Below are 115,343 nucleotides of genomic sequence, written 5' to 3'. Positions count from 1 at the left end.
CTTCCGGGGCGGCGTCGGCACCGCATTCCGTGCGCCGAGTATCAAGGAACTCTATTACGACTTCGACCATCAGGGCATGTTCTGGGTCTACGGCAACCCCGACCTGAAGGCGGAAAAAGGGCTGTACTCCTCGCTGTCGGCGGAATACACCGAAGGGCTGCTCAACGTCTCGGTATCGGCATACTACAACAACATCAACAACAAGATTACCCAGTACGACGTGATAAATGCGGCGGGCGGCAACGAGAAATACTACAAGAACGTGAGCAGCGCCACGCTCCGCGGCATCGACGTAACCTTCTCGTACCTCTTCTCCAAGCACCTTGCCGTGCGGGCCAACTACAGCTTCTGCGACGCGGTGGACAACTCCACGGGGCTCCAGCTCGAAGACAACGTGAAACACAGCGGAACCGTCTCCCTCACCTGGAACGGCCGCATCGCCCGCAGTCCCTTCTCCCTTCAGATAGCCGGCCGGATGAACTCGCCGAAACTCTACCAGCAGATAATTACGGGAAGCGACGGCAGCCAGACGGTCTCCATGGAGGAATCGGACCCGTATTCGATATGGAAAATCGTGCTGGTGAAACCCTTCCGTATCAACAAACACACCATCGAGGTGACCTTCAAGGTGGACAACCTGTTCAACTTCCGCGAGGCCTCTTTCGTGGACCCGGGCCGCCAGTTCCTCATCGGAATACGCTACGCATTCAAATAGCCAATTCAATAATCAAAAACAGCGATAGAAGATGAAAAAAGCAGTTTATTTCATGGCAGCCACAGCAGTGCTGCTCGCACTTTCGTCCTGCTCCAAAGAGCAGGGCAACGGCGGAGGTGAAGGCGGGAATGTCCTCGAAGCATCCGTTAACGCCAGCGAAAGCGGCGTATGGCAATACTTCTCGTTCGCCGAAGGCAAGGTGGTCGGTTCGGGCAAGGAGGACGAAACCGACAACGCCGCCTGGGCCGCACGTACCGACTGGGACATTGCCATCAACCGTTACAGCATCCGCACCAACAGCGGAGAGGCCTCTTCGACCGGAGCCAAAGGAGGCGTCTACACGTTCGACAGCACCGTAACCTTCGATTCCGTCGCGGAGGTACCCGCCGGAGCCACTTTCAGCACCGACAAAGCAGTCACCTCGGAGGGGATGGGAGGTACGACCACGACGGTAAAATCGGAAGCTACCGTCATCCTGTTCAAGACCGACGCCGAAGGCAACAAGGTAATGCCGCCGGTCTACCTGCAGGCCCCGGTCTATCTGTTCCGTTCGGCCGACGGCAATCACTGTTACAAGGTGCTGTTCACCCAGTATCAGGACGAAAACAAGGAATCCGGACACGTAATATTCTCTTTTGCTGAAGTTAAATAGACGACCACTTTTTTGCACGGATTGCGGTTACCGGAGGGATGCACGCTGTCAAAACGGATACAGTATGCTCCTTTCGGTAAGCGCATTGAACACGCATTGACTGTAATATGAACAGAAAGAAACTCCTGTACATCATCGGGGGTGTCGCCGCAGCGGTCGCAATCCTCGCCATGCTCTACTGCCGGTTCGCCTCCGTGACAAGGGTAGCGACACTCAACTTTCCCGATTTCACCGTCGAGAAATTCATCCGCTCGAACGACAATCCCTTTATTAAAATCAACCCCATCGGCCTCGACGAAGCCGAAAAGATAGCGAAATACGATTTCGTACTGGTACGCATTCATGGCAGCAGTCTCAACGGCACGCACCTGCAGGCCATCAAAAAGGCGATTGCCAAAGGGGTACCCGTCTATGCCACCGAGAGCGATAACCCCGAAATCAACACCCTGTCGGGCCGGGAACTCGAATACATTGACGCCCTAATGGCCAACGGTTCGATACAGAACTACCGCAGCCTCTTCAACTACGTCCGCAAACACATCGACCGCAAAGCCCTCTTCAACGAACCTTATGCGGAGCCGGTACCGATACCGGAGGATTACTACTTCCACCTGGGCGACGACCAATTCTTCGCCACCTATGAGGAGTACCAGAAATTCTACGAGGAATCAGGACGCTACAGGGAGGGAGCACCCCGTGTGGCGCTGCTTTCGGGCAACATCAACATGCAAAACTCCAACGAGGAGCACATGGCCGCCATCATCAATTCCCTCGAAGAACGCGGGCTGAACGTCTATCCCATCAACTCGTTCGGAATGAAGAAGCTCGGCATGATACGGGCGGTGGCGCCGGATGTCATCATCAACCGTCCCCACGGCCGGCTCGTCATGGGCGGCGGCGAAAGCGGTACGCGGATGCTCCGGGAACTCAACGTGCCCATCCTCGCACCGGTCACCGTCAGCGACCTGTACGAGAACTGGCTGACCGACAGGCAGGGAATGGCATCGGGCGGCATGACCTCGATGAGCATCGTGATGCCCGAACTGGACGGTGCCGTCGCACCGTACGCCGTGGCCGCACAGTTCGAGCGCAACGGCATGAAACTCTTCGACGCCATTCCCGTCCACACGGACAAATTCTGCAGTCTGGTGGAACACTATGCCCGTCTGCACGACACGCCCAACAGCGAGAAGAAGGTCGCCATCTACTACTACAAGGGAGCCGGCAAGGGTGCCGTTTCGGCGGCCGATATCGAAGGCGTGCAGTCGCTCTACAATACGCTGAAGGCGCTCCGCGATGCCGGTTACGACGTATCCGGCCTGCCCGCCGACGCTGCGGCGCTCGAACGGATGATACAGACCCAGGGCTCCGTACTCGGCCCCTATGCGCTCGGCGCATACGACGAATTCCTGAAGCACGGCAACCCCGAACTCGTCGATGTGGAGACCTTCACGGAATGGACAGAGGAAATCCTTCCCGAAAAGCTGCGCCAGGAACTGCGCGACACGTACGGCGAGGCTCCGGGCGAATACATGGGCGTCGAGAAGGAGGGCCGGAAATACATCGCGGTGGCGCGCATCGTGTTCGGCAACGTCGCCATTCTGCCGCAGCCGCTGCCGGCCGTCGGCGAGGACACGGAAAAAATCGTGCACGGCGTGGAGGGAGCTCCCGCCTATCCCTACGTAGCCTCCTATCTCTGGACGCGCAAGGGGTTCGGTGCGGACGCGCTCATCCATTTCGGGACGCACGGCAGCCTCGAATTCATTCCCGGCAAGCAGGTGGCGCTGTCGGATTACGACTGGACCGATGTACTCGTCGGCGACATGCCCCACTTCTACATCTACACCATCAATAATATCGGCGAAGGCATCATCGCCAAGCGCCGCAGCTATGCCACGCTCGTGACGCATCTTACCGCGCCGTTCATGCAGAGCGAACTGTACGACGAACTGAAAATCCTGAAAGACCGCATCCACCGCATCGAGAACATGGAGGAGAGCAGCGTCAAGCAGAACTACCGCGAGACCATCACGGAGATGGCCGCACAGCAGAACATCCTCTCCGCGCTGGACATCGACTCCACACGGACGCTGACCGATGCCGACATCGACCGCGTACACATCTACCTCGAAGAGATAGACGGCGCCAAGGTGAACGACGGCCTCTACACGCTGGGCGTTCCTTACAGCGACGAGAACCTGCGCAATACGGCCCGCCTGATGAGCATCGACCCGATACGCTACTCGCTCGCCTCGCTCGACGCGGCAAAGGGCCTCATCGACAACGACCGGCTGGACGATATTGCCTTCATCAACCACCGCTACGGAGCAGCGACCGAGAATGCTATAGCGCGTGCGCTCGCCGGGGAGAACCCCGACCGGCTGCTCCGCTCGCTGGTCGGCGCGGAGGGCATGGCCATGCTCGAAGCGGACGACGCGGCACAACGGCAGCAGCAGGAGGCGATGATGCAAATGATGCGCACGATGGCCGCCGAGCCCAAAAAGGAGCTGCCGCGCTTCCTCGACGAACAGGGGAATATCATTCCCGCCGCACCACAGGAACAGCAGGCTGCGGAACATGCGGCCCAGCCGGCAGCCTCCATGATGGAGATGATGGCGCAGGCCACTCCCGCAGGGGTCGATGCGGGTAGCGAAGAACGCCGTGAGGAACGCATCCTGTCGGCACTGAAAACCCTTCGGGAAGCGCTTCAAGGCGTGAAAGGATATTATGCGGCACTGAAGCACAGCACAGACGCGGAACCGGCCGCACTCCTCAACGCCCTGAACGGCGGTTATGTGGAACCCTGCTCGGCGGGAGACCCCATCGTGAATCCGCAGGCCGTTCCCACCGGACGCAACTTCTACTCCATCAATCCGGAGACCACCCCCTCCGCCGAAGCGTGGAAAACGGGCAAACGGCTGGCCGAAGACCTGCTCGCCGCCGAAATGACGGCCAACGGCAAATATCCCGAAAAGGTCAGCTTCACGCTGTGGTCCACCGACTTCATATCGAGCGAAGGAGCGACAATCGCACAGATACTCTACCTGCTGGGCGTGGAACCGATGCGCGACGGCTTCGGCTATATCCGCTCGCTGCGGCTCATTCCCTCCGAACAGCTCGGCCGGCCCCGCATCGACGTGGTGGTACAGACCTCCGGACAGTTGCGCGACATCGCCGCGTCGCGCCTCGAACTCATCAACGACGCCATCGCCATGGCGGCCGAAGCGCGCGACGAAGCGTACGGAAACTACGTGCGCAAAGGATTCGAGGATGCCGAACGCCTGCTGCTCGAAAAGGGATTCTCTCCGGCAGACGCACGCAAATATGCGGGCGAACGGATATTCGGCGGTCTGAACGGCAGCTATGGAACCGGCATCATGGGCCTCGTCGAAAAGGGCGACGCATGGGAGTCGGAAGAAGAGATAGCCCGACAGTACATCCACAACATGGGAGCCCTCTACTCCGCCAACGGTTCGGAGGCCTGGGGCGAAGCCCGCGAAGGGGTGTTCGAAGCGGCACTGCTCAACACCTCGGTGGTCGTACAGCCGCGTTCGAGCAACACGTGGGGGCCGCTCAGCCTCGACCACGTCTACGAATTCATGGGCGGCATGTCGGCGGCCGTCCGCCATGTCACGGGCAACGACCCGACGGGCTATTTCAACGACTTCCGCAATACGGGACGCCCGAAAGTGCAGGGGCTCAAGGAGGCCATCGGCGTGGAGACCAACTCGACGGTATTCAATCCGAAATACATCCGCGAAATGATGAAAGGCGAAGCGAGCAGCATGGAGACCTTCGCCGAGACCTTCCGCAATACCTACGGCTGGAACGCCATGAAGCCTTCGGCCATCGACCAGCACATCTGGAACAAATACTATGACGTGTACGTCGAGGACGCATACGACCTCGGACTGGAAAAGACCTTCTCCGAGAAGAATCCCTACGCCCTGCAGGAGATGACTGCGGTGATGCTCGAATCGGCCCGCAAGGGAATGTGGCAAGCCACGGACGTACAGCTACGCGAAGTGGCCGAGCTGCACACGCGCCTCGTCTCGGAACATGCGGCAGGATGCAGCGGATTCATCTGCGACAACGCCAAACTGCGCGACTTCATCGCATCCAAGGTGGACAAAGAGGCGGCCGAGAGCTACAACAAAAACATAGACGCCGCCCGGCAGGTACAGCTCGAAGAGCAGAACGAGAACAACGTCGTCCTGCAAAAGGAGGAGCAGCAGCCCGAACGCCGCAGGGAAGCGCAGAGGGAAGAGACCGCCCCGGGACGGAACGGTACGGTGTATTGGATTGCCGGCATTCTGCTGGGGCTCGTCATCGTATGGCTGATTGTACGGCGCAAACAGGACAAATAGGCGATGGAACTCTATATTCAAATCATATTCGTCCTCGCACTGGCGAAATTCTGTCTGAAAGCGGCCATGACCGGCCGCTTCTGGACGATGGCCTGTTACGCCTTTTTCGCGGCACTCGTATCGCTGGCGCTCTATCCGACGGTCATTGAACAGCCCGCCACGGTGATAACGAATCTGCTGGCCGACCGGGAACTGGTGACGGACGGGGCGGTACTGACCACGACGGAGGCCATACTCGGCATCTTCGTCTCGGTGTTTCTGCTGAGCAACTACTTCAAACCGAAAGGGCAGCGCAGAAAATCGGTCTTCGTGCTGAAAGTGGTACCCGGCATCCTGTGGATATTCGCGGTGGCCTACTTCGAACTGCTCTTCTTCAGGCAGCGGGTAGGCGCCGATTTCGGGGCCACCGCCGCCATCTATGCGGGTATCGTTTTCGCCGTCGTCCTGCTCGCGGCAGGCTTCATCCACCTCTTCGTCCGACACGAGAGCATGAAGCTCGAACTGAAAATCATGCTCAACATGGGTATCCTCCTCATCGGCCTGCTGGTCAATGCGTCGGCAGCCGACAGTACCGTCGTCTACGCCACCGTCAGCAATGTCGAATGGGGCGCGCTCGCGGCACTAACCGCCGGTACGGCCTGCTTCTTCCTGCTGGGGCTGCTCCTTTCAAAAATAAACTTCAAAAAACTCATTAATAGACATAATTGAAAATGGAATTGATTTCTAACATGTTGTTCTGGCTATCCAACGGGATGCTGATACCGGACATCATTTTTCTGCTCTTCTTCTTCATCAAGGCACTGCTGATGATTGGCGGCTTCTACGGTACATACATCGCCCGCACCAAAATCAACGTCAAGCTCAACCGCGAAATAGGAAAGACCGGGGTGGAGGAATTCCTCGACACGCTGCCTGAGGGCAACGGCAAAAGCAAACTGCTGGAGTACCTCCGCAAGATAAAAGCCGCCCCGCAGGACCGGGCGCTCCGCGAAAAGCTCCTCGGCGATTACGAAATAGCCGCGGACAAGGAACTGGGACAATCGAAACTGCTGGTCAAAATCGGCCCGATGCTCGGTCTTATGGGTACGCTCATCCCGATGGGTCCGGCGCTCGTGGGACTTGCTACGGGCGACATCGGCTCGATGGCCTACAACATGCAGGTGGCCTTCGCCACCACCGTAGTGGGTATCGTTATCGGCGCAATCGGTTTCATTACGCTCCAGGTAAAGCAGCGCTGGGTGGCGGACGACATGAACATACTGGAATACGTTGTGGAATCCCTCAATGAAAAGGAATAAGATGGCACGCAGACGAAGACTTATCAAGAACGACGAGGACCACGACCCGATGGCCGTCCTCACCAACCTCTTCGATGTGGCGATGGTATTCGCCGTGGCGCTGATGGTCGCACTCGTCACACGGTTCGACATGACCGAAATGTTCTCGCAGGAGGATTTCACGGTAGTGAAGAACCCCGGTACCGAGCAGATGGAAATCATCACCAAAAAGGGAGAGAAAATAGAAAAGTACACTCCGTCGGAAGACCAGAGCGGCAAGAACTCGCGCGGCAAACGCGTGGGCACCGCCTACCAGCTCGAAAACGGGGAAATCATCTACGTCCCCGAATAGGGAAATGTGCAATGGAGAGAGGCGGGGGCCGGGAATGTTTCCCGGCCCCTGCCTCTCTCCGCACGCCCCCCGCACATCGCCCGGCCGATGCTCCCGAAATAGGCGGGAAAATACCGCCAGGAAAACAGGAAGGTGCGTTCCGAATCCGGCGCTATCCTGCTATCTTTGCGGTCGGCAGAGCCGCCCGCCGGATTTTGCCGCCGGGGAACGGATTCCGGCAGCGAATCGGGGAAAAACAGGGCCGGACGGATAATTATTTGTAAAATTCGACGCTTGCCTGTAACGGATTTTGCAAGGAAATTGCGGGACGACCGAACGAAAGCCCAAGGCATCCGAACGGCGACACTCGCCGTTTTACCGCCGAACGCTGCACGCAATCACGAATTTTCCGTAACTTAGCGTGCTGTTGTATCACACCCGGCAGCACGGAACCGAAACGGTCATCCCGACACCCGTCGGCGGCCGGTAAAAACATACGAAAACACATGAAACGCATCGCATGCCTGATACTGTTCGTCATAGGGGCTGCAGTCTGCTACGGCCAGCATCGCGTGACGCTCGAAGAGTGCCAGCTCCTGGCACGGGACAACTATCCCGTGATAGCACAACAGGAATTGATTGACCAGCTCGAAGAGTTCAACATCTCGAATGCCCGCCGCAACTGGCTGCCCAAAATCTCGCTCTCGGCCATGGCGGCCTATCTCTCCGAAGTCCCCGAATTCCCTTCGACGCTCAACGACCTCTTCTCCCAGCTCGGAGTGAACCTCGCGGCAATGCCCAATACGCTTTACGGCACTACGGTACAGATACAGCAGGCGATATGGGACGGCGGACTGATAAAAGCGCAGACCGAGGCTGCCAAAGCCGAAAGCGAAGTCTCCCGCCGCAGCTGGGAGTCGGAAATGTACGCCCTCACCGAACGGGTCAATCAGCTCTATTTCGGTTCGCTGCTGCTTCAGGAGAATATCGCCACCGCCGACCTGATGATAGAAGACCTGCAGCGCAACTACAAGATGCTCGAATCCATGGCGGCATTCGGCACGGCCGAAAAGAACGACCTCGACATGCTGAAGGTGGAGATACTCGGCGCCCAGCAGCAGCGTGCACAGCTCGCCTCCACGCGCACGGCCTACATCGCCATGCTGAGCATCATGACGGGACTCGAACTGACTGCCGCCACAGAACTCGAAAAACCTGCGCCCGACGGCATACCGGCAGGCGACGGGAGCCGAAGGCCCGAATTCGCGCTGCTCGACGCACAGGCCGGCCTGCTCGATGCGCAGCGCAGGGCGGTACGGGCGAGCGTCATGCCGCAGATAGGCGCCTTCGTCCTCGGCGCCTACTCCAACCCCAGTCCCAACATCTTCAACAGCATGATGGGCAACGGCAAATGGTCGCCTTACCTCTTCGCCGGCATCAGCCTCAAATGGAACATCGACGGCTTCTACACCAAGAAGAACCGGATGTCCCAAATTGAACTCAACCGGAAACGACTGGAGACGCAGCGCGAAACCCTGCTCTACAACATCAGGCTGCAAAGTACCCAGGAACGGGCCGCAATCGAACAGATGGAGGAGGTAATGCGTTACGACGACGAAATCATCCGGCTGCGCAGTACGATACGCAAGCGTACCGAAGCACAGGTAACCAACGGCGAGGGGAGTGTGAACGACCTGCTGCGCGACATCAACGCCGAAGACCGGGCACGCCGGAACAGAACGGCCCACGAGGTGGAGTGGCTCAAGAACATATACGACCTTAAATACACGATAAATCAATAAACCATGAGCATAAAAACGACAAGCGCGGCCCTCTTGGCGGCCGTGACGCTCCTTGCGGCAGGCGGCTGTGCGGGCGACCGTAACCAATACGACGCCACGGGCAATTTCGAAGCGACGGAAGTCGTCGTATCGAGCGAAGTGAACGGCCGCATCCTGGAATTTCCCATCAGCGAGGGGAGCCCCGTGCACAGCGGGGAACAGGTGGGACTCATTGATTCCACCCAACTGCATCTGCAACGGCTGCAGGTCGAGAGCAACATCCTGGCGTTGGAGAGCAGTCGACCCGATATCGGGGAGCAGCTCGCCCCTCTGGAGGAACAGCTCGCCAAGCAACAGCGCGAAAGGCAGCGCGTGGAGAACCTGATGAAAGCCGACGTGACGACCGAGAAGCAGCTTGACGACATCACTTCGGCGATAACGGTGCTCGAGAAGCAGCTCGACGCACAGCGCAGCGCGCTCGGCAACTCGCTCAAAAGTATCGACGCACAGATAGCGGCCGCACGCGCGCAGGCAGAACAACTCGAAGAACAGCTCGCCAAATGCCGTATCTGCTCGCCGATAGAGGGGACCGTACTGGCCAAATACGCACAGGCGGGCGAACTTGCCGTCGCCGGGAAACCGCTGATGAAAGTAGCCGACGTGAACAACATCCACCTGAAAGCCTATCTCGTCTCCTCGCAGCTTCCGCAGGTGAAACTCGGACAGAAAGTGAAGGTTTATGCCGACTTCGGAGGAGACGAAAAGCGCGAATACGAAGGAACGGTGACGTGGATATCCGACCGGAGCGAATTCACGCCAAAGAACATCGTCACCTCGGACGACCGCGCCAACATGGTGTATGCGATAAAGATAGCCGTTCCGAACGACGGTTACCTGAAAATCGGAATGTACGGAGGAATCAAACTGTAAGACCATGACTGCGGTAAGCGTCGAAAATATCACCAAGCGGTACGGGAAGACCGTCGCCCTGGACGGGGTGAGCTTCGAGGTGGAGAAGGGAGAGCTGTTCGGTATCATCGGACCCGACGGCGCCGGGAAAACCACCCTCTTCCGCATCATCGCCACCCTGATACTGGCCGACAGCGGCACCGCATCGGTAGACGGGTTCGACGTGGTGCGGGACTACAAGGAGCTTCGTAAACGCATCGGCTATATGCCCGGACGCTTCTCGCTCTATCAGGACCTCACCGTCGAGGAGAATCTCTCGTTCTTCGCCGCGGTATTCGGGACGACCATCCGGGAGAATTACCACCTCGTGGAGGGCATCTACAAACTTCTCGAACCGTTCCGCAAGCGACGGGCGGGAAAACTCTCCGGAGGCATGAAACAGAAACTCGCGCTCTGCTGCGCCCTCATCCACAAGCCCGACATCCTCTACCTCGACGAACCGACCACGGGCGTGGACCCCGTATCGCGCAAGGAGTTCTGGGAGATGCTGGGGAAACTCCAGCAGGAGGGTATCACCATCGTGGTCTCCACCCCCTACATGGACGAGGCCAACCTGTGCGACCGCATCGCCCTCATCAAAGGGGGACGTTTCCTCCAGATAGATACGCCGCAGAACATCCGGCAGGGTTTCTCCGCTCCCCTTTGGGCGGTACGCTCGGAGAGGATGCACCGGCTGCTCGACGATGTACGGGCTTTCCCCGGAGTGGACAACTGCTATGCCTTCGGAGAGACGCACCACTTCACCGCATGCGAGGGGTTCGACGCGGACGGGCTGCGCAGCTACCTGGAGGGATTGGGACACACCGCCGTCTGCCTGCAGCCGGCCAAAGCTACCATCGAAGACTGCTACATGCTGCTCGCAAAACAATAAGAGGGATGGAAAAGGAGACGGTCATACATGCCGACGGTCTGACCAAACAGTTCGGCAGCTTCACGGCAGTGGACCACATATCATTCGATGTGGCCCGCGGGGAGGTCTTCGGATTCCTCGGTGCCAACGGCGCGGGCAAAACCACCGCAATGCGCATGCTCTGCGGCCTGAGCCGTCCCACTTCGGGAACGGGCACGGTGGCGGGATTCGACATCACGCGGCAGCACGAAAAGATAAAACGGAACATCGGCTACATGAGCCAGAAATTCTCCCTGTACGAAGACCTGAAGGTGTGGGAGAACATCCGGCTCTACGCCGGCATATACGGCATGAAGGATGCCGAAATCGCCCGCAAGACCGACGAGCTGCTCGAAAGGCTGGACTTCACGCGCGAGCGGAACACCATGGTACAGTCGCTCCCGCTGGGATGGAAACAGAAGCTCGCCTTCTCGGTCTCCATCTTCCACGACCCGGCCATCGTCTTCCTCGACGAGCCCACGGGCGGCGTGGACCCCTACACCCGGCGGCAGTTCTGGGAGATGATATACGAAGCGGCCGACCGGGGTATCACGGTCTTCGTCACCACCCACTACATGGACGAGGCAGAGTACTGCGACCGCGTATCCATCATGGTGGACGGACGCATCGACGCGCTCGATACGCCGCACAATCTCAAGGAGCGTTTCGGGGCACGCTCCATGGAGGAGGTATTTCAGGCCCTCGCACGAAAAGCCGAAAGGACGGAATAGGAGAGCGATATGAGAGAGTTCGGGGCATTCGTCAAGAAAGAGTTCTACCACATCCTGCGCGACAAGCGGACGATGCTCATCGTGCTCGTCATGCCTGTCGTACTCATCATCCTGTTCGGCTTCGCGCTCTCGACCGAGGTGCGCAACGTCAATATCGCCATCCTCTCGCCGTCGTCCGACCCGACGGTGCGGCAGATAGCCGAACGACTCGACGCCAGCGAGTATTTCACCGTAACGCAGTGGCTCGACAAGCCGGAAGAGATAGACGAGGTGATGAAATCGGGAGAGGTGCAGCTCGTGGTGGCCTTCGGGCAGAACTTTTCGGGCGGGATGCTCTCGCCGGACGGTTCCCAGATGCAACTGATAGTGGATGCCAGCGACGCCAACATGGCCCAAAGCTACACATCCTATGCGAGCGGCATCATAGCGGCCTTCGGAAACGAAATGGCCTCCGGCGGAACGGAGAGCGGCATCCTCACGCAGGTGCAGTTCCTCTACAACCCGCAGATGAAATCGGCCTACAACTTCGTGCCCGGCATCATGGGGCTCATCATGATGCTGATTTGCGCCATGATGACCTCCATCTCCATCGTCCGCGAAAAGGAAACGGGAACCATGGAGGTGCTGCTCGTATCCCCCGTGCGGCCCATCTACATCGTGGTTTCGAAGATGGTACCCTACTTCGTGCTCTCGTGCATCAACCTGGCGACCATCCTGCTGCTCTCGGTCTTCGTGCTGGGGGTACCTGTGGCGGGCAGCCTTGCGGCGCTGTGGCTCGTGTCTCTCATCTACATCATCGCCAACCTCTCGCTCGGTCTGCTCATTTCGACCATGGCCCAGCAGCAGGTCATCGCGCTGATGTTCTCCGGATTGTTGCTTATGATGCCGACCATGCTGTTGTCGGGAATGGTCTTTCCGATAGAGAGTATGCCCTGGCCGCTTCGCGGTATCTCATGCATCCTGCCGGCCCGGTGGTACATCACGGCCGTCCGCAAACTGATGATACAGGGCCTCCCCATGATTTACGCATGGAAAGAGATTGTCATCCTCGCATCCATGGCCGTCGTACTGATAGGCGCGAGCCTCAAGAAACTGAATAACCGACTCGAATAATGACACTCAAGTATCTGCTCGAAAAAGAGTTCAAACAGTTTTTCCGGCATAAGTTCATGCCGAAACTCGTCGTGTTATTCCCCCTGATGATAATGGTGCTCATGCCGTGGGCCACGACCCTCGATATCAAGGACATCAACACCATCGTGGTGGACCACGACGCCAGCACGATGTCGAGCGACCTGGTCAAGGCGGTCAATGCCTCGTCGTACTTCCGGCTGCGGGATGTCACGGAGAGCTACGAACAGGCGGTGGATGCCATGGAGTTCGGCGATGCCGACCTCATCGTGGAGATTCCGTCGGGATTCGAGGAAGACTACATCCGGGACGGTTCGGCCGACCTGCTCGTCTCCATCAATACGGTGAACACCACCAAAGGGGTATTGGGCCGCGCCTACATCCAGATGCTCACGACGGAGTTCTCGGCGGGCGAACCCTCCCCTGCACAAGCCGCTCCGGCGCTCGTTCCCCGGCTCGAAATGTTCGTCAAAAACATGTACAACCCTCTGCTGGACTACAAGCACACGATGGTTCCCGGCCTGATGGTTGTGGTCGTCATGCTTCTGTGCGGCTTCATGCCCGCAGTCAATATCGTACAGGAAAAGGAGCTCGGCACCATCGAGCAGATAAACGTAACGCCCGTATCGAAACTCTCGTTCATCCTCGCCAAACTGATACCCTTCTGGATAATCGGCATCTTCGCGCTGGTGGTCAGCATGCTGCTCGCATGGCTCATCTACGGCCTGTGGCCCGTGGGAAGCCTCTGGAACATCCTCCTCTTCACCGGGCTCTTCATCCTCACCATGACGGGCATGGGGCTCATCATCTCCAACAGCTCCTCCACCATGCAGCAGGCCACGTTCGTGATGCTCTTCTTCGTGATGATATTCGTCATGATGTGCGGGCTCCTGACACCGGTAGGGAGTATGCCCGACTGGGCGCAGGCCATCGCGGCCGTCAATCCGACGAAATACATGGTGGACGCCATGCGGGGAATCTATCTGAAGGGGAGCGACCTCTCCGACCTTTGGCGCGAGGCTACGGCTCTCGCGGCGATGGCACTGATACTGAACGTCTGGGCCATCCTGAGTTACCGCAAGAACAGTTGATGCCGGGCAGGCTCTCCCCGGAGAACCCGGACGCAAAAGATATCCCATCGCAGGTTTGACCGAACAAGGAAGAGAGACGAACGGAAAAGGTTATGCCAGTTCGACCTGCGTCACCTCGATACCGATGCGCTTGAGGAGCAGAATGCCGTCGTCGCTGTGGTAGTCGTCGCAATAGACCACCCGCTTGATACCCGCCTGGATGATGAGTTTCGCACATTCGATACAGGGTGCGGCGGTGATGTAGAGCGTGGCTCCGTCGCCGTTGTTGGCACTTTTGGCCAGTTTGGTAATGGCGTTGGCCTCGGCGTGGAGCACATAAGGTTTGGTCTTGCCCGTCACCTCGTCTTCGCAGATGTTCTCGAACCCGGAGGGGGTACCGTTGTAACCGTCGGATATTATCATCTTGTCCTTGACAATCAAGGCTCCCACCTGCCGGCGGATGCAATAGGAGTTCTCCGCCCATATCTTCGCCATGCGGATATAGCGCATGTCCAACTGCCTCTGTTTCTCCTCGTGATATCCCATTACGACAAATCTTACTTCCTCAGAATAATTTTTTCCGGCCTGCCGTCACCACGAAATCTTTCAGGTAAGCCGGTTCGAAGTAGGCGGTATCCTCCACCTGTCCCGCGTCGAGCCGTGCCTGCGCGAGCCGGCACAGCCCCCGTGCCGAGGGGCGGACATCGATGAACCGGACGCCCTCGGCCGGAAGCACCCCGACCGTCTTGGCCGCACCGCTCCCGAAAACGAAAAACTCCCCTTCGGGACGGATGAACCTGCCGAAACTCCCGGACGTCACCACCTCGGCCGCCACCTCCGAACGACTCTCCAGCGAGGTGTCGAACACCTCGGCATAGACCTCCATCCGGCGGGCGTCTATCATGGGACACAGCAGGGCGGATTCCCATTGCGCGGAGCGGAACAGTCCCGCCTCACGGTCATCGCATGCGATAACCGCCATCGCGGCGAGCGAGTCCACCGCCAGCAGGGGAACATCCAACGCATAGCAGAGCCCCTTTGCGAACGACGTACCTATCCTCAGCCCAGTGTACGACCCCGGCCCCCGGCCGACCGCCACCGCATCCAGGCCGCGGGGAGATATTCCCGCCTCCCGAAAAAGTTCGTCGGCGAACAGGGCCACCTTGCGGGCATGGTCGCGTCCCGCCTCCTCCCGAAGGGAGACGAGCCGCCCCCCGCGGGCGAGCGCGACGGAACAGACATCCGTTCCGGTTTCTATGCAGAGTATGAGGGACATTTTTTATCCGTTTAGGAAGGAAGCGAGTTCCGCACGACGGGTTGCCATCCCCCGCACACCCGGCAGGGTACGACAGAAAAGGTCATCGCTTCATGGCGCGGTCCATCTCCCGCCGGGCATCCTTCTCCTTGATGTATTCGCGTTTGTCGTAACGTTTGCGCCCGCGGGCGAGCCCTATCACCACCTTGGCGAGTCCCCGCTCGTTCAGGAAGAGCCGCAGCCCCACAACAGTCACCGACTTGTCCTGCGAGGCCCGCTCCAGCTTGTCGAGTTCGCGCCTGTTGAGCAGCAGCTTGCGGTCGCGTTTGGGCTGGTGGTTGTTGTAGGTACCCCAATGATACTCGGAGATATTCAGCCCCCGGATGTAGAGTTCGTGGCGGTCGAAATAGCAGTAGCAATCCACCATGGAGGCCTTGCCGAGCCGGAGCGACTTTATCTCGGTACCGGTCAGGACGATGCCTGCGACATACTCTTCGAGTATCTCGTAATCGAACGCGGCACGCTTGTTCTTTATGTTTATCTTCTTGTTGTAATCCGCCATAGCTTAACCCTGCAAAGGTACATATTCCGCAGCGATAAACAAAAACCGGACCCGGCACGTACCAGCGGCCGGGGAGGCCCGTCACAGTATCAGTCTCGATATTTTTTTCGCAATCCGGGTACGCACTTCGTTGAGCGCGGCGATGTTCTCCATGATGGACATCTGCTCCTCCTCGGAGAGTGCCTCGTCGGCCAGACTCTCCTTCAGTTTTCCGATAATGGCCTCGATGGTCTTCGACTTATAGAGGGTGACGACACGGGGTATAAGTTCCGAAAGGCGCTCCTCCTCACTGTCGAGAAAAATCTCGTGACGTTTCCACAGCTCGCTCATCACATAGTTGGTATCCGAGGTGAGAATATCCACCGCCGCATTGCACACCAGCGGATCGGCATGGTTCGTAAAGTAGTGCTCCGGTACCTTGACACCTTCGCCGAGTTCGGCATAGTGCTGCTCGTAGCACTCGTACAACGCCCTGTATTGGGGATTCCGGATGGAGACGTCGTCGCGCAGGTCGCTGAAAATAGTCTCCGCTACGTTGAATTTCACGAGGTTGCGCCCCTCCTTGTGTTCGAAATAGAGATGACCGTACTTCATCAGGTATCCCACTATCTCCTTCTCCAGCTCGTCCATGCTGCTGCCTGCGGTCACACCCTTGAGCGAGGCCGGCAACGCGGCGGCCTGCTCTTCGCGGCGGCGCTGAGCCTGCATGCTGCGCAGAAAATCGCCGGTCTGGCGGTCGTACTGCACCGAATGGCGTTTGCGGGCCACCTCGGCCACGAGTACCTGCTCGTCCACATCCATGCTCTTCGCACAGTCCTTGATGAAAACCGAACGGACAATCGGGTCGGGTATCTCGGAGATGGACTGCACGATATCGGTGACCAGTGCCGCCCGCTTCAGCGGGTCGTCCCCTGCGTCGGCCATCAGCAGGCGTGTCTTGAAACGAATGAAATCCTCTTCGTGCCCCTCGATGTAGGCCCTGACCTCCTCTGCCGAATGCGAACGGCCGAACGAATCGGGGTCTTCGCCGTCGGGCAGCAGCACCACCCGCACGTTCAACCCCTCGCGCAGTATCATGTCGATACCGCGGAGCGACGCCTTGATACCTGCCGAATCGCCGTCGTAAATGACGGTAATGTTCTTCGTAAAACGGCTGATGAGCTTTATCTGGTCTGCCGTCAGGGAGGTACCCGACGAAGCCACGACATTCTCGATGCCCGTCTGATGCATCCGCATCACGTCCGTATAGCCCTCCACGAGAATGCAGAAGTTTTCGCGCACGATGGCGTTCTTCGCATGGTAGATGCCGTAAAGGCTGTGGCTCTTGCTATATATGAGGCTTTCGGGAGAATTGAGGTACTTGGCCGTCCGGTCGCTCGTCTTCAGCACCCGCCCGCCGAAAGCGATGACGCGGCCGCTGATGGAGTAGACGGGAAATATCACCCGGCCCGTGAAACGGTCGTAATAACCGCCCGTCTCGCGCTTGATGGTGAGTCCCGTTTCGGTGAGGAACTGCTCCTTGTAGCCGGCACCGAGCGCCGCCATGGTCATCGCGTCGCCCTTGGCCGGACAGTACCCCAACGCGAACTTGCGCACCGTGGCATCCGTGAAACCGCGCTCACGGAAGTACCCCATTCCCACGCTCAGCCCTTCATCCGTATCGTGCAGCACATGCTGGAAATAGTCGGCGGCCCAACTGTTGACGACCATCATGCTTTCGCGGTCGTCGTTCCGCCTGGCCTCCTCCGGAGTCAGCTCCTTCTCCCGCACCTCGATGCCGTATTTCTTCGCCACATACTTGAGTGCCTCGGCATAGGTCATCTTCTCGTGCTCCATGACGAAGGTCACGGCATTCCCGCCCTTGCCGCAGCCGAAACACTTGAAGAGCCCCTTGGCCGGAGAGACGATGAAAGAAGGGGTACGTTCGCTGTGGAAAGGACAGCATGCCTGGTAGTTCGCCCCCTTCTTCTTGAGGGTGACGAAGTCGCTCACCACCTCCACGATGTCTGCGGCGGCATAGATGCGGTCCACTGTTTCCCTGTCTATCATCTCGTGCGTAAGGATTACGGATTGCAAATTTACGAATTTTCCGGGCACCGTTTGCGGACGGCAGGGGGTTTTCGCCCGCACCTTCCCGGCGACGGTTCTCCTCCGCCACTGAAGACAAAGACAGAACGGAACTCCGTGCGGCCCGGTTCCACAGACAGCCGGGAAAGCGTTCGGCTCCTCCTGCCGGCCCGCCGCGGCAGACCCGTCAGAAGGGGAAGAGCAGCGGCAGCACGAATATCATCACGACCCCCATCACGACCTGCAGCGGCAGCCCCACCCGGATATAGTCTCCGAACCTATATCCGCCGGCACTCATCACCAGCGCGTTGGGCGGTGTGGAGAAGGGCGAGGCGAAACACATGCTGGCCGAAACGGCCACGGCGAAAAGGAAAGGATAGGGACTGACGCCCATGCGCAGGGCGGCATCCATGGCGATGGGGGCGAAAAGCACCGCCGTCGCCGTATTGCTGATGAACATGGTCGTGAGCGAAGTGACGAAATAGACCATTGCAAGCAGGCCCTGCGGCCCGATATCGCCGAGACCGTGCAGCAGGAATCCGGATATGGCAGCCGTGATGCCGGTCTTGTCGAAGGCCGTGGACATGGGTATCATGGCGGCTATCAGCACTACGCTGGCCCAGTTGATACTGGTATAGGCCTCCTCCATGTTGCGCAGGCATCCGGTCAGCACCATGAATACGGCCGCCAGCAGCACGGCCGCTACGCCCGGAATGACATCGAGCACCATGAGCAGTATCATGCCCGCCATGATGAGGGCGGCCATCGGCGCCTTCCGGTCGAGTGTCACGCGGGCGGCCCGCTTCTCCGGCTGCCCCAACAGCACGAACTCATCGGTGTACTCCTCCAGAGCGGTGATATTGTCCCAGGTTCCCTGAATGAGCAGGGAGTCCCCGGCATGCATCTTCACATCGCGCATATCGCCGAGGTCATACTCCCCGTGACGCTTTATTCCAAGAACATTCACGTTGTACAGCTCCCTAAAGCGGCTGTCCGCCACCGTATGGTTTATCAAGTGCGAGTTGGGCATGATGAACGCCTCGGCATACCCGGTGTCGGCGGTCTCCCCGGACGATTTGGGACTCCACTCGGTCGCTACGAGTCCCTGCTCCGCCACGAGGCGGTCCACATGCTCCTCGCTGCCGTGCAGGTGCAGGACGTCGCCCGCCAGAATCACGCTCTCCGGCCCGGCCACCTCTTCGGTGGTTATCCTGCGGAACCGGGTCTGCGGCGCATGGATGATACGCCCCACGCTCACATCGTAAAGGGAACCGATGCGAAGCTCCTTGAGCGAACGGCCGACCATGGGCGATGCGGCGGGAACCTCCACCTGAAAACTCAGGTGCACGAGGTTATACTCCTCCACGAGTTCGGCCAGCGTCTTCGCCTTCCGTTTTTCGTTCCGCTTGCCTTCGTCCTTCCGAACGAGCAGGCGGCTCAGGAAATAGAGCACCCCAATGCCTACCGCCACGACCACTGCTCCGACCGGGGCGAACGAGAAGAAACCGAGCGGCTCCATGCCCGCATCCACCAGCGCCTCCTGTATGACGAGGTTGGGCGGGGTACTTATCAGGGTAAAGAGTCCCATGCTGCTGGCGAATGCCATGGGCATCAGGTAACGGCTCGAACTGATGCCGGACGATGCGGCCATGCTCATCACGATAGGCAGCATCACCGCCACCGTACCCGTATTGCTCACGAAGGCCCCTATCAGGGCGGTAACGAGCATCACGAGGACAAAAAGCACGTTCTCGTTCTTGCCGCCGATACGCAGGATACGACTGCTTATCATCTTGGCGAGACCGGTGCGGAAGATGCCCGCACCCACGACGAACAGCCCCACCATCATTATCACCACCGGACTCGCAAAACCCGAAAGCGCCTCGGCGGGAGTGAGTATGCCGAATATCAGCAAGGCGAGCAGGGCGCAGAGCGCGACAATATCGGACCTGACCTTACCGCTCATGAAAAAGACACATGAGACGATAAGTATAGCCAGCGTCATTACAGAGGGGGATAGTAAAGACACCATAAAATTACCGTATGCATTGATTGAATCTGCAAGATAGGGATTAACTGCGAAAAATACAATCGTCTGCATGTTTCGGAGTATGGGAGACCGGACGGGACATCCGTCTCCGGAGGGCTGCGATACCGATTGGCCTCTTTTTTGAAGTAAGGTCTTTGTAAGCCGGGCAACCGGCCAGAAACAAGACTTAAAATACACGGTCATGAAGAAAGAAGAATACAGGGAAGCACGCAGGGAGTTCGGCGAAACCGCTGCGGGGCTCGGGAAAGAGGTACGCAAAGAGGCACGCGAAGCGTACAGGAACGTCCGAGAAAGTGCGGATACACGCATGAAAGAGATAAAGGAGGAGCTCCGGGAAACGGAACGCATGGAGAAGACACTCGGCGACGGATGCTCCAGCCATAACATCCGGGAGGCTCGCGAAACCGCCCGGCGGGCGAAGGATATGGTCAATATGGAGGTCATAACGGCCCGCGCCGACTTCGACGACGACAAGGCCGATTTCCGGGAGGAGGTCGCAGAAGCCAGGCGCAGGATACGCGACGACGCCAAAGCGGGGACGGTCGCAGCCAAAACATACGACATCTCCGACCAGGCGCTGCGGGCGAAAGACGACATCGATGCAGACATGGCGGATTCGCTGGACCGCATGAGCCGGATTGGCAGGAATATCGGGAAATGATGCGGCACACGGGGAGCTCCTTTCGGAGAAAAGAATCCTCTTTTCCCGGCAGCGGAGACGAAAAAGCGCAGGCGAGCTTCCCAGCTTGCCTGCGCTACCATTCTAAAATCCTACCTAAAACTTAAACGCCCGTCCGCCTTGAACGGGCGGGTATATCTTAAAAACCACTTTCGTCATACGATGGAGAAACCTCCGTCCACGATGATATGCTGTCCGGTCACATAGCTCGAAGCCTGCGAGGAGAAATAGAGGATGGTACCGTTCAACTCCCCTTTCGCACCGGGTCTCGATGCGGGCGTCAGCGTATCGTACATCTGCATGAACGCTTCGTGCCTGAAGAGCGTATTCTCCGTCATTTCGCTCTCGAACAGTCCCGGTCCGATGGAATTCACCGTGATGTTGTCCGCTGCATAGGAGGCCGCCATCCCGACGGTCAATCCCTTCACAGCGGCCTTCGAGGCGTTGTAGGCGTGCCGCCACAACTCCGGTACCTTATCGGCCAGGGTGGCATTCACGGAGGATATATTCACTATCTTGCCGTATCTCCTTTCCCGCATATGCGGAACGACATACTTGCACATCAAGAACATCCCCCGGACGTTTATATCCATCGACCTGTCCCACTCCTCGGCGGTCAGTGTCTCCACACCGCCCGGAACAGCCACTCCCGCATCGTTGAGCAGGATGTCCACCCGTTCGAAGTAATCCATGATACGCTCCACCGCAGCCCGGACATCGTCTTCCCGCGAAACGTCGCAGGCAACCGGCAGAGCCTTCACCCCCTCTCCGCGGAGCTCCTCCGCCAAACTTTCGAGCCGCTCTTTCCTTCGTGCGACCAACGCCACGTCGGCCCCGTAAGCCGCATATGCCCGTGCGGCATCCGCACCCAATCCGCTCGAAGCACCGGTCACTACCGCTACCCGTCCTTTCAATCCGAATAAATCCATAATCTTCGCTTTTAAGAAATCCTCAATCGAACGGGGAATCCTCCCCTCCCTTCGATACAAGGACAATTTCTTTGCCAAAACGGATTTGTCCGGCCGCAGGGACGACCATGCGCCGCGGAATGCCAAACTCTCCAAAGAACCTTTCGGAACCGAAGTTCCCCGTGTTTCGTGCGGGTACGGTCTGCCGCCGCACCCGCACTATCCACTTCTAACCTAACTTACTATCCTAACTATTGCTTGCCCGGACTTCACAGTGCGGTATTGAAAACGTATCTGTTACACAAATAACTGTTATTTCGATAACACAAAAGTATAGCTTATTTTTTAATTCCAATAACGATTCATAATTTTTTTTCGAAAAAAACGGCGAAAAGATTAGGAATCCCCTTCAAACAAGTCCATAACCGCACTGCCCGGCCTCCGTTGCCATACCGTTCTCCGGTCTCGACACGCCGTACGGCATGCAAAGGCGAATGAACGGTCCGCCCCCATCGGCCGGCACTTCCTCATAAAACCTTCCCGCAGCGGATACGCTCTACGAAAGGCGAAACATCCGCCGGCTCCACTCCACGGCTGCGGCTCCTTATCCGTCGGTATTCGGACACTCCTCCGGAAAACTCTCTATTCCGCCGGCCAATTTCCGCCCCGACTCCTGTTCCTACCTGCAATTTGTCTCCGCTTCCACGCGGAACGGCACAATTCTTGAAAAAAATATACTATGCAATACATAGTATTAGGAAATAATCGTATATTTGCGATACAAAACAACATTAAACCGTATGAGCCATGAAGAAAACACTTAACGTAAACATAGGTTCCGTCGCATTCGTTATAGACGAGGATGCCTATTATATCCTGCGGAAATACCTCGACGACGTCGGAGAACGCTTCGAACCGGTAGAGGCCGCGGAGACGCTCAACGACCTGGAGATGCGCATAGCAGACATATTCAGCGAGAACCTTGCCTCACCGCGGCAGGTGGTAAACGCCGACCTCGTGCGCAAGGCGATAGCCATACTCGGGCGGGCGGACGAGTTCGGAGAACCGCGCCGCAGACCGGAGGGAAGGCAGGCTCAGGCCGACATCAAATGCCTGCGCCGTTCGCGCAGCAACCGGGTAATAGGCGGCGTATGCGGCGGACTGGCGGCCTATTTCGGCATAGACGTAGCGGTCGTACGCCTGCTGATGTTCCTGCTCATCTTCTTCGGCGGTATCAGCCTGTGGGTCTATATCATCCTGTGGATAGTGATACCTTCCGAGGCGTGAAATACGCCGTGCCGGCCGGCACGGACGCGGTCTGCAGCCGCGGCGGAAACAATGTATATAAACATAAAAGTCAAGAAAATGGAAATCATCAACGACAATAGGAAGCCCAGGAGGCTCTACCGCAGCCGCCGGCGCATCATCGGCGGCGTATGCCAGGGACTGGCCGATTATTTCAACGTGGACGTCGTACTCGTACGCATCATAGCTCTGTTCGCCCTCTTCTGCTTCTCGGCAGGGTTCTGGGTCTATCTGGTGCTGTGGATAGCCGTACCGCTCGAACCGGCTTCGGCGAACGGCGGCGATAATTACGGAAGGAGCTGAACATGGAACCCATCAATGTAGACAATGCAAAAGCGCAGATGCGCAAAGGCATTCTGGAGTACTGCATCCTGCTGATACTGTCGCGGGGCGACTCCTATGCTCCGAAAATCATTGCGGAGCTCAAAAACGCCCGGATGATAGTGGTGGAGGGTACGCTCTACCCCATCCTGACGCGTCAGAAGAACCAGGGACTCCTGTCGTACCGCTGGGAAGAGTCCCCGCAGGGCCCTCCCCGCAAATACTACTCCATCACGGACAAAGGCCGCGAGGCGCTGTCGCAGCTCGATGTCTCGTGGGATGAACTGATAGCACAGATAGCACAAATCCGCGGCCGCTAACGGCAGGCCGTCCAAATTTCCGCACAGATGAAAGAGGTTGTGAAAGTGAGCATATCGGGCATCGCGTTCTCGTTCGACGCCGAGGCCTACCAGGTGATGAAGGATTACCTCGACAAGCTCGAAACAGGGTATGCGAAGAAACCCGACGGCCGCGAAATCGTGGCCGACATCGAAGCGCGTATCGCAGAACTCATACTGAACGAACAGGAGAGCGACAACGTGGTGAGCCGCGCACTCGCGGAATCGGTGGTGGCGCAGCTCGGTTTTCCGGACGATTTGGATACGGAAGAAGAACCGCCCGTGGAGAAGATTCCGAAAAGGCTCTACCGGAATCCCGACGGGGCGGTACTCGGCGGCGTATGCTCCGGACTGGCTGCCTATTTCCGTACCGACCCCGTATGGATAAGGCTCGCATTCTTCCTGCCGATGCTGCTGGTCATCTTTCCCACGGGCGACGCTTCGGCCTTTTTCGGTTCGATGTTCGTCATGTTCGTCGTCCTGTACATCATTCTCTGGATAGCCATTCCCATGGCGCGGACACCGCGGCAGAAACTCGAAATGCAAGGAGAAAAAGTGACTGCATCCTCCATACGGCAGACCTTCGCAGGGGACGCCTCGGCCATGCCGCCCTCCCCGAAGCGCCAGCGGTCGGCATCGGTCTGGGCGGATATCGTCTATGGGCTGGGACGCATCCTGCTCTTCCTGCTCAAAGCGGTAGTATTCTTCATCGCACTGGGCGTCGGCATCGCAGCCATCGGATGTTTCATCGCCATCATAGCCGTCCTGTTCAGCGCAGAACTGGTCGGCGGACGGATGGTACTGGAAAACTTCTCCGGCCTCGAGGGCATTACGCCCGGTCTCTATGCCGGACTGACGCTGCTGGCGATACTGATACCCCTCGTCCTCCTCGGATACTTCCTGCTCAAGGTACTCTTCGGCTCGAAAACCAACCGGACATTTCTGCTCGTCACATCGGTCATCTGGATGGCACTCGTGGTTTACCTCTCGGTCGTCACCATGCACAATGCCGACAGACTGCGCGACGGCGCCCGCAGACTCGAATACGAAATAGAGGAGTACGACGACTTCTACGACTGGTACCGGCACACGCCCGCCCTGCCCGATGATTGGGACGAACAGGGCGAGTGGAAAGAAGAGGAACTCCGCAAGGACAGCAGCATCGACGACCTCTACCGCGAATACCGCGAAGAGGACTGGGAAGATGACAATGTCCATGTAGAGATAACCGAACAGGACGGCAGGGTCACCATCCGCAAGGTGGTGGTCCATCCCGACAATCCGGCCGATACGCTCAGCGACGAACGCATCGTCATAAGCCGTCCCGGCAGGTATCCGGACCGGGGAAACGATTGAAAAACTTTAAAAATTCATACACATGGAAGTAATAAACGACAGCAGGCTGCCCGAGCAGCCGCACAGGAAAGGGGAGACCAACATAGCCGGCAACATCTACCTCGGCATCATCCTCGTCGCCATCGGAGTGATATGGCTCTTCTACAACACCGGCTGGATAGGCTACGGACTGTTCAACGCCCTCTTTTCATGGCAGATGCTGCTGGTAGCCGCGGGAGGTTACCTGCTTGCGGTCCGCCGCTGGAGCGCAGGCGTGATAATCGGAGGACTCGGAATCTTCTTCGTAGTCATGGACGCACTGGACATCAGCCTATCCTTCAACAAAATCGTCCTGCCGATACTGGTCATGGCAGCAGGCATCGCGCTGATAGTATCGCGGCTGGGAAAACGGTAAGCGGCACCGGGGTTCCTGCCCGTACGGACGGGACCTCGGTACATACTGCCGCCGAACAGCGGGTGGTCTCCGCCCTACTTGGCCCCGCACTTGGCAAACCTGTCAAAATAGATGTTCTTGCCATTGACAGAGAGCGGCACGGCATAGATGATGGCACAGTCATCGAGAAAGCCCAGCTCCTTCGCGGCAACGCCCGCCGAATAGAGAATCCGGTTGTCCACCCGGCAGTCCGCCGCTATGGCAACGGCGCTCCCTACGGCAATGCCGAGGTCGGTGACGTCGAATACGCACGGAACGGCCGGCGCACTGTCGCGTTTTTCGCGGCAGGTAGGGTATCCGCACAGTCCGCAGTTCAATCCCCGCACCGCACGGCGGGTACCGATGAGGACGACGGCTTGGGAGTTCTCCACATTGTCGGCATCGCGCAGGAAGAAGGCCTTGCTGTCGCGTTCGCCTATCTCACGCATCTTGCGGGCAAGACGGGAAAGGCGCGACAGACCCAATGCGGCGATTTCGAGATTATCCACTCCACACCCCTTGGGTGCCGTCCTCGCAGCCGACATCATCGCCTTGGCCACCGACATAACGTACTCTTCCCTTGATTCGTTCTCTCTGATTATCATAACGTTTTATATTTTACACTGACCCGGCCGCCTGCGGCGGCACATGCAAAGATACCGGTAATCCGGGCGAACGAACAAACGACAGGGGATGAAAATATTTCCGGAACCGCAGAACACGAAGCGGCTGCGGAAAGTTTGGAGCGGAAATTGCGGAAATAATCAATCGGAAAACAGAAATTTGTTCAAACACCAACTCATTAAAAACATCTTATTTATGAAAAAATTAGCATTCCTGTTGGTCGGCCTGGTCGCACTCCAGGCGACGGCATTCGCAGCAGACGACAAACCCGTCAAGGTCACGGACCTGCCCCAGACGGCACAGCAATTCATCTCGGACCATTTCTCCGGCCATAAGGTGGCGATGGCGAAAATGGATTCGGAACTCTTCGAAAAGAGCTACGAAGTCATCTTCACCAACGGCGACAAGGTGGAATTCGACCGTTCCGGCGAATGGACGGAAGTACAGTACCGGGAGGGTGCGGTACCTGCCGCGATAGTCCCTGCCGCAATTACGAAATACGTCACCGAGAACTATCCGGACGCCTACATCAGGAGTATCGAACGCGACCGCCACGCCTACGAAGTCAACCTCTCGAACTGGTGGGAAATCAAGTTCGACCTCAACTTCAACGTCATCGACCTGGACAATTGACCCGACCGCGGGTTTGAAACCTGCGCACATCGTTAACCCCATACAGAAACCGTTTATACACCGTCGGTCGGCAGTAAGCTGCCGACCGACGGTGTATACGACAATACGGGAACCTCTGCCTTGCTTCCTCCCGATTCCCGCCATCACCTGATGCGGGCGTATATTTTCCATGAATACACATCAAAAAACGACGCATCGCCTTGTCTATTCTTATATTTTACCTAACTTTAGTCTAAAGAAATACCACACTTATACACAAATACTCTAAACAGCTTTTAAAATGAAAAATTTCCTATTGCCGGTATTGGCAGCGATGCTGATGATACCGACGGCCTGCAGCAAAAGCGGCCATGCTGAACCGCCGGAACCGCTTCCGCGGGGACTGAGCTACTTTTATGTACAGAACAATCTGGATATAGACCTTGAGTTTTCAGGGCCTCATTATCAAGAGCCGGGAACTAATATCGTTCTGGAAGGATATTTTAGACCGGGAACGCCTGACCTCCCGAAAAGGTTCCAAGTCAATTTATACCGTAAAATACTTTTACCTGCACATACCAAAACGCTCGTAAAAGTATTTGAAAGCCCGGACAATACCGAACCGTTCAACTGTTTCTACTACTCCGATATCATCACGTTCCATGGAATATGCCAAGTATATCCGAAAGGAGATTGGGATTGGCGTCATAAAAATATATGGTCTTACGAACATTGGTACTATACGCGTACCGGTCAATGGACGGCCGAGTACGTTATGACCGTCGACCACGATATCTGGAACGATTGGTAGCAACCGATAATGCCTAAACACATCTTTAAACCCTAAAATTATGAAACCTGTTTCCAAATCCATTGCAGCATTGCTTGCTGCATCCATTCTGTTTTCTTGTACCGCAAACGAGAAAGAACATCAGGCAACACCAACGACGATTACGAAACCATAGCCGTCCTCGGACCGAACGAAGATACTTATTTCGACACATCCATCAACGTCAAGGCCGGATACAAATACAAAGAAGTCATCGAGTTAGGGGTAGCAGCACAAATCACACTGCATTTCCCGCAAACGGACAAGTACTGCGGGGAGAGTTCCATGCTCTATTTCGAGAATCCGGAACAATGGCTGGATTTCCCGAATTACGGGGCCCGGATACTGCTCAGCGAACAACCGTAAATCCAACTCGCATCGGTACGGGATATGCAAAAGGCCGGCAGACAGCCGGTCTTTTGCATTCGGGGGCGTCGTGCGCAGCAGGAGCGGCGGACGCAAGGACGAAACAAACGGGGGAAAGCGGTATCGCTTCCCCCCGAATGACGCTGTCGGCCGTTCTGACCGGACATGACTTTATGCTGTCATTTCGCCTGTTCTTCGAAATACTTGTCCGCCACACGCGGCATCTCCTTCTGGTACTCGCCCTTGAGGAGCTTCTCGCGGCAGGCTTCGAAACAGTTGAGCGTGTACTCCACATCTTCGAGGGTATGCACCGCCGTCGGAATGATGCGCAGGATGATTTCGCCCTTGGGTATCACCGGATAGGTCACGACGGAGCAGAAGAGGTTGAACCGCTCGCGCAGGTCGTACACGAGGTTCGTGGCCTCGTTCACGCCTCCTTTCATATAGACGGGCGTCACGGGCGAGAGCGTACCGCCGATATCGAATCCCTTGTCGCGGAATCCCTGCTGCAGGGCACGGGTTATCGTCCAGAGCCGCTCGCGGTATTCGGGATGCGTTTCGATAAGCTCGAGGCGCTTGAGCGCACCGATTACCATCGGCATCGGAAGGCTTTTGGCAAACTGCTGCGAACGCATGTTGTAACGGAAGAAATCTATCAGATATTTGTCACCGCAGACGAAGGCACCGATACCGGCCATCGACTTGGCGAAAGTGTTGAAGAGGACATCCACCCCGTCCACGCAGTTGAAATGGTGGGCGGTACCGCGTCCGTCGGGGCCCATCGTCCCGAAACCGTGGGCATCGTCCACGAGGAAGGTGAAATCGAAATCCTTCTTCATCGCCACGATTTCGTCCAGCTTGCCGAGGTCGCCCTTCATGCCGAACACACCCTCCGTAATGACGAGAATGCCGCCGCCGGTCTCCTTCACCAGTTCCGACGCCCGGGCGAGCTCCACGCGGAGCCGCTCCATGTCGTTGTGCGGATAGACGAAACGTTTGCCCATGTGCATGCGCAGTCCGTCGATGATGCAGGCGTGCGCCTCGGAATCGTAAACTACGGCGTCGCGGCGCGTCAGCAGGCAGTCGATAATGGATATCATCCCCTGATAGCCGAAGTTGAGCAGGAACGCATCCTTCTTGCCCACGAATTTCGCCAGACGGCGCTCCAGTTCCTCATGGTATTTGGTCTGCCCGCTCATCATGCGTGCGCCCATGGGAGCGGCCATGCCGAACTCCACGGCGCCGATGGCGTCGGCCTTGCGTACCTCCGGATGGTTGGCCAGTCCGAGGTAGTTGTTGAGGCTCCAGTTGAGAACCTCCTTGCCGCGGAACTTCATGCGGGGCCCTATGTCGCCCTCCAGCTTGGGGAATGCGAAATAGCCGTGTGCATAATCGATATACTGCCCAATCGGGCCGCCGGAATTATTCCTGATTCTCTCTAAGATGTTCACTTGAATTATGTTTTTGAGGTTATATATCAAACCGTTCGGCGAATCGCCGAAGAGACCGGACAAATTTAGCCATTATTACCGAAAGTAAGAGAAAATGCAATAAACTTTTTTGCATCTCGTTAAAGTTACGTAACTTTGTGCGCATTTGTACCGTGCGCGCCTGCAAACCATCACAGCCATGACAAAACCGGTCCTGAAAATAACGGTCTGTTCCGCAGTCCTGCTTTTGGCAGCAGGCTGCAGCGGTTATAACAAACTGCTGAAAAGCAACGACAGGGAGCAGATGTACAAGGCAGCGCTCGACTACTTCGAGAAGGGGAAATTCGACAAAACGCTGCAGCTCTTCGAGGAGATAGCGCCCTACTATCAGGGTACCGTCCGCGAAGACACCATCCTGTTCTACACGGCCGACGCACACTTCCGGTCGCGTGATTACCAGCTCAGCTCCATGGAGTTCGACGACTTCAGGCGCCGCTTCGGACGGAGTCCTTTCGTGGAGGAGGCGGAATACAAATACGCCATGGGTTTCTATTACATGTCGCCGCCGGCCAACCGCGACCAGACATCGACCTACATGGCGATAACCAGCATCAACGAATACCTGCAACGCTATCCCAACTCGCTGAAGAAGCAACTGTGCCTCATACGTCTCGACGAACTGCAGCAGACGCTGTACGACAAATCGTTCATCAACGCACGGACGTATTACAAGATAGGCCGTTACAAATCGGCGGTCGTCGCCCTGCGGAATGCGCTCAGGGAGTACCCCGAAACACCGCACCGGGAGGAGATACTCTACCTCACCGTGAAATCGTGCTACGAACTGGCGGCCAACTCGGTCCATGCGCTGCAAACGGACCGTTACCTCGATATGCTGGACGCATATTACACGTTCATTTCCGAATTTCCGGAGAGCGGATACCGCCGCGAACTCGACCGGTTGCAGAAAACCGCGAGGGAATACCTCGACAAACACCAGAGCGAAGCAACAGAATAAGAACAAGTATACCATGGACATCAAGAAAAATAACGTGCCCAACAACACGGTGACGCGAAAACTCACCGACATCGACGCACAGACAGGCAACATATACGAATCCGTCGTGGTCATATCGCGCCGCGCCAACCAGATAGCCACGCAGCTCAAACAGGAACTCAACCGGAAGCTCGCCGATTTTTCAAGCACCACCGACACGCTGGAGGAGACTTTCGAGAACAGGGAACAGATAGAGATATCCCGCTACTACGAAAGGCTTCCGAAGCCTACCCTCATCGCAACGGAGGAGTTCCTCGAAGGAGAAGTCTATTTCCGCAACGCGACGCCCGAGACAGAGCAGCAGTAACCGCCGGCTTCGGGAGCCTGCGGAAGAACGGACCCTCTGCCGTCGTGCGGCAGAAAGCACGGAATGTACACTCCGCCGTCCGTTCGGCACAGTCCCATGAACCCATGTTTTCAGGAAAACACATACTGTTGGGCGTAACGGGCAGCATCGCAGCCTACAAGGCCGCCGTGCTCACGCGCAGCCTCGTCAAAGAGGGAGCCGAAGTCAAGGTTGTCATGACGCCGCTGGCCAAACAGTTCATCACCCCCCTCACGATGGCCACGCTCTCCCGCCACCCCATCCTCGTGGATTTCTTCAATCCGGAGAACGGGGAGTGGAACAGTCATGTGAGCCTGGGAACGTGGGCCGACCTCTACCTAATCGCGCCCGCCACGGCCAACACCATCGGGAAAATGGCCCACGGAATCGCCGACAACCTGCTGTTGACATGCTATCTGTCGGCACGCTGCCCTGTCGCTCTCGCTCCGGCCATGGACCTCGACATGTACGCCCACCCCACAACGCAGGAGAACATCGAAAAACTGCGGAACCTCGGCGTACGCATCATCGAACCGGGCTCCGGAGAGCTGGCGAGCGGCCTGACGGGAAAGGGCCGCATGGCCGAACCGGAAGAAATCATCGAACAGGTGCGCGGGCTCCTTCCCTGACCATGTCGCTCCAAGGCAGATACCTCATCGTTACGGCAGGCCCGACCATCGAGCCGCTGGACCCCGTACGCTTTCTCTCCAACCACTCCTCCGGGAAGATGGGCTATGCGATAGCCGGCGCACTCGCCGCCCGCGGGGCGCATGTCGCACTCGTGAGCGGCCGTACCTGCCTTCCGACTCCGGCCGGCACCGAACGCATCGACGTACTCTCCGCCGAAGAGATGTACCGTGCAGTGATGGAACGTTTCCCGCAGGCGGACGGCGCCGTGATGTGCGCAGCAGTGGCCGACTATACTCCTGCGGAGGTCAGTCCGACAAAAATCAAGAAAGGGGACGGCGAAATGGTCGTCCGCCTGAAACGCACGAAGGATATCGCAGCGGAAGCAGGCCGGATGAAGGGGCATCGGCTGCTGGTCGGTTTCGCACTCGAAACGGACAACGAGCGGAACAACGCCCTCGACAAGATGCGCCGCAAGAACTTCGACTTCATCGTGCTCAACTCCCTACGCGACAAGGGAGCCGGATTCTCCGGCGACACGAACAAAATCACCGTCATAGACAGGCAGGGACACACCGACGAATACCCGCTGGAGGCAAAAACCGCCGCCGCGGCACGCATCGCCGACCGCATCGAAGCGTGGTTCGCCGCCGTACCGGAAAAACGGTAATCCCGACGAGCGGGGAAGGCCTCCCCTGTCCCGCATTTCCGTATCCGCCGCCGAACGCCGGCCTTTTCGTGCCGTTCAAAAAACAAGATTGCGCCCGAACGGAAATCGGTTTGCCATTATCCGGTTTTTATCACTATTTTTACGGGGTAAATTTCCAAGGCAGAGTCATGAGAAAAGGATTAACCGTTTTAGCTATGGCAATCGTTTCATTAGGGGCACCCTCCTGCATCGAACTGAAACAACCTCAGGAGCAGGTACAGACGGAGGAGTTCAAATGGGTAGTGGATACGTTCGACGACATCAAAGTATTGCAGTACAAAGTACCCGGCTTCGAGAACCTCTCCCTTGACCAGAAGAAACTCATCTACTACCTCAACCAGGCCGCCCTGAGCGGACGGGATATCATCTTCGACCAGAATTTCAAATACAATCTTCCCATACGCCGGACACTGGAGGCGATTTACACGAACTACCGCGGCGACCGCACTACAGCCGAATGGAAGGCCTTCGAGAAGTATCTCAAGAAGGTGTGGTTCGCCAACGGCATCCATCACCACTATTCGAGCGACAAGTTCACTCCGGAATTCAGCGAAGCCTATTTCGATACGCTCGTGGCATCGGTTCCGGCAGAGAAGCTGCCGCACGACTTCGGTTCCGCGGAACAGCTGACGGCAATCATCAAGCCGGTCATCTTCGACCCCGCTCTCTATCCGGTACGGGTGAATCAAGCAGCCGGAGCCGACCTGCTGAAGAGTTCGGCGATGAATTACTACGACGGGGTATCGCAACGCGAGGCGGAGGCATTCTACGCACGCATGGCCAAACCGGGCGACCCGCAGCCGATTTCTTACGGTCTCAACTCACAGCTCGTCAAGCAGAACGGAAAACTTACGGAACGTGTCTGGAAGACAGACGGCATGTATGCGCCCGCCCTCGAGAAGATAGTCTATTGGCTCGAAAAGGCCGCCGAAGTGGCCTCCCCCGTCCAAAAGGAAACGATAGAGGCGCTCATCTCGTTCTATAATACCGGCGACCTGAAAGAGTACGACCGGTTCAACATCCTCTGGGTGCAGGATACGGCCAGCATGGTGGATTTCGTGAACGGCTTTACGGAAGTGTATGGCGACCCCCTGGGGTACAAGGCATCGTGGGAAGCCATGGTGAACTTCAAAGATATGGATGCCACCCGTCGCACAGAAATCATCAGCGCCAATGCACAGTGGTTTGAAGACCACTCGCCCATACAGGAGAAATACAGGAAAAAGGAGGTGAAAGGGGTATCGGCGAAAGTCATCAATGCCGCGATACTCGGCGGCGACTGCTATCCTGCCACGCCGATAGGCATCAACCTCCCCAACGCCGACTGGATAAGGAAGGACTACGGTTCCAAATCCGTCACGATACAAAACATCACGCAGGCATACGCCGAGAGCAGCAAGGGCAACGGGTTCATCGAGGAGTTCATCTTCCGGCCCGAAGACCGCGAACGCATCACATTGTACGGAACCATCGGCGACAACATGCACACCGACCTGCACGAATGCCTCGGCCACGGTTCGGGGCAGCTCGCACCGGGCGTGAAAGGCGACGAGCTGAAACAGTACGGCTCGGTGCTGGAGGAGGCGCGTGCCGACCTCTTCAGCCTCTACTACATGGCCGACCCGAAGATGGAGGAGCTGGGGCTGCTGCCGGACGCGGAGGTGGCTAAGGCACAGTACGCCTCCTACATCTCGAACGGCATGATGACGCAGCTCGCACGCGTGGAACTGGGCAAAGACATCGAACAGACGCACATGCGCAACCGCAAAATGATAAGCGAATGGGCTTACGAACTGGGGCGCAGGGAGAATGTCATCGAGAAGGTAGTCAGCGACGGGAAGACCTATATCGTCGTCAACGACTTCGACAAGCTGCGTACCCTCTTCGGAAAGATGCTCCGCGAAGTGCAGCGCATCAAGTCGGAGGGCGATTTCGTGGCGGGACGCGACCTGGTGGAACGGTACGGCGTCAAGGTGGACCGCAAACTGCACGAAGAGGTGCTCGAACGCTACGGCAAACTCGGTATCCAGCCTTACAGCGGCTTCGTGAACCCGATATACACTCCTGTCATGGAGGGCGGCGAAATCGTGGACATCATCTACGAGTACCCGAAAAGTTACACGGAACAGATGCTGGACTACTCGTCAAGGTACTCTTTCCTCCCTTCGGTGAACTGACGCGGGGTACGTTTTTTCGAATGCCGGCATACCCCGGAAGGTATTCCCGCGTTCTTACGGAGACAACCCTTGTCGCCTCAGCGGGCGATTGAGTATACGGACCTTATGAAAAAGATGAAGATAAAAAAAGAAACACTGAAGCGGGCGGGCATCATCGCCGGCGGGGCTGCCGTTGCCGCGGCCATCGTCCTGCTCCTCCTCTTCGGGACGAAACGGTGCTCACACCCGACGGAGAGAGGCCTCCTCTCCGAAGAGGAAGAGATGTCGGCCCCCAATCTCATGTACGGCATCGAATATGAAAACTACGACGTCATCACGGAGAAGGTCGGCAGCGGACAAACCCTGTCGCACATCCTCGACGGCCTCGGCGTAGGCCCGGCCACGGTGGACCGCATCGACCGCGAAAGCAGGTCGGTATTCGACATGCGCGGCATGCGGGCGGGACAGCCCTACACGGCCTTCATGGAACACGATTCGCTCGGACGGAGGCTGCGCCACTTCGTTTACGAGAAAAATCCCACGGATTACATCGTGGTATCGCTCGCAGGCGACTCCGTAACGGTCAGGCAGGAGAGCAAGGAGGTGAAACTGGTACGCCGCAAGGAGACGGCGAAGATAGACAAGACGAACAATTCGCTGTGGAACGCTACGATTGCTGCCGGCATGCCGGCAAGCATTCCATGCGAAATGGAGGACATATTCGGCTGGAGCGTGGATTTCTTCGGGCTTCAGGAGGGCGACGAATTCACGGTCATCTTCGACGAGCGGTGGATTGACACCGTTCGGGTAGGTACCGGCATGGTGTGGGGAGCAGAGTTCCGGCACAACGGCAAACTTTACCGTGCCATCCCCTTCCGGCAGGACGGACGGGTGGCTTATTGGGACGAGAACGGCAACAGCCTGCGCCGACAGTTCCTGAAGGCCCCGCTGAAATACACGCGCATCAGTTCGCGTTTCTCCCCCTCGCGCCTGCACCCGATATACAAAGTGCGCCGACCGCACCTCGGCGTCGACTACGCCGCTCCTGCGGGGACGGAAGTGGTAGCCATCGCCGACGGCGTGGTAACCGAAAAACGGTGGGACAGCAAGGGCGGCGGCAATATCCTCAAGATAAAACACGCCAACAACTACATTTCAGGCTACCTGCACCTGAAGGGATACGCCAGAGGAATAACCGTTGGCAAACGGGTATCGCAAGGCGAACCGATAGCTTACGTCGGAAGTACCGGAGCATCGACCGGCCCGCACCTCGATTTCCGCATCTGGAAGAACGGGACGGCCATCGACCCGCTCAAAATTCCCTCCGACCCGGTGGAACCGATAAGCCCGGCGAATCGGGAAGCCTTCGAATATTTCAAAACCAACATAATCGCCGAACTGGAGGGAGAGGTTCCCGACGATGAAAAAATCGTCAGCCTCGACTATACGCCCGTGCAGCAGCACCGGATAGAAGACCTCGCCGGCAGCGACGAATAGCCCCACCGGGGGCCGGTACCTCCTTTCCCGAGGAGAGCCCGCGGGATGAGCGCTCCGCAGCACTGGAAGCCAGAGGCCGATTACGTCAGCGCCCCCTGCACAAAACCGCAACTGCTGCACCGGGCGGCAGATAAAAAGCAGGAGGCAACAACGAACCGGCAAGAAGCCGAAAACTGCCGGCAAACGACCGAAAACAGCGGGAAGAAAATCCCGGCCTGAACCGATTCGCTCCGGGTCTTCGGTCAGAATATCCGGCAGGAAAGAGCACGATTACGTACATGGCAAACGGGAAACATACGGACAACGGGGTAGACCAACGCATCGTCAAGTTCATCGGCCGCCACCACGTCATGACAATCGCGTCGGCGGCAACCGAATGCGGGCCCTACTGCGCCAACCTCTTCTATGCCTACATTCCGGAACGCAACCTTTTCGTATTCACCTCCGACGACCGCACGAGGCACTACCGCGAAATGTACCTGAACGGACGCGTAGCGGCCACCATCGTCCTCGAAACGCGCACCGTCGGTCAGGTGCAGGGTCTCCAGATACTCGGCCGCGCCGCCCTCGCCGAAGGAGAAGTTGCAGGAGAGGCCCGCAGTGCCTACCTGCGGAGATTTCCTTACGCCGTCGTGGCCGACCTCACGCTGTGGACGATGCGTCCGACCTCCATGAAATTCACCGACAACCGGCTCGGTTTCGGCAAAAAACTCCTGTGGCATGAATAACGCACGGAACACCGCTCCCGACCTTGGAAAATTTCACGGCCGACGCATCGCAGTCACCGGGGCGACGGGCATGCTCGGCAGCCATCTCGTGGCAGAACTGCTCCGTGCCGGTTACACCGACATCACGCTTCCGGTACGCGATGCGGGCCGCATCGCCGTCACGGAGGCCGCCCTCCGAAGGCTCGGCGTACACGCCCCCGAAGGCGCGCTGAAAATCATCGAAACACCGCTGACCGACCCCGTCCGGCTGGACGAAAAGGTACGGGACATCGATACGGTATTCAACTGTGCGGCGCGTATCATGTCGGGCGACATGACCACGGAACAGCTCATCGCCAACAACGTGGCCATCGCCCGTTCCGTCACCGACTGGTGCCTGACCACCGGCGTACGCAAACTGATACACGTGAGTTCCATCTCCGCCCTCGGCAATCCGACGGGCCCCGTCCTCCCTGTCACGGAGGAGTGCGACCCCGAAAGCGTGACGGATTATGCGGCTTACGGACAGAGCAAATACTACTCCGAACAGGAGGTACGCCGGGGTGCGGCGGCAGGACTCCCGACCGTTATCGTTTCGCCGGGCGTCATACTCGGCGAGGGCGATACAACAGGCAACAACAGCGCGGCGCTCATCCCCGCCATCAGCTGCGGACAGCCCTTTTATACCGAAGGGCTGATGTCCTACGTCGATGTACGCGACGTAGCGAGGGCCATGGTGCTGCTCGACGCAGCCCCGCAGGCCGTCGGAGAGCGGTTCATCCTCTCGGCCGGCGACCTGAGCTATCGGGAACTCATCACCCTCGGCGCCAGGGCCGCCCATCGGCCGCGTCCTTTCATCCGCATCGGGAAGGGGGCCGTCGATTTCGCATACGGCTGTATGCGAACAGGCATCGCACTGCATCTGATACGCGACCGGGGCGTCACACGGGAGAACCTCGGCAGCGTCCTGCGGACGACACGTTACGACGGTTCAAAGATAACGAGGTACTGCGACTTCGCCTATACGCCGCTCCCCGAAACGGTGGAACGGGTGGTCGCAGCCTCCCGAAACAGAAAAAAGAAGAGAGAGGCATGACGAACATCTCGGTCATCATCGTGGCTGGCGGTTCGGGCACACGAATGGGAGCCGCCGTACCGAAACAGTTTCTCCCTCTGGAGGAAGAGAAGACCATACTGGAAGCGACGCTGCGGAGATTTCTCGCGGCGCTGCCGGACAGCGAAATCGTCGTCGTACTTCCCGCCGCCGAAACGGAACGCTGGCGGGAGATATGCCGGCAGCGGAACATATCGGAGACCCACCGGCTATGCTCCGGCGGGGCAACGCGCTTCGAATCGGTCCGGAACGGAATCGCAGCGCTCGGTCCGTGCGACTATATCGCCGTGCACGACGGCGTAAGACCGCTCGTCACGGAACGCCTCATCCATACATGCGTCGCAACGGCGGAACGGTACGGGACGGCCGTCCCCGCCATACGCCCCGCCGATTCGTTCCGGAGGGTCGATGCGACGACGGGGAAGAGCAGGCCGGTAGACCGCGAGACGCTGCGGGCGGTACAGACGCCGCAGGTCTTCCGCGCCGACCTGCTGCGCAGGGCCTACAAGGCCGACTACCGCCCGGAATTCACCGACGACGCTTCGGTGGTGGAGGCGAACGGAGAACAGGTAACGCTCTGCGAGGGCGAACGCACCAACATCAAGATAACCTCGCCCGCAGACCTCCTCATAGCACGTATCCTGCGGCATGCGGGGGACGGGAAAGAGACGGACAGCCTATGAAACGACACACAACGGTAAAAGACACCTTCCGCACTTTCGACTACGGCCGGATGGACCGCAGGGCTGCCCGGCTCACGGTATGCTGGCTCCTGCTACTGGCCGCCATCCTGGCCGCCGTATGGTTCTTCTGGGGGGAGGGGGGCTACATCACGGCATGGGCCGTCTCCCTGCTCGGGGCAGTTGTCCTGCTCTACGTCATGTCCATTCCCCGCAGGGTGGTGGTGGGCGATACGGCGCTGGAAATACGCTGTATCGTGGAGATAACCCATATCAAATACGCCGACCTGCGGAGTATCCGGCGCATCCCGCCCGAAGCGATGAAAAAGAAGTTCGTCTTCTTCGGCAGTTACGGTTTTTTCGGCTACTACGGCTACTACATCGACGGCAAAAGCTGGGAAACGCTGAAACTCTACTGCAAGCAGTGGGACAACTTCATCGAAATTACGGACGCCTACGAAAAACGCTACATCATCAGCAGCCCGGCTCCCGACGACCTCGTAGCCGCCGTTACCAGAGCCATCCGCTACTACTCCGATTCGGCCCCCGGCGAATGACACAGCGGAGATACCGCTTCGCTGCCCCCCTTCCCCGTTAGAACAAAATATCCTAAATTTGCGGCGTCCGCCTTTCGCGGCACGACCATGCCATGAACGTCAAGACCAAAGGATACACGCTCGCCTGCATATCGGCAGTCACATACGGCACGATACCGCTTTTCGCACTTCCTATCAAACATGCCGGCTATTCGTTCGATACCGCGCTTTTTTACCGGTTTCTGTTCAGCGCCATCCTCATCGGCGTCTACCTGTTCGCTAAAAAGAGCGCCATGCGCGTTTCGGGAAAGGAGCTGGGGACGCTCGCCGTTCTGGGAGTGATGTATTCGCTTTCGGCCCACTTCCTGTTCGTGGGATACGACTACATGTCCGCCGGAGTGGCCTCGACCATTCTGTTCCTGTATCCCGTCTTCGTGGCCCTGATAATGGGACTCTTCTTCAGGGAGAAACTCTCATGGGTGATGTGGGGAGCGATAGCCCTCGCGCTGCTGGGTGTCGGCGTACTCAACGGAACCGGCGGGGAGGGCGGGATGAATCCCGCCGGAATGGTGGCGGTACTGCTCTCGGCCCTCGCCTATGCTCTTTACATGATAATCGTGAACAAATCCTCGGTCAGAAAGATGGAGGGGACGAAAGTCACCTTCTACTCCATGCTGTTCTGCGCCGCCTTCTTCCTGCTGCGGGCCCTTTCGCGGGATTCGTTCACCCCGGCCATGACATTCGGCACGGGCATCAACATCCTGCTGTTCGCGCTCGTTTCCACCGTCATTTCGCTCATAACGCTTGTCAATGCCATCAAACTCATCGGTTCGACGCCGACCGCGGTCATGGGTTCGCTCGAACCCGTGGTGGCAGTCCTCATCAGCGTCGCCGTCTTCAACGAACCACTGACCGGCCGGCTGGTCACAGGCATCCTGCTGATAATCGGCGCCGTAACGCTCACGATACTCTCCGAACACGTCGCCGAAGCGATGAAAAACATCCCGTTCATCCGCAGGAGATAGACCGGCAGCCGCCCGGCAACGTACCGCCGGACATGCCAATGTCATTTTTTGGTAAATAATGAAAAAAACATTACTTTTGTATTACTTCGGATATTTGGACAACAGGGGAAAATAACAGGACAAATCAGAAAATGTTCCGTCCACGACACTTCATAACGGTGGCAGCGGTCTGTATGATGGCCGCAGGCTGTACGAGCAGAGACGACGGGAGAGTCAATATGGAGATACTTCTCTCGACGGTGTGGTGTGGGGAGCGTTTCACGCCCGACATACAGCAGAACACCGTTCCGGAGAGGGATGCGGAATCCGCCCTGTTCCTCTATATATTCGGAGAAGACGGCATCCTGTCGGTCTTCGCCGCAGAAGGGGAAGGGACCGCCTCGGAGCCCGTCGAACAACTGCGGTACATCTACACCCCCAAAGCCGCGGAGATGGTGATAGATTCATACGGAACGTTCACCGTACGGGAGATATCGGTCGAGCGGCTGTGGCTGGAGGGGGTCACCGGCAGCCTCGACCTTCGGTTCCATGCGGACACGGACGCGGTTCCGGAAAGGGAACGAGCTGCGGGGCTTCCGCACAACGGACAAAAGAGATAAACGATGCACTGGAAAAACCTCATTCTCATGTTGGCCGCCATCCCGGCACTCTGTCCGCTCCAGTCTTGTGACGCAACGAAGGAAGAGGCGCTGCTGAACGACCTGACGGAGGGATACTGGCGGGAAGAACAGGACGAAAACAAACTGCTGGTACGCTTCTCCGGTTCCGAAAGTCTTTTCTACTACGCCTGCTCCGGTCCGGACAAGGCCGGCCGGTACGACGCATACTACGATACATCCATCCAATCCTATACACAATACGCCATCGACGTCCGGAACGGGCGGCTCTGCCTGCTTCCTGACGCATGGTACGACATTCTCGTACTCAACAGTACCACCCTCACGCTGGGAACGGACGACGGGGAGACCGTAAAATTCATCAAGGTCCCGGCCGAATCCGTTACCGTCATGTCCCGGGAAGAGTATCTCGACAAACACCCGGAAACCTTTCCGGAAAATTAACCGAACCGAAAAAATGAAAACGATAGCGCAACGCTTTATCCTCTCCGTATCATTCGCAGCAGCCCTGCTGCTGGCCGGATGCCGCACCGATATCCTACGAATATCTGTACGACTGCCTGTGGACGGTGGCCGACTTCGCGGAAAACGCCGACGGATTGCCCGAAATGCTGGCCGACCCGAACGGCGCGGTCTTCTTTCAGAAGGCGGGCCATACGATGTCCGTATTCAGGAAACGGAACGACACGGACGAAAACACGAGCCTCAAAACGGCGTATGCCCTGGAGACTCAATGCACGTACAGTGTGGATACCGAAAGCGGCATCATCTCCGTCTCAGGCAAGGGCATGGAGTGCTACTTCCGCATCGAACGGCTGAACGACCGGGCCATGACGCTCTGCTACCGTTCCGACCGGAACGAATACGTGGCATTCTCACGCTGCCTGCTCTCCTCGGTAACTTTCGTGGAGTAGCGCAGAGCGCCGCCGGCGAGTCCCGCAATCTTGTGGCCCTAAAATTTGCTCCCGGCATCTAAATATATTATCTTTGCAACCCGCATAAAGTGCCTTTTCAGACGTTTATAAACGGATTTGCGTCGCAGAAACGGCAGGCCGCCGAACCGGTCGGAGGAGCGTTTGCGGCCGAAGCGAAACGGGGAAGAGAAAACAATCAAAATCAAACGCACAGATAATGAACATCACAAGAGAGAACCGCGAAGGCCAGGTCTCGGTCATCAAAGTTACCGTCGGCGAGTCCGACTACAACGAAGCAGTGGAGAAGAAGCTGCGCGAATACCGCCGCAAGGCCAACATGCCGGGTTTCCGTCCGGGAATGGTGCCCATGAGCATCATCAACAAGACATACCGCAAGAGCGCGATAGCGGAAACGGCCTACAAGATGGCATCCGACGCGGTTTTCGAATATCTCGACAAGGAGAAGATAGACTACGTGGGTGACGTCCTGCCGAGCGACGAGCAGGGAGCCTTCGACTTCGACAACAATACCGAACACGAATTCGTCTTCGAGGTGGGACTCGCGCCCGAAATCGACATCGAACTCTCCGAAAAGGATAAACTCACGAAGTACAAAATCAAGGTCTCCGACGAAATGCGCGAGGGTTACCGCACCAATTTCCTGCGCCGTTACGGCCGGCTGGTTGATGTGGACGAAGTTGCAGCAGACGAAGCGCTCACAGGTATCCTCGACAACGGCGAAATCAAGGTCGAGGAGGGTTACGTGGGCCTTATCTCCATGAACGACGAACAGCGCAAGCCGTTCATCGGCAAGAAAGTGGGCGACGAGCTGACGGTCAATGTCAATGAGCTCTATCCGAGCGCATCGCAGCGGGCATCGGTGCTGGGCGTCAAGGAGAAGGAGCTGGAAGCGGTCAATCCCGAATTCAAGTTCACCATCAAACAGATACGCAAATTCGCCGAACCGGAACTCAACGAGGAGTTCTTCAAGATGGTTTTCCCGGACGGCTCGGTGAAAGACGAAAAGGGGCTGGAAAAGTACATCGACGAACAGGTGGCCGCCGACCTCGCCCGCGAAACGGATTACGTATTCACCACCGAAGTACGCAACTTCCTCATCGAGAAGGCCAACCCCTCCATGCCGGAAGAGTTCCTCAAGAAGTGGCTCTATACCATCAACGAGGGCAAGTTCTCGATGGAGGATATCGAGAGGGAGTTCCCCGCATTCCTCAGGATGATGAAGTGGAACCTCGTACAGAAGAAACTCGCCGACCGTTTCGGAATCAAAGTGGAACAGGACGAGATGCTGGAAGAGGCCAAAGCCTACGCCGCCGCCCAGTTCGCACAGTACGGCATGGCCAACGTAGGCGACGAAACGCTCACGAAGTATGCCCACTCCATCCTCGGCAACAAGGAGGAGGCCAACAAGATACTCGACAGACTCTATGAAAAGAAGATAGTGGATGCGGTAACGCCCCTCGTAAAGGTCTCCAACAAATCGGTGACACCGGAGGAGCTCGGCAAGATATTCGAGGCCATGACGAAATAGTCTTCAAGGCACGGACATACCATGCGTTTCCCCGTACCGCACTCCGGCACGGGGAAAACTTTCTCAACACAGAACCCCGACGACGCCGAACCGTAAAAACGAGCGGCCCGGAGAAAAGCCGGAGACCGGAAAAGACGACAGACCCCCGGGTATTCTCCACGGAGAGAAAGCCCCGCCGGACGAGTACAAGGAGCCTTCGGGCGGCACAATAATTGCCTCCCGAAGGAGAGCCGGCACCGGCGGCAGACGCAGCAAACGGCAGAGAACGTCGTCCGGTACGGCGCGAAAGAAGCGGTTTCGCCCGCAGCGAAGCCATGCATAATGAACCGCTGCCGCCGCGCGTTATAACGGTATATTCACGCAAGTTTGCGCCAATCTAAAAATTACGCTCATGAAGAAGAACGATTTTGAAAAATACGCGACGGGCCATCTCGGTATCAATTCGCACACGCTGTACGATTACACCTCGTCCGTTACAGACTACGTGTCGCCGACCATCATCGAGGAACGCCAGCTCAACATAGCCACCATGGACGTATTCTCCCGCCTGATGATGGACAGGATAATCTTCCTCGGCGCCCCCATTACCGACGATGTGGCGAACATCATCCAGGCACAGCTGCTCTACCTCGAGGCGGCCGACAGCAGCAAGGATATCCGGATATACATCAACTCCCCCGGCGGTTCGGTCTATGCGGGGCTTGGCATATACGACACCATGCAGCTCATCGCACCGAGCGTATCCACGATATGTACGGGTATGGCGGCGAGCATGGCGGCCGTACTGCTGACCGCGGGCGAAAAGGGCAAGCGCACCGCCCTGCCCCACTCGCGCGTCATGATACACCAACCCATGGGAGGCGCCCAGGGACAGGCATCCGATATCGAGATAACGGCGCGGCAGATAATCCAGCTCAAGAAGGAGCTCTACGAGATTCTCGCACGGCACAGCGGTGCGGACATCAAGACCATCGAAAAAGACGCCGACCGCGACTACTGGCTGACTGCGCAGGAGGCGGTGGAGTACGGCCTCGTCGACAACATAGTTACCAGCAAGAAAAAACGCGACAATGGCAAATAACAAAGGGACATACATCGAAGCGGACAAGTGTTCGTTCTGCGGCCTGCCGATAACGGAGGTAGGGGTGCTGTTCTCCGGTGCAGACGGTGCCGCAATATGCGACCAGTGCATAGAACGGGGATACGAAACCCTGATGGACAGACAGATGGCCGAGGAACAGCTCCTCCGCGAAGAGACCAAACTGCAGCGGGAAGACCTCATGAAGCCTGCCGAGATAAAGGAGTTCCTCGACCAATACGTAATCGGACAGGACGATGCGAAAAAGACGCTCGCAGTAGCGGTTTACAACCATTATAAACGGCTCATGCACGCCGAGGCCGAAACGGGGAAAGAGGATGAGGTGGAGATAGACAAATCCAACATCATCATGGTAGGGGAGACGGGAACGGGCAAGACGCTGCTGGCACGTACCATCGCCCGGATGCTCCACGTTCCCTTCACGATAGTGGACGCCACGGTGCTCACCGAAGCGGGATATGTGGGCGAAGATGTGGAAGGCATCCTTACACGTCTGCTCCAGGCTGCCGACTACAACGTACCGCAGGCCGAACGGGGCATCGTCTTCATCGACGAGATAGACAAGATAGCCCGTAAAAGCGACAACCCATCCATCACGCGCGACGTATCCGGCGAAGGGGTACAGCAGGCACTGCTGAAGATACTCGAAGGCACGGTCGTGAACGTTCCGCCTCAGGGAGGACGCAAACACCCCGACCAAAAATTCATACAGGTCAATACGTCGAACATCCTCTTCATTTGCGGAGGTGCCTTCGACGGTATCGACAAACGCATTTCGCGCAGACTGAACACCCATGCCGTAGGTTACGACACGCCCGATACGGCCGCTTTCGACAACGATCGGCTGCTCCGGTACCTTACACCGCAGGACCTGCGCGCCTACGGGCTCATTCCGGAAATCATCGGCAGGCTCCCGGTGCTCACCCACCTCGACCCGCTCGACCGCAAGGCCTTGCGCATGATACTCACCGAGCCCAAAAATGCGATAATCAAACAGTATGTCAAACTCTTCGAACTCGACGGCGTCAAATTGACCTTCGACGACGATGTACTCGACTACATCGTGGACAAGGCCATCGAGTTCAAACTGGGAGCTCGCGGCCTGCGTTCGATATGCGAGGCCATCATGACCGATGCGATGTTTGAAACCCCTTCCAAGAACAGGAAGAGCCTTCATATCCGCCTGCCCTACGCCAAGGCGAACGTCGAAAAGGCCGAACTCCAGCATATCCGGAAAGCCGGATGACGAAACCGCTCCGACCGGCAGCGGAGAACGGGAAGGCCGACAGCCTTCCCGTTCTCCGTTTTACGGCAAAAGCGGAAACGGTAACCGCAGCCTGTCCGCCTATGCCGGACACTCCGAACGAACCCGGTTCCAATCCGGCCGGACACACGTATTCTCCGGACAGGCTCCGCCGTAAAAGGCCCGACTGCCACACATGACAGAATGACAGCAGCCACGATTGGCAAATTATTTGCTGTAAAAGGAAAACGGAAAAAAGCAATAACAAAAAACGGCATATGAATATAAACACACTGACAATTAAAGCACAGGAGGCTCTGCAATCGGCATTCTCCATCGCTTCGGCAGCCTCCAACCAGGCGGTCGAACCGGTGCACATCCTTGCGGCGCTCATCGCCGAGGACGACGCGCTGGATACCTACCTGCTGTCGCGGATAGGGGTGAACGTACAGCCCCTCCGCAGCGAAGTACAGAACCGGATAAATGCACTTCCGAAAGTATCAGGCAGCGGCGAGAACTACTTTTCGCAGGCCTCTTCACGGGTTATTCAGAAAGCGGTGGACTACACCTCGACCTTCGCGGACAAATTCGCGTCGGTGGAGCACCTGCTTCTCGGCCTGGTGGCCGACGGCGGCGATGTGGCGAAACTGCTCAAGGGGAGCGGTGTGTCGGAAAAAGAGCTCATTGCGGCGATAAAGGAGCTCCGCAAAGGCGGCTCGATAGACAGCCAAACTTCCGAACAGGTATTCGACGCATTGGGCAAATATGCCATCAACCTGAACGAGATGGCACGCACCGGAAAACTCGACCCCGTCATCGGACGCGACGAGGAGATACGGCGCGTACTCCAGATTCTTTCGCGCAGGACGAAAAACAACCCCATCCTCGTCGGCGAGGCGGGCGTGGGCAAGACGGCCATCGCGGAGGGCATCGCCCGCCGTATCGTGGACGGCGACGTACCCGAAAACCTGCGCAGCAAACAGATATTCTCGCTCGACATGGGGGCGCTGGTCGCCGGCGCGAAGTATAAGGGCGAGTTCGAGGAGCGGCTCAAAGCCGTCGTACAGGAGGTGACTGCTTCCGAAGGCGAGATACTCCTCTTCATCGACGAGATACATACCCTTGTAGGTGCCGGTAAGGGTGAGGGTGCCATGGATGCTGCCAACATTCTCAAGCCGGCCCTGGCAAGGGGTGAGCTCCGCACCATCGGCGCGACGACCTTCGACGAATACCAGAAGTATTTCGAACAGGACAAGGCGCTGGAACGGCGTTTCCAGAAGGTGATGATAGACGAGCCCTCGACCACCGACGCGATTTCCATTCTCCGCGGTCTGAAGGAACGTTACGAAAACCACCACAAGGTACGTATCAAAGACGAGGCGATAGTGGCCGCCGTAGAGCTTTCGCACCGCTACATCACTTCGCGTTTCCTGCCCGACAAGGCCATCGACCTCGTGGATGAGGCGGCGGCACGGCTGCGGCTCGAGATGAACTCCGTACCGGAGGAAATCGACTCGCTCGACCGGAAGGTGCGCCAACTGGAAATCGAGCGCGAGGGCATCCGCCGCGAAGGCGACACGAAACGCATCGAAGAGCTCTCGCACGAGATAGACGAACTCAACTCCCAACGGAGCGAGATGCGGGCCAAATGGCAGTCCGAAAAGGGTATGCTCGACAAGATACAGAAGAATAAGGAGCTTATCGAAGAGTACAAACAACAGGCCGTGGAGGCCGAGCGCAATGGCGACTACGGTTTGGTTGCCGAGATACGTTACGGCAAGATACGCGAGGCGGAAGAGCAGATAGCCCTCCTGCAGGAGGAGCTGAACAAAGCCAGCTCTTCGCACGGCTCCATGATAAAGGAGGAGGTCGATGCGGAGGACATTGCGGAAGTGGTGGCCAAATGGACGGGCATCCCCGTCAGCCGGATGCTCGAAAGCGAACGCGAAAAGCTGCTCAACCTCGAAAAGGAGCTGCATCGGCGCGTCGTGGGACAAGATGAAGCCATATCGGCCGTAGCCGATGCCGTCCGCCGTTCGAGGGCCGGACTGCAGGATGCACGCCGCCCTATCGGCTCGTTCATCTTCCTCGGCACCACGGGCGTCGGCAAGACCGAACTTGCGAAAGCGCTGGCGGAGTTCCTCTTCGACGACGAGAACATGATGACGCGTATCGACATGAGCGAATACCAGGAACGGCACGCCGTATCACGGCTCATCGGAGCGCCTCCCGGATACGTCGGTTACGACGAAGGGGGCCAGCTGACCGAAGCGGTGAGGCGCAAACCCTACTCCGTCGTACTGCTCGACGAAATCGAAAAGGCGCACCCCGACGTCTTCAACATCCTGCTGCAGGTACTGGACGACGGCCGTCTGACCGACAACAAGGGACGGACAGTGGATTTCCGCAACACCATCATCATCATGACCTCGAACATGGGCTCGCACCTCATCATGGACAACTTCTCGAGGGGATACGACGGCGAGAAAATTCCGCAGGAGGTGATAGACCGCACGCGGGGCGACGTCATCGACATGCTCAAGCAGACGCTCAAGCCGGAGTTCCTGAACCGTATCGACGAAATCGTGATGTTCACGCCGCTCACGAAAGAGAACGTCTACGAAATCGTGGGGATACAGATACGTTCGCTCACGAAGATGCTCGCCGAGAACGGCATCGAACTGCAAGTGACGCCCAAGGCACAGGAGTGGCTGGCCCGTCAGGGCTACGACCCGATGTACGGTGCCCGTCCGGTCAAGCGGACGATACAGCGTTACATCGTGAACGACCTTTCGAAGAAGATTCTGGCAGGCGACGTGGAGAAGGAGCGGCCCATCGTCATAGACGCCGCAAACGATACGCTGACCTACAGAAACTGACAGTAACCACCAGCACGCTCCCTGCGGAGAGCGAAACTACGGAAATCCCCTCCGGACGAATTTTCGTCCGGAGGGGATTTGTTTTGACGGCCGTCTACCGAATAAAAAACTCTATTCGACGAATACCATATCCGGTTATTTTGTATATTTGTTATAGAACCTTGTCATACGACATTGCAAACTAACTAACCAACAACCTACACCATGAAGAACCCACTCTTAACGCTACTGGTGTTGACAGGTCTCTGTACCGCTCCCGCTTCCGGGCAGCACACCGCCCCGTATCCGGTACAACAGAAAGGATTCCAAGCAACCGCCCGGTATCAGGTAAGTACCAATCGGCCCTATTCGGCGCAGTATGATTTCAGTTCGGTAGATTTCATGCTGGCGCCCGGATACGCTTTCAACAACTGGCTCTCGGTCCGGGTTCCTTTCACTGTCGCGTGCGAACTCTACCGAACGCCAACCCAAACGTTCGACAGGCCCCTGCTGATAGGCGGAACGGTCGCCTGCGATTTTTTGTCGAACGGTGTGCTGACACTGGGCATCGAAGGAAGTATCGGGGGAACGGTAACCGCCAGTATCCGTAAATATGTCTACTACGACGGAGGATTCTTCTTCCACCTGGGCCGCCGAACGAAGTTCTCCATCGGGCTCGGTTACAGGTACTATCAATCCAACCGAACTGCCGGGCAAAGTTATCACACCATGTATGCCGGCATCGGCATCCGGTTCAACTGACATACTCCGTACACCGCCGCCCCGCAGGAAGGCCGTCCGATGTACGGCACCCGTCCTATCAGGCAGGCGGCACGGAACCGCAAACGATACTTCCCCCCGAAAGCAATTACGGAAGCCACTCTGCCCCCGTAATTTTCCACATACGGAGAGCAATTGAAAACGGAATATATAAGTCGTGGAACTGACAGGAATAATGCCTGTTTTTGATATCGGGACGAACCTGTAATCATAATCACAACCAAAACCGCAATAGACATGAAAATGAAATGGCTGTCGGTACTGACCGCACTCCTCTGTTTCGCTGCAACGGCGACCGGGCAGGGACGGGGTTTCATGTACTCCGTATCGACGGAGATAGGAAACAATTTCCGAAAGAATACGGGATTCAGCCCCATAGATGTCGCTTTCACGCCGGGCTATGCGTTCGACGGACGGTTCTTCGTCGGAGTCCCCCTCACCCTCTCCAACGAGCTGTTCCGCACAGACGGCGTACAGAACTACGAGAACAACTTCCGGATGGGTATCAGCGCCGGATACAACATCCTGTCAGGTCACGGCACGCTCGTATCCCTCAGCGCCGCTTTCGGAGGAAGCGTCTACACCCAATACCACCGGTCGCTCTACTACGACCTGTGTGCAAAATGGGGCACTTCCGCCTACTTCAAACCGCTCGTAGGACTCGGAGTACGCTACTACCAGTCGCTCGGCAACACCGGCAGGGACCGTCTCTGCCTCTACGTCAGCATCGGGTTCCGCTTCAACTGACCTCTCCGCGAACATTTGCCGCAGGGTGCCGTTTCGTTACGGCACCCTGTTTGCCGTAAGGGTGCGAGAACGGCCCGCAATCCCTGTCGCCCGAAAGCCGCACAAGGAGGGCCGACCTCAGCGATAATACCTATTTTCGACTGCGGTGTCCCGAAAAAACACGTGGTATCCATACGTTTGCGCCGCCAGCAAATATTTTCCGCACCGGGACGGCTATTTCCGACAACGTATTTTTCGTATTTTTGTCGGTCACGGTGTGGGAGCCGTGTGATACACACCGCAGACAGCCGCAATTCCTCCCGGAAACGGCTCACCTCCACAAGAACGAACGGTAGGTATGCACACATGGCCCGGCCCCCGCGGTCCCGGTCATGGTTCTGTTTCGATGAAAGATGAAAGGGGAACTAACGATATGGACAACAACTGCTACAGGCTTGGCCTGGATGTCGGTTCGACCACGGCCAAAATAGTGATACTCGACCCACGGGGCGAAGTGGCATTCTGCGACTACAGGCGCCATCAGGCCGACATCGACGGAGTCGTCTCCGGCCTGCTGCACGATGCCGCCGCCCGTCTGGGCGACCCGGAGGTGGCGGTAACGGTGACGGGGTCGGTCGGAATGGGTATTGCGGAACGTTTCGCGGTACCGTTCGTACAGGAGGTAATCGCCGCCGTCCAATACGTAAGGCAGCGGGAACACGGCATAGCGACCATCATAGACATAGGCGGCGAAGATGCGAAAATCGTCTATCTGCGCGACGACGGACAGGCCGACCTGCGCATGAACGGCAACTGTGCAGGCGGAACGGGCGCATTCATCGACCAGATGGCCCTGCTGCTCGGCACGGAGATAGACGAGCTCGATACGCTGGCCGGACAGGCGACCCATATACACCCCATCGCTTCGCGGTGCGGCGTCTTCTCCAAAACCGACGTACAGAACCTTATCAGCAAGAACGTCCCGAAAACCGACATCGCCGCATCCATCTTCCACGCCGTAGCGGTACAGACCGTCACGACCCTCTCCCACGGCTGCGAACTGAAACCGGGCATCCTCTTTTGCGGAGGCCCGCTGACCTTCATCCCCGCCCTGAGGCAGGCCTTCATCAACCACCTCGGACTTCCGGAAGAGGATTTCCGCGTACCCGACCGGGCCAATCTCATCCCCGCATGGGGCGCCGCACTGCACTGCGACGGAAGCGGCCGGATGAAACTCTCGGAATTCATATCGCGGCCGCCGGCCGGAACGGCCCCGCTCTCCGCAACGCCGCGTCTGCCGCGCATCTTCCCCTCCGCAGAGGCATACGGTACATGGATAGCTTCGAAGGCCGGAAACCGCATGAGAAAACGGGAAATGAAGGGATATTCCGGGGATGCGTACCTCGGCATCGACTCCGGTTCGACGACCACCAAGATAGCAGTCACGGACGGCGAAGGGAATCTGCTCTACCACTACTACGCCCCGAACGGCGGCGACCCCATCGGCACGGTCGGCAAGGGACTCGAACGACTCGCCGCCGCATGTGCCGAACAAGGCGCATCGCTCGGCATCCGGGGAAGCTGTTCGACCGGATACGGCGAAGACCTGATAAGGGCGGCCTACTCCCTCGACGAGGGCATCATAGAGACCATCGCCCACTATCTCGCCGCCCGTGACATCGACCCGCAGGTATCGTTCATACTCGACATCGGCGGACAGGACATGAAGGCCATCTTCGTGGACCACGGCGTACTCAGCCGCATGGAAATCAACGAGGCCTGTTCATCGGGCTGCGGCTCCTTCATCGAGACATTCGCCAACTCGCTGGGGTATGCGGTCGCCGATTTCGCGGCGCAGGCATGCCTTGCCGAGAGGCCGTGCGACCTGGGCACGCGCTGTACGGTCTTCATGAACTCCAAAGTGAAACAGGTACTCCGCGAAGGGGCTACGGTGGCCGATATCGCAGCCGGGCTCTCCTATTCGGTGGTCAAGAACTGCCTCTACAAGGTTCTGAAACTGAAGAAACGCGAAGAACTGGGCGACCGGATAGTGGTGCAGGGAGGTACCATGCGCAACGATTCGGTCGTACGGGCGCTGGAACTGCTCACCGGTGCGGAAGTATCGCGCAGCGACATGCCGGAACTGATGGGGGCCTACGGATGCGCACTGTACGCCCGTACCGCCGCGAAGAAGAAGCCGGCCGCAAGCCTCGACAGCCTGCTGGCCTCGGCCTCCCACACCTCGCGCAGGCTGACGTGCGGCGGCTGCGAGAACCACTGTTTCATCACGAAATACACCTTCGCCGGGAACCACACCTACTACTCCGGCAACAAATGCGAGAAGGTCTTCTCCAACCGCGGCACAGGAGCGGCGAAAGGGCGCAACGTATCGGCGGAGAAGAACGCGCTCCTTTTCGACAGGCCCTGTCCCGCCGGGCCCCGCGGACGCATCGGCATACCCCGTGTCCTCAACATGTACGAGGACTACCCCTTCTGGCACGCCCTCCTGTCGGAGGCTGGTTTCGAGGTCGTTCTCTCCTCCCCCTCCACCTACCGCTCCTACGAGGCAGGCGTCCACTCGGTCATGTCGGACAACATCTGTTTCCCGGCCAAACTCGCCCACAGCCACATCTACGAACTCGCCGCCAAGGGGGTAGACCGGATATTCTATCCATGGGCGGTGTATGAAAAACCGGAAGGACCCGACACCCGCAACAGTTACAACTGCCCGGTGGTGGCCGGCTATCCGGAGGTGGTGCGCAACGCCATCATGCCGGAGGTACCGGTAGACTCGCCCGTGGTGACGTTCCGCGACGCAAAGAAACTGCGGGCCGCCTGCCGCAAATACCTCACGGGACTGGGCGTGGAGAGCACGACGGTACGGCGGGCGATACGGGCCGCCTTCGCTGCACAGGAGGAGTACGAACAGCGTATCGCGACCCTCAACCGCGATGCGCTGGCCGAAAGCCGTGCCGCCGGCGGCGTCACCATTCTGCTCGCCGGACGCCCCTACCACACCGACCCGCTCGTCCAGCACAAGATTTCGGACATGATAACCGACATGGGGGCTACGGTGATAACCGAAGACATCGTCCGCGGCGACAGTACGACGGGCATCGCCGATTCGCACCTGGTCACGCAGTGGAGCTATATCAACCGCATCCTGCGGGCGGCACACTGGGCGGCGGCGCAGCAGGATGTACATTTCGTACAGACCACGTCGTTCGGCTGCGGGCCCGACGCCTTCCTGCTCGACGAAACGCGCAATGTCCTGCAAAGGCACGGCAAAAGCTTCACACTCCTCAAGATAGACGACGTGAACAACATCGGCTCCCTGAAACTCCGGGTACGCTCCGTCATCGAAAGCATCCGCTTCGGCAATACCGCCAGGGAACGACCCGAACCGTTCGTCACGACAAAGACCTTCACCAAATCCGAACGGCGACGCACGCTGTTGGCGCCTTTCTTCACCGACTACGTCTCACCGCTCGTACCGGCCGCTTTCCGACAGGCGGGTTATGAAATCGTACAGCTTCCCGAAAGCGACAACGAATCGGCGGAGTATGGCCTGCGCTACGCCAACAACGAAGTGTGCTATCCGGCCACCCTCGTGGTGGGAGACCTGATTAAGGCGCTCGATTCGGGACGCTACGACCTCGACGAAACCGCCGTCATCATCACGCAGACCGGCGGTCAGTGCCGTGCGACAAACTACGTGGCGCTGCTCAAGCGGGCCATGGTGGAGGCGGGCTATGCACAGGTACCGGTCATCTCGCTCGGCATGGGCTCGTCGGTAAACCCCCAGCCGGGCTTCGGCCTGAACTGGGCGAAATTCCTTCCGCTCGCGCTGGCGGCCGTCCTGCTGGGCGACTGCATCTCGAAATTCTACCACTCGGCCGCCGTCCGGGAGATACGCCCCGGAGAGGCGATGCGTCTGCGCGAAGCATATCTCGAAAAGGCGAAAGAGGCCATATCCCGCAATGCGGTGGGCGAGCTCTACGGCCTCGTCGGAGAGGCCGCCCGCAGTTTCGACGCCATCATCGAGGAGAAAACGCTCCCGAAGGTGGGCATCGTCGGGGAGATATATCTGAAATTCAACTCATTCGCCCACAAACGGGTAGTCCGTTGGCTCGTAGAACACGGCGTGGAGGTCGTTCCGCCCGTCCTGACGGATTTCTTCATGGAGGCATTTGTAAACCGTAGCGTGAAGCACCGTACCGGCGTCCAACGTTCTCCCGTACCGCTCGCCATGCTGCGGCAAATCTACGGCCTGCTGTGGCGGAAAATGGAGCAGGTGAACCGCGACGCTTCGGCGTTCCGGTACTTCACCCCGTTCCACAACATCTACGAACAGGCCGAACGCGGACGGGAAGTCATCTCCCTTTCAGCGCAGTTCGGCGAGGGATGGCTCCTGCCGGCCGAAATCGTCACTTTCGCCCGCACGGGAGTGAACAACGTCGTCAGCTTGCAGCCTTTCGGCTGCATCGCCAACCACATCGTATCCAAAGGGGTCGAGAAACGGATAAAAACCCTCTACCCGCAGATGCACCTGCTTTCGCTCGACTTCGACAGCGGTGTGAGCGACGTGAACGTCACCAACCGCCTGATGCTCCTCACCGACAACATCCGGTAAACTGCAGCCCATTCCCCCGCCCGCCCCGCCGTACCCGTTGCCGACAGGTACGGCGGGGCTGTCCCTTTTACTGATATCGCTCTCTTCCATTCACCGGACGGCAGAAAGAGGAAACAACGGGAAAACAGGGCATTCCTGCCGCCTCAGCCGGCTGCCCCGACCGGAGGGCGACTCCCCCCTACCCCATTTCTTCCATCCGCGACACCCTCTCCGAGCATCTGTATCTTCCACCCTTTCTGTGATATTTTTATCATCAAACAAATTTATAATATATCATTTGAAATGAAATATGACATTCGTAACTTGCAAACCGTATCGATACAAAGACAACCTAAATTCCACTTAGCAAACCTTATTCGGTCATGAAACACATCATCCGCCGTATCATTCCCATAGTGCTCCTCCTTGCAGGAACGCTGACGGGATGCAGCAATCCGGCAAATAACGAAACGCATTACGTCCGGCTCAGCGATGCCGCCTGTACCTTCCGCCATACGGACAACATGCCTTTTACGATAGAGGTAATCACTTCACCCGACAATTGGGAAGCACGCTCGTCGGGCAGTTGGCTACAAGCAGAACGACAGGGAACGGCACTCGTTCTCACCCCCGAAGAGAACCTGACCGGAGCGGAAAGGAGTACGGAAGTGACCGTCACGGCAGGCCAGGCCACGGCACGCATCCAGGTCACACAGTTGGGCGACACTACCCTGCCGATAATATACCGTAAGCTCGACGACCTCCATTCGTCGGCCATCTCGCCCGACGGCAACATCGTGGGCGGATACTACTCCACGGCCGACGACGAAAGCTACTCGAAAATGACGGTGGTCTTCATCGACCTGCGCACGGGCGAACGGACCGAATTCGGCCCCTATCCGGAGAGCCTGATACTGCCTACCTCCGTAAGCTGCGTAACGAGCCAGGGCCTGATGTATGTCGTAAACGGGCAGGGAGACATGTTCGCATTCGATATGCACGAACGCAACTATTTCATTCCCGAAGTCGCCGGATACGCCACCATACAGGTCAACAGTTCCAGTGCCGACGGCACCAAATGGGTAGGCAGAGCAACCGGCAAGGGCGAAACGATGTATGTGCCGCTCATATCCGAAAACGGCACCGTGCGCGAACTGCCCATGACGGAGCTCAACTACCGCAACGAACCGCACAGCATGGGCATTATCGCCCGCGGCATCTCCGCCGACGGCTCGATTGCCTACGGGACGATTTGGGACAACCTCGACTTCGGCATGGTCTATTGGGACAAGGAGGGCAATGTCCATTACGTAGGCGAAGACGTGCGGACAGTCACCACTGTCCAGCGGTCCGACGGTTACGGCGGCACATACGACTACAATATAGTGAACGGTATGATAAGCTGGGCGGGAACCTATCAGGCCAGTCCGAGCGGCAAATACATCGCAGGCACGTACCGCGAAGAATCAATCTCAGAGAACGGGGAAACAATCAACGAGAGCTATTGGCCGGCGTTCTTCAATACCGAAACTAAGAAAACACACGTTTTCAGCGAGTTCGGAGACGGATGCGGCATGACGGCTACCGACGACGGCATCGGTTTCATCGGCACACCGAGCGTCTTCACCACCGCCGGAGCGGTAGTCAATATCGAAACGGGCGAACATCTGGGCAGTATCCAGGAATGGGTAATGGAGCGATACGGCCTTTATCTGCCGGCAGCCGGATTCGTACAATATGTCATTCCTACCGGCGAACCGGGCAGCGAATTCATTCTTTGGGGAATCTCACCCGACTCGACCGTAAGCGAACCCAACTGGTACGTGGCACCCAACCCGGCGAAGTGACGGCACCACTCTGCAACGAATCCGAGGGCAGGCCATGGACGGGTCTGCCCTTGCCGTACAATTTCCCGCCGGACGAAAAACGCTTCCTACGGAACAACCCAACGCTGACCGCCCCTATTTCCGACAGGACCCAACCGCTCCACACGACGGCCCCGGCCGGGAAAAGGCTAACGGTTCACCTCGATATCGGCCAGCAGAGCAGCCTCGCGGCCGCCCCATTTGTCGCGGAATTCGACCATGCCCGCCGAATCGAGATAAGAGGGATGCTTCACCTTGAAGGTGAGGCGCTGGTAATGATGGACATAGACGCCCAATGCCACGCACATGGGACGCAAGCCCTCCTTCCCATGCCCTATGCAATATTGTTTGAGGGTACAGAAATAATCGAAATCGGCCGCCTGTACACGTTCGTCCCACGGGCCTACCCGTTCGATTACCCGGCGCGTAAGCAGGATGCAGGAGCCGGTAAACCCCTCGGCCGTCCGTTCGCCGAACCGCTCCCAGCGACGGCAGCGAACCGTTCGAAATCGGGATACATCAGCCTTTTCATCAACCGCAGCACAGCATACCGTGTCCCGAACAACTTAAGCAGCGGATACTTTACATATTTCCACCGGGTATTGATACGGCGCTGGACAGCCCGCGACTCCATATCGTCGTTCGAACAGGGAGAGATGGCATCGGCTCCGCTGACGTGCATCGTCCGAAGCAGATGTTCATCCCATCCTGCCGGCACCAGCACGTCGTTGTTCAGAAAAACGAGATAGTCGTAACGGGCGGCGGCAATGCCTTGATTCTGACAATAAGGGTAGGAGTAGTTGCCGGGGTTTTCAATCACCGTATCGGCATGCTCCCGGAAAAATTCGCGCGACCCGTCGGTCGAATTGTTGTCGATAATAATCAGCTCGTAAACATTGCGGGTATTTCGTTTCAGCGTTTCATAAAAAAGCCGATTCATGCCGATTTAATTGTGAATGGCCGTAACAATGCTAATCATTCACGGTGAATCTGAAAATTCGATGCTGCAAAGAAACAAAGAATTTTCCTAATATATATTATACGCATAAATTAATGCTCCGAAAAAGCAAAGACACCGTATGAACACGGGATAGATACAAAAGACAACGGCCCGCCTTCAACCACGACAGCCCGGCAATTCGTGCCGGGCTGTCGCCTTACGGGGGCTGAAAAGGGCGCAGGTCACCCGGCCTGCACGCAGATTATCCTGATACTCCGGACGACGGCGGCAGCGGTACCGGTATTCTCGATACTGACGTACCGGTAATCGCTTCCGTCCGGTGCCTCGAAACTGTTGAACTCGGACGTAGTACCCATCCGGGTATATTCGTACGTCCCGGAAGAGGTTCCCATACCGACTTCGATAAAGCGGGAGTTATATGCCTCCGTACAATCCACCTCCACGCTCACCACCCGGCCGGGCAGCGCAGCGGTATTCCACAGCATTCCGCCCCGTTTGCCGAACTCCATGTACTTGTCGCTCCCGGACACGGTATATTTCAGTTTCAGAAAGCCGAACTCCACTCCATTCTCCGTGCCGGTCAGCGTCTCCCCGTTCACATAATCCCGTATACCGAGGTCGCCGCCGTCCATGGTAAAGGTACGGCTCACGGTATCGCCGCTCCCGAAATGGATATCCTGCACCTTGATGACCCCGGATGCCATTGCGAGTCCGTCCCGCTCCATCCGTACGGCCGCACCCGATTCGGTAGCGACGGTGACCGCCACCCTGCCGTAGTTCCCCGGCAGCAGAGCGAACCAGCAGTCACCGAGTTCCCCCACCGTTACGGTGCTGCCCGAACAGTCAAGGGTTACGGTACTTTCCGTATCCGCACCGGGAACCAGCGTCCAGCCGCCGCCCGCATCGTCTATCGACACCGTAAAACCGCCGGCCATGGGAACCCCCTCCAGGCTCTCCAGCACGATACGGCTGACGCGTTCATCCGACAGGGCCGCCGGCATATCCTTCGGCGACAGCCGCAGGTAACCCGTATAGTGAGCGAATCGGAACGGAGCCGTATGCACCGTACCCTCCTGCGGTATCTCCGCCTCCACCGGAGCGGCCACCATCAGCACGGCTTCGGTATCGAAAGCATCCGGGGAGTACGCCTGTACGGCGGGAAAGAGCAGCGAATCGTCCGCATCCCCGACGAGCATACCGGCCGGATACAGGGCATAGAGCCGTTGCTGTGAAAACGGCCCGGCATCCGGCGGAACGAGGGCATCCCCCGCAAACAACATATACGAGGCATCGAAACCGCCATCGGCCACCATGTCGAAACGGCTCCACAGCCTGCCGCCGTCGGCCACACGTGCCCCCTCCGCAAAAGCCGCCACCCGGAGCGCATCGCCCTCCGACCACACCACGCGATGGGCTTCCCCGTCGTATTCGTACGCCACCCGCGTACCTTCCCCGTCCGGATAGGCACCCGATACGATGCGTACGCCGTTCCGACCGTCATTTCCTTCCCCGGTTCCGGCACATGCCGCCAGAGCCGCAATACCGGCCAGCACACCCACTCGGCATGCCGCCGTCACATAACCATGTTTCATACGCCTTACCATTCCAAATCCGTATCATCCACCCGGAGGTCACCGCCGGCGGCCCCCTCCGCACCATAGGAGAGCGCGATGCCCCCCTCGCACGCCACTCCCACCATCTCCGCGACGGGAGCGGCGTAAATCTCTTTTTCCATCATGCGCAACTTTTCAATTTCCGGCGGTTACATTGCACACCGCCTGACAGTTATACGAATACAAATTTATTAAAATAATATAAAAGGACGCAATAATATCACAATTATATTCCCCCGGTCCTGCCAAAGAGATGCGAAAGACCGCAAATAACATGGAGAGGCCGCACCGCTGCAAATGAAATAAAAGGGCAGCAGGGACCGTTACTCGTGTATTTTATGGTAATTTTGCACCGTGGTCTGCATCCCGTACGAACGGCAAAAAGGGAAACGGACCTTCATTTGCACGATTATTGAATCCCGGAGAGAACGATATTCGATTAAAAAACAAACGATATGCTCGGTATTAACTGCATAGGCATACTGACATCCGGCGGCGATGCCCCCGGCATGAATGCCGCCATCCGTGCGGTGACCCGTACCGCCCTGTACAACGGCTTCGAGGTCAAGGGCATCTACCACGGATACAGGGGACTCCTGAACGGAGAGATTGAAACGTTCCGCACGGAAAACGTAAGCAACATCATCCAGCTCGGCGGAACCATCCTGAAAACGGCCCGGAGCAAGGAGTTCCAGACCCCCGAAGGACGCCGGCAGGCGTTCGAGAACATGCAGCGCGAACACATCGACGCGCTCGTGGTGATAGGCGGCGACGGTTCGCTGGCCGGAGCGAGGGAGTTCGCGGCCGAATTCAACTTCCCGATTGTGGGCCTTCCCGGAACGATAGACAACGACCTCTCCGGCACGGATACGACGATAGGTTATGACACGGCCCTGAACACCATCATGGAGGCGGTGGACAAGATACGCGACACGGCCATGTCGCACGAACGGCTCTTCTTCATCGAAGTGATGGGACGCAATGCCGGGTTCCTTGCCCTCAACGGCGCGATAGCCACCGGTGCGGAGGCGGCCATCATACCGGAAATCGCCACCGAGGTAGACCAGTTGGCCGAACTCATTCAGAACGGTTTCCGCAAGAGCAAAAGCAGCAGCATCGTACTCGTGGCCGAAAGCGAAGTGACGGGGGGAGCCATGGGGCTCGCCGAACGGGTGAAGCAGGAGTATCCGGAGTACGAGGTGCGCGTCACCATCCTCGGTCACATCCAGCGCGGAGGTTCGCCCACGGCGGCCGACCGGATTCTGGCTACCCGGATGGGCGAAGCGGCGGTGGACGCCATCATCGAGGGACAGCGGAACGTCATGGTAGGCATACAGGACGACAAACTCATCTATGTCCCCTTCTCGAAGGCGATACGCGACGACAAGCCGATAAACCGCGACCTGATACAGACCATCAAAATGCTCTCCATATAAAAGCTGCGGACATGCCCGCAGAAACGAACGCCCCGTACCCGAAAGGTACGGGGCCTCTCATATCCATACGACCGCATGGAAGCACCGGCAACAGGCCGCAGGCGCCCCCCCTCTACCCCTCCCAGAGCTGGGACTGCCAGGCGCCCGTTTCGAGCAGACGTCTTTCGAGCATGGCCATCAACTGTTCGTTGCGGATAAGGCCCCAGGTCGGCCCGCAGTGGAACCGCGGCGGAGCCTCTCCGGCGAAACGTTCCACGACCAGGTCGGGCCGCAGCCGGCGCAGGATGCCGATGAAAAGTTCCATATATTCGTCGAGGGTACGGAAGCGGTATCGTTCCGGATGTGCCTTCCAGTCCGCCTCCATGGGGGTATCCCGGAATATCTGGAGCTGGTGGAACTTGACCGTCGTCAGGGGGAGCGCATTGATGGTCTCCGTCTGGGCGGTCATCATCCCGTCGGTCTCGCCCGGCAGCCCGAGAATGAAATGCGCCCCGACATGTATTCCGCGTGCGGCGGTCGCCTCCACAGCACGGCGTGCGCAGTCGAAATCGTGCCCCCGGTTCACGGCACGGAGCGTTTCGTCGTAACACGACTCGATGCCGTACTCAACGGCCACGTAACAGGTGCGGGCCAGCTCCGCGAAGTAATCGAGTACCGCATCGTCCACGCAGTCCGGACGTGTCCCCACCACGATACCCGCCACGAGGGGGTTGGCGAGCGCCTCGCCGTACACGGCCCGCAACCGCTCCAGCGGCGCGTATGTATTCGAAAAGGATTGGAAATAGACGAGGTAGCGTTCGGCCCGACGATACCGGTTGCGGTGAAATTCGATACCTTCTTCTATCTGGCGGGCGACGCTTTTGAAGGGCTGACAATACGAAGGGGTGAAAGCCTCGTTGTTGCAGAAGGTGCAGCCACCCGTTCCCACCCGTCCGTCGCGGTTGGGACACGTAAAGCCGGCATTGACGGCCAGCTTCTGCACACGCCCTCCGAACAGTCTCCGGAAGTAGCCCGAATAGCTGTTGAAAGGCCTCTCGTCACCCCAGGGATATATCATCGTTCTCGATTGAAAAAAGTTCCCGCACGGAGTCCTCCTCACGGGGCCTCACGCCTTCCGAAGCGCCTCGACGAAACCCGGGAAGAGCGACCACAAATGTTCGGTCTGGAGCCACAGTTCCCTGGCGAGCGCCTCTTTGGAGGGCCTTTCGGCACGTATCTCCTGCAGGTAAGCGTCACTGACGGGATGCTCCCCGGCCAGAAATTCGTCATAATAGGGCCGGAAGCGGCTGCGCAGCCTCACTACCTCGCCATGGGGCAGCGTGCCCGTCCGCCGGAATTCGCTCCACAGGGTCAAGATTACCTTGTCGATATACTTGTCGTTCACGTCGTTGATAATATCGTCGAACGACTCATACTCTTCCATGGCGATGTAGGTATAAGCCAACGGAATGGTCGCTTCGGTATGGTCTTCGGGGTCTACGTCGAGCAGCATCTCGAAAATGGCGGCGGCCATCTCCCAGTCTCCGGCCAGAAAATGGTCGATGCCGGAACAGTAACCGGTCAGCACGGCGGCCTGTGTCGGCTCATCCTCCCACTCCAGCACGGTCTCCCCCTCTTCGGGAATCATATCCACCAACCGCTGGAACGCATGCAGCCGCGTATTGCAGGCTCCCTCGAAATCGCGTTCGTCCTCCTGCCTCCTCGAACGGGCGAGCTCCGCAGCGAAATCGAAATCATCTCCGTCGGCGGCAGGGAGATAGGCGATAACGTAGCTGTCCTCCCCCGTCGGCCTAAGTACCGGTTTCATCATCTTGACAGACCTTTTGCTGAGAATACGTATGTATCGTTTTGCAGGCGCGAAGATAGCAATAATGCCTGCAAAAAAAGCATATAACGCCGCGCGGACAAAATTTCCGCCCGGAAAACTTCGTCATTTAAATGAAATGTCCTATATTTGCCCCGCATAAAGAGGCCGCAATAGCTCAGTTGGTAGAGCGTTTCACTCGTAATGAAGAGGTCCCGAGTTCAAGTCTCGGTTGCGGCTCCGGACAAAGAGGAACGGCTGCAGGGGAATTTCCCTTGCAGCCGTTCCGGTTTCCGGCCGAGCCCCGTCTCCACGAAACGGGATTACCGGTAATTGGAGACGAACAGCCGGGCCTCCCGCACATCATCGGAGGTCTCCACGGTATAAAATATCGTCAGGCAATAATCCAGGTAGGTACCGTGCTTCGGAATGGAAAAAGAGAGGACGCCGCTGTTTCTGTCGAAACTCCACGAATCATCGAAATAGAGATAAAAAAGATAATGGCAGTGGTCGCACTCAATCCGTTCGATGCCCGTTATCTTCTCCCCGACGACACCGTACATCGCCCGGTAGGTCGTATCGTAGGCGAAAAGTTCCGGAGGATTCAGGATGTAAAAGATTTCATCGGACTCGGGGTCGCGCACCAGCGTTTTTATCTCATACTCCACCGTCCCCCGCAGCGTCGGATAATATACCGTGACTTTGACGGTACGTTCGCCCTTTTCGGTAAACCGGAACCTTCCGTTGGGCACATTGGAGGGGAAAGAGAGCAGTTCCGTTTTATTGTCGCCGCTGGCCCACTTCTTCACCTCGACGCCGGCATCCGTCAGCGTCTGACGCAGTTTAAATACCTCCTCCCGGCCGACAATCGGGTCCGCCGGCCGTTCGACGATGTCCTGCGAACCGACATTCAGCTCCTTTTCATACACCCGTTCTCCTCCGAAAACATTGGCGGTAAGCCGAATCTTCTTTCTCCCCGGCCGGGTGAAATAGACGAACAGGGAGTTGTCCGTGTACTGGTGCGGCACCGAAACGCCGTCGCTGTCCGCTATCTCCCAACCCTCTATGGAGAGCAGATTACTGCTTTTGGAGGAGAGTTTTCTCGCATCTTCGTTCAGACGGAGCCGAACGAGTTGGTTCAAACCGACCGATTCATACTCCGCCTCCACGATATCGCGCAGGTCTAGGGCGGCGTCGTTGGGATGACTGAAAATGATATTCACTATCTCGCACAACCGCTCCTTTTCATCGTCAGTCATGTCCGTCCTGCCGGTCACGATGCGTCTCATCTCTATCTGCCAGGAAGCCCAGTTACCGCTCTCGTGAAAACCGTGCTGGATGTCGCCCATCGAAAATCCGTTCTTCAGCAGACATTCGACCACGCGGGTATATTTATTTTTCTCCCCTCTGTTATTAGGGTCGGTATACTCCGGAAAGAAGGACTTCATGTAGGCATATTCCACGCCGGTCGCCCACGATTCGCCGTCTTTCCCCAATGCCCTAAGATTGAACTTCAACGGTTCCAGTTTATGGTGTGAAATGTGCCCCAGTTCGTGGAACATCGTATTCATCGCCTTTTCCGGTGTATGATACCGGGATGCTCCTTTATATTTTCCGTAAAAGTATATTTCACGTAACGGCCGTACGGGAGCGGCGCTGCTCCTTCCGCCTTTCGTCATCGTCGCTATATCGAGGGTATAATCGCCTTTTATCAGGTAGCGCGTCAGCGGATAGTCCCGGTAGAAATAGGAGTAAAGGGCCGTGTGCATGCCGGACATCACCCCCTCCCAGGTTCCGTCGGCGAAAACGACATCCACCGGCCCCGTATGGGTGCCGTCCAGAATGCTTATCCTTTTCTTGTTCTTATTGGCTATGTACACATTCCAACGGTCGTCGCCCCAATGCACCTCGTAGCGCACCGGCGTATTGGTAGTGCATATCGGTCCCGTCTCGCCGTTGTCATCGGTAACGCCCCACGAAACATCGGTATAGTAGAATGCCAGCACCTTCGCTCCGACCAGCGGGAGGGTATCATTGTTAATACCATAACCAGATTTATCCGTAATTTCAAACCTGAGCCTCGCCGAAGGCTGGAACGGCTGTACGGTGCTCCTCGCCGAAGAAACGTTGCCCGTCAGCCGAAGCGACGCATCCAATACGCTGGCATACACCCCGGCAGGTAGCTGGCCCTCATCCGATGCAGGACCTCGTTTGTTCTGGATGAATACGCCGTGAATAAGTTCGTAATCCACCTCTTCCGGAAACACGAAACCGGCAGGAACGACGGCATAAAGGGGTTCATACACGATGGGGGTGTCCTCCGTCACCTCTTCGGGTTCGGTTTCGGGATAAATCCCGTTGTCGAGGGGATGGCTGAACAATTCGATACCGAGCCCGTCGAGCGTCGCCATCTGCACGCTGTCCTGCGGATTGAACTTCACGTAATAACCGGTCGGCTGCAGGGTAATGCGCGGCACCGACGGGTCATCGGCCGCCACGAGGTCCAGCGCTTGCTGCATGACATCGATGGCGAAAGGGTCGCTGGCATTTTGCAATGCACGGGTCACCGCTGCCTCCTCCGTTTTCTGCTCCCCTTCCCTGTAAAAAATCTCTCCCTCCTTATTGCAGGATACGACCGACAACGCTGCCAACAGCAGCAGTCCAATGTGTCTCTTCATAATAATTAAGTTTTAGATTAATAATCAGTATCCGACTCTTCCGTTACCGGAACACCGTCCCGGAAATCGGCGTCCGTAAAAATATAGGTACGCCATAATGTACGCTTTCTGGACCGCTCTTTATAACAGTCAGGCCTGAAGATGCTGTATTTTACACCATCGATATCACCAGCCTTTGCAAAAACAACCGCCTGCTCGTCATTCGACAATTGGACATAATCGACTGTCCAAAAAGGAAAAAAATTGCTATTCCCGGGAACATGAACTGTAATCGAGTACTCGCCGTCCGGAACAAGGGAAAAGCGATACTGTATTTCCACCGCAGAGCCTTGAGCATTATCAGTGATATCATATGCCACCACCTCGAGAGACTTATCCGTGCCATTGCGATAAACATAGTGAACAGTGTACATCTCATGACAGCCCGTAAACAATAGTACAAGGCAAAAACAGAAAAGAATTTTAATTTTCATGATAGTAGTTTTAGATTAATAATCAGTATCCGACTCTTCCGTTACCGGAACGCCGTCCCGGAAATCGGCGTCCGTAAAATCGTAACGGAACCAGATTTCGCATTTCTTCGATTTGACTACCTGATACGAATCCATATCATATAAATAAGTCTTTTGCCCTTCTTGGTCCGGACGGGAAACAAAAGTGACTTCCCGTTCTCCGTCGGAAATCTTGACATATTTACTAGAACCAAACGGAGAAAGTATTACACTTCTGGCATGAACGTATGTGAGTTCATATTCCTCCCCCGGAGCAAGCTCGAACGTGCACGGATTCCAATAATCATCTGCATCTGGCGCTTCTACCTGAATGATTCTGTCCGTCAGGTTGCCATAACGATAATGGGCTACCCCGGCCGGAGATTCACAGCCTGCAAACAGCAGCGGTACACATAATAAAGAAAGTAATCTTAGTTTCATAATAGAATTTTAATAGGTTAAAGATTATTGAAGCAGCATTAACTGCGGCTTGTTCAAACGCCGTCACAGAAAATTTCGCCCTCTGGCTTCAAGACGGTGAGGGAGTGTGCAGAAACATTTTTCATAACATCCGATTGGTTAATAAATTCAAACAAACACAAGGCAACAGTGTAGTTATTTCAAACATACGAAATAATTACCAACAATACAAATATTTAATCATATATATCGACATCCTTGCGCAAGCCGTTCCGGCACGACACCTTCTGTACGGATATCGGACTACCGTCTTACCTCCTTTCGGGTTTCGTCGAATATATTTTCCTATATTTGCACTAAACAGACAAGCGATGGCAGACAACGACTGGAAATCGAGGCTGAACGTGGTCTACTCCACGAATCCGGACTTCGAATACGAAACCGAAGCGCCGGAAAACATTCCGACGCTTCCGCCGCAGCAGCAGGAACTGCGCGTATGGCTCGACCGAAAATCGCGGGCCGGCAAACAGGTGACGCTGGTACGCGGCTTCCGGGGAAGCGAGGAAGACCTCCGGGCTCTGGCGAGCATGCTGAAAAACAGGTGCGGGGTGGGCGGTTCGGCCAAAGAGGGCGAAATCATCATACAGGGCGATTTCCGCGACCGTGTGACGGAAATACTCACCAAAGCGGGATACAAGGCAAAAAAAGCAGGGGGACAATGAAAAAAACCGCCATACTGCTCACCGCCCTCTGGCTGCTGGCAGCCGTCCCGCAGGCACGGGCCCAATACTACAACACGGGGCAGTCGCCCGCTTCGCTGCGGTGGAAATCCATCGGCAACGATTCGCTGCAGGTGGTCTTTCCGGACGGATTCGGGAAACAGGCCCACCGCACGCTCTTCTACATGGACACCGTCCGGAGCCGCATCAGCTACGGATATCCCCTGCCTCCGCTCAAAACACCCGTCATGATGACCACGGAGAACTTCTTCTCCAACGGTCTCGCCATGATGGCCCCCCGGCGGATAGAGATGGGAGGGATACCCGCCATAGACACCTACTCCGAACCATGGCTCAAACAGCTCGCCACGCACGAGTACCGCCACATGGTTCAGTTCGGCAACGTCAACCGTTCGACGGTGAAGGTCTTCGGCTATCTGTTCGGACAGCAGGCACCGCTGCTCGCCACGGGACTCCTGCCTTTCTGGTTCATCGAAGGCGATGCGGTGATGGCCGAAACGCAGATGTCCTCCTTCGGGAGAGGGCTGCAGCCGTCGTTCACCATGCACTACCGTGCGCTGGGCGACGAAATACTGCGCAGCCGGAATCCCGACAAATGGTTCTGCGGTTCCTACAAGGATTACGTACCGAGCCATTACGAACTCGGATTCCAACTCGTTTCCTATGCCGACAGGCGATACGACGAATACATCGGAGCGAGCATCACGCGCTACACCTCCGACTACCCGATACTCATCTTCACCACGCAGCTCGCGCTGAACAAATATTACGGCACCTCCACGCGGCAGCTCTTCCGGGAGACCTTTTCCTCCCTCAACGAACTGTGGGACTCGCTGCCCGACACGGGCAACAGTCCGCGCGTGGTATCGCCGCCGGTGAAAATCTACACCACCTACTCCCATCCCCTCTACGTCAACGACTCCACGCTGCTCGTCCTGAAAGAGGATTACGACCGGGCATCGCGGTTCGTGGAAATAGACCTGCACTCAGGACAGGAACGCACCGTATGCTACACGGGGCCGGTCAGCACGCGTCCCGTCTTCCGCAACGGCACCGTAGTATGGACGGAATACCGGCAGAGCACCGTATGGGAACAGAAAGTCGATTCGCGTCTCTGCGTCATGCAGTACGGGGACGACCGATACCGACAGGAGGCTTCGTTCGGCGACGGCGTCCTCTATCCGGTACTGACCGATGACGGCGACTTGGCCTTCGTCCGTTACCACTACGACGGCCACTACTCCGTCGAACTGCACTCCCGCGAGCGCGGTACGCTGCGTACCCACTTCGACGAGTCGGTATCGCTGCACGGCCTGGCATGGGACGACCTGACGCAGTGTTTCTACTACATCGCACTCTCCGATGACGGCATGTCCATCGGAGGAGTCGACTTTTCCGGCCTGAAAGGACGGCGGTTCCCCGTCACCTCCCCCGCTTACGTAACGGTCAATAACCTGAGCGCCGGCGACGGAATGCTCTACTTCAACTCCATCTACTCCGGCAAGGACGAAGCCCACACAATAGACCTCTCCACCGGGCGGCAGTACCGCATCTCCGAATCGCGTTACGGTTCTTTCGCCCCCTCTCCTTCGCCGGGCGGCGAATTCGTGGCACTCACGACCTACGAAAGGGACGGCTACAAAACGGCCCTGCAGGAGGTGGAGTACTGGGAGGAGGTGGAATGGACGCCCGTTCCCCGGAACGTGGTGAATGCCCCCCTGAAACCGTGGGACGTTCCGGTCGTGGACGACGTGGTCTTCACGGAGGAAGAGCTGAATGCCTCGATGGAGAAACATCCGGCCGAACGCTACTCCAAAGCGGGACACCTCTTCAACCTGCACAGTTGGGCGCCGCTCTACTACTCGCCCGACCGGCTGATGGAGAACTCCACGCTGGATGCCCAGTTCGGCGCGACGCTCATCTCACAGAACCTGCTCGGTACGACGGAAGCGAGCCTCGGATACGGCTATACGCTCGACGGCCACTCCACGGTCAGGGGACGGTTCGCCTACTACGGCTGGGCACCCAAAATCGAAGTGACGGCCCTGTGGAGCGACCATCCCCACCAAACCATCAATACGGCCAGCAGTCCCTTCTATACGAGCTACTACAAGGGCAACAGCTTCGACCTCTCGGTCAGGGCCTACTTGCCGCTGCTGCTCTCGTCGGGCTACCGGATACGCTCGCTGGTGCCGACGCTGCAATTCAACCTCGACAATACGGAAATCATCACCCCCGAAGGGCAGTCGAACCGGGCATCGCTCGTACTCGCCTCCGTACAGTACAACGAATACGTCCGCAAGGCCCGCCTCGACCTGCAGCCGCGCTGGGGTTATACGCTCCGTGCCAGCACGGTCAGCAATCCGTTCAGCAAGCTGTTCGCCACCGCATGGAGCGTGTACGGACGCGTCTACACCCCCGGTCTCTTCCTTCACCACGGCCTGACGCTCGCCGCAGCCTACCAGCGGACTACCGACGTCTTCCCCATGATAAACGTCATCGATTTCCAGCCCCGCGGATATGACCAGATAGCCACGACGAGCTACTTCGCCGCCTCGGCCGACTACCTCTTCCCCGTAGCCTATCCGGACTGGGGAGTGAGCGGCGTCTTTTTCCTGAAACGCATCTCGCTCGACCTGTCGTTCCAATACGCACGCTATCTGGAACCGGAATATTTCATCGACCTCACGGGAACCGCGGGCAACGGTCTGCAAAAACGCGGCGTACCGCGCCACATTTATACGTTCGGGGGAGCCGTCAGCCTCGACATCGCCCCGTTCCGCATGCCGGCGGAATCGACCTGCACGCTTACGGTAGGCGTCTACAAACCGCGCGACAAGAAAGTATTCGTAACATGCGGCTTCTCGGTACCGCTCTGAACAGCCGGAAAAAGAGCGGCCCGGAAACCGCCTTCCGGAAACGGATGCCCGGAGGACATAAACCGTTCAAACAAGGAAAATGTACATAGCACAAGCGAAACGAAAGGAGAATATCGCGGAATATATCCTCTACCTGTGGCAGTTGGAAGACCTGCTCCGGGCGCTCCGGTTCAGTCCCGAAGCCATCTGGTCGCAACTCGTGGCCCCGCAGATACCCGGGGATGAGGAGAGACAGAACAACCTGCTCATGTGGTACATGGACGTGGGGTCGCTGCTACGCGAAGAGGGAAAGGAAAAGACGGGCCATCTCGACCACACCCTGCATCTCATAGGCGACCTGAACAATCTGCACGAACAGCTGCTCCAGGCTCCAGCCGGAGAGCATTACCGCGAACTGTACGCCCGTCTGCAGCCCGAACTGCCGCGTCTGCGGCAGCTCATCGGGCGGCAGGAGATATCCGATACGGAACTCGCTTTCCGGACGCTCTACGCCGCCATGCTCTACCGCATGAAGGGGGACAAGACAAAAGAGAGCTCAATCTCCGATGTGATTGAGCTCGTTTCGCCGGTAATAGGGGAACTGGCACGGATTTTTCATCTGGCCGAAATCGGCGAGTTGGATATTTGGGAAAGGGACAACGGCTGATTCAGGCCATCGGACCACAGCGGTTCTCCCGGGAATCTCTTTGCCCGTCGCCCGCCCCGCAGAGTCTCCGGAAACATCCTTGTCGACAAATCCGGCCTCCCCTGCCGGAGGCGGCTTTCATATATATGATGCCCGAAGGTTCCGTTTTGTTGCACGGAAACGAAAATTTTTTGCAGAAACGACCAACACCTGCCGCCTCTCTCCATGGCAGGCATACGAAAAACCGTACACGGCAGGGAATCCTTCCCTCCGATGCACGGTATCCCGCAGCCGCATTCCGGCCGGCCGGTCAACGGGCTATTCGGCCCGAACGATATTGGCGCCGAGCGCGTTGAGGCGCGCATCGATGTTCTGATAACCGCGGTCAATCTGCTCCACATTCTGGATGACGCTGCGCCCCTCCGCACTCAGGGCGGCGATAAGGAGCGCTACCCCGGCACGGATGTCGGGCGAAGTCATCATCGTACCGCGCAGGCGGCGTTCGTGGTTGTGCCCGATGACCGTGGCCCGGTGCGGGTCGCAGAGGATTATCTGCGCCCCCATGTCTATCAGTTTGTCCACGAAAAAGAGGCGGCTTTCAAACATCTTCTGGTGGATGAGCACAGAACCCTTCGCCTGCGTCGCCACCACGAGGAAGACCGAAAGCAGGTCGGGCGTCAGTCCCGGCCAGGGTGCATCGGCAATGGTCATTATCGAACCGTCGAGGAACGTGTCTATCTCGTAGTGCTCCTGACTGGGAATATAGATATCGTCTCCGCGCTGCTCGAAATGGATTCCCATGCGGGCGAACTGTGCGGGAATGATGCCCAGGTCGCCGAAAGAGACCTCCTTAATCGTTATCTCCGACTGCGTCATGGCCGCCATTCCGATGAAGCTGCCTATCTCTATCATGTCCGGCAGCATGGTGTGCTCCGTTCCTCCGAGACGCTCCACACCGCGGATGGTCAGCAGGTTGGAACCGATACCGCGGATGTCGGCCCCCATGCGAACAAGCATCCGGCACAGCTGCTGGATGTAGGGTTCGCAGGCCGCATTGTAGATGGTCGTCTCCCCCCGTGCCAGCACGGCAGCCATGACGATGTTGGCGGTACCCGTCACCGAAGCCTCGTCCAGCAGCATGTAGGTTCCGCGCAGACCGTCCGAGCGGAGGGCGAAATAGTTGTTGTCGAAATCGTAATCGAACTTCGCACCGAGTTTCTGAAACCCTATCAGGTGGGTATCCAGCCTCCGGCGCCCTATCTTGTCGCCGCCCGGTTTGGGCAGATAGGCGATGCCGAAACGGGCCAGCAGGGGCCCGATGACCATGACCGAACCGCGCAACCGGGCGCCTCGACGGCGGTAATCCTCCGAACGGATATAATCGAGGTCGATGTCGCGGGCACGGAACGCGTAGCTCTGCGGCCCCGTCTTCTCCACCTCGACCCCCATGGCACGCAGCATATCCATGAGCTGCAGAATATCCACTATCTCCGGAACGTTGTGCAGCGTCACCCGTTCGGGGGTAAGGAGCGTGGCACAAATTATCTGGAGGGCTTCGTTCTTGGCCCCCTGCGGTACTATCTCTCCCTTCAGGCGGTTTCCGCCCTGCACGATGAATTCAGCCATATCTCGAAATTTCTTTATCCGGAATGCAATGCAATACGGAGACGAAAGATATACAATTTACGCGGCATGAAAAAACTTTCCCGGTACCGGACGACTTTTAACGCCGTTATCCGGCAACGGCTTGTAAAGTAACCGCAAAAATCCTTAACTTTGTAAGTTATTGTAATGTATCATTCAGGAGAACCGAAACAATACGAAGGATATGACCGACAGGATAGAACGACTGCTGAAAAGGGTAGAGGAGTTCCACCCCGGTACCGCTGCGGAGCTGGAAGAGTTCAGAATCAAGGTATTGGGCCGCAAGGGTGAGCTCAACGAACTGATGGACGAATTCAAAACCGTCGCCCCGGAACTGAAACGCGAACTGGGCCAGCGCCTCAACGGACTCAAGAACCGCGCACAGGAACGCATCAACGAACTGAAAAGCGAACTCGAAGCGCATGCAGCCGGGACTCCCTCGGCCACGCTGGACGACATGACGCGCCCCGGCACCGCGCAGCCGCTCGGCAGCCGGCACCCCATATCGCTGGTAAGAAACGAGATATGCGGTATATTCGAACGGCTCGGTTATGTCATAGCCGAAGGCCCGGAAATAGAGGACGACTGGCACGTATTCTCGGCCCTGAACTTCCCGCCGGAACATCCGGCACGCGACATGCAGGATACGTTCTTCATCGAAAAAGACCCCGACATCCTGCTCCGTACCCACACCAGCTCCATTCAGGTACGCACCATGGAGACGCAGAAACCGCCTATCCGGGTAGTATGCCCCGGCAGGGTCTTCCGCAACGAAGCCATCTCCTACCGTGCGCACTGCATTTTCCACCAGATAGAGGGACTCTATATCGACGAAGGGGTCTCCTTCGCCGACATGAAACAGTCGCTTCTCTACTTCGTGCAGGAGTTCTTCGGCCCGGAGACGAAAATACGCCTGAGACCCTCTTACTTCCCCTTCACGGAGCCCTCGGCGGAGATGGACATCTCCTGCAACCTCTGCGGCGGGAAGGGGTGCAACGTCTGCAAACATACCGGATGGCTCGAAATCATGGGATGCGGCATGGTGGACCCGAACGTACTCGAAGCATGCGGCATAGACAGCAATAAATACAGCGGGTTCGCGTTCGGAATGGGAGTAGAGCGCTGCTCGATGCTGAAATACGGCGTCAAGGACCTCCGTCTCTACTTCGAGAACGACATCCGGTTCCTGCGCCAATTCGGCACGGTGATTTGATACCCGCTTCCGGCGGCACGAAAACCGTCCGGCAAGAAGCGGGAAGGCGGCGTTCCGCTCCGCACGCATCATTTGGAAACGGCATGAAAAACATCAGGGTGATAGCAGCAGGCATCGCGGCGGCAGGATTCATATCCTGTACGGTGACCACGCACGGCACGTCGCAGGCGGCGGCCGAAGGGGATTTCGCCGGCCGCAACGCACCCTATTACTACCATGCCGAAGGCATCAAGGCCCATACCGTGAAGGGCGACATGCAGGCGGGCATCGCCTGCTTCGGCCGCGCCATACAGGCGGACTCCTCCTACGCCCCGGCCTACTACGAAATAGCCGAAATACTGCTCGAAACCGACCCACAGCGGGCCGTGGCCTACAGCCAAACGGCCAATGCGCTCGACACGGCCAACCTTGCCTATCAGAACCAGTTGGGACGGGCACTGGTGATGTCCGAAAAGTACGACGAGGCGATGGGCATCTACACCCGCCTGATGCGCGACGACCCGCACAATCCGCTCAACTACCGGCTGCTGGCAGCCCTTTACGACTACAAGGGGCAACCCTTTACGGCGATAGCCATCCTCGACACCGCAGAGATGCGGTTGGGACGTCTCGAAGAGCTCTCCACCTACAAACGCGAGATACTGATACGGCTAAGGCTCTATGACAAGGCCGTGGAGGAGGCGAAAAAGCTGGCCGGCGACTATCCCTACGACGACGGCAATTACCGTATCCTCGGCGACATATACAGCGCGATGGGCAAGGACTCGCTGGCGCTGGCCAACTATGCGGAGGCCATGCGGCTCGATTCGGGGAACATGGAAACCCTCTCTTCGCTGGCCGATTTCTACCGTAAATCCAACGACGCGGGGAACTACCTCGCCACGCTGAAACTGATTTTCGAAAACAACGGCATGCCGCTGGAGGGGAAGAAAAGAATCTTCGAAGACATCACCTCCGACCTGGAGTTCTACCGGCGCAACTACTTCGCCATCAACTCCCTCATATTGACGCTCATCGCCAAGTATCCGGACGATTACAACGTGGTGGACCTGTATGCCACGCACCTGATACGGGGCGGGGAGATAGAACAGGCGCTCGGACTCTACAAGTCGTTCATCGGCATGAAACCCGACATACTGGAAGCCTATAACCAGGTCATCGGGATAGAAACCTTCCTGAACCGCCCCGACTCCGTAACGAAATACTCCGACATGGCGCTCGCACGCTTTCCCGACAATATGGATATCCTGCTCGGCAAAGGCTACGCCCGCCTCGGCACGAACGATGCCGCGGGCGCAGTGCGTACCTTCCGGGAGGCTTACCGTGCAGCGAAGGATGACTCCACGCGGAGCGTAGCGGCAGGAATACTCGGCGACGCATACCACGAACTCGGCAACTCGCGTAAAGCCTATACGCAATACGAAAAGGCGCTCCGGCTCGACGCGGACAATGCCGGCGTACTGAACAACTATGCCTACTACCTCAGCGAAGAGGGGAGGGAACTGGAAAAGGCGCTCGACATGAGCCGCCGTGCCAACGGGCTCACTCCGGGCAATGCCACGTTCCTCGACACGGAAGGGTGGATACTCTATCTGCTCGGAAGATACGACGAGGCCCGCACCGTCATGCAGCAGGCCGTATCGTTCGATATGACCGGCAGTCCGGTACTGCTGTTCCATTATGCGGAGATACTCTATGCGTTGGGCGACGCATTCATGGCGGAAGTCTACTGGAAACGCGCCCTCGACAAGGGGTACGATGCGGAGATTATCCGGCAACGGTTGGAAAAGAAACAGGAATAGATGAAACGGACCTTACTGATACTGATTTCGCTCCTCTGCCTCGTCCCGGCGGGACTGCGGGCACAGGGAGTGCAGTCCTCGATACAGGCACTGAATGAACAGATAGCCCGCGCAGAGGAGGAGATAAGACGCAACGAAGCGCTCTTGAGCAAGATAAAGGGCGAACGGGCCGTCACGCAGAACGAACTGAAACTGATAGTATCCCGCATCTCGAACCGCCAGAGCATCGTATCCTCGCTCAACCAGCAAATCGCCATCTGCGAACGCGACATTGCGGCCAAGAACAAGGAGATAACGGAAACGAACCGGCGCATCGAGGTACTCAAAAAGGAGTATGCCGACATGATATACGCCGCATACAAGAACTACCTGCTGAACAACTCGATGGCTTTTCTCTTCGCCTCGCGCGACTTCGGGGAGATGACGCTGCGGATAAACTACATGAAGCGCTACAACCGGATGCGGGAGGCGAAAGCCTCGGAGCTGGATTCGCTCTCGGCGGTGTTGCAGGACGAGGTAAAAAGGCTGGATGCCCAGTTGGCGCAGCTCGAAACCTCGCGCAGCAACCGCGACAAGGAGCTCCAAACCCTTCGGGCCGACGAACAGACCTACAAAAAGAACAGTTCGCGGCTGGCCGCCGACGAACGCAAGGTGGCCGACCGGATACGCCAGAAGGAGCGCGAAAAGCAGAATGCCCAGAAGCAGCTTCAGCGGCTCGTCGCAGAGGAGGCCCGCCGCAATGCGGGAACCAAACGTACCGCCGCAGAGGAGCGGGTGAGGGTGGAACTCAGCAACAACTTCGAACAGAACGAGGGCAAATTCCCCTATCCGGTAAGCGATGGCGTAATCATCGACCGTTTCGGCAAGCATCCGCACCCCACGCAGCGCGGCTTGACGATAGACAACAAAGGAGTCAATATCGCAGGGGAGAAGGGAGCCCCCGTGCGGTGTATTTTCGAAGGAACCGTGAGCAGGGTGGTCTTCATCAAAGGATTGAACAACTGCGTGATGGTCAATCACGGAAATTATTATACGGTCTATTCCAACCTTGAATCGGTCAGCGTGAAGGCCAACGACGCGGTCGGACGGAACCAGGTGATAGGCAACCTCCCCTCGACCGCGAACAACGACGACTGGTACCTGCATTTCGAATTGTGGAAGGGTACGACGTTCCTCAATCCGGAAAAGTGGCTGTCGAGATAACGGCGGTTCCGGATGCGGCGTCTCCCAAAGGGCAGGGCCGGAGCGGAAACAGGCCTGGACACGCACCACGGCAGACAATACGGCTGAGAAGATAATGGCGGTATTCCGCAACGGACTTTAACAAACTTACCAAAACAATGGCTGTCAGTTTCCACACGGAAGAGTGCACATTCCTGCCGCAGGGCAGGCGCAGGATAACGGCTTGGATAAAAGAGGTGATAACCGCCGAAGGGTACAGCCCCGGCGACATCGCCTATATCTTCTGTTCACCGGAGTATCACATCGGAATCAATAGGCAGTATCTCGGCCACGACTACCATACGGATGTCATCACGTTTGATTACAGCGACCTGAACGGTACGCGAAATATCAGCGGAGACATCTTTATCGACCCTTACACGGTACGTTCCAATGCGGAAACCATCGGGACGCAGCCGCAGGAGGAGATGATGCGGGTCATCATACACGGCGTACTGCACCTCTGCGGCCATGGCGACAAAACCCCGGAGGAGGAGCGGGCCATGCGTGCATTGGAGGACCGCAGCCTGGCCGCATACCGTCAGGCGAACGGAGATTATCCTCCGTTCGTACTGCCGGCCCGGTAAGGGAAAGGCCTCCGAAAGGCAAGAAGTACCACAGGCACGGCAAGGGCCTTTTTCCGCCCTTTCAGGCGCACTCCATCCATAGCCGAACGAGTACCCGCCGACCCGTCTTTCCAACGGGAAAAGCCCTTTTACGGGTCCAGGAGAGTGTGCCTCCGGCAACCCTGCATCTTTTCCGCAGAAAGACTCACAACAAACGGGCAGGGGAGAGAAGGAACCAGCGCACACCGCACGGCCAGCTGAACGCAAACGACGCACAATTTCAACGGACAGACCGCCCTCGGCAAGGGCAAGAAAGAAGATGACTTACGAATACGACATCATCGTGGTAGGCGGCGGGCACGCTGGATGCGAAGCCGCTGCAGCCGCTGCAAAACTCGGAGCACAAACCCTGCTCATCACCATGGACATGGGCAAATTCGCCAACATGTCGTGCAATCCCGCCGTAGGCGGAGTAGCTAAAGGACAGATAGTAAGAGAGATAGATGCTCTCGGCGGACACATGGGCATTATCACCGACCGGACTGCCATCCAATTCAGGATGTTGAACCGCTCGAAAGGAAGTGCCATGTGGAGTCCCCGTGCCCAATGCGACAAAGCCCGTTTCTCGGAGTCCTGGCGTCAGGTACTGGAGAATACCGAAAACCTCCGCATCTGGCAGGATACCGTAGACAGGCTCACGGTGGAGAAACGGACGGATTCAGACAGTGAATTATCAGAAAATCAATACATTATTACAGGAGTGCATACCATTATAGGCGTCCTTTTCAAAGCCCGCGCAGTCATCCTCACCAACGGTACTTTCCTGAACGGGCTGATGCATACCGGACGGGCCAGCGCTCCGGGAGGCAGGGCAGGCGACGGCGTATCGTACGGACTTACCGAATATTTGTGCAGCCTCGGTTTCGAGGCGGGCCGGATGAAGACCGGCACTCCGGCCCGAATAGATGGGCGCAGCGTGGATTTTACCGCACTGGAACCCCAATACGGCGATGAAAAACCCGCAAAATTCTCTTTCCTGCCCTTCAGTAAAAGCGTCATCAACCAGATTCCCTGCTATCTCGTACATACGACCGCCGAAGTTCACGATATTCTGCGGGAAGGGTTCGCGGATTCGCCGCTCTTCAACGGTACAATTCAGGGGATAGGGCCGCGTTATTGTCCCAGTATCGAAGACAAACTGCGTACCTTCGCCGACAAGGATTCGCACCAGCTTTTTCTCGAACCCGAGGGCAGGGAAACGAACGAATACTACCTGAACGGCTTCTCTTCGTCGCTGCCGCTGGATGTTCAAATCAAAGCGCTCTCCAAAGTACGGGGATTCGAAAAGGTTCATATCTATCGACCGGGATATGCGATAGAATACGACTACTTTCCGCCTACGCAACTGAAGCATACACTCGAAACGAAAAGGGTGGACAATCTCTATTTCGCAGGACAGATAAACGGTACCACGGGCTATGAGGAAGCGGCGGCACAGGGACTGATGGCCGGCATCAATGCATCTCTGAAATTACAGGACAAAGCACCTTTCGTACTTGCCAGAGACGAGGCCTACATCGGCGTACTGATAGACGACCTTGTTACCAAAGGCGTAGACGAACCTTACCGCATGTTCACCAGCAGGGCAGAATATCGCATCTTGCTTAGGCAAGACAATGCCGATTTAAGGCTCACTCCGAAAGCGATTGAACTCGGACTTGCTTCATCCGAACGGCGTGAAGCATTTGAACGAAAAAATCGTCTGACACAGCACCTAATTGATTTTATCCGCCAAAGAAGTGTCGGAAAAGAGGAAATCAACGGTTACCTGCAATCCATAGGCACGAATCCGCTCGAACAGGGGCGTAAACTTTACGACATCCTGCTGCGAAACGGTGTCAGTATCGAAAGATTGACGACCGTACTCTCCGACCTGAATAGCTTCATTCATGAAAACGATATCGACGAAGAGATAGTAGAGGAGGTGGAAATACAGATAAAATACAGGGGATATATAGAACGTGAGCGATTCATCGCGGAAAAAATGCGACGCTTGGAGAATATTCGGCTTCGGCCGGATTTCGACTACAATGCTTTGACATCGCTAACCATCGAGGCCCGTCAAAAGCTAAGCCGCATCAAGCCTCAAACGATAGGGCAGGCGTCGCGTATTCCGGGTGTATCGCCTGCAGACATCAACGTTCTGCTTATATTCTTCGGAAGATAAAAAGGCAGGCAGGTGTTCCACGTGGAACGTTCCGCCTAACCCCGGATTCAAATCTCCAGTCCAGAGTAATCCTTGTTATTCCGAACCGAATAACCCCTGAATTCAACTTCCCTCAGGGATGCTATTGTTCCACGTGGAACACTTCCGAAAAGATTAAAAGGGAAGGATGCCCCTTATAAGCAGAGCATCCCTCCCTTTTCAAAAAATAAGAAAACTATTTATCCGCTATTTTAGCCCATGTATCTTTCAATCCGACTGTACGGTTGAATACCATCCGCTCCGGACGGGAATCAGGGTCCACACAGAAATAGCCGACACGCTCAAACTGGAACTTCTCGCCCACGGCAGCCTGTGCCAATGAGGGTTCGACGTATCCCGTCCGAACCACAACAGAATCCGGATTGAGATAATCGAGAAAAGTCTTACCCTCCTCTACATCATTAGGGTCTTCCTTGGTGAAGAGATTGGAGTAGAGCCGTACTTCTGCTGCCCGGGCATGGGGAACAGACACCCAATGGATGACCCCCTTCACCCTGCGTCCATCAGAAGAAGAACCGTTGCCCGACTGGGGGTCGTAAGTACACCTCAACTCCACAACATTGCCTGCATTGTCTTTAACAACCTCCTCGCATTTAATAAGATAGGAGTAACGCAGCCGTACTTCGGTACCGGGTGCGAGACGGTAATACTTCTTAGGCGGCTCCTCCATGAAATCGGTACGCTCGATATATATCTCGCGCGAGAAGGGTACCGGCCGTGTTCCCGCCGAAGCATCCTCCGGATTATTGACAGCCTCGAACATTTCGGTCTTCCCTTCGGGATAGTTAATAATGGTAACCTTCAAAGGGTCGAGTACCGCCATTCGTCGTTCGGCCGTTTTGTTCAGGTCCTCCCGGACACAGAACTCAAGCAGCGAAAGGTCGATGACATTATCCCGTTTCGCCACACCCACCCGCTCGGCAAAAGCCCGCACGGCAGCCGGGGTATATCCTTTGCGCCGAATAGCGGAAATGGTAGGCATACGAGGGTCATCCCATCCATTAACTATTTTATTTTCAACTAATTGCAACAACTTGCGCTTGCTCATTACCGTATAGGTAAGGTTGAGCCGGGCGAATTCGTACTGATGGCTGGGAAAGATTCCGAGTTTCTCGATGAACCAATCGTAAAGCGGACGGTGCACGTCGAACTCCAGCGTACAGATGGAGTGGGTTATCTTCTCTATGGAATCGCTCTGCCCATGCGCATAGTCGTACATAGGATAGATGCACCATTTATCGCCGGTACGGTGGTGTTCGGTATGCAGGATACGGTACATAATGGGGTCGCGCAGCAGCATGTTCGGGTGCGCCATGTCAATCTTGGCACGGAGCACCTTCTCTCCGTCGGGGAATTCGCCGGCCCGCATGCGGGCGAAAAGGTCAAGATTCTCCTCCACACTGCGGTTGCGCCACGGACTCTCGGTACCGGGCACGGTCACCGTACCGCGTGTCTGACGTATCTCTTCCTGCGACTGGTCGTCCACATAGGCCAATCCCTGCTTAATCAACTGTACGGCCCATGCGTAGAGCTGCTCGAAATAGTCCGAGGCATAATGCTCTTCGGCCCACCGGAAACCGAGCCACCGGATATCCTCCTTGATGGAATCGACATACTCCACATCCTCCTTAACGGGATTGGTATCGTCGAAACGGAGGTTGCACAATCCTCCGTACCGCTCCGCAAGACCGAAATTAAGGCAGATGCTCTTGGCATGGCCTATATGCAGGTAGCCGTTGGGTTCCGGCGGGAAACGGGTATGAATTCTCCCGTCCACACTGTTGATATGGTCTTCTATTATCTCTTCCAGAAAATTGAGGGGACGTTCCCGGCCGGCCGTCCCGTTGTCGTTCGTTGCCATAATGGTTGCTTGTTTCGTGCAAAGTTAAGATTTTTGATGTTTTCTTGTCATTTCAACCCGCCGGTTCTGCCGATTGTTTCGGTACGTTCACGCCGGCACGGAAGCGCGTGATGACCACCGGCCGGTCCAATACAGGGAACCGAAGTCCGACACACAACACGGAATTGCAAATTTTTATCGGCCGAAAATCGCTGACCGCCTGCAAAGGTCACATGCAGGTAACCAAGTGTAGTTTATGTAACTTATTGTTTTATAAATTATAACATACTAATTTTGCCATCTCGGAAACAACATGCACAAACATAAAATACGACTGTCATGAAACAAATCGAAAAGATTGCGGCTGGAGCGAACTTCAACGCAGTCAGCGTAGGGAAATCAGACGAACTGAACGACTATGTTATGGAACTCGGTTCCGGAGTGAAAATTCCCGGAAAGGTGTTCGGCGGCACAGCCGTACAGGCCACCGGCAGCGAATTCTCTTTCCAATCGTTCATGCCCGGAACGGAAAGCAGTTTCCTGCATATCCACCGAAATCACGAGGAACTCTACTTCTTCCTCAGCGGGTCGGGCGAATTCCAGGTGGACGGGCAGGTCTTCCCCGTATCCGAAGGGAGTGTCGTGCGGGTTGCCCCGGCAGGAAAGCGCTCGGTACGCAACAACGGCACCCGGCCGCTCGTCATGCTCTGCGTGCAGTACAAAAGCGGCACTTTCACCGCCGAAGATGCCGCCGACGGCATCATACTGCAGGAACCTGTTCAGTGGTGATATCCCCAACCGGAATATGGGAGGGCCCGCGCGATTGCGGGCCTTTCGCATCTTTCGCTATTCGCTCATCTCCCTTCCCGGAGCGAACAGACAGCGGAGAGACAGCAATAACGCCGATTCCACTCCGGTAACTCCGTAATCAGAATACCTCGAAAACATGCTCTCCGAGCAGAAGAGATTCTCCGCCGTTTATAACGGGATGTGCCCTCCGCCGCTCTCTGGAGAAAGTTTTTTCCGGTATTTCTTCAAAACGGTTCTCCAATCGGTTCTCGGCCGCGGCGAAGGATACCTCCGAATGAACGGTGTTTCCGCCCTTTCGCGGCATCAGAAACCCTTCCGGGCGAGCGCCCATGCCATGCGGTTGTAAAACACATGCAGGACAGGGCGCAGACGCGGCGGTATCCGGTTCAGAAGACGGAGTTTCCACCACCCGCGCCGATACATCCGCGTATAGGCGAAAAACCTTTCGGTACGCAGTCCGAACGCAGTATCTCCCTTAGCACTCAATGTCAATGCCTTTCCGATGGCACAGCGGGCGATATACTCGTTTCGGAAAGAATTCTCCTCCTGCGGACAGTACAAATCTTCAAACGAATAGACCGTCCGTTCGGGTGTATAGATTCCGGCCGAGCGGTTCGAAGCCGTCCGACTGTAAAGGACGAGGTTTTCCGGCGTGAAACAAATCCGGTAACGGCTTGCCAGCCGTATCCAGAAATAGAGGTCTTCCCCTATCTTCATCCCTTCCGGAAACCCCCCGAGCTCCTGAAAAACGCCACGCGGAACGACCGTTGCCGAGGGCTGGCAAATATAGGAACGCATCGCCTCCCGGAAAAAGTCGGGAACGATTCCCTCCTGTGCCGGATGTACGTTGGAGTATATCCGGTCGCCGCTCACGATGTCGAACGCAGCCGCATAGGCACCGCAATCGGGATACTGTTCTATCAGGAATGCCATCTTTTCGAGATAACCGGGCTGCCAGCGGTCGTCGGCATCGAGAAAGGCAATATACTCGCTCCGTGCCAGAACCGCCCCCCGGTTACGGGCCGCCGAAACCCCCGCATTCTTCTGGGTCACGAGACGTATCAAAGGCGATGTATAACCGCCTACAACCGCAGCACCGCCGTCGGTCGAACCGTCGTCCACAACGATTATTTCACGGGGCAGCCGGCGCTGTCCCAACACCGAGTCGAGCGCCGCACCTACTTCGCGCTCCTTGTTGTAAAGCGGTACGACGACCGAGAATTCAACGTTCATAGGCGGATTTTTCCGGCAACAGCGCATCGAAAATATCGGTGAGTGCCCGGCGGACGCCTCCCGTATCGCGGATGTCGTTGCTGTCGTTCATACATATCATGGCATATCTCCCGGAAAGGATATCACGCCGCAATTCCGGCATGCCTCCCTCCGAAAGCGTCGCCAGTTTCGTATCTCCCATGCCGACCGGCCGGAATCGGCCGGAAGCAAGCTGTTCGTAGCGCACGAGCCACTGCGAGAGGTCGGTGGCCGTACGGAACCGGCTGCGGCACGTTGCATCGAGTGCCCCGGCTTCCTCGTTCCATAATCTCACGAAGGTCTCTTTCAGGAAAGGTTGGGGCATATGGAAATCCCTGAATCCGGGGAAGAAACTCCACGGCATGAGCGTCAGCGTCTTGAGCATGTCGGTCACGGAATAACACCTGTTGAACCACCTGCCCACATTCCGTCGCACGACCTCCCGCTTGTCGTAGCGGCGGTTGATGACCGCCACGCATTCGAGGACGTTATGGCCGGCCCGTTCGGCGGGAATGACGGCCAGACGGGCGGCGTCCCTCGGCAGTCCGTTCAGAAAAAAGCGTTCGGGACCGACAGGCCGACACAGAAACGTATCGTCGTTAAAATAGACGAAGTGCTCTGCCAATCCCTCGATGCGGTGCATGTTGAGTTCGATGGGACAGGAGTTGAAGGTAGGCAAATAAGGGGAGGGGATGTAGTCGGCATGACGGACGACGTGCAGTTTCGGATGGGCGGTATCGAGCCACGCGGGCAGATACCCCCAAGTGATGAAATGTATCCGGTTCACCCAGGGCGCGAACCGTTCCACGCCGCGAAACCAGTAACGCAGGGTATCCCAGTCGCGGTAACGCTCCTCGGAAACATCGACCACACCCGCTGCCATGCCCGTATCACATGCAGGCTCTCCCTGCGGAGCCTGAAGGGCCCGGTATTTCAGAAACTCCTCCCGCCAAGCCGGGTCGCTGCCGTCCACCCACGGCATCACGAAATCTATTTCGACAGCATCATGCCCCATAAATCTACAACTACCGTTAATCACGTTCCGCCTTCCGACCGTCAGAACTTGTAATACATCGTAAAAAAGGCCGAAAAACCGCGTTTACCGAATATTTCGGACGACATCCGCGAAAGGGGATAATATCCCGTGAAGGCCGCCCCCACATGACGGATATTCCATCCCACGGTCATCGAGATACCTCCCTCGTGCCGGTTGTAGGGTATCGGTTCGCCATCCAGCCGGGTATCGAACACATAGGAGTAATAACCGCCCACACCCACGTACATATAATAATCGCTGTCCACGGCCGTCTTCAGCAACAGATTGACGGGTACGGTCAGCGTCGGCGAAACCATCTTGCGGAACGAATCGGTCACTATCAGCTCTCCCGACGGGTTCTGCTGCGGATAACGGAAAGTACGGTGGTTATAAATCACCTCCGGACGGATGGCGAAGACGTCGTTGATATTGAACTGCAGGAAAGCTCCCGCATTCCACGAAAAACGCGGAGCACCGTTCACGGCGGCCCCGTTACCGTAATACATGTACGAAGAACCTACCGAACCGCTGACGGCGAACTCCACCGTCCGCGGACCTTCCCGCTTCCTAAGCAATTTGTCCGACGGTACGATGCGGTCGCATTCGGACAGCTCCGTCGCCATGGCCGCCACATACTCCGTTATCAGTTCCAATCCTTCGTAATCTATCTTGTCGGCCGTATCTTCCGGTTTATGGTAGGGCGATTTCGTACCGGTCGTGAGCAACACCGCCGGTACGCTCTCAGCCGTAAACGAATCGTGGTCGGAACCCGTAAACAGGCTCCCCCCGTCGCTCAGCGGTTTGACCTGGAGTCCGGCAGGGCAGGGAATGGATGCGAATAGCTCCTGCCAGCCGGCCAGCGAACCGGCATGTTCGATTTCGAGATAGCCCGCCTCCCGGAGCCAACCCACCATATCGATGCTGGCCATGAACTTCACCTTGTCGATGTCCATATTGGCGGCCATCGCTTCGGAACCGTAAAGCCCTATCTCTTCCGCATCGAAAGCAGCGATGATGACCGTGCGTTTCAGCTCGCCCTCGCGCTCCATCAGTTTACGCGCCGCCTCTATCAATACGGCCGTACCGGAAGCATTGTCGTCGGCACCGTGGTATATCACGGTATCCCTGCCGCGTAAACGGTATCCCAAATGGTCGTAATGCGCCCCCAGAACGATATATTCATCGCGCAGTTCGGGGTCGCTGCCGGGAATGAATCCCACTACATTGGCATACCTGCCCGAATAGCGCTCGAAACGCTGCATGAACGATTTCCCTTCGCCGTCGTCGGCACCTGGACGAAGTCCCATCTCTTCAAACTGAAAAACGATATAGGACGACGCAAGCATCCCCTGGTCGGTACCCGCCTGGCGGCCGAGCATCCGGTCGGAAGCGAGCGTACGCACGTGTCTCTCAAGATTGGAACGGGTCTCCGATACCTGTTCCTGCGCCGAAACGGCTGTGCAGAGCGACAGCAGCAGCGCCGTAAAAATGAACCTTCTTCCCATAACTGTATCCGTTCGTTACTGCATACTTTGTTTGAAAGGTACGAAAAATCCGGGACAAAGAACACATTCCGTCCCGGATTCTCTTAAATCACATTCAGCCGACCTATTCGGCGATTATCAGGAAATAGTTTTTCTTCCCCTTCTGGAGTACGAGATACCGACCTGCTATGAGGTCGCCGGTATCGACGATACGTTCCGGCGACTCCACCTTCTCCTTGTTCATGGATACTCCGCCCCCCTGTATCAGCTTGCGAAGTTCGCTTTTGGATGGAAAAACGGGGCATCGCTCCACGCAAAGTTCCGGAAACGAAATACCCGTCTCCAATGCCGACCGGCTCACCCTGTACTGCGGAACGCCGTCGAAAACCTGCAGAAGCGTTTGCTCATCGAGACGGTGCAAAGCCTCCGCAGTAGCTCCCCCGAACAGGATGGCAGAAGCCTCCACGGCCTTGTCGTACTCCTCCCGGGAGTGAATCATGCAAGTCAGCTCCCGTGCGAGCGTTTTCTGCAGCCTGCGTTCATGCGGTGCCGCCTCGTGTTCGGCAACAAGGGCTTCGATGGTCTCCCGGTCAAGAAACGTAAATATCCTGATATAACTTTTGGCATCCTCGTCGCTCACGTTCAGCCAGAACTGATAGAACTTGTAAGGAGAGGTATAGCGGGCATCGAGCCATACGTTGCCGCTCTCGGTCTTTCCGAACTTCGTACCGTCCGCCTTTTTGATAAGAGGACAGGTCATGCCGTACACCTGTCCGTCCTCGATGCGGCGGATGAGCTCCACACCGGTGGTGATATTGCCCCATTGGTCGGAACCGCCCAACTGCAGCCGACAGTCGTAATTACGGTAAAGCTGCATGAAGTCGTAACCCTGCACGAGCTGGTAGGTGAACTCCGTAAAGGACATGCCGTCGCCCTCGCCGTTGAAGCGCTTTTTCACGGAATCCTTCGCCATCATGTAGTTGACGGTAATGTGCTTGCCTATATCACGGATAAATTCGAGGAACCCCATCCCCTTCATCCAGTCGTAATTATTGACCAGAACGGCGGCATTCGGGGCGGACGAATCGAAATCTATCAGCCTGGAGAGCTGCCGTCTGATGGCCTCCTGGTTGTGACGGAGCGTCTCCTCGTCGAGCAGATTGCGTTCGAGCGATTTGCCCGAAGGGTCACCTATCATGCCCGTTGCTCCCCCTATGAGGACGATGGGCCGGTGGCCGCAGCGCTGGAAATGCCGCAGTATCATCACGCCCACCAGATGGCCTATATGCAGCGAATCGGCCGTAGGGTCGAAGCCGAGATAGGCCGTGGCCATTCCCTGTTTGAGATACTCTTCGGTGCCCGGAATCATGTCGTGCACCATGCCGCGCCATTTCAGTTCTTCTGCGAAATTCATCGGTTTGTTCCGTTTAAATTGTATGGTTTGTCGATACGTTCCCACAAAGATAGCCCAAACTCCATGAATAGACAAGGGGAGGGTTCACCCCTTCTCCGCCGGAACGACCGGATTCCGGCACCATTTGCGCACGCCGCAGGTATCGCACTGCGGACGGCGGGCCGTACAGACATAACGGCCGTGGAGTATCAGCCAATGGTGTGCTTTCGGCAACAGCGACGAAGGGATATGCGCCGTAAGCTGCTGTTCGGCCTGCAAGGGCGTCTTGGCATTCCGGGTCAGTCCGAGTCTGCGCGATACGCGGAAAACATGCGTATCCACTGCCATCACCTCCCGGTGAAACACCACCGAACCGACCACGTTGGCTGTCTTCCGTCCCACGCCGGGAAGTTTCTGGAGCTCCTCCACACTGTCCGGAACCACTCCTCCGAAATCGTCCACGAGTTTCCGAGCCATCGCCGCAAGGTTCTTCGCCTTGTTGTTCGGGTAGGATATGCTCTTGATATACGGAAATATCTCCTCCGCAGAGGCTTCGGCCATCACCTGCGGAGTAGGAAAACGTTCGAACAGGGCCGGAGTAGTCATGTTCACCCGCTTGTCGGTACACTGTGCCGACAGGATGGTAGCAACCAGAAGTTCATATGCGGAACCGTAATGCAGCTCGGTCTCCGCGACGGGCATATTTTCGGAAAACCATCCGATGATGCCCCTGTATCTCTCTTCCGTAGTCATAACGATACCAACGACAATATTCCACCGGCGGTACGTGCGTACCGCCGACTGCGTTCATATCATACCATATACACTTCGAGAAGCGTCCCCTTTCCGGACAGGACCGCTTCGTCTATTTCGGCCGGAAGCAAAAGGCTCTCGAGAGCCGCAAGCTTTTCGCTGCCCCCATCGGTATCCGCCCGAAGCGCCCCGTCGGTACATATATACGCCACGAAACTGTCCAGCGAGGCGTAGTCGCGCCTCACCTCTCCGTCCACCTCTATCACGTTGGTCGTGAAAAAAGGAGTGGAAACTATCTCTTTCACACTACCGGGCGCTGCGACGGCCGGCCTGAAATACTCCTTTCCGTAATTGAAATCTATCGCATCGGTAGCCTCCGCCGTATGGAGCTGCCGCGGCTTCCCGTCCCTGCCGAGCCTACCCCAATCCGATATACGGTAGGTAATATCCGAAGTCTCCTGTATTTCGGCGATGAGCAGTCCGGGTCCTATTGCATGGACCGTACCTGCCGGAATATAATACGCATCTCCCTTCCGAACCTCGTAACGCATCAGCAGGTCGGTCAGAGTACCCTCAGAAACCGCCCGCAAATACTCGTCGCGCGTTACCGGACGATTGAAACCCACATACAGGTAAGCTCCCGGTTCGCAGTCCGCCACATACCACATCTCGGTCTTGCCGCGACTACCGTGTCTCTCCCGTGCGAGTCCGTCATCCGGATGCACCTGCACCGACAACACATCGTGCGCGTCGATGAACTTCACCAATACCGGAAACTCCAGTCCGTAGGTATCGTACACCTTCTCTCCGACCAGGTCGCCCATATAGACTTCGGTTATCTCCTCCAGATTGTTCGACTTGAGAAAACCGTTGGACACTACCGAAACATCTCCTTCCACACCGGATATCTCCCAACTTTCGCCGATACTTCCGGCAGCAGCGGACAATTTTGCGGGCAGTCTCTTTCCTGCCTTCACAAGCCTGTCGCCCCCCCATATCTGGGACTTCAGGATAGGTTTGAACTTTAACGGATAGAGCATGACTTCCATATTTTTGACAGGCCGCCTCCATCCGGCGGGACCCATCGGCAAAAATACGAAAATATCCGTCGATACATTCGTATCAGACGCACATTCGGAGAACCCCGCAGGCATCGTTCCGCTTTCCGGCCGTACAGGATAGCGGACAGGGAGGAAACCGCTGAATTTTTTATTTCGGGTAAAATTCGTAACTTCGTCTATCGGCGACAAGGAAAAAACGTGAGAGGAAGGCAGAGAATTGTTTGTGTATGAAAGATTTGGAACAAAAAATCGAAATACTGAAAGGATACATAACCGACACTCCGAAACACATCGCCATTCTGGCGCATACCAATCCGGACGGAGACGCCATCGGTTCTTCGCTCGCTTGGGCCAAAGTGCTCCGTTCGCTCGGCCATGACGTACAGTGCCTCGTTCCAAACAAATATCCCGGATTCCTCTCCTGGATGCCGGGTATCCGGGACGTCATCATCGCCAAAGAGGAGAACGAACGGGCCATCGGTGCGGTGGACAATGCCGACATCATCTTCTTTCTCGACTTCAACCGGATAGACCGGCTCGAAAATCTCAGCCGTCACATCATTGATAACCGGAAAGCAGTCAGGATACTGATAGACCATCACCTCGACCCGCCGACGGACGAATATACATTGGTATTCTCCGACCCCACCTCTTGTTCCACCTCCTACCTGGTCTACCAGATAACGGAAAGGCTGACGGGACTCGACGTATTCGACCGGGAGGCGGCCGAGTCGCTCTACGTCGGGATAATGACCGACACCGGCAATTTCTCCTTCAGTTTCCTCACCCCGGGACTGTTCCGGGCCGTTGCGGGACTCATCGAGAAAGGAATCAACATCCCCGACATCAATTCGAAGGTCTATAACTCCTACAGCGAAGGAAGAGTGCGGCTGCTCGGCTATGTGCTGCTCGACAAGATGCGCATGATAGAGAACGGACGGGCAGCGTACATAGCATTGAAAGAGAATGAAATGAGGCGTTTCGACTTTCAAGTAGGCGACAGCGAGGGATTCGTCAATTATCCACTCTCGATTGCATCCGTACAGATGTCCGCGATGTTCATAGAAACCCACAAGTTCATCCGTATTTCCTTCCGTTCGCGGGGAGATGTGGACGTCAGCCTGTTCGCTTCCAAATATTTCAACGGAGGGGGACACAAGAACGCCTCGGGAGGCAAATCCTACGATACCATTGAAAAGACCGTAGCGAGATTCGAACAGGCCGTAACAGAGTTCTTCCATCCGGCAAAGATGCCGGAATAACGAAAACCGGACGACGGCAATACGAAATACCCGAAAAAACTTCAGTTTTTTCGGGTATTTCTTTCCATTCAAGCTGCCGGTAACATTACGCCTGCTCCAGCACCCGGGCTTTCTGCACGGTTCCCGCCCGGACATACCGGCTAAAAGACCGGAACATCCGTACATTCCCCATCTCCGGAAGTTCCGGAAGGGAGGACGCACCGCCCAATCAGAAACGCAGCAACGATTCGACAGGAGCAATCCGTTCAAGCCGGGAACGGGCTCCGATATCCGCTATCTCTGCAAGAAAGACAAATTCCCGTACCCGTACCGGCAACAGGCCGGCAGCCGTTTCGACAGTCAGCCTGTTCAGCTCCAAAGCCATCCCCTCGGCCGTCCCACCGGTAGCCAATACATCGTCAAAAACGGTCACCTCCACCGAACCGTCCTCCGTCCGTGCCGCTTTCAAATCGGATTTACGGAAATAGAGACTGTCGTCGCCATACTCCTTCTCTATCGGTATCTTCACCAAATCATCGGCCCGGGCCGGCAATTTCCCGCTTTTGCGAAATATCAGAAGACTTTTTACCCCGCCGGGTACGGTAAGCAGCGGCGAGGCGAAGAGAAAACCACGGGCCTCGGGAACCGCCACATTCGGAGAGGAGATACGCACGGCTATCTCCCGGACTACCCAGGCGAATATATCCGAATCGCCCAGCAGCGGCAGCAAATCAATGAACAGGATGCCCTCCTTCGGAAAATCCCTGTAAAACCTTATCCTGTTTCTTACCGTTTCCAGTGTCATGGCACAAACGTCTTTTTCTCCCGGAAGAAAACGGCACGTCCCTCCGCTCCGGCAGTGCGGCACGAAAAAGACGGCCCTATTTCGACATGCCGAGCATGTTGCGGATAGAGCCCTCGGCCCGGCGCCTCACCTCCTCGTCAATCACGACTTCGGGAGATTCGTTCACAAGCGCATCGTATATCTTCGGGAGCGTCACGAGTTTCATATATTCGCAGTCGTTGCATCCGCAGGTGGAATCCGTCGGAGGAGCCGGAATAAAATCGATTTCCGGATACTTCTCCTGCAGTTCGAACAAGATACCCGATTCGGTTACGATGATATACTTCTTCCCGCCATCGGAACCTACGTAATCAATGATAGCCGCCGTACTCCCCACAAAATCGGCAGCCAGCAGCACCGGTTTCTTGCATTCGGGATGGGCAAGCACCTTGGCGTCCGGATGTTCCCTTTTCAGTTCGAGAATCTTTTCGAGCGAGAATTTCTCATGCACATGACACGCTCCGTCCCACAACACGATGTCGTCGCGGCCGGTCACCCGCTTCAGGTAATCCCCAAGATTGCGGTCCGGGGCGAACAGTATCTTCTGTCCCTCCAGCGCCCGGATGATTTTCACGGCGTTGGACGAGGTACAACAGATATCTGTCAGTGCCTTCACCTCAACCGAGGTATTGACATAGGCCACCACCTTATGGTCGGGATACCGTTCGCGGAACCTGCGGAAATCCGCAGCGCTGCAAGAATCGGCCAGGGAACACCCGGCAGCCGGGTCGGGTATCAGCACCTTTTTCCCCGGCGACAGCACCTTGGCCGTCTCGGCCATGAAATAGACGCCCGCAAAAAGGATAATGTCCGCATCGGTCGCCGCTGCGGCCTGGGAAAGTGCGAGGGAATCCCCGATGAAATCCGCCACCTGCTGCACTTCGGGCCGCGTATAGTAATGAGCGAGAATCACGGCGTTCTTCTCTCTTTTCAACGCCGCTATCTTATCCGCCAGAGTCGTGTTGTCAGCCATCTTTTTATTTTTTTATTTATTTCTTAATTAAATCTTAAAAAGAAAATAACAATAATAAAGCCTGTTCATAATGTTGATAACTCCTTATATTCCGCTTTCCGGACAAATTGCCAAAAATTATCAACATTGCTCCCGGTAGGAAAGTGTCCGCATGACTTCGCTTTATCCATGTGTCTTTCAGTTTTTTGTATATATATTACTGAAAAACAGCCATGTAACTTTCAGATAGGGCGGCATTTTTCCGTTTTCCGTCTTCATCATGTCTTGTCCGTCCGTTTGTCGGTGCCTTTCTCCCTATCTTGTGTGTCGCAAGGAGAGGATGCGTCCGGCGGAGGGAAGCGGCGGAGTTGTCAATAGCTGTTCATAATGTTATCAACATATCGACAGCGGCAAAACGGATGCCTGCCCGTGTGCAGATGCTGTCGATAATTCCGTAACGGCCGATGAAAGATTTTCCTTGTTTTTTTCCTTCGTATTCCCGTATATACGGATTGACGGCATTTCCCAGCTGGAAAAGGGGGAATCTTTCAACATTTGCGAACAGTTTCTTTCTCGCTTTTCAACACTCAGCGGTCGGTTTTTTCCAGCTTTTCGACAATCTTGTCCGCTATCTCCCGATAGTATTTTTTTACTTCCGGATGGATGGATACTGCCGGCGTTCCGTTCTCACCACCTTCCATAACCGATTGGACGATAGGAATATCTCCGAGAAAATCGATGCCTTCGGTACGGGCCATGTTCCGTGCTCCCCCCTTTCCGAACAGGTAGTACCGGTTGTTCGGGAGTTCCGCCGGAGTGAACCAGGCCATGTTTTCGATGATACCGAGTACGGGTACGTCGATGCCCTCTGCGCGGAACATGTTCACGCCGCGCCGCACGTCGGCCACGGCCACCTGCTGGGGTGTGGAAACCACGATGGCTCCGTTTACCTTTACCTCTCCGACTACCGAAAGGTGGACATCCCCCGTTCCGGGAGGGAGGTCGATGAGCAGATAGTCCAGTCCTTCCCAAAGCGTCTGATGGAGCAGTTGCTTCAGGGCGGTCGTCGCCATGGGGCCGCGCCAGATAAGAGCGTCGTCGGGCGAGATGAAAAAACCTATCGAGGCGATTTTGATGCCTCCGGTTTCGGCCGGCAGGATGTACTCCTGTTCGTCGCGGAGAATTGCCTGCGGCGTATATCCTTCAACGCCGAACATCTTCGGCATGGAGGGTCCGTAGATATCCGCATCGAGTATTCCGACGCTGTAACCCATGTCGCGTAGCGTTACGGCCAGGTTGGCCGTGACGGTCGATTTGCCGACTCCTCCCTTGCCGGAGGCGATTGCGAGGATATGTCGTATGCCAGCCGTGGAGGATACTTTCTCTTTTACGGGCGGTGCCGGAGCCTCTTCCTTTTCCGTAACGGCTATCTTGCCGGCCAATTCGGGGAATGCTTCGGTCACTGCCGCTGTTACCTGCCGTTTGATGGAGTTGGCGAACGGGTCGCGCCGTTTGCGGAAGGCGAGGGTGATGACTGCATCCTGTCCGTTGGCCGTGATATGCTCGACGATACCCGATGAAACGATATCTTCTCCCGTTTCCGGATGCACGATGCCGCCGAGTACCGATTTTATCCTGTTTTCGTATTCAGTCATTGGTGTTCGGTTTTATTGTAACAACGATACAAATATAACAAAATTATATTCGCTGAGATACGAAAGTGCATGTCCGGTGTACGCTTGCGAAGCGGTTCGTTTGAAGCGAAATGACGGAATATATTCGATGAGAGCCGAAAACGGTCGTCTGACGACACGTCGGTACCCGTTTGCAGATGCAATGCGGGAATATATGAAACATCCGCTTCGGACCGGAGACAAACGTCCGGCGGAAACCCGGTATGCGTTTGCGCAACGGTTCGGTTGGGGCAAATAGAACCGATTCGTGATGAGAAGGAGATTCAAAGGCACGGAGTTGTTTGTTACTTAATAAAAAAATATCGAATTACGATAAGTATAAGAAAATTATCTTGTAATTTTGTAGACTTTCCTATTGCATGCAATAAATATAAATATAACGAAGATGAAGAATTTTTTCAAGACTTTCGGAGCCGCTTTGCTGGCGTTTTTCGTGGGAACGGTGCTGATGTGGTTCGTGCTGTTTTCGATTATAGGAGGGATTGCCGCCTCCTTCGGACAGCGGCAAGTGTATGTTCCTTCGGATGCCGTCCTCGTGGTGGATTTTCGTTCCGGGATAGTCGATTCTCCGGATAACCGGTTCGGGGCTTTCGACGTGAACAGGAGAAGGTTGGAGACTTCCAATACGATGCTCGAGGTGACCGATGCTGTCCGGCTTGCCGCTTCGGACCCCAATATCAAGGGGATATATATCAATATAGCGGGTTCGGGTGCGGTCAATTACGGCAATATGGAGGAGCTGCGTAGCGAGTTGCTGCGTTTCAAGGAGTCGGGCAAGTTCGTTGTAGCTTACAACGAAGTTTATTCGCAGCCGGCCTACTGGCTCTCTTCCGCCGCCGACAGGGTGTTCATTCATCCGGAAGGGTTCATGGACTGGCGGGGAGTTGCAGCCAATGTAATGTTTTATAAAGGGTTGCTCGATAAACTCGGAGTAGACGTTGAAATTATCCGGCACGGTACGTTCAAGTCGGCGGTGGAGCCCTATATCACCGACCGGATGAGTCCGGCCAACCGTTTGCAGATGACCACCCTCGTCAATTCCCTGTGGGATGTCATGCTGGCGGATATTTCCGAATCCCGCGGCATACCGGCCGATAAGCTCCGGCAATATGCGGAGGAGATGGCGGTGCGTGAACCGGATGATGCCTTGCGGTTCGGTTTCGTGGACGGTGTTCTCTATCGGGACGAGATGGCGGACATGCTCTCCGCCCTCTGCCGCGGAGAGGAACTTTCGGCCGCTTCCGTGTCGGAACATACCGATTTCAATGCCGTCTCCCTCGGCGATTACATAGCGGCACGGGCCGTACATGCCCGTAAAGTCTCCAAAAACAAAGTGGCCCTGATATATGCCGACGGACAAATCGTGGACGGCGAGAGTTATCCCGGTGCGGTGGGAGGTGCCACGTTGGCCGACCAGATAGCCCAGGCCCGTGAGGACAACGGTGTAAAGGCGGTCGTACTTCGGGTCAATTCCCCGGGCGGAAGCGCTCTCGCTTCGGATGTGGTGTGGCGCGAAATGGAACTTTGCCGCGAGGTGAAGCCCGTTGTGGTCTCCATGGGCGGTGTGGCGGCTTCGGGAGGTTATTACATCTCCGCTCCGGCCGATGTGATACTCGCCGACCGCACCACGCAGACAGGTTCCATCGGTGTGTTCGGAATGAAACTCAATCTGGAAAAGACGCTGCGCGACAAGGTGGGCATTACGGTGGATGTGGCCAAGACCAACGCTTATGCCGATATGGGCAGCATCGCGCGGCCGTTGATGCCGGCCGAACGTGCATTCCTACAGGGGCAGGTCGAGAAGACCTACGGTACTTTTGTCGAGCATGTGGCCGCAGGCCGGAACATGACCTTCGAGCAGGTCGATGAGATAGGTCAGGGCAGGGTATGGCTCGGAACGGAAGCTAAAAAGAACGGCCTCGTGGACGGTTTCGGCGGCCTTTCGGATGCGGTGGCGCTGGCTGCTGACCGGGCCGGTATCGCCGCCGATTTCCGGGTGTACGAGATACTTTCCGAACCCGATTCGTTTGCCGCATTCCTTTCGATGTTCTCTGCACGGATGCAGCGCTTCTCCGCGGCCTGCGTGCACGGTGAACTCGGCGAGGCGTTCGTGCATTACGATATGCTCAGCCGTACGCTTCGGGAGGACGGAGTGATGGCGCTGATGCCCTATACGATATCCTTCGAATAGGCCGGTCTCTCCCTATACGGGGGAGTGTCGGCAATGGGGAAGATTCGGACGGTGCATTGTCATGGTACACCGTGGCGTTATGTCCGGTGTCGGTGTCCGGTCGTTGCGGCGGGAGGGTGCCTCTGTTCCGAATCCCGACGCTTGGTATCCTTGTTGGCTTTCCGATGCTTAGGGAGACCGTTCCGAAAGCGGTCGGCCGGAATGAAAGATATGACATAAGTTTTTATAACTTTGTCATCAGATAGTCCAGGGGGTTTGCAGCCTCTTGTCGCGGCGGTTGCCGTCCTGCGGTCCGCATTTGCAAAGCGGGTCGGGCGGATGCTGCGTGGAGAGAGAAAAAGGAGGAAATATGGAGTTTTTCGAATTGGTGGAACGGAGGCACAGCGTCCGCAGTTTTACTGGCGAACCGGTAGAACAGGCGGCGATAACCCGGATACTGAAGGCTGCGTTGTCGGCGCCCTCTGCGAAAAATACGCGCAGCAGCAGTTTTATGGTGGTAGAGGAGCCGGAGCTTATCGGCCGGATAGCCCGGATGAGGGATTACGGTTCGGCGTTCGTGGAGAAGGCCCCGCTCGTAATACTTGTGATGGGCGACCAGCTACGGAGCGACCTGTGGGAGGTGAATGCCGCCATATCGGCTACCTATGTACAGCTCGCTGCGCAGGCATTGGAACTGGGCAGTTGTTGGGTACATGTCGCCGGACGGCCGCGACGCAGAGAGGAGCCCGGCGGCCCCGCCGCAGAGGATTATTTGCGTTCGTTCCTGCCAGTACCGGAGAGCAGGCGCATTCTGTGTGCAGTGGCGATAGGGCATACGGCCGAACCGGCCCCTATCCGAAAGGAGGAGATACCCGACGCGGATGACAGGGTCGTCATCCTGCCGTGAGACCTTCTTTGTCGGGAGCGGTGTCGGCACTTTTCGGCGGAGGACGTTTTCCCGGAATGCGGCAGAGAGTTTCCCGTCATTAGATATTATGGATTATGGAGAATAAACCCGTTACGGTAGCGCTGATATACGACTTTGACGGTACGCTGGCACCCGGCAACATGCAGGAGTACGACTTTATTCCTGCCGTCGGCAAGAGTGCGGCCGAGTTTTGGGAGGAGAGCAACGTGATAGCCAAGGCGCAGGATGCCGACCCGATACTGACCTATATGGCGAAGATGATTGAGTGCGCCCGCCGGAAAGGGCTTTCGCTCAAGCGGGAAGCGTTCCGCGAGTCGGGGCGTAAGATAACCTATTACCGGGGCGTGCGGGAGTGGTTCGGCCGCATCAACGCATACGGCGCCGGGCGGGGCATCGACGTACAGCACTACATCAACTCCTCCGGCATCAAGGAAATTATCGAAGGGACGGACATCGCCCGGGAGTTCAAGAACATCTACGCGAGTTCGTTCCTGTACGACGACGAAGGCGCTGCCTATTGGCCCGCCGTGGGGGTGAACTATACCAACAAGACGCAGTTCATCTACAAGATAAACAAGGGTGTCGAATCGGTGAGCGATACGAAACTGGTGAACCAGTACCTCGAGGAGGAGAAGCGGCCCGTGCAGTTCAAGCACATGATATTCATCGGCGACGGGACGACGGACATCCCCTGCATGCGGCTCGTCAAGTCGCAGGGAGGACACTCGATAGCCGTCTATAACCCCGCCCACCAGGGTTCGTTCGAAGCCATGAGGAAGCTGATAGACGAGGGGCGTGCGACCTACGTCTGCCCGGCGGACTATACCGAAGGGGGCGAGATAGACAAGCTGGTAAAGACCATTATTGACAAGATATATACGGACAACAAGATAAAGCTCATGGCGGAGTCGCTCAGAGTGAACCGCAAGTGCGAAGAGTAACATCATGCAGAGAGAGATTCTGTTCGCTACGAACAATGCGCATAAGCTGGAGGAGGTAAAAGCCATCCTCGGCGACGGTTACAGGCTCGTCACGCTGCGCGAGCGAGGTATTACGGAGGAGATTCCGGAGGAACAGCCCACCATCGAGGGCAATGCGCTCCAGAAGGTGCGTTATGTCCATGCGAGAAGCGGTGCCGACTGTTTCGCCGACGATACCGGTCTGGAAGTTGCGGCGCTGGGCGGTGCGCCGGGCGTACACTCCGCGCGTTACGCTACGGAAGGCCATGACTTCGAAGCCAACGTGAGGCTTCTGCTGCACAACCTCGAAGGGGTTTCCGACCGCCGCGCCCGTTTCCGGACAGTCGTCGCATTGATACTCGACGGACAGGAATATACCTTCGAAGGGATTGTGAACGGAACCATTGCGGAGTCGCCCCGTGGCGGGGAGGGTTTCGGATACGACCCGGTCTTCATACCCGACGGTTACGCGGAGACTTTCGCGCAGATGCCCGCCGGACTGAAAAACGCCATCAGCCACAGGGCCATCGCCGTCCGCCGCTTTGCGGAATTCATGCAGGAGAGGCGGGAAGTCTGATATCCGCATCGTTCCGAGGTCGGGGCTGCCGACCGGTCGGGCAAACAATCGGTACGGTACGGATGGCGGAGCGCTTTCCCGGTGTACGGGAAGGTTCTTCGTGCCGTCTCCATACTGCGGGAGTCTCGGAATCCGTTTCTATAAGGTCTGATACACCTTCCTTATCGTTATCTTTGCAGCATGGATTTCAAGTTAGTATCCGATTATAAACCGACCGGCGACCAGCCCGAGGCCATCGCCGAACTCGTCCGTTCCATCAACGGGCACAGCCGGCACAATACCCTGCTTGGCGTCACCGGTTCCGGGAAGACATTCACCATTGCGAATGTCATCGCCCAGTTGAAGCGGCCCACGCTCGTCCTAAGCCACAACAAGACGCTGGCGGCACAGCTTTACGGCGAATTCAAGTCGTTCTTCCCGGAGAATGCCGTGGAGTATTTCGTCTCCTATTACGATTATTACCAGCCGGAAGCCTATCTTCCGGCCTCCGATACCTATATCGAAAAAGACCTCTCCATCAACGAGGAGATAGAGAAACTGCGTCTGCGTACCACGGCCTCGCTCCTTTCCGGGCGCAGGGATATTGTCGTGGTATCGAGCGTGTCGTGTCTCTACGGTATCGGGAACCCGGAGGATTTCCACGCTTCGAGCGTGAAACTGACGGCAGGCGAGGCTCCCGGCCGCAAGAAAATCCTCTACGCTCTTGTGGATGCCCTCTATACCCGCACCGAGGCGGAACTCCAGAGCGGTACCTTCCGGGTGAACGGCGAGGTCATCGACGTCATGTCGGCATACAGCGATTCGGTTTACCGCATCTCGATGTTCGACGACGAAGTGGAACAAATCGCACGCATCGACCCTGCAAGCGGACAGGTACTCGAAAGACTCGACACGGTGACGATATTTCCCGCCAACATGTTCGTGACGACGCGGGAACGCACCAACCGGGCCATCCAACAGATACAGCTCGACCTCGGCGAACGAATCCGCTTCTTCGAGGAGGCGGGCCGGATGATGGAGGCACAGCGTATCAAACAGCGCGTGGAGTATGACCTGGAGATGATAAAGGAGCTCGGCTACTGTTCCGGCATCGAAAACTATTCCCGTTATCTGGACGGACGGAAGGAGGGGACGCGCCCCTTCTGCCTGCTGGACTACTTTCCGGAAGACTACCTGCTGGTCATCGACGAGAGCCATGTAACCATTCCGCAGATAAGGGCCATGTACGGCGGCGACCGTGCCCGCAAGGAGAGCCTCGTGGAGTACGGTTTCCGGCTCCCGGCGGCCAAGGACAACCGTCCCCTCACCTTCAGCGAGTTCGAAGCGCTGGCGGGTACTTCCATTTACGTGAGCGCTACGCCGGCCGACTACGAGCTTACCAAGAGCGAAGGGGCCATCGTGGAGCAGCTCATCCGGCCGACGGGTCTGGTGGACCCGCCCATCTCCGTGCGGCCGACCGAAAATCAGATAGACGACCTTGTGGACGAGATACAGCTCCGGGCCGAGAAGGGAGAGCGGGTACTCGTCACCACGCTGACCAAGCGCATGGCCGAAGAGCTGTCGAAGTATTTCGACCGTATCGGCATCCGCAACCGGTACATCCATTCGGAAGTGGAGACGCTCGAACGCATCCAGATTCTCGAAGACCTGCGGGCCGGTTCGTTCGATGTGCTCATAGGCGTGAACCTGCTGCGCGAGGGGCTCGACCTTCCGGAGGTATCGCTCGTGGCCATCATGGATGCGGACAAGGAGGGATTCCTGCGCAGCGACAGGGCCTTGACGCAGACAGCGGGCCGCGCGGCCCGCAACGTGAACGGACAGGTCATCATGTATGCCGACAGGCGCACCGAAGCGATGCAGCTGGCCATCAGCGAGAGCAACCGCCGCAGGGAGAAACAGCTCCGTTACAACGAGGAGCACGGTCTTGTGCCGCGTCAGGCGCAGAAGAGCGGCAAGGCGGGGAACGACCTGCTGCTGAACCTTGCCGAAAGCGACAGCTCGCCCTATCCCATGGCAAGCGGTTTTGCGATAGCGGCCGACATCAATGAGTCCTACTCCGCCATGAGCCTGCCTGAAGCCATCGCGGATGCCCGTGCGAAGATGGAGAAAGCGGCGGCGGAACTCGACTTTATCGCCGCTGCCAAGTACCGCAACCACATGTACTCCCTTCAGGAGAAGCTGCGGGTGGAACAGGAGGTATCCGGCAAAAAACGAAAACAGTGAGGGGATGAACGGTTCATGCCATAATGCGTACACACTGCGGAGGGAGGTTGCTCTGATTCGTGCGAAGGAGGAAGTGAACGGTGCGGTCGGCGGACGGAGGATGCGGCAACCGTTCGGACGGAGAGGAAAATGAAAGCGGCCGAGATAATAACCAGGATGGTAGATTTCTTCTACGTGAAGCCTTTGAGGAGGATAATTCCTCTCGAAACGTTCCGCTATGCCGTATGCGGCGGCATCAACATGCTGTTGGGGTGGGTGCTCTATGCCCTGCTCTACAAGTATGTGATACGGGGGTGCTACCTCGACCTCGGTTTCGTGGTGATGTCTCCCCATGTTCTGGCATTGGCCGTACAATTCGTGATAACGTTCTTCACCGGGTTCTGGTTGAACCGCAACGTGACTTTCTCGTTATCGCCCCTCAGCGGCCGCCGCCAGCTTCTCCGTTACGTACTGCAGGCGGGCGGTGCGCTTCTGCTCAATTACCTGCTGCTGAAACTGCTCGTCGAGGCTGCCCACCTCTATGCACCTCTTGCGAGACCGCTGACGGATGCCGTCGTGGTGGTTTACAGTTACCTGACGGCCCGTTTCTTTACCTTCCGTACCGCGGGGATGAGACCCGACCGGGAGGACGGTAGTGCCTGACGTCGTATCGATACGAAAAGAGGAGTTGCGACACGGGGAGTTGAGGGCATCCGTATCGCAATATTTGCAGGAGAGGCCCTGCGAACATATTCCGCAGGGCCTCTCCTGTTCCGTATGCGGGCCGGTCGCTGCCGGCCCGGTCTCAGCGGACTATCTTGATGTCCTTGATGCGTAGCTGGGGCGTCGTTTTCCCCCGATAGTGATTCTCTACCACGGTATAGCAGACGTCCACGGGCCGGCCGCTCCGTATCCATTCGAGGTAGGCGGGCTGCTGGAATGCGATGGCGGCTATTGTGGTGTTGGGTTTCTGTTTCTGTGTCAGGTCCATGCGCAGGTGCTCCTTCTCCGCACCCACGAGTTTTGCATCGCCCCGGTTGCTTACACCCCGCGTCACGAATACGGGCGCCGTATTGCCGGGTCCGAAAGGCTGGAAGGCTTCCAGCGTCGCGCGGAACGAGGGCGTGATGTCGCTGAAGAGGAGTTCGGAATCTATCTCCACCTGGGGTATGAGCATGTTCGGGTCGATGTTCTGCTCCACGTATTCGTTGAAACGGTGCATGAACGCTTCTATGTTCTCCGGCTTCATGGTAAGTCCCGCGGCATACATGTGCCCTCCGAAATTCTCCAGCAGGTCGGCACACGACTCTACCGCCTGGTAGAGGTCGAAGCCCGGAACGCTCCGGGCCGAACCGGTAACGAATCCGTTGCTCATGGTAAGCACCACCGTGGGACGGTAATAGGTTTCGATGAGGCGCGATGCCACGATGCCGACGATGCCCTTCATCCATTTCGGATTGTAAATCACCGTACTCTTCATCATGGCGTACTCCGGGTGGCTGCGGATGTAGTCGTGTGCCTCCTGCGTTACCGAGCGGTCGATGCTTTTGCGGGCTTGGTTGCTGCTGTCGATGAAGATGCCGAACTCGTCGGCGAGGTCTTCGTTGCGCTCCACGAGCAGGTTGACCGCGGCGTGTCCGCCCGACGGAGCCGACATGTCCTCCTCCCTGTCCACGGCCATGCGGCCGGCGGCGTTGATGCGGGGTCCTATCTTGAACACGATGTCGTCTATCGTGATTTTATGCCCCTCCAGACCGCAAATCTTGATGATGGACTGCAACCCCTTGCGTGGCTTCTCATTCAGTTTTTTGAGACCGTAATGGGCCAGTATCCTGTTCTCGCCCACGAGCGGTACGATATCCGCCGCGGTGCTCACCACGACCAGGTCGAGCAGACCCACGATGCTTTCGAACGGAATGCCCTTGTACTGGCAGTATCCCTGCACGAGTTTGAATCCAACTCCGCAGCCGGAGAGTTCGTCGAAAGGATAGTCGTCTCCGGGCTGTTTGGGGTCGAGTACCGCCACGGCGGCCGGTATCTCCTCTCCCGGCAGATGGTGGTCGCAGATGATGAAGTCGATTCCGAGCTGGTTGGCATAGGCCACTTTCTCGACGGCTTTGATGCCGCAGTCGAGTGCGATGATGAGGTCTACTCCGTTCTTTTTGGCATAGTCCACGCCAAGTTTCGAGATGCCGTACCCTTCCGTATAACGGTCGGGTATGTAGAAGAGCAGCTCTTCCATCCCCATCTGGCGAAGGAAAATGTAAACCAGAGCCACGGCAGTGGTTCCGTCCACGTCGTAATCGCCGTAGACCATGATTTTCTGGCCGCGCGTCACGGCTTCGTCCACCCTGCGAACCGCCTTCTCCATATCCTTCATCAGGAACGGGTCGTGCAGGTCCGACAGCTTCGGACTGAAGAACCTCGAAACTTCGTCGTAAGTGTCTATGCCCCTTTGTACGAGTAGGTTAGCAAGCACCCTCGGGATTCCGGTAGCGGTGGCGAGTTCGTCCACCTTCTGCGGGTCACCCTGGGGCTTGATTACCCAACGTTTTTCGATAGGCATAATCTTCTATTTTTATTTTAATATTTATAATCTTTTCGAGGTGCGCCGCGAACCGGCCTGCCACATCTTTCAGGTCCGTTTCGGTTCCCGTCTCTTTCCGTATGGAGGTCACCCCCCTGTCCGAGAAACCGCACGGGTTGATGTAGTCGAACCAACGCAGGTCCGTATTCACGTTGAGCGCGAAACCGTGCATCGTCACGTAGCGCGACGAACGTACTCCGATTGCGGCTATTTTCCGCATCGGGCCGCCTTCGGTCAGCCACACCCCCGCCGCTCCTGCGACACGGGTACCGCTGATGCCGTAGTCGGCTATCGTCCGTATGACCGCTTCCTCAATCGAGTGGATATACTCCTTGAGTCCGATGCCCTCGCGTTCGAGGTCGAGTATGGGATAGCCCACCAACTGTCCCGGGCCGTGGAACGTGATGTCCCCTCCCCGGTCTATGCGGTAGAACGATGCACCTTTGCTTTTGAGGAAATCTTCGGCCACGAGCATGTTCTCTTCATGGCCGCTTTTGCCCAGCGTATAGACCGGCGGATGTTCGCACAGCAGCAAATATTGCTCCGCTTTCCGTCCGTCTCCGCTCTTGGAGGCCAGCAGGTCGTTGAAAAGCTGTTTCTGCAGTTCCCAGCAGCCGGCATAATCCATAACGCCCAAGTCGCGGCAAATCACTCTCTCCTTCGGCGTCTCCATGGTCAGTCCTCTTTTCGGAAGTTGAGCAGGGCCTCTTCGGCCATGTAGGAGGAACGGACCAGCGGGGCACTCGCCACATATCGGAATCCCCGCATCCGCGCCAGGTCGCCGTACATGGCGAACTTCTGCGGAGTGACATATTCCGCCACGGGGTAGTGTTTCATGGTGGGACGCAGGTACTGGCCCAGCGTGACGATGGAGCATCCCGCATCGGCCAGGTCGTCGAGCGTTGCCAGTATCTCGGTTTCGGTCTCTCCGAGGCCGAGCATGAGGCCGCTTTTGGCCACCGCGCCGCGCGAGGCGATGTAGCGGAGTACTTCCAGCGAAGTGCGGTACCGGGCCCGCGAACGTACGAGGGGTGTCAGCCTCTCGACGGTCTCGATGTTGTGGCCGATGATATCCGGTGCGGCGTCGATGACGATGTCGAGCAGCTCTTTGCGGCAGTCGAAATCGGGAATGAGCACCTCGATGGTGGTGTCGGGATTCACGCGCCGGATGGCACGAATCGTTTCGGCCCAATGGCCGGCTCCTCCGTCGGGTAGGTCGTCCCTGTCCACGGATGTGAGTACGGCATGTTTGAGCCCCATGAGGCGTATGGATTCGGCGACCTCTTCGGGTTCGCCCTGTTCGGGAGGTAACGGTTTACCGGTTTTGGTCGCACAGAACTTGCATGAACGGGTACAGACATCGCCGAGTATCATGAATGTGGCGGTCTTCCTGCTCCAGCATTCGGCCTTGTTGGGGCACTTTCCGCTGTCGCATATCGTATGCAGTCCGTGTTTCTCCACGATTTTCGAAACATCGGCGTATTTCACGTCGTTGTGGAGTTTTATCTTCAGCCAGCCGGGTTTTATATTCTTCGCTACCTTGTCATAAGTATCAGACATTGACTTTCACTATTTTTCCAATTGACACAAAAGTAATTATAATTTTCGGATTTTCCATAGCCCGGCCCGATAATTCGTGACGGATTCCTGTCGGGACGGTTGGGTACCGGTTTTCTGAGAGATGTAATGTATTTGCCGCAGAAGTATTTCCGGCTGTCGGGAGATGCCGGGACGGGGCAGTTTACGGATAATTTGTTCCGAAAGACCGGCAAATGGCCGAGGAGTGCTGCATCCGGTGCGGACAGGGTATGGATGTTTCGGCTTGCGTCTTGGCGGGATTGCAGAGCAGACCGGGAAGATTGGAACCTTCCCGACTGGAGGAGTGTATCGGACAGAACTGTTGTATTGCAACAGGCGGGACGAACAATCCTCACCCCGCCTGCCGTGCTTGAAAGAGCATCGTGTTATTCCGTCACGACGCTTACTTCGGGTCTGTCTTTGAAGAGGCCGCTCACGTATTCCAGTTCGTATCCGGGGTCTACGATTACTTTTTTGAGCGACGTATTGCCCTGTACGATATAATATTCTGCCCAGTCGCTGCAATAGCCGTTTTTCAGGTTGATGAGTTCCAGAACCGGCATATCCTGCAGTTCCACAATTTCGACGTTCTCATGGATGCTCAAATCGATTTCCCTGACGGGGTTGTTGCTGGCGTACAGCTCCCGCAGGGCGGCATTGCCGGAAAGGTCCAGTTCGCCGAGTTCGTTGTCGAAGACGAACAGCCACATCAGGAACGGTAGCTCCGTGAGGTCAATCGCGGTGAGTTTGTTGGCGTACACGTTGAGCCGCATGAGTTTGGGCAGTCCGGAGAGGGAGAGTGAGGTCAGTCGGTTGTCGTTCAGGTGCAGTTCCGTCAATTCGGCGCAGTCGGCTACCGTCAGCTCCGTCAGTTGGTTTTTTACGGCATCCAGCCGGACGAGGTTGTCGAGCCCGACGGCACGCAGGGAGGTCAGTCGGGCTTCGTTTATGTAAGCGTTTTCCAGCTTGGGCAATACCGACAAATCGAGGTCGGTCAGGGCGGTACGCTGCAGGTACAATACCGTCATTTCGGGCGTTTTGCTCAGATTCAGTTCCGATATCCCGGTGCCGTACAGGCGAAGGTCCGTCAGTTGGCCCAGTTGGTCGAGTCTGAGGGCGGTTATCGGATTCTCGCCGAGGTTCAGGGCCCGGAGATTTGTCAGTCCTTCTATCGGTGCGGCATCCGTGACGCGATGGAATTTCAGGTTGAGGGTTTCCAGCGCAGTGAAGTATTGCAGCCCGTCCAGACTTTTTACCGTATTGGCGTCGGTCGCATCCTCGGCATAATCGTATCCCATCTCTATCGCAGTGAAAGCGGCGGCTTCGTCGAATGAGATGATGCCGTCCGAATCCATGTCGATGCCGTTGTCGAAAAGATATTTTTCGAGGACTTTGTCCGGAATTGCGACATGGCTGGGCGGTTCCGGTTCATCGGCCCGGGTCGTGAAAGAGATTTCACGCCAGGAGGAGTCTTCGTATTCGTTGTTGCCCAAGGCCCGTAGAGCCAGCGTATAAGAGGTTTCGCTCTCCAGCCCTTCTGCGACAGCCTCCGTTTCGTCGTCGGGAACCTTCTGGCTGACGACCGTCGTCTCTTCCCGTTTTATCGTGTATTCGTATCCGTCGGCGTTTTCTACTTTTTTCCACGAAAAGGCGGCGGTAGTCGGGGTAATCGCTCCGAGCGTTACGGCCGGGGTTGCAAGTTGCGTCGGGCCGACGGTTGGGGGCGCAGGGGGTGCAGGGGGCGTTTCTTTGCAGCCTCCAAAAGCGAAGGCAAGGAATCCAATAAAAATCGAAGTCAGTCTTTTCATAGGAAATCTTTGTTAGCGGTTAGTGAAATGAATTATGTCGCAATTTAATCTTTTTATTTGGAAATATAGCATATATGCCGATTATTTTGAAAATAATCCGTCATTTAGTTGTATATATGAAGCGTATGGAGAATGTGTGTACGGTTTGTAGCAGGAGTCTATGTTGTCGTTTCGGAATATTTATTCGATGTTTCCGGGTGTCGGGTATTCCAGCCGGGCCGTTCGGTCCGAATGTATTCAGGTAAGATATTGAAGTAGGATGGGTGGGGGAAACGGCTTGAACAGAGGGAAAACTGGGCAGGATGAGTGGCATACGCTTTGTTTTTGCGGAGATTGGTTTTAAATTTGTTTCTGAAGCAACGTTTCGGGGATATGCCGGGTACGGGTATCCGTGGAATTGCCGAGGGGCTGCGAAGGATGCCGGGAGGGAGACTCACGGTTTCCTCTTGATACGAATTAAATGACAAAGGATATGTATGTAAAGAGCAACTGGTTTTTCATCCTCTATAAGACGCTGTTGGTCATCGCGGCGGCATATGGACTCCATTTCCATATGGCGGCCGGCAAGTGGGGCGATTTCAACTATTATACGGTACTCAGCAATGCGGTCTGCTTCTTTTATTTCCTTGCGTCGCTGGTGTTCAACGTCCGGCAGCTGGCCCGGGGGCGCCATACGGTGACGTGGAGACCGCGGGCCGAGGGGGCCGTGGTTTTCTGTATCACGGTCACGTTTCTGATATATCACTTCATTTTGCGGCCCGAAGCGTTCCGGATGGGAAACGGAGGCAGCTTCTACTCGGTGCTCAACATGGTGCAGCACTACATCGTTCCGCTGATGGCCCTGCTCGACTGGCTGTTGTTCTGTCCCAAGGGGCGCTGGCGCCGTTACGACCCCGCCTCCTGGCTGCTTATCCCGCTGGCCTATTTCATCTATATCCTCATCCGGGCACCGTTCGCCGGCAACATAGGCGGAACGTCAAGCCCTTATCCTTACAGTTTCATAGACATACAGGCGCACGGAGTGGGCATCGTGGCCCGGAATGCGCTGCTCGCGGCCCTCGGCATGTTCGTGCTCGCCTACCTGATGTATTTCATCGACCTCGGCCTGTCGCGGCTGGGCAGGCGGATGAAGCGTATGCATCTGAAAGAGCGGGACTGACGGTTCCGTTCGGGTTGCGATTGCCGAATACCTGCCGACGGTATACCGTCGGCAGGTTCTGTTTCTCGGAAAGGCGGGGCGTTCCTTCCGGCCGCATTCGAAAGAGGTCGCCCTTTGGGGCTGTGGCTGTCCGGACGGTACGTTGCCGGGGCAACGGCAAGAGGCGGGTACCGTAAAAGATCGATTTTATGAATCGATAAAATTCGGGAATCTTTTGGAATGTTGGAAGTGATATTCTATATTTGTTATACGGCCTCCGAAGGCAGGGAGGCGGGGTAGCATGCTGGAATCGAGACGGTTGAGGGTAATTGCCGCTTGCCGTTTCGGGAGGCTGTCCGGCACATGAATTTCTGTTCGGGGGTACGGCGTCCGGCAGGCGGGTAGGTCGGTACGAGATGTTCGGCGTCATGTTTTATGGTTGATTTCCGGAATCTGGATTGTCGTATGATGGAATTCGATGGTACGTTGAGGAATATCCAGTTGATTCTGAGCCTGATGATTCTGGGTCTGTGTGTGTTCGGAGGAGTTACCCTGTTGGCACACCCGCGGAGAAGCAGAGCCAAATCCATTCTTGGGGCGGGTATGCTGCTTTGGGCGGTGTTAATCGTTTTCCGGTTGGCGGTCAATCCTTGGCTGGACAGTTCCAAGCCCCTTTTCCAGCCGCTTATCCTCATTATCGGAGGATTCGGGATGGCTGTCACTACATGCTACATCATTGAGATTCTGCGTCCGGGATTCCTTACATTCAGACGTTTTATTCTTTTCCTCTCTCCGGTCATCGTCTGTTCGCTCCTTTTCGGAGTTTATTACGTTTACCGTCGGCAAATGCCGGTTTATTACAGCCCGAGAGATTTGCTCTCCTTCTCCGATATCGACATATTGTTCCGGGGTGCGCTGATAGCGTGCAATATTCTGTATATGCTCATCCCGTCCTACCTGACAATCCGCGACGGTCGGGCGTACTCTGCGATGTTGCGGGAAAACGTATCCGACCCGGAAAATTACGACTTGCGCTGGCTGCAAAGGATTATGCTCATCCTTTCGACTTTGTATGTTTTCTATCTGGTGCTGCTGTTCACGCACAATACGCTGCTGTATGTAATCGACAAGGTCGTCATCCTCGTCTTGTGGTACTATTTTTTCTACCGGGCCCTGTTCCTGAAAGAGGTACCGTGGAGGGTATCTTTCCGGGCCGGTTGGCGGTGTCCCGACGAAGGGGCGGATGCGAATGATACCGGAATCGGTTTCCTCACCGGAACGAATTATGTGAAAGAGATAGAACAGTGGTTCAGGGAGGAGAAGCCTTACCTTCGGGGCGATTTGCGCCTGTCCGATTTGCAAAGGAGGTTTCCTATCGGCAGGACCTATCTTTCCCAGTTGTTCAACAAAGCGCTGGGAGTCTCTTTCTCCGACTATGTGAATCGGTTCAGGGTTGAGGAGAGCCGGCGTCTCCTCGAGACGGATTCCCGGATGACCATTGACGAGATAGCGGAACTGGCCGGGTTCAATTCGACCAGCGCTTTCCGCAGGGCCTTTGCGAAATGTATGGAGGTGTCGCCTTCGGAGTACCGGAAAAGGTATATGAGCAGCTCCCCCGGCAGATAAATCGGACGGGAAGAACTGCCCATCGTTTCGGTACGGCGAAGCCGCCCGAAATCTCCGGGCGGCCTGTCGATGTTCCGTTCCAATCAAGGTTGTCGTTTTGCAGTACTGTTCCCGTCCGGGCCCAGCCACTCCTGTAACATACGGTCAATTTCTTCCTCATCGGAGGGCGAGGGAGCGTGTATGTCGATAATCCTGTTATGTCCGTCGAACAGCATGAAACGGGGGATTGCCGTGATGCTGTACTCCTCCTCTAGGACCTGTCGGGATTGGGGTGTGGCCAGGTATTGTTTCCAACCCGGTCGGTCGGGCATGGCCGTTTGAAGCCATGCCTCCCTGTCCGTATCGATGGAGAGACTGACTATTTCCAGGCGGTCGTCTCCTTCGTATCGTTGCGCCAGCTCTTCGAGGAACTGCATTTCGTAACGGCAGGGGCCGCACCAGGAGGCCCATACGTCGACATAGCGGACTTTTCCTTTCAGGCTGGAAAGGTTTACCTTCGTGCCGTTCCGGTCCTCCATCTCCAGGTCGAGCAGTTCCTTGCCCGGGCCGAACTTCCGGATGGCCGTTATTTTCGATTCATAGGCTTGTTCCATATCCTGCAGTGTGGCGGTGTCCCGGCATATTCGGGTAAAGAGCGCATAGGTTTCTTCCAGCGATTCGACGGCGGTTTCGTTCAGGAGAGCGGAATACATGCACTCTCCCGAGAGACAGTCCAGTACCTCTTGATTAGAGACTCTTCGCGCCAGTTCCTTCAACACGTTGAGGTCGGAGCGTTCGATATGCGCCGATTGCATGTCCCACACCAACACGAGTTCCGTCAGACCGCTTCTGGCATTCGCTATGTCGTTCAGGTCAATGTTCCGTGCGAAGTCCCAGAACATCGCATCCTCCACGTCGCCCTCGGGCGCGACATAGAGTTTGTAGCTGGCGCGGTAACAGTAAAGGTTGTAGTCCCTGCGGGCCGTCAGCTCCTTCAGGGCCGATTCGGCGAATTTCCGGTCTTTGACCTTTTTCAGCAGTTTCACGACGGCCGTGTATTCGTCCATGAGCTTTTTGCGGTACTCCGGGAAACTCATCCGGGCGATTTCTTCGGGGTCGTCACCCGAAAAGGCTTCGTTCATCCTGCGGACGATTTCGCATTCATTTGCCACATTGCCGCGTAGGGTGGGCGGCTGTCCGGGTTCGTTCGCATCGAACCTGATACGTATGCGGGCACCTTTCCGCACATATAGATAGACCGGTGTGGAGGTTTCCGGAATGTACAATAGATAGGTTCCCGAAGGTCCCTCCACGGCAAAGCGGTATCGGAAAGTACCGTCTGCCTTTACTGAAATGGTATCCGCGCTGTCGCTCTCCTCCTGCAGAAGCAGCAGTTGTTTGTCATCGAGGTTTCTGATTACTCCGGAGATGACGGCTTCCTTGTTGAAGAGGTGCCCTTTACAAGAGACGGTACCTGCGACGATACTTCCGACAGCCAGCAGGTAGATACAGGAGGAGAGGGCTTTTGTTGCTTTGTTGTTCATACCGTATCGTATTTTTAAAGTCTGTACCCGATGGTGACGGAGAGGACGGAGTTGTTGTTCAGGTTGTTGATGTCAAGATTCTTGAGTACCCCGTATCCTCCCATTGTGTATCGTATATCGAGTATGAGCCGGTCGGTGAAGTCATAGGAGATGCCCAGAGGTACCGCACAGTCGTAACTGCGGATACGTGAATGAACCGGCTGTTTTTTAATCAGTTTGCCTTTCACGTTGGCATTGAGCAGAATGGACGGCTGTAAGCCGACCTTCAGGGCCAATCCCTTATAGACGTAGAAGTTGGCCAATACGGGGAGGTCCAGATAGTTCAGTCTGAATTTGGCATCGGTGATACCCGGGATGAGGTCGGCTTTAAACCCCTTGCCGGAAAACAGGATGTCGAAGGATAGCATGAAGCGCCGTGAAAAACGGTAATTGATGAAACCGCCGCCGGTATACCCCCAGCGCGATGCAATATGGTCATCCTCCTGCAGAATCTTCGACTCCGTTATGAGGGTGCTCAGGTTGGCGCCGCTTTTTATGCCCCATGAAAAACCGTGGCGAAACTCCTGGGCAGAAACCGAAGTCATGGAAAAGATGGCGAGCATGGCCATACATACTAAATAAATCCTTTTCATTTCTTTGTTTTTTATGTGTTAATTGATTTCCGATGCAAATTTGCAGCACGACTGCCGGGTCGGCATGTCGTTTCGTACAAAACGGCCCGCTTTTTCTTCAAAGGAGAAAACGACCGGATTGTACGATGCGTCTTATCGTTCAAGTCTTATTGTAAATAACTATATATCATATAAAAATACTGAGGGCAATTTTCGTTTCTGCCCTTGGCGGCATCGGCCGCTCCTGTCGGATTTATCAGGATAAAACTCCCGGGAAATGCGGTTTTCTCTGTTTGCAGCCGGAGTTATGTTCTGTGAGGGCCTCCGAGCGGCGTATCGGCACATATAGAGGCGGCATCCAGTCTTTGCAGTTCTTTCGTGTTTGCCTCGACCGAATCGTGTCTGCGCCCGCAGACTGGGCTGTTGTTCGATGATTGCGTTCGGTTTTCATCGAATATATTCCTATATTTGCTTAGCAAAGCGGCTTCGATGCAGCCGGTATACCTTATGTTCTCGTTGGGAATGTTCCCTGTATTTGTGTCTAATGTACAGTAAATATGCAGCAGGCATTCAATATCTTGCTTATCGTCATGGCTGTGCTGGCCGTAGTGGTTTTCATCGCGCTTTTCTTCGTGGATGCCGGGTACGGCATGCTGCTGAACCGGAAGTGGGGCAAGACAGTATCCAACAAAGTGGGCTGGTTCGTGATGGAGTCGCCCGTCTTCCTGCTGATGACCGTGCTGTGGCTGATGTCGGACAGGCGTTTTGAGGCGGCGCCGCTCTGTTTTCTCTTCCTGTTCCAACTCCACTATTTCCAGCGGGCTTTCATCTTTCCCTTTCTGCTGAAGGGGCGGGGCAGGATGCCGTTGGCGATTATCGCCATGGGAATCCTCTTCAACATGGTGAACGCCGTCATGCAGGGCGGCTGGATATTCTACCTCGCTCCGGAGGGGCTCTATACGTTTGCTTGGCTCAAAACCCCGCAGTTCATCGTCGGGACGGCCGTTTTCATCGCCGGCATGGTCATCAACATACACTCCGACCATATCATCCGGAACCTCCGCCGCCCCGGCGATACGGCTCACCATATCCCTTACGGCGGAATGTTCCGCTGGGTGAGTTCGGCCAACTATTTCGGCGAGTTCGTGGAGTGGGTAGGGTTCGCGGTACTCACATGGTCGTGGTCGGGGGCGGTATTCGCCCTGTGGACGTTCGCCAACCTCGCGCCCCGCGCCGTCTCCCTGCGTAAACGTTACGAGGCCGAGTTCGGCGACGAGTTCCGGAGGCTCGGCAGAAAAAGTATCCTGCCTTTTATATTTTGATAGATTCAGACGACTTAGACTTAGTATTCTGACGACATGAAAAATTCGCTTCTTTTTACTCCGGCCAAGATAGGGCCGCTGACGCTCCGCAACCGTACTATTCGTTCCGCTGCGTTCGAGAGCATGTGCGAGAACAATTCGCCGACGCAGATGCTCGAAGATTACCATGTCTCCGTGGCCAGGGGCGGCATCGGCATGACGACGCTCGCCTATGCGTCGGTAACGCGCAACGGCCTCTCCTTCAAGAGGCAATTGTGGATGAGGGAGGAGATAGTGCCCGGCCTGCGCCGGATTACCGATGCGATACACCGGGAGGGGGCGGCCGCCTCCATTCAGATAGGTCACTGCGGCAACATGTCGAAGAAAAGCGTGGCGGGGCAGCTACCCATATCGGCTTCCAGCGGACTGAATATCTACTCGCCCACTTTCGTGCGCGGTATGCGGCCCGGTGAGATAGAGGAGGTGGCAAAGGCGTTCGGACATGCCGTGCGCCTCGCCCGTGAGGCGGGATTCGATGCCGTGGAGGTGCATGCGGGGCATGGCTATTTGCTCAGTCAGTTCCTGTCGCCCTATACCAACCACCGCAAGGACATGTACGGCGGCTCGCTGGAGAATCGCATGCGTTTCATGAAGATGGCGATGAATGAGGTGATGGAGGCCGCCGGCAGCGATATGGCCGTACTCGTGAAGACCAACATGCGCGATGGATTCAAGGGGGGCATCGAGCTGGACGAAGGGCTGGAGATAGCCAGGGAGCTCGAACGCTGCGGTGCGCATGCGCTGGTGCTCAGCGGCGGGGTCGTAAGCCGTGCACCCATGTATGTCATGCGGGGGCAGATGCCCATCAAGACGCTGACCTACTATATGGATATTCCGTGGCTGAAGGTAGGGGTCAAGCTCGCCGGGCGTATGATGATACCCACCGTCCCTTTCAAGGAGTGCTATTTTCTCGAAGATGCGCTCCGTTTCCGCAAAGAGTTGAAGCTGCCGTTGGTTTATGTGGGCGGAGTGGTCAGCCGGGCCAATGTCGAAACCGTTCTCGACAGCGGATTCGAGTTCGTGCAGATGGGGCGTGCTCTGGTCACGCAGCCCGACTTTGTGAACCGGATGCGGGAGAACGACGGCGATATGGCATGCAGCAGCGGATGCGAACACAAGAATTATTGCATCGGGCGTATGTACACCATCGACATGAAGTGCCACAAGCACGTGCCCGACCTGCCGGCGAAACTGCGGAAGGAGATGGAGCGGATAAAGTGATGTGGCAGAAGGCGGGTCTGGGCCCGCCTCCTGCGGAACGCGGTTAAAATATTCGGGACCGTACACCGTTCTTTAGGAGCGGTGGCGGCCCGAAGTCGTTTAAGGGAGAGACGGAGTAGGTATTCCGTCGTCCGGCAGTCCTCTTTTAACGGATTCGGCGTGAAAAACCGCAAAATGTAAATAAATATCTTTTCAGGATAAATTTATTGCGACACTGCCTGTATACATAGGCGGTAAATAGCTATATTTGCAGGATTATGCAGGGAAAAGGCAAGAAATTGGGAAAGGAGGAACGTGCCAGACGGTTCACGAAATGGTTCTGGACCATTCTGTGTATTCCGGTAGGGATATTTCTGGTATTGTTGGTGCTTACCGCGTCGGGAGCTTTCGGTCGGCTGCCTTCGTTCGAGGAGCTCGAAAACCCGAAGAGCAACCTGGCTACGGAGATATATGCGGACGACGGCCGTCTGCTCGGTTCGTTCTTCATACAGAACAGGTCGTATGTCGATTACGAGGAGCTGTCGCCCGCCCTCGTCGCCGCCCTTGTCGCCACCGAGGATGCCCGCTTCTACGGCCATTCGGGCATCGATTTCATTTCGCTCGCCCGTGTGGCGGTGAAGACGCTCGCGTTTGGCAACCGCAGTCAGGGGGGAGGCAGCACCATCACGCAGCAGCTCGCCAAGAACCTCTTTCCGCGCGACACCACCGTTTACCGCAATCCGCTCGTGCGCGGCGGACGGATGGTCGTCACCAAGCTCAAGGAGTGGGTGACTGCCGTCAAGCTGGAGTACAACTATACGAAGGAGGAGATAGTCGCCATGTACCTCAATACGGTTTTTTACGGCAGCAATGCCTACGGCATCAAGGCGGCGGCCAAGACCTTCTTCGACAAGGAGCCTTCCGAGCTGAACGTACAGGAGGCGGCCCTGTTGGTGGGGGTGGTGAATGCGCCGACGCGTTACAGTCCCGTGCGCAATCCCGAACGGGCGCTTGCCCGCCGCAATACGGTCATGACGCGTATGCAGCAAAACCGCTACATTACCCGCGGGGAGCTCGATTCGCTGAAACAGGAGCCGATAGAGCTCCGGTATGCACCTATTTCGCATAACGACGGGATAGCGACCTATTTCCGGGAGATGGTGCGCAACGTGCTCAACATGCCGCGTCCGACCAAAAAACAGTACGGCAGGGATTACGAGGCCGAACTGGCACGGTGGGAGAGCAATCCCGTTTACGGCTGGTGTCGCAAGAACTTCAAGTCGGACGGAACCCCTTACGATATCTACCGCGACGGCCTCAAGATATATACCACCCTCAGTTACGACATGCAGGAGTATGCCGAGGAGGCTCTCTGCCAGCAGCTCGCCGCCATTCAGCCCCGCATGGATGCCCAGGTGAAGCGGACGGGGCGCCTCTTCATCAAGACCTCCAACGAAGCGGCCGAACGCATCATCCAGAATGCCATGCGCTATACCGACCGTTACCGCAGCCTGGTGAAGCAGGGGGCGAGCAGGGAGGAGATAGAGGAGGATTTCCGTACTCCTGTACGTATGCGCATCTTCACCTATAAAGGTGAGGTCGATACACTGATGACGCCCCGCGACTCCATCCTGCACCACAAGCAGATAATGCGCGGTTCGTTCATGGCCATGAATCCGAATACGGGCCATGTCAAGGCCTATGTAGGCGGTCCGGATTTCAAATATTTCAAATACGACATGGTGAAACAGGGCAAGCGGCATATCGGCTCCACCATCAAGCCGTTCGTTTACTGCTTCGCAATCGACTATATGGGCATGACGCCCTGCACCATGGTGCCCAATCTTCCCGTAACGCTCGAAACGGAGAATATGGAGCCGTGGCAGCCCAAGGAGGCGGGCCGGGTGGAGTACGACGGCGTGCTGCATCCGCTGCGGTGGGGGCTTGCCCGCAGCCGCAACAACTATTCGGCCTGGATAATGAAGCAGGCAAAAGACCCGAAGGCGGTCGCCGACTTCATCCACCAGATGGGGATACACAGTTATATCGACCCGGTCAATTCGCTGGCTCTCGGTACGGCCGACGTATCGCTGTTCGAAATGGTGGGGGCTTACAGTACCTTCGTGAACAAGGGGGTATTTACCGAACCGATATTCATTACACGCATCGAAGACCGGCAGGGGAACGTCATCGCCAGCTTCGTACCTGCGGTGAGCGACGCCATCAGCGAGCAGACCGCCTATACGATGGTGCAGATGCTCCAGAACAACGTCATAGCGGGGACGGGTGTCCGTTTGCGCAACGTGTACGGTTTCCGCGACGTGGAGGTCGGCGGCAAGACGGGTACCTCGCAGGAGAATCGCGACGCGTGGTTCATGGGCGTGACACCCAACCTCGTCGCAGGTGTGTGGATAGGCTGCGAAGACCAAAGCGCCCACCTGGTGACGGGGGGGGAGGGCGCTTCGCTGGCGCTTCCGGTATTCGGGGAGTTCATGAAGAGAGTGTATGCCGACCCCTCGTTGGGAGTGCGGAGGACAGACCGTTTCTACCGTCCGCCGGGAGCCATAGAGTACCGTTGCCCCGACAGTGCGGAGGGGACGGGCTATTCGGGCGACGACGAGTTTTTCGACTGAT

General features: G+C 56.7%; 95 protein-coding genes, 1 tRNA gene and 2 pseudogenes (1 of these 98 only partly in view). 64 read left to right on the top strand and 34 right to left on the bottom strand.

Going from position 1 to position 115,343, the window contains the following annotated elements; all coding sequences use genetic code 11:
- From BQ5361_RS09325 to BQ5361_RS09265, 11 genes and pseudogenes are all read left to right on the top strand, one after another.
- Positions 1 to 715, top strand: partial view of a TonB-dependent receptor gene (locus tag BQ5361_RS09325; RefSeq protein WP_035471221.1) — the 3' portion only. It extends 1,433 nt beyond the left edge of the window; only the last 715 of its 2,148 coding nucleotides appear in the window; its start codon lies beyond the left edge, outside the window; it ends in the stop codon at positions 713 to 715.
- 31 nt (positions 716 to 746) lie between these two features.
- Positions 747 to 1,367, top strand: coding sequence for an HmuY family protein (locus BQ5361_RS09320; RefSeq protein WP_022063483.1), 621 nt, complete (start codon positions 747 to 749; stop codon positions 1,365 to 1,367).
- 107 nt (positions 1,368 to 1,474) lie between these two features.
- On the top strand, positions 1,475 to 5,734 hold the full coding sequence (locus BQ5361_RS09315; protein ID WP_035471223.1) for a cobaltochelatase subunit CobN: 4,260 nt from the start codon (positions 1,475 to 1,477) through the stop codon (positions 5,732 to 5,734).
- A 3-nt stretch (positions 5,735 to 5,737) separates the two neighbouring features.
- Positions 5,738 to 6,442 (top strand): hypothetical protein, encoded by a 705-nt coding sequence (locus BQ5361_RS09310; RefSeq protein WP_022063481.1) that lies wholly within the window; start codon positions 5,738 to 5,740, stop codon positions 6,440 to 6,442.
- A 2-nt stretch (positions 6,443 to 6,444) separates the two neighbouring features.
- Positions 6,445 to 7,032, top strand: a complete 588-nt coding sequence (locus BQ5361_RS09305) for a MotA/TolQ/ExbB proton channel family protein (RefSeq protein ID WP_022063480.1) — start codon at positions 6,445 to 6,447, stop codon at positions 7,030 to 7,032.
- Between the two features lies 1 nt (position 7,033).
- Positions 7,034 to 7,363: a DUF2149 domain-containing protein gene (locus tag BQ5361_RS09300; RefSeq protein ID WP_022063479.1), complete on the top strand. Its 330-nt coding sequence runs from the start codon at positions 7,034 to 7,036 to the stop codon at positions 7,361 to 7,363.
- A 485-nt stretch (positions 7,364 to 7,848) separates the two neighbouring features.
- Positions 7,849 to 9,144 (top strand): TolC family protein, encoded by a 1,296-nt coding sequence (locus tag BQ5361_RS09290; protein ID WP_035471229.1) that lies wholly within the window; start codon positions 7,849 to 7,851, stop codon positions 9,142 to 9,144.
- Positions 9,145 to 9,147: 3 nt separating this feature from the next.
- Entirely contained in the window at positions 9,148 to 10,053 is a 906-nt protein-coding gene (locus BQ5361_RS09285) for an HlyD family secretion protein (protein WP_035471232.1), read from the top strand.
- A 4-nt stretch (positions 10,054 to 10,057) separates the two neighbouring features.
- Positions 10,058 to 11,712: pseudogene (locus BQ5361_RS10965) on the top strand (ATP-binding cassette domain-containing protein).
- A 9-nt stretch (positions 11,713 to 11,721) separates the two neighbouring features.
- Positions 11,722 to 12,825, top strand: a complete 1,104-nt coding sequence (locus BQ5361_RS09270) for an ABC transporter permease (protein WP_035471237.1) — start codon at positions 11,722 to 11,724, stop codon at positions 12,823 to 12,825.
- The gene (locus BQ5361_RS09265; RefSeq protein WP_035471239.1) at positions 12,825 to 13,934 is read left to right on the top strand and encodes an ABC transporter permease; all 1,110 of its coding nucleotides are present in this window, start codon (positions 12,825 to 12,827) and stop codon (positions 13,932 to 13,934) included. Before BQ5361_RS09270 ends, BQ5361_RS09265 begins: the two co-directional genes overlap by 1 nt.
- A 90-nt stretch (positions 13,935 to 14,024) precedes the next feature.
- On the opposite strand, the gene BQ5361_RS09260 is transcribed toward BQ5361_RS09265, so the two are convergent.
- The 5 genes from BQ5361_RS09260 to BQ5361_RS09240 form a co-directional block, all read right to left on the bottom strand.
- Positions 14,025 to 14,459 carry a dCMP deaminase family protein gene (locus tag BQ5361_RS09260; RefSeq protein ID WP_035471241.1) on the bottom strand — a complete coding sequence of 145 codons (435 nt, stop codon included), beginning with the start codon at positions 14,457 to 14,459 and terminating at the stop codon, positions 14,025 to 14,027.
- Positions 14,460 to 14,478: 19 nt separating this feature from the next.
- Positions 14,479 to 15,189, bottom strand: coding sequence for a tRNA (adenosine(37)-N6)-threonylcarbamoyltransferase complex dimerization subunit type 1 TsaB (gene tsaB / locus BQ5361_RS09255; protein ID WP_035471244.1), 711 nt, complete (start codon positions 15,187 to 15,189; stop codon positions 14,479 to 14,481).
- Positions 15,190 to 15,271: 82 nt separating this feature from the next.
- Positions 15,272 to 15,730 (bottom strand): SsrA-binding protein SmpB, encoded by a 459-nt coding sequence (gene smpB / locus BQ5361_RS09250; RefSeq protein WP_022062849.1) that lies wholly within the window; start codon positions 15,728 to 15,730, stop codon positions 15,272 to 15,274.
- Positions 15,731 to 15,811: 81 nt separating this feature from the next.
- On the bottom strand, positions 15,812 to 17,779 hold the full coding sequence (dnaG, locus tag BQ5361_RS09245) for a DNA primase (protein ID WP_022062850.1): 1,968 nt from the start codon (positions 17,777 to 17,779) through the stop codon (positions 15,812 to 15,814).
- Positions 17,780 to 17,984: 205 nt separating this feature from the next.
- Positions 17,985 to 19,829 (bottom strand): SLC13 family permease, encoded by a 1,845-nt coding sequence (locus BQ5361_RS09240; protein WP_035471468.1) that lies wholly within the window; start codon positions 19,827 to 19,829, stop codon positions 17,985 to 17,987.
- A 199-nt stretch (positions 19,830 to 20,028) separates the two neighbouring features.
- On the opposite strand from BQ5361_RS09240, the gene BQ5361_RS09235 reads away from it, so the two are divergent.
- Entirely contained in the window at positions 20,029 to 20,508 is a 480-nt protein-coding gene (locus tag BQ5361_RS09235; RefSeq protein WP_035471246.1) for a hypothetical protein, read from the top strand.
- A 173-nt stretch (positions 20,509 to 20,681) separates the two neighbouring features.
- Here the strand turns inward: BQ5361_RS09235 and BQ5361_RS09230 are convergent, their stop codons facing one another.
- On the bottom strand, positions 20,682 to 21,455 hold the full coding sequence (locus BQ5361_RS09230) for an SDR family NAD(P)-dependent oxidoreductase (protein WP_035471248.1): 774 nt from the start codon (positions 21,453 to 21,455) through the stop codon (positions 20,682 to 20,684).
- A 786-nt stretch (positions 21,456 to 22,241) separates the two neighbouring features.
- Between BQ5361_RS09230 and BQ5361_RS09225 the strand changes: the two genes are divergently transcribed.
- From BQ5361_RS09225 to BQ5361_RS09205, 5 genes are all read left to right on the top strand, one after another.
- On the top strand, positions 22,242 to 22,721 hold the full coding sequence (locus BQ5361_RS09225; protein WP_035471250.1) for a PspC domain-containing protein: 480 nt from the start codon (positions 22,242 to 22,244) through the stop codon (positions 22,719 to 22,721).
- Between the two features lie 78 nt (positions 22,722 to 22,799).
- On the top strand, positions 22,800 to 23,042 hold the full coding sequence (locus tag BQ5361_RS09220; RefSeq protein ID WP_081976759.1) for a PspC domain-containing protein: 243 nt from the start codon (positions 22,800 to 22,802) through the stop codon (positions 23,040 to 23,042).
- Between the two features lie 2 nt (positions 23,043 to 23,044).
- Positions 23,045 to 23,380 carry a PadR family transcriptional regulator gene (locus BQ5361_RS09215; protein ID WP_022062856.1) on the top strand — a complete coding sequence of 112 codons (336 nt, stop codon included), beginning with the start codon at positions 23,045 to 23,047 and terminating at the stop codon, positions 23,378 to 23,380.
- 27 nt (positions 23,381 to 23,407) lie between these two features.
- Complete coding sequence (locus tag BQ5361_RS09210; RefSeq protein WP_052130924.1) at positions 23,408 to 24,754, top strand: PspC domain-containing protein; 1,347 nt, start codon at positions 23,408 to 23,410, stop codon at positions 24,752 to 24,754.
- Positions 24,755 to 24,776: 22 nt separating this feature from the next.
- Entirely contained in the window at positions 24,777 to 25,148 is a 372-nt protein-coding gene (locus tag BQ5361_RS09205; protein ID WP_035471253.1) for a LiaF transmembrane domain-containing protein, read from the top strand.
- A gap of 74 nt (positions 25,149 to 25,222) precedes the next feature.
- Here the strand turns inward: BQ5361_RS09205 and BQ5361_RS09200 are convergent, their stop codons facing one another.
- Positions 25,223 to 25,771 (bottom strand): ferredoxin domain-containing protein, encoded by a 549-nt coding sequence (locus BQ5361_RS09200; protein WP_022062859.1) that lies wholly within the window; start codon positions 25,769 to 25,771, stop codon positions 25,223 to 25,225.
- A gap of 214 nt (positions 25,772 to 25,985) precedes the next feature.
- On the opposite strand from BQ5361_RS09200, the gene BQ5361_RS09195 reads away from it, so the two are divergent.
- The 3 genes from BQ5361_RS09195 (at position 25,986) to BQ5361_RS09185 (ending at position 27,597) form a co-directional block, all read left to right on the top strand.
- Positions 25,986 to 26,423 carry a PepSY-like domain-containing protein gene (locus BQ5361_RS09195; RefSeq protein WP_035471477.1) on the top strand — a complete coding sequence of 146 codons (438 nt, stop codon included), beginning with the start codon at positions 25,986 to 25,988 and terminating at the stop codon, positions 26,421 to 26,423.
- A gap of 280 nt (positions 26,424 to 26,703) precedes the next feature.
- The gene (locus BQ5361_RS09190; protein WP_035471255.1) at positions 26,704 to 27,213 is read left to right on the top strand and encodes a hypothetical protein; all 510 of its coding nucleotides are present in this window, start codon (positions 26,704 to 26,706) and stop codon (positions 27,211 to 27,213) included.
- 96 nt (positions 27,214 to 27,309) lie between these two features.
- The gene (locus BQ5361_RS09185; RefSeq protein WP_022062862.1) at positions 27,310 to 27,597 is read left to right on the top strand and encodes a hypothetical protein; all 288 of its coding nucleotides are present in this window, start codon (positions 27,310 to 27,312) and stop codon (positions 27,595 to 27,597) included.
- A gap of 179 nt (positions 27,598 to 27,776) precedes the next feature.
- Here the strand turns inward: BQ5361_RS09185 and BQ5361_RS09180 are convergent, their stop codons facing one another.
- Entirely contained in the window at positions 27,777 to 29,048 is a 1,272-nt protein-coding gene (locus BQ5361_RS09180) for an aminotransferase class I/II-fold pyridoxal phosphate-dependent enzyme (protein WP_035471480.1), read from the bottom strand.
- Between the two features lie 178 nt (positions 29,049 to 29,226).
- Here BQ5361_RS09180 and BQ5361_RS09175 point away from each other — a divergent pair, with 178 nt between their 5' ends.
- The 21 genes and pseudogenes from BQ5361_RS09175 (at position 29,227) to BQ5361_RS09070 (ending at position 55,705) form a co-directional block, all read left to right on the top strand.
- On the top strand, positions 29,227 to 30,045 hold the full coding sequence (locus BQ5361_RS09175; protein ID WP_022062864.1) for an outer membrane protein assembly factor BamD: 819 nt from the start codon (positions 29,227 to 29,229) through the stop codon (positions 30,043 to 30,045).
- A gap of 13 nt (positions 30,046 to 30,058) precedes the next feature.
- Positions 30,059 to 30,391, top strand: coding sequence for a DNA-directed RNA polymerase subunit omega (locus BQ5361_RS09170; protein ID WP_022062865.1), 333 nt, complete (start codon positions 30,059 to 30,061; stop codon positions 30,389 to 30,391).
- 104 nt (positions 30,392 to 30,495) lie between these two features.
- Positions 30,496 to 31,706 (top strand): annotated as a pseudogene (coaBC, locus tag BQ5361_RS09165) (bifunctional phosphopantothenoylcysteine decarboxylase/phosphopantothenate--cysteine ligase CoaBC).
- A gap of 167 nt (positions 31,707 to 31,873) precedes the next feature.
- Positions 31,874 to 33,922, top strand: coding sequence for a dipeptidyl-peptidase 3 family protein (locus BQ5361_RS09160; RefSeq protein ID WP_035471258.1), 2,049 nt, complete (start codon positions 31,874 to 31,876; stop codon positions 33,920 to 33,922).
- A gap of 114 nt (positions 33,923 to 34,036) precedes the next feature.
- Positions 34,037 to 35,398, top strand: a complete 1,362-nt coding sequence (locus BQ5361_RS09155) for a peptidoglycan DD-metalloendopeptidase family protein (protein WP_022062869.1) — start codon at positions 34,037 to 34,039, stop codon at positions 35,396 to 35,398.
- Between the two features lie 278 nt (positions 35,399 to 35,676).
- On the top strand, positions 35,677 to 36,126 hold the full coding sequence (locus tag BQ5361_RS09150; protein ID WP_022062870.1) for a pyridoxamine 5'-phosphate oxidase family protein: 450 nt from the start codon (positions 35,677 to 35,679) through the stop codon (positions 36,124 to 36,126).
- Positions 36,119 to 37,201, top strand: coding sequence for an NAD-dependent epimerase/dehydratase family protein (locus BQ5361_RS09145; protein ID WP_035471260.1), 1,083 nt, complete (start codon positions 36,119 to 36,121; stop codon positions 37,199 to 37,201). The genes BQ5361_RS09150 and BQ5361_RS09145 overlap by 8 nt, the downstream gene beginning before the upstream one ends.
- Positions 37,198 to 37,902, top strand: a complete 705-nt coding sequence (locus tag BQ5361_RS09140; RefSeq protein WP_035471263.1) for a 2-C-methyl-D-erythritol 4-phosphate cytidylyltransferase — start codon at positions 37,198 to 37,200, stop codon at positions 37,900 to 37,902. Before BQ5361_RS09145 ends, BQ5361_RS09140 begins: the two co-directional genes overlap by 4 nt.
- A complete protein-coding gene (locus tag BQ5361_RS09135) occupies positions 37,899 to 38,456 on the top strand; it encodes a PH domain-containing protein (protein WP_052130925.1) in 558 nt (185 codons plus the stop codon). Before BQ5361_RS09140 ends, BQ5361_RS09135 begins: the two co-directional genes overlap by 4 nt.
- Positions 38,457 to 38,548: 92 nt before the next feature.
- A complete protein-coding gene (locus BQ5361_RS09130) occupies positions 38,549 to 39,460 on the top strand; it encodes a DMT family transporter (protein WP_035471265.1) in 912 nt (303 codons plus the stop codon).
- Positions 39,461 to 39,591: 131 nt separating this feature from the next.
- Positions 39,592 to 40,059 (top strand): hypothetical protein, encoded by a 468-nt coding sequence (locus BQ5361_RS09125; RefSeq protein WP_022062875.1) that lies wholly within the window; start codon positions 39,592 to 39,594, stop codon positions 40,057 to 40,059.
- A gap of 3 nt (positions 40,060 to 40,062) precedes the next feature.
- On the top strand, positions 40,063 to 40,521 hold the full coding sequence (locus tag BQ5361_RS09120; protein ID WP_035471271.1) for a hypothetical protein: 459 nt from the start codon (positions 40,063 to 40,065) through the stop codon (positions 40,519 to 40,521).
- 125 nt (positions 40,522 to 40,646) lie between these two features.
- The gene (locus BQ5361_RS09115; protein WP_035471274.1) at positions 40,647 to 40,991 is read left to right on the top strand and encodes a hypothetical protein; all 345 of its coding nucleotides are present in this window, start codon (positions 40,647 to 40,649) and stop codon (positions 40,989 to 40,991) included.
- A gap of 217 nt (positions 40,992 to 41,208) precedes the next feature.
- Positions 41,209 to 42,540 carry a trigger factor gene (locus BQ5361_RS09110; RefSeq protein ID WP_035471276.1) on the top strand — a complete coding sequence of 444 codons (1,332 nt, stop codon included), beginning with the start codon at positions 41,209 to 41,211 and terminating at the stop codon, positions 42,538 to 42,540.
- A 391-nt stretch (positions 42,541 to 42,931) separates the two neighbouring features.
- Positions 42,932 to 43,621 carry an ATP-dependent Clp endopeptidase proteolytic subunit ClpP gene (gene clpP / locus BQ5361_RS09105; protein WP_022062879.1) on the top strand — a complete coding sequence of 230 codons (690 nt, stop codon included), beginning with the start codon at positions 42,932 to 42,934 and terminating at the stop codon, positions 43,619 to 43,621.
- Positions 43,611 to 44,885 carry an ATP-dependent Clp protease ATP-binding subunit ClpX gene (gene clpX, locus BQ5361_RS09100; RefSeq protein WP_022062880.1) on the top strand — a complete coding sequence of 425 codons (1,275 nt, stop codon included), beginning with the start codon at positions 43,611 to 43,613 and terminating at the stop codon, positions 44,883 to 44,885. The genes clpP and clpX overlap by 11 nt, the downstream gene beginning before the upstream one ends.
- Positions 44,886 to 45,160: 275 nt before the next feature.
- Positions 45,161 to 47,761 carry an ATP-dependent chaperone ClpB gene (gene clpB, locus BQ5361_RS09090; RefSeq protein ID WP_035471282.1) on the top strand — a complete coding sequence of 867 codons (2,601 nt, stop codon included), beginning with the start codon at positions 45,161 to 45,163 and terminating at the stop codon, positions 47,759 to 47,761.
- A 204-nt stretch (positions 47,762 to 47,965) separates the two neighbouring features.
- The gene (locus BQ5361_RS09085) at positions 47,966 to 48,502 is read left to right on the top strand and encodes a hypothetical protein (protein ID WP_143047550.1); all 537 of its coding nucleotides are present in this window, start codon (positions 47,966 to 47,968) and stop codon (positions 48,500 to 48,502) included.
- A 255-nt stretch (positions 48,503 to 48,757) separates the two neighbouring features.
- A complete protein-coding gene (locus tag BQ5361_RS09080) occupies positions 48,758 to 49,267 on the top strand; it encodes a hypothetical protein (protein WP_035471287.1) in 510 nt (169 codons plus the stop codon).
- Between the two features lie 412 nt (positions 49,268 to 49,679).
- Positions 49,680 to 53,879, top strand: a complete 4,200-nt coding sequence (locus BQ5361_RS09075) for an acyl-CoA dehydratase activase-related protein (RefSeq protein ID WP_035471290.1) — start codon at positions 49,680 to 49,682, stop codon at positions 53,877 to 53,879.
- Positions 53,880 to 54,241: 362 nt separating this feature from the next.
- Positions 54,242 to 55,705 (top strand): BACON domain-containing protein, encoded by a 1,464-nt coding sequence (locus tag BQ5361_RS09070; protein ID WP_035471292.1) that lies wholly within the window; start codon positions 54,242 to 54,244, stop codon positions 55,703 to 55,705.
- 167 nt (positions 55,706 to 55,872) lie between these two features.
- Here the strand turns inward: BQ5361_RS09070 and BQ5361_RS10705 are convergent, their stop codons facing one another.
- The 4 genes from BQ5361_RS10705 to BQ5361_RS10700 form a co-directional block, all read right to left on the bottom strand.
- Positions 55,873 to 56,031 (bottom strand): hypothetical protein, encoded by a 159-nt coding sequence (locus tag BQ5361_RS10705; RefSeq protein WP_154818440.1) that lies wholly within the window; start codon positions 56,029 to 56,031, stop codon positions 55,873 to 55,875.
- 107 nt (positions 56,032 to 56,138) lie between these two features.
- On the bottom strand, positions 56,139 to 56,663 hold the full coding sequence (locus BQ5361_RS09065; RefSeq protein ID WP_035471294.1) for a glycosyltransferase: 525 nt from the start codon (positions 56,661 to 56,663) through the stop codon (positions 56,139 to 56,141).
- A gap of 242 nt (positions 56,664 to 56,905) precedes the next feature.
- On the bottom strand, positions 56,906 to 58,276 hold the full coding sequence (locus BQ5361_RS09060) for a hypothetical protein (RefSeq protein WP_035471296.1): 1,371 nt from the start codon (positions 58,274 to 58,276) through the stop codon (positions 56,906 to 56,908).
- A gap of 5 nt (positions 58,277 to 58,281) precedes the next feature.
- A complete protein-coding gene (locus BQ5361_RS10700; RefSeq protein WP_022062890.1) occupies positions 58,282 to 58,419 on the bottom strand; it encodes a hypothetical protein in 138 nt (45 codons plus the stop codon).
- A gap of 333 nt (positions 58,420 to 58,752) precedes the next feature.
- Between BQ5361_RS10700 and pfkA the strand changes: the two genes are divergently transcribed.
- Positions 58,753 to 59,733, top strand: a complete 981-nt coding sequence (gene pfkA / locus BQ5361_RS09055) for a 6-phosphofructokinase (protein ID WP_022062891.1) — start codon at positions 58,753 to 58,755, stop codon at positions 59,731 to 59,733.
- Between the two features lie 112 nt (positions 59,734 to 59,845).
- Here the strand turns inward: pfkA and BQ5361_RS09050 are convergent, their stop codons facing one another.
- Together BQ5361_RS09050 and BQ5361_RS09045 are read right to left on the bottom strand one after the other, a co-directional pair.
- The gene (locus BQ5361_RS09050; RefSeq protein WP_022062892.1) at positions 59,846 to 60,790 is read right to left on the bottom strand and encodes a tRNA modification radical SAM protein MnmL/YtqA; all 945 of its coding nucleotides are present in this window, start codon (positions 60,788 to 60,790) and stop codon (positions 59,846 to 59,848) included.
- 48 nt (positions 60,791 to 60,838) lie between these two features.
- Complete coding sequence (locus BQ5361_RS09045) at positions 60,839 to 61,543, bottom strand: tetratricopeptide repeat protein (protein WP_022062893.1); 705 nt, start codon at positions 61,541 to 61,543, stop codon at positions 60,839 to 60,841.
- Between the two features lie 161 nt (positions 61,544 to 61,704).
- On the opposite strand from BQ5361_RS09045, the gene BQ5361_RS09040 reads away from it, so the two are divergent.
- Positions 61,705 to 61,777: transfer RNA gene (locus BQ5361_RS09040), tRNA-Thr, on the top strand.
- Between the two features lie 83 nt (positions 61,778 to 61,860).
- Here BQ5361_RS09040 and BQ5361_RS10970 read toward each other — a convergent pair.
- The 3 genes from BQ5361_RS10970 to BQ5361_RS10610 are packed head-to-tail and all read right to left on the bottom strand — an operon-like array spanning position 61,861 to position 65,147.
- A complete protein-coding gene (locus BQ5361_RS10970) occupies positions 61,861 to 64,215 on the bottom strand; it encodes a hypothetical protein (protein ID WP_071425026.1) in 2,355 nt (784 codons plus the stop codon).
- A gap of 17 nt (positions 64,216 to 64,232) precedes the next feature.
- The gene (locus BQ5361_RS09030) at positions 64,233 to 64,688 is read right to left on the bottom strand and encodes a hypothetical protein (protein ID WP_035471302.1); all 456 of its coding nucleotides are present in this window, start codon (positions 64,686 to 64,688) and stop codon (positions 64,233 to 64,235) included.
- A gap of 15 nt (positions 64,689 to 64,703) precedes the next feature.
- Positions 64,704 to 65,147 carry a hypothetical protein gene (locus tag BQ5361_RS10610; RefSeq protein WP_143047549.1) on the bottom strand — a complete coding sequence of 148 codons (444 nt, stop codon included), beginning with the start codon at positions 65,145 to 65,147 and terminating at the stop codon, positions 64,704 to 64,706.
- Positions 65,148 to 65,497: 350 nt separating this feature from the next.
- On the opposite strand from BQ5361_RS10610, the gene BQ5361_RS09025 reads away from it, so the two are divergent.
- From BQ5361_RS09025 to BQ5361_RS09015, 3 genes are all read left to right on the top strand, one after another.
- Positions 65,498 to 65,848, top strand: coding sequence for a translation initiation factor (locus tag BQ5361_RS09025; RefSeq protein WP_022063928.1), 351 nt, complete (start codon positions 65,498 to 65,500; stop codon positions 65,846 to 65,848).
- On the top strand, positions 65,845 to 68,745 hold the full coding sequence (locus BQ5361_RS09020; RefSeq protein WP_046445890.1) for a hypothetical protein: 2,901 nt from the start codon (positions 65,845 to 65,847) through the stop codon (positions 68,743 to 68,745). Before BQ5361_RS09025 ends, BQ5361_RS09020 begins: the two co-directional genes overlap by 4 nt.
- Before the next feature lie 79 nt (positions 68,746 to 68,824).
- On the top strand, positions 68,825 to 69,391 hold the full coding sequence (locus tag BQ5361_RS09015; RefSeq protein ID WP_022063930.1) for a DUF4924 family protein: 567 nt from the start codon (positions 68,825 to 68,827) through the stop codon (positions 69,389 to 69,391).
- A 297-nt stretch (positions 69,392 to 69,688) separates the two neighbouring features.
- Here BQ5361_RS09015 and murA read toward each other — a convergent pair whose 3' ends face one another.
- Positions 69,689 to 70,996, bottom strand: coding sequence for a UDP-N-acetylglucosamine 1-carboxyvinyltransferase (gene murA / locus BQ5361_RS09010; protein ID WP_035471305.1), 1,308 nt, complete (start codon positions 70,994 to 70,996; stop codon positions 69,689 to 69,691).
- A gap of 202 nt (positions 70,997 to 71,198) precedes the next feature.
- On the opposite strand from murA, the gene pheS reads away from it, so the two are divergent.
- The 5 genes from pheS to mnmG all read left to right on the top strand — a co-directional run bounded on the left by pheS (position 71,199) and on the right by mnmG (position 78,043).
- Positions 71,199 to 72,227 (top strand): phenylalanine--tRNA ligase subunit alpha, encoded by a 1,029-nt coding sequence (pheS, locus tag BQ5361_RS09005; protein WP_022063932.1) that lies wholly within the window; start codon positions 71,199 to 71,201, stop codon positions 72,225 to 72,227.
- An 83-nt stretch (positions 72,228 to 72,310) separates the two neighbouring features.
- Positions 72,311 to 74,029, top strand: a complete 1,719-nt coding sequence (locus tag BQ5361_RS09000) for a tetratricopeptide repeat protein (protein WP_022063933.1) — start codon at positions 72,311 to 72,313, stop codon at positions 74,027 to 74,029.
- Positions 74,030 to 75,232, top strand: a complete 1,203-nt coding sequence (locus BQ5361_RS08995; protein ID WP_035471308.1) for a murein hydrolase activator EnvC family protein — start codon at positions 74,030 to 74,032, stop codon at positions 75,230 to 75,232.
- 137 nt (positions 75,233 to 75,369) lie between these two features.
- Positions 75,370 to 75,837, top strand: coding sequence for an rRNA maturation RNase YbeY (gene ybeY, locus BQ5361_RS08990; protein WP_022063935.1), 468 nt, complete (start codon positions 75,370 to 75,372; stop codon positions 75,835 to 75,837).
- A 298-nt stretch (positions 75,838 to 76,135) separates the two neighbouring features.
- Positions 76,136 to 78,043 carry a tRNA uridine-5-carboxymethylaminomethyl(34) synthesis enzyme MnmG gene (mnmG, locus tag BQ5361_RS08985; RefSeq protein WP_035471311.1) on the top strand — a complete coding sequence of 636 codons (1,908 nt, stop codon included), beginning with the start codon at positions 76,136 to 76,138 and terminating at the stop codon, positions 78,041 to 78,043.
- Positions 78,044 to 78,257: 214 nt separating this feature from the next.
- Here mnmG and BQ5361_RS08980 read toward each other — a convergent pair whose 3' ends face one another.
- A complete protein-coding gene (locus BQ5361_RS08980; protein ID WP_035471313.1) occupies positions 78,258 to 79,943 on the bottom strand; it encodes a glutamine--tRNA ligase/YqeY domain fusion protein in 1,686 nt (561 codons plus the stop codon).
- Positions 79,944 to 80,261: 318 nt separating this feature from the next.
- Here BQ5361_RS08980 and BQ5361_RS08975 point away from each other — a divergent pair, with 318 nt between their 5' ends.
- Positions 80,262 to 80,711 carry a cupin domain-containing protein gene (locus tag BQ5361_RS08975; protein WP_035471316.1) on the top strand — a complete coding sequence of 150 codons (450 nt, stop codon included), beginning with the start codon at positions 80,262 to 80,264 and terminating at the stop codon, positions 80,709 to 80,711.
- 324 nt (positions 80,712 to 81,035) lie between these two features.
- Here the strand turns inward: BQ5361_RS08975 and BQ5361_RS08965 are convergent, their stop codons facing one another.
- The 6 genes from BQ5361_RS08965 to BQ5361_RS08940 form a co-directional block, all read right to left on the bottom strand.
- Entirely contained in the window at positions 81,036 to 81,965 is a 930-nt protein-coding gene (locus BQ5361_RS08965) for a glycosyltransferase family 2 protein (protein WP_035471321.1), read from the bottom strand.
- Positions 81,955 to 82,998 carry a stealth family protein gene (locus BQ5361_RS08960; protein ID WP_035471324.1) on the bottom strand — a complete coding sequence of 348 codons (1,044 nt, stop codon included), beginning with the start codon at positions 82,996 to 82,998 and terminating at the stop codon, positions 81,955 to 81,957. Before BQ5361_RS08960 ends, BQ5361_RS08965 begins: the two co-directional genes overlap by 11 nt.
- 41 nt (positions 82,999 to 83,039) lie before the next feature.
- The gene (locus BQ5361_RS08955; RefSeq protein ID WP_052130926.1) at positions 83,040 to 84,524 is read right to left on the bottom strand and encodes a M20/M25/M40 family metallo-hydrolase; all 1,485 of its coding nucleotides are present in this window, start codon (positions 84,522 to 84,524) and stop codon (positions 83,040 to 83,042) included.
- A gap of 103 nt (positions 84,525 to 84,627) precedes the next feature.
- Entirely contained in the window at positions 84,628 to 85,917 is a 1,290-nt protein-coding gene (tyrS, locus tag BQ5361_RS08950; RefSeq protein WP_022063942.1) for a tyrosine--tRNA ligase, read from the bottom strand.
- A gap of 84 nt (positions 85,918 to 86,001) precedes the next feature.
- The gene (gene nth / locus BQ5361_RS08945) at positions 86,002 to 86,649 is read right to left on the bottom strand and encodes an endonuclease III (RefSeq protein ID WP_035471327.1); all 648 of its coding nucleotides are present in this window, start codon (positions 86,647 to 86,649) and stop codon (positions 86,002 to 86,004) included.
- Positions 86,650 to 86,708: 59 nt separating this feature from the next.
- Entirely contained in the window at positions 86,709 to 87,689 is a 981-nt protein-coding gene (locus tag BQ5361_RS08940; RefSeq protein ID WP_257525892.1) for a type I phosphomannose isomerase catalytic subunit, read from the bottom strand.
- A gap of 248 nt (positions 87,690 to 87,937) precedes the next feature.
- Here BQ5361_RS08940 and BQ5361_RS08935 point away from each other — a divergent pair, with 248 nt between their 5' ends.
- Positions 87,938 to 88,972: a DHH family phosphoesterase gene (locus tag BQ5361_RS08935; RefSeq protein ID WP_022063945.1), complete on the top strand. Its 1,035-nt coding sequence runs from the start codon at positions 87,938 to 87,940 to the stop codon at positions 88,970 to 88,972.
- 208 nt (positions 88,973 to 89,180) lie between these two features.
- Here BQ5361_RS08935 and BQ5361_RS08930 read toward each other — a convergent pair whose 3' ends face one another.
- The 3 genes from BQ5361_RS08930 to BQ5361_RS08920 form a co-directional block, all read right to left on the bottom strand.
- Positions 89,181 to 89,756: a type I phosphoribosyltransferase gene (locus tag BQ5361_RS08930; RefSeq protein ID WP_052130927.1), complete on the bottom strand. Its 576-nt coding sequence runs from the start codon at positions 89,754 to 89,756 to the stop codon at positions 89,181 to 89,183.
- 76 nt (positions 89,757 to 89,832) lie between these two features.
- Complete coding sequence (gene nadA / locus BQ5361_RS08925; RefSeq protein ID WP_035471331.1) at positions 89,833 to 90,768, bottom strand: quinolinate synthase NadA; 936 nt, start codon at positions 90,766 to 90,768, stop codon at positions 89,833 to 89,835.
- Positions 90,769 to 91,334: 566 nt separating this feature from the next.
- Positions 91,335 to 92,402 carry an Mrp/NBP35 family ATP-binding protein gene (locus BQ5361_RS08920; protein ID WP_035471333.1) on the bottom strand — a complete coding sequence of 356 codons (1,068 nt, stop codon included), beginning with the start codon at positions 92,400 to 92,402 and terminating at the stop codon, positions 91,335 to 91,337.
- Between the two features lie 424 nt (positions 92,403 to 92,826).
- Between BQ5361_RS08920 and sppA the strand changes: the two genes are divergently transcribed.
- The 6 genes from sppA (at position 92,827) to BQ5361_RS08890 (ending at position 99,940) form a co-directional block, all read left to right on the top strand.
- On the top strand, positions 92,827 to 94,632 hold the full coding sequence (gene sppA / locus BQ5361_RS08915) for a signal peptide peptidase SppA (protein WP_035471336.1): 1,806 nt from the start codon (positions 92,827 to 92,829) through the stop codon (positions 94,630 to 94,632).
- A 349-nt stretch (positions 94,633 to 94,981) separates the two neighbouring features.
- Positions 94,982 to 95,518, top strand: coding sequence for a nitroreductase family protein (locus BQ5361_RS08910; RefSeq protein WP_035471339.1), 537 nt, complete (start codon positions 94,982 to 94,984; stop codon positions 95,516 to 95,518).
- Positions 95,519 to 95,613: 95 nt separating this feature from the next.
- Entirely contained in the window at positions 95,614 to 96,480 is an 867-nt protein-coding gene (locus tag BQ5361_RS08905) for an HAD family hydrolase (RefSeq protein ID WP_022063952.1), read from the top strand.
- Positions 96,481 to 96,484: 4 nt separating this feature from the next.
- Positions 96,485 to 97,075, top strand: coding sequence for an RdgB/HAM1 family non-canonical purine NTP pyrophosphatase (gene rdgB / locus BQ5361_RS08900; protein WP_022063953.1), 591 nt, complete (start codon positions 96,485 to 96,487; stop codon positions 97,073 to 97,075).
- 180 nt (positions 97,076 to 97,255) lie between these two features.
- On the top strand, positions 97,256 to 99,298 hold the full coding sequence (gene uvrB, locus BQ5361_RS08895) for an excinuclease ABC subunit UvrB (protein ID WP_022063954.1): 2,043 nt from the start codon (positions 97,256 to 97,258) through the stop codon (positions 99,296 to 99,298).
- A gap of 156 nt (positions 99,299 to 99,454) precedes the next feature.
- Positions 99,455 to 99,940 carry a GtrA family protein gene (locus BQ5361_RS08890; protein WP_022063955.1) on the top strand — a complete coding sequence of 162 codons (486 nt, stop codon included), beginning with the start codon at positions 99,455 to 99,457 and terminating at the stop codon, positions 99,938 to 99,940.
- A 142-nt stretch (positions 99,941 to 100,082) separates the two neighbouring features.
- Here BQ5361_RS08890 and recJ read toward each other — a convergent pair whose 3' ends face one another.
- From recJ to BQ5361_RS08870, 4 genes are all read right to left on the bottom strand, one after another.
- On the bottom strand, positions 100,083 to 101,843 hold the full coding sequence (gene recJ / locus BQ5361_RS08885) for a single-stranded-DNA-specific exonuclease RecJ (RefSeq protein ID WP_022063956.1): 1,761 nt from the start codon (positions 101,841 to 101,843) through the stop codon (positions 100,083 to 100,085).
- Entirely contained in the window at positions 101,803 to 102,537 is a 735-nt protein-coding gene (gene lipB / locus BQ5361_RS08880) for a lipoyl(octanoyl) transferase LipB (RefSeq protein ID WP_022063957.1), read from the bottom strand. Before lipB ends, recJ begins: the two co-directional genes overlap by 41 nt.
- 2 nt (positions 102,538 to 102,539) lie before the next feature.
- Positions 102,540 to 103,424, bottom strand: coding sequence for a lipoyl synthase (gene lipA / locus BQ5361_RS08875; RefSeq protein ID WP_022063958.1), 885 nt, complete (start codon positions 103,422 to 103,424; stop codon positions 102,540 to 102,542).
- A gap of 404 nt (positions 103,425 to 103,828) precedes the next feature.
- Positions 103,829 to 105,250, bottom strand: a complete 1,422-nt coding sequence (locus BQ5361_RS08870; protein WP_052130928.1) for a hypothetical protein — start codon at positions 105,248 to 105,250, stop codon at positions 103,829 to 103,831.
- Between the two features lie 460 nt (positions 105,251 to 105,710).
- Here BQ5361_RS08870 and BQ5361_RS08865 point away from each other — a divergent pair, with 460 nt between their 5' ends.
- Together BQ5361_RS08865 and BQ5361_RS08860 are read left to right on the top strand one after the other, a co-directional pair.
- Positions 105,711 to 106,409 (top strand): Pr6Pr family membrane protein, encoded by a 699-nt coding sequence (locus tag BQ5361_RS08865; RefSeq protein ID WP_154822287.1) that lies wholly within the window; start codon positions 105,711 to 105,713, stop codon positions 106,407 to 106,409.
- Between the two features lie 444 nt (positions 106,410 to 106,853).
- Positions 106,854 to 108,014 (top strand): AraC family transcriptional regulator, encoded by a 1,161-nt coding sequence (locus BQ5361_RS08860; RefSeq protein WP_257525899.1) that lies wholly within the window; start codon positions 106,854 to 106,856, stop codon positions 108,012 to 108,014.
- Between the two features lie 83 nt (positions 108,015 to 108,097).
- Here BQ5361_RS08860 and BQ5361_RS08855 read toward each other — a convergent pair whose 3' ends face one another.
- Positions 108,098 to 109,537, bottom strand: a complete 1,440-nt coding sequence (locus tag BQ5361_RS08855; RefSeq protein ID WP_035471345.1) for a TlpA family protein disulfide reductase — start codon at positions 109,535 to 109,537, stop codon at positions 108,098 to 108,100.
- Positions 109,538 to 109,551: 14 nt separating this feature from the next.
- Entirely contained in the window at positions 109,552 to 110,169 is a 618-nt protein-coding gene (locus BQ5361_RS08850) for a porin family protein (protein ID WP_035471349.1), read from the bottom strand.
- Between the two features lie 536 nt (positions 110,170 to 110,705).
- On the opposite strand from BQ5361_RS08850, the gene BQ5361_RS08845 reads away from it, so the two are divergent.
- From BQ5361_RS08845 to BQ5361_RS08835, 3 genes are all read left to right on the top strand, one after another.
- Positions 110,706 to 111,470 (top strand): DUF1295 domain-containing protein, encoded by a 765-nt coding sequence (locus tag BQ5361_RS08845; RefSeq protein WP_035471352.1) that lies wholly within the window; start codon positions 110,706 to 110,708, stop codon positions 111,468 to 111,470.
- Positions 111,471 to 111,506: 36 nt separating this feature from the next.
- The gene (locus tag BQ5361_RS08840) at positions 111,507 to 112,730 is read left to right on the top strand and encodes an NADH:flavin oxidoreductase (RefSeq protein ID WP_071425025.1); all 1,224 of its coding nucleotides are present in this window, start codon (positions 111,507 to 111,509) and stop codon (positions 112,728 to 112,730) included.
- Positions 112,731 to 112,987: 257 nt separating this feature from the next.
- Positions 112,988 to 115,342 (top strand): penicillin-binding protein 1A, encoded by a 2,355-nt coding sequence (locus tag BQ5361_RS08835; protein ID WP_022063968.1) that lies wholly within the window; start codon positions 112,988 to 112,990, stop codon positions 115,340 to 115,342.
- Position 115,343: the final 1 nt, after the last annotated feature.

Origin of the sequence: Tidjanibacter massiliensis, assembly GCF_900104605.1 — a bacterium.
GTDB lineage: Bacteria > Bacteroidota > Bacteroidia > Bacteroidales > Rikenellaceae > Tidjanibacter > Tidjanibacter inops.
The sequence above is the reverse complement of the archived record's forward strand: the minus strand, read 5'-3'. Positions and strand labels throughout refer to the sequence as shown.

Coding starts and splice junctions, on each gene's coding strand:
- BQ5361_RS09320 (WP_022063483.1), top strand. CDS start 747: ATGAAAAAAGCAGTTTATTTCATGGCAGCCACAGCAGTGCTGCTCGCA.
- BQ5361_RS09315 (WP_035471223.1), top strand. CDS start 1,475: ATGAACAGAAAGAAACTCCTGTACATCATCGGGGGTGTCGCCGCAGCG.
- BQ5361_RS09310 (WP_022063481.1), top strand. CDS start 5,738: ATGGAACTCTATATTCAAATCATATTCGTCCTCGCACTGGCGAAATTC.
- BQ5361_RS09305 (WP_022063480.1), top strand. CDS start 6,445: ATGGAATTGATTTCTAACATGTTGTTCTGGCTATCCAACGGGATGCTG.
- BQ5361_RS09300 (WP_022063479.1), top strand. CDS start 7,034: ATGGCACGCAGACGAAGACTTATCAAGAACGACGAGGACCACGACCCG.
- BQ5361_RS09290 (WP_035471229.1), top strand. CDS start 7,849: ATGAAACGCATCGCATGCCTGATACTGTTCGTCATAGGGGCTGCAGTC.
- BQ5361_RS09285 (WP_035471232.1), top strand. CDS start 9,148: ATGAGCATAAAAACGACAAGCGCGGCCCTCTTGGCGGCCGTGACGCTC.
- BQ5361_RS09270 (WP_035471237.1), top strand. CDS start 11,722: ATGAGAGAGTTCGGGGCATTCGTCAAGAAAGAGTTCTACCACATCCTG.
- BQ5361_RS09265 (WP_035471239.1), top strand. CDS start 12,825: ATGACACTCAAGTATCTGCTCGAAAAAGAGTTCAAACAGTTTTTCCGG.
- BQ5361_RS09260 (WP_035471241.1), bottom strand. CDS start 14,459: ATGGGATATCACGAGGAGAAACAGAGGCAGTTGGACATGCGCTATATC.
- tsaB (WP_035471244.1), bottom strand. CDS start 15,189: ATGTCCCTCATACTCTGCATAGAAACCGGAACGGATGTCTGTTCCGTC.
- smpB (WP_022062849.1), bottom strand. CDS start 15,730: ATGGCGGATTACAACAAGAAGATAAACATAAAGAACAAGCGTGCCGCG.
- dnaG (WP_022062850.1), bottom strand. CDS start 17,779: ATGATAGACAGGGAAACAGTGGACCGCATCTATGCCGCCGCAGACATC.
- BQ5361_RS09240 (WP_035471468.1), bottom strand. CDS start 19,829: ATGGTGTCTTTACTATCCCCCTCTGTAATGACGCTGGCTATACTTATC.
- BQ5361_RS09235 (WP_035471246.1), top strand. CDS start 20,029: ATGAAGAAAGAAGAATACAGGGAAGCACGCAGGGAGTTCGGCGAAACC.
- BQ5361_RS09230 (WP_035471248.1), bottom strand. CDS start 21,455: ATGGATTTATTCGGATTGAAAGGACGGGTAGCGGTAGTGACCGGTGCT.
- BQ5361_RS09225 (WP_035471250.1), top strand. CDS start 22,242: ATGAAGAAAACACTTAACGTAAACATAGGTTCCGTCGCATTCGTTATA.
- BQ5361_RS09220 (WP_081976759.1), top strand. CDS start 22,800: ATGGAAATCATCAACGACAATAGGAAGCCCAGGAGGCTCTACCGCAGC.
- BQ5361_RS09215 (WP_022062856.1), top strand. CDS start 23,045: ATGGAACCCATCAATGTAGACAATGCAAAAGCGCAGATGCGCAAAGGC.
- BQ5361_RS09210 (WP_052130924.1), top strand. CDS start 23,408: ATGAAAGAGGTTGTGAAAGTGAGCATATCGGGCATCGCGTTCTCGTTC.
- BQ5361_RS09205 (WP_035471253.1), top strand. CDS start 24,777: ATGGAAGTAATAAACGACAGCAGGCTGCCCGAGCAGCCGCACAGGAAA.
- BQ5361_RS09200 (WP_022062859.1), bottom strand. CDS start 25,771: ATGATAATCAGAGAGAACGAATCAAGGGAAGAGTACGTTATGTCGGTG.
- BQ5361_RS09195 (WP_035471477.1), top strand. CDS start 25,986: ATGAAAAAATTAGCATTCCTGTTGGTCGGCCTGGTCGCACTCCAGGCG.
- BQ5361_RS09190 (WP_035471255.1), top strand. CDS start 26,704: ATGAAAAATTTCCTATTGCCGGTATTGGCAGCGATGCTGATGATACCG.
- BQ5361_RS09175 (WP_022062864.1), top strand. CDS start 29,227: ATGACAAAACCGGTCCTGAAAATAACGGTCTGTTCCGCAGTCCTGCTT.
- BQ5361_RS09170 (WP_022062865.1), top strand. CDS start 30,059: ATGGACATCAAGAAAAATAACGTGCCCAACAACACGGTGACGCGAAAA.
- BQ5361_RS09160 (WP_035471258.1), top strand. CDS start 31,874: ATGAGAAAAGGATTAACCGTTTTAGCTATGGCAATCGTTTCATTAGGG.
- BQ5361_RS09155 (WP_022062869.1), top strand. CDS start 34,037: ATGAAGATAAAAAAAGAAACACTGAAGCGGGCGGGCATCATCGCCGGC.
- BQ5361_RS09150 (WP_022062870.1), top strand. CDS start 35,677: ATGGCAAACGGGAAACATACGGACAACGGGGTAGACCAACGCATCGTC.
- BQ5361_RS09145 (WP_035471260.1), top strand. CDS start 36,119: ATGAATAACGCACGGAACACCGCTCCCGACCTTGGAAAATTTCACGGC.
- BQ5361_RS09140 (WP_035471263.1), top strand. CDS start 37,198: ATGACGAACATCTCGGTCATCATCGTGGCTGGCGGTTCGGGCACACGA.
- BQ5361_RS09135 (WP_052130925.1), top strand. CDS start 37,899: ATGAAACGACACACAACGGTAAAAGACACCTTCCGCACTTTCGACTAC.
- BQ5361_RS09130 (WP_035471265.1), top strand. CDS start 38,549: ATGAACGTCAAGACCAAAGGATACACGCTCGCCTGCATATCGGCAGTC.
- BQ5361_RS09125 (WP_022062875.1), top strand. CDS start 39,592: ATGTTCCGTCCACGACACTTCATAACGGTGGCAGCGGTCTGTATGATG.
- BQ5361_RS09120 (WP_035471271.1), top strand. CDS start 40,063: ATGCACTGGAAAAACCTCATTCTCATGTTGGCCGCCATCCCGGCACTC.
- BQ5361_RS09110 (WP_035471276.1), top strand. CDS start 41,209: ATGAACATCACAAGAGAGAACCGCGAAGGCCAGGTCTCGGTCATCAAA.
- clpP (WP_022062879.1), top strand. CDS start 42,932: ATGAAGAAGAACGATTTTGAAAAATACGCGACGGGCCATCTCGGTATC.
- clpX (WP_022062880.1), top strand. CDS start 43,611: ATGGCAAATAACAAAGGGACATACATCGAAGCGGACAAGTGTTCGTTC.
- clpB (WP_035471282.1), top strand. CDS start 45,161: ATGAATATAAACACACTGACAATTAAAGCACAGGAGGCTCTGCAATCG.
- BQ5361_RS09085 (WP_143047550.1), top strand. CDS start 47,966: ATGAAGAACCCACTCTTAACGCTACTGGTGTTGACAGGTCTCTGTACC.
- BQ5361_RS09080 (WP_035471287.1), top strand. CDS start 48,758: ATGAAAATGAAATGGCTGTCGGTACTGACCGCACTCCTCTGTTTCGCT.
- BQ5361_RS09075 (WP_035471290.1), top strand. CDS start 49,680: ATGGACAACAACTGCTACAGGCTTGGCCTGGATGTCGGTTCGACCACG.
- BQ5361_RS09070 (WP_035471292.1), top strand. CDS start 54,242: ATGAAACACATCATCCGCCGTATCATTCCCATAGTGCTCCTCCTTGCA.
- BQ5361_RS10705 (WP_154818440.1), bottom strand. CDS start 56,031: ATGTGCGTGGCATTGGGCGTCTATGTCCATCATTACCAGCGCCTCACC.
- BQ5361_RS09065 (WP_035471294.1), bottom strand. CDS start 56,663: ATGAATCGGCTTTTTTATGAAACGCTGAAACGAAATACCCGCAATGTT.
- BQ5361_RS09060 (WP_035471296.1), bottom strand. CDS start 58,276: ATGAAACATGGTTATGTGACGGCGGCATGCCGAGTGGGTGTGCTGGCC.
- BQ5361_RS10700 (WP_022062890.1), bottom strand. CDS start 58,419: ATGGAAAAAGAGATTTACGCCGCTCCCGTCGCGGAGATGGTGGGAGTG.
- pfkA (WP_022062891.1), top strand. CDS start 58,753: ATGCTCGGTATTAACTGCATAGGCATACTGACATCCGGCGGCGATGCC.
- BQ5361_RS09050 (WP_022062892.1), bottom strand. CDS start 60,790: ATGATATATCCCTGGGGTGACGAGAGGCCTTTCAACAGCTATTCGGGC.
- BQ5361_RS09045 (WP_022062893.1), bottom strand. CDS start 61,543: ATGATGAAACCGGTACTTAGGCCGACGGGGGAGGACAGCTACGTTATC.
- BQ5361_RS10970 (WP_071425026.1), bottom strand. CDS start 64,215: ATGAAGAGACACATTGGACTGCTGCTGTTGGCAGCGTTGTCGGTCGTA.
- BQ5361_RS09030 (WP_035471302.1), bottom strand. CDS start 64,688: ATGAAAATTAAAATTCTTTTCTGTTTTTGCCTTGTACTATTGTTTACG.
- BQ5361_RS10610 (WP_143047549.1), bottom strand. CDS start 65,147: ATGAAACTAAGATTACTTTCTTTATTATGTGTACCGCTGCTGTTTGCA.
- BQ5361_RS09025 (WP_022063928.1), top strand. CDS start 65,498: ATGGCAGACAACGACTGGAAATCGAGGCTGAACGTGGTCTACTCCACG.
- BQ5361_RS09020 (WP_046445890.1), top strand. CDS start 65,845: ATGAAAAAAACCGCCATACTGCTCACCGCCCTCTGGCTGCTGGCAGCC.
- BQ5361_RS09015 (WP_022063930.1), top strand. CDS start 68,825: ATGTACATAGCACAAGCGAAACGAAAGGAGAATATCGCGGAATATATC.
- murA (WP_035471305.1), bottom strand. CDS start 70,996: ATGGCTGAATTCATCGTGCAGGGCGGAAACCGCCTGAAGGGAGAGATA.
- pheS (WP_022063932.1), top strand. CDS start 71,199: ATGACCGACAGGATAGAACGACTGCTGAAAAGGGTAGAGGAGTTCCAC.
- BQ5361_RS09000 (WP_022063933.1), top strand. CDS start 72,311: ATGAAAAACATCAGGGTGATAGCAGCAGGCATCGCGGCGGCAGGATTC.
- BQ5361_RS08995 (WP_035471308.1), top strand. CDS start 74,030: ATGAAACGGACCTTACTGATACTGATTTCGCTCCTCTGCCTCGTCCCG.
- ybeY (WP_022063935.1), top strand. CDS start 75,370: ATGGCTGTCAGTTTCCACACGGAAGAGTGCACATTCCTGCCGCAGGGC.
- mnmG (WP_035471311.1), top strand. CDS start 76,136: ATGACTTACGAATACGACATCATCGTGGTAGGCGGCGGGCACGCTGGA.
- BQ5361_RS08980 (WP_035471313.1), bottom strand. CDS start 79,943: ATGGCAACGAACGACAACGGGACGGCCGGCCGGGAACGTCCCCTCAAT.
- BQ5361_RS08975 (WP_035471316.1), top strand. CDS start 80,262: ATGAAACAAATCGAAAAGATTGCGGCTGGAGCGAACTTCAACGCAGTC.
- BQ5361_RS08965 (WP_035471321.1), bottom strand. CDS start 81,965: ATGAACGTTGAATTCTCGGTCGTCGTACCGCTTTACAACAAGGAGCGC.
- BQ5361_RS08960 (WP_035471324.1), bottom strand. CDS start 82,998: ATGGGGCATGATGCTGTCGAAATAGATTTCGTGATGCCGTGGGTGGAC.
- BQ5361_RS08955 (WP_052130926.1), bottom strand. CDS start 84,524: ATGGGAAGAAGGTTCATTTTTACGGCGCTGCTGCTGTCGCTCTGCACA.
- tyrS (WP_022063942.1), bottom strand. CDS start 85,917: ATGAATTTCGCAGAAGAACTGAAATGGCGCGGCATGGTGCACGACATG.
- nth (WP_035471327.1), bottom strand. CDS start 86,649: ATGACTACGGAAGAGAGATACAGGGGCATCATCGGATGGTTTTCCGAA.
- BQ5361_RS08940 (WP_257525892.1), bottom strand. CDS start 87,689: ATGCTCTATCCGTTAAAGTTCAAACCTATCCTGAAGTCCCAGATATGG.
- BQ5361_RS08935 (WP_022063945.1), top strand. CDS start 87,938: ATGAAAGATTTGGAACAAAAAATCGAAATACTGAAAGGATACATAACC.
- BQ5361_RS08930 (WP_052130927.1), bottom strand. CDS start 89,756: ATGACACTGGAAACGGTAAGAAACAGGATAAGGTTTTACAGGGATTTT.
- nadA (WP_035471331.1), bottom strand. CDS start 90,768: ATGGCTGACAACACGACTCTGGCGGATAAGATAGCGGCGTTGAAAAGA.
- BQ5361_RS08920 (WP_035471333.1), bottom strand. CDS start 92,402: ATGACTGAATACGAAAACAGGATAAAATCGGTACTCGGCGGCATCGTG.
- sppA (WP_035471336.1), top strand. CDS start 92,827: ATGAAGAATTTTTTCAAGACTTTCGGAGCCGCTTTGCTGGCGTTTTTC.
- BQ5361_RS08910 (WP_035471339.1), top strand. CDS start 94,982: ATGGAGTTTTTCGAATTGGTGGAACGGAGGCACAGCGTCCGCAGTTTT.
- BQ5361_RS08905 (WP_022063952.1), top strand. CDS start 95,614: ATGGAGAATAAACCCGTTACGGTAGCGCTGATATACGACTTTGACGGT.
- rdgB (WP_022063953.1), top strand. CDS start 96,485: ATGCAGAGAGAGATTCTGTTCGCTACGAACAATGCGCATAAGCTGGAG.
- uvrB (WP_022063954.1), top strand. CDS start 97,256: ATGGATTTCAAGTTAGTATCCGATTATAAACCGACCGGCGACCAGCCC.
- BQ5361_RS08890 (WP_022063955.1), top strand. CDS start 99,455: ATGGTAGATTTCTTCTACGTGAAGCCTTTGAGGAGGATAATTCCTCTC.
- recJ (WP_022063956.1), bottom strand. CDS start 101,843: ATGCCTATCGAAAAACGTTGGGTAATCAAGCCCCAGGGTGACCCGCAG.
- lipB (WP_022063957.1), bottom strand. CDS start 102,537: ATGGAGACGCCGAAGGAGAGAGTGATTTGCCGCGACTTGGGCGTTATG.
- lipA (WP_022063958.1), bottom strand. CDS start 103,424: ATGTCTGATACTTATGACAAGGTAGCGAAGAATATAAAACCCGGCTGG.
- BQ5361_RS08870 (WP_052130928.1), bottom strand. CDS start 105,250: ATGAAAAGACTGACTTCGATTTTTATTGGATTCCTTGCCTTCGCTTTT.
- BQ5361_RS08865 (WP_154822287.1), top strand. CDS start 105,711: ATGACAAAGGATATGTATGTAAAGAGCAACTGGTTTTTCATCCTCTAT.
- BQ5361_RS08860 (WP_257525899.1), top strand. CDS start 106,854: ATGATGGAATTCGATGGTACGTTGAGGAATATCCAGTTGATTCTGAGC.
- BQ5361_RS08855 (WP_035471345.1), bottom strand. CDS start 109,537: ATGAACAACAAAGCAACAAAAGCCCTCTCCTCCTGTATCTACCTGCTG.
- BQ5361_RS08850 (WP_035471349.1), bottom strand. CDS start 110,169: ATGAAAAGGATTTATTTAGTATGTATGGCCATGCTCGCCATCTTTTCC.
- BQ5361_RS08845 (WP_035471352.1), top strand. CDS start 110,706: ATGCAGCAGGCATTCAATATCTTGCTTATCGTCATGGCTGTGCTGGCC.
- BQ5361_RS08840 (WP_071425025.1), top strand. CDS start 111,507: ATGAAAAATTCGCTTCTTTTTACTCCGGCCAAGATAGGGCCGCTGACG.
- BQ5361_RS08835 (WP_022063968.1), top strand. CDS start 112,988: ATGCAGGGAAAAGGCAAGAAATTGGGAAAGGAGGAACGTGCCAGACGG.